The 109,857-nt window shown below is 65.5% G+C and carries 97 protein-coding genes and 2 pseudogenes; 50 read left to right on the forward strand and 49 right to left on the reverse strand.

Annotated elements, in window-relative coordinates; all coding sequences use genetic code 11:
- The 7 genes and pseudogenes from AC1DYK_RS15720 to AC1DYK_RS15750 form a co-directional block, all read right to left on the reverse strand.
- Positions 1-257: pseudogene (locus AC1DYK_RS15720) on the reverse strand (NAD(P)(+) transhydrogenase (Re/Si-specific) subunit alpha); the annotation flags it as partial.
- Between the two features lie 50 nt (positions 258-307).
- The gene (locus AC1DYK_RS15725; RefSeq protein ID WP_478167163.1) at positions 308-1,345 is read right to left on the reverse strand and encodes an L-idonate 5-dehydrogenase; all 1,038 of its coding nucleotides are present in this window, start codon (positions 1,343-1,345) and stop codon (positions 308-310) included.
- Between the two features lie 8 nt (positions 1,346-1,353).
- Complete coding sequence (locus AC1DYK_RS15730; protein ID WP_478167164.1) at positions 1,354-2,127, reverse strand: glucose 1-dehydrogenase; 774 nt, start codon at positions 2,125-2,127, stop codon at positions 1,354-1,356.
- Positions 2,128-2,140: 13 nt separating this feature from the next.
- Positions 2,141-2,656 (reverse strand): gluconokinase, encoded by a 516-nt coding sequence (locus AC1DYK_RS15735; protein ID WP_478167165.1) that lies wholly within the window; start codon positions 2,654-2,656, stop codon positions 2,141-2,143.
- A complete protein-coding gene (locus AC1DYK_RS15740; protein ID WP_478167166.1) occupies positions 2,653-3,657 on the reverse strand; it encodes a 2-hydroxyacid dehydrogenase in 1,005 nt (334 codons plus the stop codon). The genes AC1DYK_RS15735 and AC1DYK_RS15740 overlap by 4 nt, the downstream gene beginning before the upstream one ends.
- Before the next feature lie 36 nt (positions 3,658-3,693).
- Positions 3,694-4,365: an RraA family protein gene (locus tag AC1DYK_RS15745; RefSeq protein ID WP_478089262.1), complete on the reverse strand. Its 672-nt coding sequence runs from the start codon at positions 4,363-4,365 to the stop codon at positions 3,694-3,696.
- 47 nt (positions 4,366-4,412) lie between these two features.
- Positions 4,413-5,621: an aspartate transaminase gene (locus AC1DYK_RS15750; RefSeq protein WP_478167167.1), complete on the reverse strand. Its 1,209-nt coding sequence runs from the start codon at positions 5,619-5,621 to the stop codon at positions 4,413-4,415.
- A gap of 158 nt (positions 5,622-5,779) precedes the next feature.
- Here AC1DYK_RS15750 and nac point away from each other — a divergent pair, with 158 nt between their 5' ends.
- From nac to AC1DYK_RS15810, 12 genes are all read left to right on the forward strand, one after another.
- Complete coding sequence (gene nac, locus AC1DYK_RS15755) at positions 5,780-6,718, forward strand: nitrogen assimilation transcriptional regulator NAC (protein WP_478167168.1); 939 nt, start codon at positions 5,780-5,782, stop codon at positions 6,716-6,718.
- Positions 6,719-6,853: 135 nt separating this feature from the next.
- On the forward strand, positions 6,854-7,336 hold the full coding sequence (locus AC1DYK_RS15760; protein WP_478167253.1) for an acetyl-CoA carboxylase biotin carboxyl carrier protein: 483 nt from the start codon (positions 6,854-6,856) through the stop codon (positions 7,334-7,336).
- A 10-nt stretch (positions 7,337-7,346) separates the two neighbouring features.
- Complete coding sequence (gene accC, locus AC1DYK_RS15765) at positions 7,347-8,699, forward strand: acetyl-CoA carboxylase biotin carboxylase subunit (protein ID WP_478167169.1); 1,353 nt, start codon at positions 7,347-7,349, stop codon at positions 8,697-8,699.
- A complete protein-coding gene (gene pxpB, locus AC1DYK_RS15770) occupies positions 8,696-9,367 on the forward strand; it encodes a 5-oxoprolinase subunit PxpB (protein ID WP_478167170.1) in 672 nt (223 codons plus the stop codon). Before accC ends, pxpB begins: the two co-directional genes overlap by 4 nt.
- Positions 9,364-10,353 carry a 5-oxoprolinase subunit C family protein gene (locus AC1DYK_RS15775; RefSeq protein WP_478167171.1) on the forward strand — a complete coding sequence of 330 codons (990 nt, stop codon included), beginning with the start codon at positions 9,364-9,366 and terminating at the stop codon, positions 10,351-10,353. The genes pxpB and AC1DYK_RS15775 overlap by 4 nt, the downstream gene beginning before the upstream one ends.
- Positions 10,350-10,733 (forward strand): acetyl-CoA carboxylase biotin carboxyl carrier protein, encoded by a 384-nt coding sequence (locus AC1DYK_RS15780; protein WP_478167172.1) that lies wholly within the window; start codon positions 10,350-10,352, stop codon positions 10,731-10,733. Before AC1DYK_RS15775 ends, AC1DYK_RS15780 begins: the two co-directional genes overlap by 4 nt.
- A 19-nt stretch (positions 10,734-10,752) precedes the next feature.
- Positions 10,753-11,517 (forward strand): LamB/YcsF family protein, encoded by a 765-nt coding sequence (locus AC1DYK_RS15785; RefSeq protein ID WP_478167173.1) that lies wholly within the window; start codon positions 10,753-10,755, stop codon positions 11,515-11,517.
- A gap of 207 nt (positions 11,518-11,724) precedes the next feature.
- Positions 11,725-12,477, forward strand: coding sequence for an SDR family oxidoreductase (locus AC1DYK_RS15790; protein WP_478167174.1), 753 nt, complete (start codon positions 11,725-11,727; stop codon positions 12,475-12,477).
- Between the two features lie 28 nt (positions 12,478-12,505).
- Positions 12,506-13,207, forward strand: coding sequence for an amino acid ABC transporter permease (locus AC1DYK_RS15795; protein ID WP_478167175.1), 702 nt, complete (start codon positions 12,506-12,508; stop codon positions 13,205-13,207).
- 3 nt (positions 13,208-13,210) lie between these two features.
- On the forward strand, positions 13,211-13,966 hold the full coding sequence (locus AC1DYK_RS15800; RefSeq protein WP_478167176.1) for an amino acid ABC transporter permease: 756 nt from the start codon (positions 13,211-13,213) through the stop codon (positions 13,964-13,966).
- A gap of 98 nt (positions 13,967-14,064) precedes the next feature.
- Positions 14,065-14,799, forward strand: a complete 735-nt coding sequence (locus AC1DYK_RS15805) for an amino acid ABC transporter ATP-binding protein (RefSeq protein ID WP_478158164.1) — start codon at positions 14,065-14,067, stop codon at positions 14,797-14,799.
- A 52-nt stretch (positions 14,800-14,851) separates the two neighbouring features.
- A complete protein-coding gene (locus tag AC1DYK_RS15810) occupies positions 14,852-15,694 on the forward strand; it encodes an ABC transporter substrate-binding protein (RefSeq protein WP_478167177.1) in 843 nt (280 codons plus the stop codon).
- Between the two features lie 37 nt (positions 15,695-15,731).
- Here the strand turns inward: AC1DYK_RS15810 and AC1DYK_RS15815 are convergent, their stop codons facing one another.
- The 3 genes from AC1DYK_RS15815 to AC1DYK_RS15825 form a co-directional block, all read right to left on the reverse strand.
- The gene (locus AC1DYK_RS15815; protein ID WP_478167178.1) at positions 15,732-16,022 is read right to left on the reverse strand and encodes a hypothetical protein; all 291 of its coding nucleotides are present in this window, start codon (positions 16,020-16,022) and stop codon (positions 15,732-15,734) included.
- A 99-nt stretch (positions 16,023-16,121) separates the two neighbouring features.
- Positions 16,122-17,666 carry a nitrite/sulfite reductase gene (locus AC1DYK_RS15820; RefSeq protein WP_478167179.1) on the reverse strand — a complete coding sequence of 515 codons (1,545 nt, stop codon included), beginning with the start codon at positions 17,664-17,666 and terminating at the stop codon, positions 16,122-16,124.
- A 14-nt stretch (positions 17,667-17,680) separates the two neighbouring features.
- Entirely contained in the window at positions 17,681-18,259 is a 579-nt protein-coding gene (locus AC1DYK_RS15825) for an amino acid synthesis family protein (RefSeq protein ID WP_478167180.1), read from the reverse strand.
- Between the two features lie 501 nt (positions 18,260-18,760).
- On the opposite strand from AC1DYK_RS15825, the gene AC1DYK_RS15830 reads away from it, so the two are divergent.
- Both AC1DYK_RS15830 and AC1DYK_RS15835 read left to right on the forward strand, forming a co-directional pair.
- Positions 18,761-19,558 carry a DUF1254 domain-containing protein gene (locus AC1DYK_RS15830; protein WP_478167181.1) on the forward strand — a complete coding sequence of 266 codons (798 nt, stop codon included), beginning with the start codon at positions 18,761-18,763 and terminating at the stop codon, positions 19,556-19,558.
- Positions 19,559-19,594: 36 nt separating this feature from the next.
- A complete protein-coding gene (locus AC1DYK_RS15835) occupies positions 19,595-20,140 on the forward strand; it encodes a DUF1214 domain-containing protein (protein WP_478167182.1) in 546 nt (181 codons plus the stop codon).
- A 72-nt stretch (positions 20,141-20,212) separates the two neighbouring features.
- Here the strand turns inward: AC1DYK_RS15835 and AC1DYK_RS15840 are convergent, their stop codons facing one another.
- Genes AC1DYK_RS15840 through AC1DYK_RS15865 form a run of 6 tightly spaced genes read right to left on the reverse strand, consistent with a single transcriptional unit; the run spans position 20,213 to position 27,802 of the window.
- Positions 20,213-21,208, reverse strand: coding sequence for a Bug family tripartite tricarboxylate transporter substrate binding protein (locus AC1DYK_RS15840; protein ID WP_478167183.1), 996 nt, complete (start codon positions 21,206-21,208; stop codon positions 20,213-20,215).
- 30 nt (positions 21,209-21,238) lie between these two features.
- Positions 21,239-22,528, reverse strand: coding sequence for a DUF1254 domain-containing protein (locus AC1DYK_RS15845; protein ID WP_478167184.1), 1,290 nt, complete (start codon positions 22,526-22,528; stop codon positions 21,239-21,241).
- The gene (locus AC1DYK_RS15850) at positions 22,525-23,829 is read right to left on the reverse strand and encodes a DUF1254 domain-containing protein (RefSeq protein WP_478167185.1); all 1,305 of its coding nucleotides are present in this window, start codon (positions 23,827-23,829) and stop codon (positions 22,525-22,527) included. Before AC1DYK_RS15850 ends, AC1DYK_RS15845 begins: the two co-directional genes overlap by 4 nt.
- Before the next feature lie 38 nt (positions 23,830-23,867).
- The gene (locus AC1DYK_RS15855) at positions 23,868-24,848 is read right to left on the reverse strand and encodes a Bug family tripartite tricarboxylate transporter substrate binding protein (protein WP_478167186.1); all 981 of its coding nucleotides are present in this window, start codon (positions 24,846-24,848) and stop codon (positions 23,868-23,870) included.
- Positions 24,845-26,953: an acetate--CoA ligase family protein gene (locus AC1DYK_RS15860; RefSeq protein ID WP_478167187.1), complete on the reverse strand. Its 2,109-nt coding sequence runs from the start codon at positions 26,951-26,953 to the stop codon at positions 24,845-24,847. The genes AC1DYK_RS15855 and AC1DYK_RS15860 overlap by 4 nt, the downstream gene beginning before the upstream one ends.
- Before the next feature lie 39 nt (positions 26,954-26,992).
- A complete protein-coding gene (locus AC1DYK_RS15865) occupies positions 26,993-27,802 on the reverse strand; it encodes an IclR family transcriptional regulator (RefSeq protein ID WP_478167188.1) in 810 nt (269 codons plus the stop codon).
- Between the two features lie 466 nt (positions 27,803-28,268).
- Here AC1DYK_RS15865 and AC1DYK_RS15870 point away from each other — a divergent pair, with 466 nt between their 5' ends.
- A complete protein-coding gene (locus AC1DYK_RS15870; protein ID WP_478167189.1) occupies positions 28,269-28,505 on the forward strand; it encodes a hypothetical protein in 237 nt (78 codons plus the stop codon).
- A gap of 429 nt (positions 28,506-28,934) precedes the next feature.
- Complete coding sequence (locus tag AC1DYK_RS15875) at positions 28,935-29,909, forward strand: ABC transporter substrate-binding protein (protein ID WP_478167190.1); 975 nt, start codon at positions 28,935-28,937, stop codon at positions 29,907-29,909.
- Between the two features lie 519 nt (positions 29,910-30,428).
- Here the strand turns inward: AC1DYK_RS15875 and AC1DYK_RS15880 are convergent.
- From AC1DYK_RS15880 to AC1DYK_RS15895, 4 genes are all read right to left on the reverse strand, one after another.
- Positions 30,429-31,394, reverse strand: coding sequence for a Bug family tripartite tricarboxylate transporter substrate binding protein (locus tag AC1DYK_RS15880; RefSeq protein ID WP_478167191.1), 966 nt, complete (start codon positions 31,392-31,394; stop codon positions 30,429-30,431).
- Positions 31,395-31,430: 36 nt separating this feature from the next.
- Positions 31,431-32,327: an MBL fold metallo-hydrolase gene (locus tag AC1DYK_RS15885; RefSeq protein WP_478167192.1), complete on the reverse strand. Its 897-nt coding sequence runs from the start codon at positions 32,325-32,327 to the stop codon at positions 31,431-31,433.
- Between the two features lie 69 nt (positions 32,328-32,396).
- A complete protein-coding gene (locus AC1DYK_RS15890; protein WP_478167254.1) occupies positions 32,397-33,377 on the reverse strand; it encodes a Bug family tripartite tricarboxylate transporter substrate binding protein in 981 nt (326 codons plus the stop codon).
- Between the two features lie 8 nt (positions 33,378-33,385).
- Positions 33,386-33,907 (reverse strand): 2,4'-dihydroxyacetophenone dioxygenase family protein, encoded by a 522-nt coding sequence (locus tag AC1DYK_RS15895; protein WP_478167193.1) that lies wholly within the window; start codon positions 33,905-33,907, stop codon positions 33,386-33,388.
- 146 nt (positions 33,908-34,053) lie between these two features.
- Between AC1DYK_RS15895 and AC1DYK_RS15900 the strand changes: the two genes are divergently transcribed.
- Positions 34,054-35,061, forward strand: coding sequence for a LacI family DNA-binding transcriptional regulator (locus AC1DYK_RS15900; protein ID WP_478167194.1), 1,008 nt, complete (start codon positions 34,054-34,056; stop codon positions 35,059-35,061).
- 21 nt (positions 35,062-35,082) lie between these two features.
- Here AC1DYK_RS15900 and AC1DYK_RS15905 read toward each other — a convergent pair whose 3' ends face one another.
- Entirely contained in the window at positions 35,083-35,526 is a 444-nt protein-coding gene (locus tag AC1DYK_RS15905) for an ester cyclase (RefSeq protein WP_478167195.1), read from the reverse strand.
- A 203-nt stretch (positions 35,527-35,729) separates the two neighbouring features.
- Between AC1DYK_RS15905 and AC1DYK_RS15910 the strand changes: the two genes are divergently transcribed.
- On the forward strand, positions 35,730-36,524 hold the full coding sequence (locus AC1DYK_RS15910) for an SDR family NAD(P)-dependent oxidoreductase (protein WP_478158469.1): 795 nt from the start codon (positions 35,730-35,732) through the stop codon (positions 36,522-36,524).
- 136 nt (positions 36,525-36,660) lie between these two features.
- On the opposite strand, the gene AC1DYK_RS15915 is transcribed toward AC1DYK_RS15910, so the two are convergent.
- On the reverse strand, positions 36,661-37,104 hold the full coding sequence (locus AC1DYK_RS15915; protein WP_478167196.1) for a cupin domain-containing protein: 444 nt from the start codon (positions 37,102-37,104) through the stop codon (positions 36,661-36,663).
- A 182-nt stretch (positions 37,105-37,286) separates the two neighbouring features.
- Positions 37,287-38,276, reverse strand: a complete 990-nt coding sequence (locus tag AC1DYK_RS15920) for a hypothetical protein (RefSeq protein ID WP_478167197.1) — start codon at positions 38,274-38,276, stop codon at positions 37,287-37,289.
- Between the two features lie 280 nt (positions 38,277-38,556).
- On the opposite strand from AC1DYK_RS15920, the gene AC1DYK_RS15925 reads away from it, so the two are divergent.
- Genes AC1DYK_RS15925 through AC1DYK_RS15940 form a run of 4 tightly spaced genes read left to right on the forward strand, consistent with a single transcriptional unit; the run spans position 38,557 to position 42,230 of the window.
- Positions 38,557-39,531 (forward strand): Bug family tripartite tricarboxylate transporter substrate binding protein, encoded by a 975-nt coding sequence (locus AC1DYK_RS15925; RefSeq protein WP_478167198.1) that lies wholly within the window; start codon positions 38,557-38,559, stop codon positions 39,529-39,531.
- Positions 39,531-40,400, forward strand: a complete 870-nt coding sequence (locus AC1DYK_RS15930) for an isocitrate lyase/PEP mutase family protein (RefSeq protein WP_478167199.1) — start codon at positions 39,531-39,533, stop codon at positions 40,398-40,400. The genes AC1DYK_RS15925 and AC1DYK_RS15930 overlap by 1 nt, the downstream gene beginning before the upstream one ends.
- Positions 40,393-41,217 (forward strand): amidohydrolase family protein, encoded by an 825-nt coding sequence (locus tag AC1DYK_RS15935; RefSeq protein ID WP_478167200.1) that lies wholly within the window; start codon positions 40,393-40,395, stop codon positions 41,215-41,217. Before AC1DYK_RS15930 ends, AC1DYK_RS15935 begins: the two co-directional genes overlap by 8 nt.
- A 41-nt stretch (positions 41,218-41,258) precedes the next feature.
- Positions 41,259-42,230, forward strand: coding sequence for a tripartite tricarboxylate transporter substrate binding protein (locus tag AC1DYK_RS15940; protein WP_478167201.1), 972 nt, complete (start codon positions 41,259-41,261; stop codon positions 42,228-42,230).
- Here the strand turns inward: AC1DYK_RS15940 and AC1DYK_RS15945 are convergent.
- On the reverse strand, positions 42,227-43,102 hold the full coding sequence (locus AC1DYK_RS15945; protein WP_478167202.1) for a LysR family transcriptional regulator: 876 nt from the start codon (positions 43,100-43,102) through the stop codon (positions 42,227-42,229). The two genes, AC1DYK_RS15940 and AC1DYK_RS15945, sit on opposite strands and share 4 nt — an antisense overlap.
- 258 nt (positions 43,103-43,360) lie before the next feature.
- Here AC1DYK_RS15945 and AC1DYK_RS15950 point away from each other — a divergent pair, with 258 nt between their 5' ends.
- Positions 43,361-44,821 carry a metal-dependent hydrolase family protein gene (locus AC1DYK_RS15950; RefSeq protein WP_478167203.1) on the forward strand — a complete coding sequence of 487 codons (1,461 nt, stop codon included), beginning with the start codon at positions 43,361-43,363 and terminating at the stop codon, positions 44,819-44,821.
- A gap of 10 nt (positions 44,822-44,831) precedes the next feature.
- Here the strand turns inward: AC1DYK_RS15950 and AC1DYK_RS15955 are convergent, their stop codons facing one another.
- The 9 genes from AC1DYK_RS15955 to AC1DYK_RS15995 are packed head-to-tail and all read right to left on the reverse strand — an operon-like array spanning position 44,832 to position 54,856.
- Positions 44,832-45,197 carry a RidA family protein gene (locus AC1DYK_RS15955; protein WP_478167204.1) on the reverse strand — a complete coding sequence of 122 codons (366 nt, stop codon included), beginning with the start codon at positions 45,195-45,197 and terminating at the stop codon, positions 44,832-44,834.
- Positions 45,194-46,660, reverse strand: coding sequence for an N-acyl-D-amino-acid deacylase family protein (locus AC1DYK_RS15960; RefSeq protein ID WP_478167205.1), 1,467 nt, complete (start codon positions 46,658-46,660; stop codon positions 45,194-45,196). Before AC1DYK_RS15960 ends, AC1DYK_RS15955 begins: the two co-directional genes overlap by 4 nt.
- A 13-nt stretch (positions 46,661-46,673) precedes the next feature.
- A complete protein-coding gene (locus AC1DYK_RS15965) occupies positions 46,674-47,657 on the reverse strand; it encodes an ABC transporter ATP-binding protein (protein ID WP_478167206.1) in 984 nt (327 codons plus the stop codon).
- Positions 47,654-48,685, reverse strand: a complete 1,032-nt coding sequence (locus AC1DYK_RS15970) for an ABC transporter ATP-binding protein (RefSeq protein ID WP_478167207.1) — start codon at positions 48,683-48,685, stop codon at positions 47,654-47,656. The genes AC1DYK_RS15965 and AC1DYK_RS15970 overlap by 4 nt, the downstream gene beginning before the upstream one ends.
- A 10-nt stretch (positions 48,686-48,695) precedes the next feature.
- On the reverse strand, positions 48,696-49,604 hold the full coding sequence (locus AC1DYK_RS15975; RefSeq protein ID WP_478167208.1) for an ABC transporter permease: 909 nt from the start codon (positions 49,602-49,604) through the stop codon (positions 48,696-48,698).
- 19 nt (positions 49,605-49,623) lie between these two features.
- Entirely contained in the window at positions 49,624-50,559 is a 936-nt protein-coding gene (locus AC1DYK_RS15980; protein ID WP_478167209.1) for an ABC transporter permease, read from the reverse strand.
- Positions 50,560-50,580: 21 nt separating this feature from the next.
- Positions 50,581-52,158 carry an ABC transporter substrate-binding protein gene (locus AC1DYK_RS15985; protein WP_478167210.1) on the reverse strand — a complete coding sequence of 526 codons (1,578 nt, stop codon included), beginning with the start codon at positions 52,156-52,158 and terminating at the stop codon, positions 50,581-50,583.
- Positions 52,159-52,205: 47 nt separating this feature from the next.
- Positions 52,206-53,651 carry a M81 family metallopeptidase gene (locus AC1DYK_RS15990; protein WP_478167211.1) on the reverse strand — a complete coding sequence of 482 codons (1,446 nt, stop codon included), beginning with the start codon at positions 53,649-53,651 and terminating at the stop codon, positions 52,206-52,208.
- A gap of 47 nt (positions 53,652-53,698) precedes the next feature.
- Positions 53,699-54,856, reverse strand: a complete 1,158-nt coding sequence (locus tag AC1DYK_RS15995) for an NAD(P)/FAD-dependent oxidoreductase (RefSeq protein ID WP_478167212.1) — start codon at positions 54,854-54,856, stop codon at positions 53,699-53,701.
- A 202-nt stretch (positions 54,857-55,058) separates the two neighbouring features.
- Here AC1DYK_RS15995 and AC1DYK_RS16000 point away from each other — a divergent pair, with 202 nt between their 5' ends.
- From AC1DYK_RS16000 to AC1DYK_RS16020, 5 genes are all read left to right on the forward strand, one after another.
- Positions 55,059-55,796 (forward strand): helix-turn-helix domain-containing protein, encoded by a 738-nt coding sequence (locus AC1DYK_RS16000; RefSeq protein WP_478167213.1) that lies wholly within the window; start codon positions 55,059-55,061, stop codon positions 55,794-55,796.
- A 587-nt stretch (positions 55,797-56,383) separates the two neighbouring features.
- Positions 56,384-58,165 (forward strand): ShlB/FhaC/HecB family hemolysin secretion/activation protein, encoded by a 1,782-nt coding sequence (locus AC1DYK_RS16005; protein ID WP_478167255.1) that lies wholly within the window; start codon positions 56,384-56,386, stop codon positions 58,163-58,165.
- 13 nt (positions 58,166-58,178) lie between these two features.
- Entirely contained in the window at positions 58,179-68,363 is a 10,185-nt protein-coding gene (locus AC1DYK_RS16010) for a hemagglutinin repeat-containing protein (protein ID WP_478167214.1), read from the forward strand.
- Positions 68,363-68,647, forward strand: coding sequence for a hypothetical protein (locus tag AC1DYK_RS16015; RefSeq protein ID WP_478167215.1), 285 nt, complete (start codon positions 68,363-68,365; stop codon positions 68,645-68,647). Before AC1DYK_RS16010 ends, AC1DYK_RS16015 begins: the two co-directional genes overlap by 1 nt.
- A 60-nt stretch (positions 68,648-68,707) precedes the next feature.
- Positions 68,708-69,319, forward strand: coding sequence for a hypothetical protein (locus AC1DYK_RS16020; protein WP_478167216.1), 612 nt, complete (start codon positions 68,708-68,710; stop codon positions 69,317-69,319).
- Between the two features lie 190 nt (positions 69,320-69,509).
- Here the strand turns inward: AC1DYK_RS16020 and AC1DYK_RS16025 are convergent, their stop codons facing one another.
- The 12 genes from AC1DYK_RS16025 to AC1DYK_RS16080 all read right to left on the reverse strand — a co-directional run bounded on the left by AC1DYK_RS16025 (position 69,510) and on the right by AC1DYK_RS16080 (position 82,751).
- On the reverse strand, positions 69,510-70,205 hold the full coding sequence (locus AC1DYK_RS16025) for a hypothetical protein (RefSeq protein WP_478167217.1): 696 nt from the start codon (positions 70,203-70,205) through the stop codon (positions 69,510-69,512).
- A 481-nt stretch (positions 70,206-70,686) separates the two neighbouring features.
- The gene (locus AC1DYK_RS16030; protein WP_478167218.1) at positions 70,687-70,986 is read right to left on the reverse strand and encodes a hypothetical protein; all 300 of its coding nucleotides are present in this window, start codon (positions 70,984-70,986) and stop codon (positions 70,687-70,689) included.
- 124 nt (positions 70,987-71,110) lie between these two features.
- A complete protein-coding gene (gene tal / locus AC1DYK_RS16035) occupies positions 71,111-72,076 on the reverse strand; it encodes a transaldolase (RefSeq protein WP_478167219.1) in 966 nt (321 codons plus the stop codon).
- A gap of 99 nt (positions 72,077-72,175) precedes the next feature.
- On the reverse strand, positions 72,176-73,129 hold the full coding sequence (locus tag AC1DYK_RS16040) for a substrate-binding domain-containing protein (protein ID WP_478167220.1): 954 nt from the start codon (positions 73,127-73,129) through the stop codon (positions 72,176-72,178).
- A 77-nt stretch (positions 73,130-73,206) separates the two neighbouring features.
- Positions 73,207-74,241, reverse strand: a complete 1,035-nt coding sequence (locus AC1DYK_RS16045; protein ID WP_478167221.1) for an ABC transporter permease — start codon at positions 74,239-74,241, stop codon at positions 73,207-73,209.
- The gene (locus AC1DYK_RS16050; RefSeq protein ID WP_478167222.1) at positions 74,222-75,709 is read right to left on the reverse strand and encodes a sugar ABC transporter ATP-binding protein; all 1,488 of its coding nucleotides are present in this window, start codon (positions 75,707-75,709) and stop codon (positions 74,222-74,224) included. The genes AC1DYK_RS16045 and AC1DYK_RS16050 overlap by 20 nt, the downstream gene beginning before the upstream one ends.
- Positions 75,706-76,884 (reverse strand): Gfo/Idh/MocA family protein, encoded by a 1,179-nt coding sequence (locus AC1DYK_RS16055; protein ID WP_478167223.1) that lies wholly within the window; start codon positions 76,882-76,884, stop codon positions 75,706-75,708. Before AC1DYK_RS16055 ends, AC1DYK_RS16050 begins: the two co-directional genes overlap by 4 nt.
- Positions 76,881-77,951: a sugar phosphate isomerase/epimerase family protein gene (locus tag AC1DYK_RS16060; RefSeq protein WP_478167224.1), complete on the reverse strand. Its 1,071-nt coding sequence runs from the start codon at positions 77,949-77,951 to the stop codon at positions 76,881-76,883. The genes AC1DYK_RS16055 and AC1DYK_RS16060 overlap by 4 nt, the downstream gene beginning before the upstream one ends.
- A 34-nt stretch (positions 77,952-77,985) precedes the next feature.
- Positions 77,986-79,338 carry a xylose isomerase gene (gene xylA / locus AC1DYK_RS16065; protein WP_478167225.1) on the reverse strand — a complete coding sequence of 451 codons (1,353 nt, stop codon included), beginning with the start codon at positions 79,336-79,338 and terminating at the stop codon, positions 77,986-77,988.
- A 7-nt stretch (positions 79,339-79,345) separates the two neighbouring features.
- A complete protein-coding gene (gene xylB, locus AC1DYK_RS16070) occupies positions 79,346-80,809 on the reverse strand; it encodes a xylulokinase (protein WP_478167226.1) in 1,464 nt (487 codons plus the stop codon).
- Positions 80,806-81,858, reverse strand: a complete 1,053-nt coding sequence (locus tag AC1DYK_RS16075) for a LacI family DNA-binding transcriptional regulator (RefSeq protein ID WP_478167227.1) — start codon at positions 81,856-81,858, stop codon at positions 80,806-80,808. Before AC1DYK_RS16075 ends, xylB begins: the two co-directional genes overlap by 4 nt.
- A gap of 311 nt (positions 81,859-82,169) precedes the next feature.
- Positions 82,170-82,751 carry a BPSL1445 family SYLF domain-containing lipoprotein gene (locus AC1DYK_RS16080; protein ID WP_478167228.1) on the reverse strand — a complete coding sequence of 194 codons (582 nt, stop codon included), beginning with the start codon at positions 82,749-82,751 and terminating at the stop codon, positions 82,170-82,172.
- Positions 82,752-83,171: 420 nt separating this feature from the next.
- Here AC1DYK_RS16080 and AC1DYK_RS16085 point away from each other — a divergent pair, with 420 nt between their 5' ends.
- From AC1DYK_RS16085 to AC1DYK_RS16105, 5 genes are all read left to right on the forward strand, one after another.
- Positions 83,172-83,300, forward strand: a complete 129-nt coding sequence (locus tag AC1DYK_RS16085) for a hypothetical protein (protein ID WP_478167229.1) — start codon at positions 83,172-83,174, stop codon at positions 83,298-83,300.
- The gene (locus AC1DYK_RS16090; RefSeq protein ID WP_478167230.1) at positions 83,297-83,869 is read left to right on the forward strand and encodes a chemotaxis protein CheB; all 573 of its coding nucleotides are present in this window, start codon (positions 83,297-83,299) and stop codon (positions 83,867-83,869) included. Before AC1DYK_RS16085 ends, AC1DYK_RS16090 begins: the two co-directional genes overlap by 4 nt.
- 22 nt (positions 83,870-83,891) lie before the next feature.
- The gene (locus AC1DYK_RS16095) at positions 83,892-84,830 is read left to right on the forward strand and encodes a DUF3616 domain-containing protein (RefSeq protein WP_478167231.1); all 939 of its coding nucleotides are present in this window, start codon (positions 83,892-83,894) and stop codon (positions 84,828-84,830) included.
- Positions 84,831-84,896: 66 nt separating this feature from the next.
- A complete protein-coding gene (locus AC1DYK_RS16100) occupies positions 84,897-85,982 on the forward strand; it encodes a carboxymuconolactone decarboxylase family protein (protein ID WP_478167232.1) in 1,086 nt (361 codons plus the stop codon).
- Positions 85,979-86,761, forward strand: coding sequence for an adenylate/guanylate cyclase domain-containing protein (locus AC1DYK_RS16105; RefSeq protein ID WP_478167233.1), 783 nt, complete (start codon positions 85,979-85,981; stop codon positions 86,759-86,761). The genes AC1DYK_RS16100 and AC1DYK_RS16105 overlap by 4 nt, the downstream gene beginning before the upstream one ends.
- Positions 86,762-86,780: 19 nt before the next feature.
- Here the strand turns inward: AC1DYK_RS16105 and AC1DYK_RS16110 are convergent, their stop codons facing one another.
- The gene (locus AC1DYK_RS16110) at positions 86,781-88,193 is read right to left on the reverse strand and encodes an aminotransferase-like domain-containing protein (protein ID WP_478090250.1); all 1,413 of its coding nucleotides are present in this window, start codon (positions 88,191-88,193) and stop codon (positions 86,781-86,783) included.
- A gap of 252 nt (positions 88,194-88,445) precedes the next feature.
- On the opposite strand from AC1DYK_RS16110, the gene AC1DYK_RS16115 reads away from it, so the two are divergent.
- The 5 genes from AC1DYK_RS16115 to AC1DYK_RS16135 are packed head-to-tail and all read left to right on the forward strand — an operon-like array spanning position 88,446 to position 92,642.
- Positions 88,446-90,077, forward strand: coding sequence for a cbb3-type cytochrome c oxidase subunit I (locus AC1DYK_RS16115; RefSeq protein ID WP_478167234.1), 1,632 nt, complete (start codon positions 88,446-88,448; stop codon positions 90,075-90,077).
- Between the two features lie 4 nt (positions 90,078-90,081).
- Positions 90,082-90,795 carry a cbb3-type cytochrome c oxidase subunit II gene (locus AC1DYK_RS16120; protein ID WP_478167235.1) on the forward strand — a complete coding sequence of 238 codons (714 nt, stop codon included), beginning with the start codon at positions 90,082-90,084 and terminating at the stop codon, positions 90,793-90,795.
- Positions 90,770-91,384, forward strand: a complete 615-nt coding sequence (locus tag AC1DYK_RS16125) for a c-type cytochrome (RefSeq protein WP_478167236.1) — start codon at positions 90,770-90,772, stop codon at positions 91,382-91,384. The genes AC1DYK_RS16120 and AC1DYK_RS16125 overlap by 26 nt, the downstream gene beginning before the upstream one ends.
- Entirely contained in the window at positions 91,384-92,013 is a 630-nt protein-coding gene (locus tag AC1DYK_RS16130; protein ID WP_478167237.1) for an SCO family protein, read from the forward strand. Before AC1DYK_RS16125 ends, AC1DYK_RS16130 begins: the two co-directional genes overlap by 1 nt.
- Positions 92,010-92,642 (forward strand): hypothetical protein, encoded by a 633-nt coding sequence (locus tag AC1DYK_RS16135; protein ID WP_478167238.1) that lies wholly within the window; start codon positions 92,010-92,012, stop codon positions 92,640-92,642. The genes AC1DYK_RS16130 and AC1DYK_RS16135 overlap by 4 nt, the downstream gene beginning before the upstream one ends.
- Positions 92,643-92,680: 38 nt before the next feature.
- On the opposite strand, the gene AC1DYK_RS16140 is transcribed toward AC1DYK_RS16135, so the two are convergent.
- The gene (locus AC1DYK_RS16140) at positions 92,681-94,150 is read right to left on the reverse strand and encodes an FAD-binding oxidoreductase (protein ID WP_478167239.1); all 1,470 of its coding nucleotides are present in this window, start codon (positions 94,148-94,150) and stop codon (positions 92,681-92,683) included.
- A 104-nt stretch (positions 94,151-94,254) separates the two neighbouring features.
- Between AC1DYK_RS16140 and AC1DYK_RS16145 the strand changes: the two genes are divergently transcribed.
- Positions 94,255-94,953 carry a winged helix-turn-helix transcriptional regulator gene (locus AC1DYK_RS16145; protein WP_478167240.1) on the forward strand — a complete coding sequence of 233 codons (699 nt, stop codon included), beginning with the start codon at positions 94,255-94,257 and terminating at the stop codon, positions 94,951-94,953.
- Between the two features lie 130 nt (positions 94,954-95,083).
- On the opposite strand, the gene AC1DYK_RS16150 is transcribed toward AC1DYK_RS16145, so the two are convergent.
- A complete protein-coding gene (locus AC1DYK_RS16150; protein WP_478167241.1) occupies positions 95,084-95,410 on the reverse strand; it encodes a hypothetical protein in 327 nt (108 codons plus the stop codon).
- Between the two features lie 426 nt (positions 95,411-95,836).
- Here AC1DYK_RS16150 and AC1DYK_RS16155 point away from each other — a divergent pair, with 426 nt between their 5' ends.
- The 8 genes and pseudogenes from AC1DYK_RS16155 (at position 95,837) to AC1DYK_RS16190 (ending at position 104,498) form a co-directional block, all read left to right on the forward strand.
- Positions 95,837-97,381 (forward strand): methyl-accepting chemotaxis protein, encoded by a 1,545-nt coding sequence (locus AC1DYK_RS16155; RefSeq protein WP_478167242.1) that lies wholly within the window; start codon positions 95,837-95,839, stop codon positions 97,379-97,381.
- 42 nt (positions 97,382-97,423) lie between these two features.
- Positions 97,424-97,534 (forward strand): annotated as a pseudogene (locus AC1DYK_RS16160) (integrase); the annotation flags it as partial.
- A 228-nt stretch (positions 97,535-97,762) separates the two neighbouring features.
- Entirely contained in the window at positions 97,763-99,286 is a 1,524-nt protein-coding gene (locus AC1DYK_RS16165) for a DUF1254 domain-containing protein (protein WP_478167243.1), read from the forward strand.
- 553 nt (positions 99,287-99,839) lie between these two features.
- Positions 99,840-102,173 (forward strand): putative Ig domain-containing protein, encoded by a 2,334-nt coding sequence (locus tag AC1DYK_RS16170; RefSeq protein WP_478167244.1) that lies wholly within the window; start codon positions 99,840-99,842, stop codon positions 102,171-102,173.
- Positions 102,174-102,222: 49 nt separating this feature from the next.
- On the forward strand, positions 102,223-102,681 hold the full coding sequence (locus AC1DYK_RS16175; protein ID WP_478167245.1) for a hypothetical protein: 459 nt from the start codon (positions 102,223-102,225) through the stop codon (positions 102,679-102,681).
- 220 nt (positions 102,682-102,901) lie between these two features.
- Entirely contained in the window at positions 102,902-103,324 is a 423-nt protein-coding gene (locus tag AC1DYK_RS16180) for a GNAT family N-acetyltransferase (RefSeq protein ID WP_478167246.1), read from the forward strand.
- A gap of 169 nt (positions 103,325-103,493) precedes the next feature.
- The gene (locus tag AC1DYK_RS16185) at positions 103,494-104,132 is read left to right on the forward strand and encodes a LysE family translocator (protein ID WP_478167247.1); all 639 of its coding nucleotides are present in this window, start codon (positions 103,494-103,496) and stop codon (positions 104,130-104,132) included.
- 75 nt (positions 104,133-104,207) lie between these two features.
- Entirely contained in the window at positions 104,208-104,498 is a 291-nt protein-coding gene (locus AC1DYK_RS16190) for a YciI family protein (protein ID WP_478167248.1), read from the forward strand.
- Positions 104,499-105,284: 786 nt separating this feature from the next.
- Here the strand turns inward: AC1DYK_RS16190 and AC1DYK_RS16195 are convergent.
- Entirely contained in the window at positions 105,285-106,223 is a 939-nt protein-coding gene (locus AC1DYK_RS16195) for a LysR family transcriptional regulator (protein WP_478167249.1), read from the reverse strand.
- Between the two features lie 75 nt (positions 106,224-106,298).
- On the opposite strand from AC1DYK_RS16195, the gene AC1DYK_RS16200 reads away from it, so the two are divergent.
- From AC1DYK_RS16200 to AC1DYK_RS16210, 3 genes are read left to right on the forward strand one after another with little or no spacing between them, the layout of a single operon-like run.
- Positions 106,299-107,120, forward strand: a complete 822-nt coding sequence (locus AC1DYK_RS16200; protein ID WP_478167250.1) for an aspartate/glutamate racemase family protein — start codon at positions 106,299-106,301, stop codon at positions 107,118-107,120.
- Positions 107,117-108,091, forward strand: a complete 975-nt coding sequence (locus tag AC1DYK_RS16205; RefSeq protein ID WP_478167251.1) for a Bug family tripartite tricarboxylate transporter substrate binding protein — start codon at positions 107,117-107,119, stop codon at positions 108,089-108,091. The genes AC1DYK_RS16200 and AC1DYK_RS16205 overlap by 4 nt, the downstream gene beginning before the upstream one ends.
- Positions 108,092-108,120: 29 nt before the next feature.
- Complete coding sequence (locus AC1DYK_RS16210) at positions 108,121-109,620, forward strand: M81 family metallopeptidase (RefSeq protein WP_478167252.1); 1,500 nt, start codon at positions 108,121-108,123, stop codon at positions 109,618-109,620.
- The last annotated feature ends 237 nt before the right edge of the window (positions 109,621-109,857 follow it).

Genomic DNA, 109,857 nt, shown 5'->3' on the forward strand with positions numbered 1-109,857 from the left:
CCCGGCTTCATCAGCGCGCTCTCGCGCTCGTCCGGCGTGCGCACCTTCAGCACGATCTCGGCGCCGAACGCCCCCGCCGCATCCGTGATCTCGGCCCCCGCGGCCTGGTACGCCGCATCGGTCACGCTCGCAGCCACGCCCGCGCCCGCTTGCACACGCACCACATGGCCCTGCGCCACGAGCTTCTTCGCGGTCTCCGGGGTCACGGCAACTCGGGTTTCGCCTGGCACAGTCTCGGCCGGCACGCCTATTTGCATGATTGCTCTTTCTTTTCCGGGGTCTGCGCGCTCAAGCGCAGCGGAGGCTTTCAATCGAAGTTCAGCAGCACCTTCATCGCCTGCGAGCGATCGGCCGCCAGCGCGAAGGCGCGCGCCGAATCGCGGTACGACAGGGTCGCCGAGATCAGCGGCTTGACGTCGACCAGCCCCTTGTTGAGCAGCTCCACCGCCACCGCGAACTCCTCGTGGAAGCGGAAGGCGCCGCGCAGGTCGAACTCCTTGGCGACGATGGTGTTGATCGGCAGCTGGATCTCGCCGCCGGCCAGGCCCAGCTGCACGATGATGCCGCGCGGCCGCAAGGCGTCGAAGGCGCCGACCAGCGCACGCGGGTTGCCGCTGGCCTCCAGCAGCACGTCGAAGCTGCCCTTGTCCTTCGCGAAGCGCGCCAGGCCGGCGGGCTCCTCGGCGACGTTGATCGCCTCGTCGGCGCCGACCTTCAGCGCCTTCTCGAGCGTCAGCGCGCCGACGTCGGTGGCCACGATGTGCGCCGCGCCGGCGCGGCGTGCCGCGATGATCGCCAGCGCGCCGATCGGCCCGCAGCCGGTCACCAGCACGCGCTTGCCGAGCAGCGGCCCCGCGCGCCGCACCGCGTGCAGCGCCACCGACAGCGGCTCGGCCATCGAGCCTTCGCCATCGCTGACCGAATCCGCGAGCTTGTGGGCCTGGTGCGTCTCGACCACGATCTGCTGGCGGAAGGCGCCCTGCACATGCGGGTTGCGCATCGCGCTGCCGTAGTAGCGCATGTCCAGGCAATGGTTCTGCAGCCCCTGCTGGCAGAAGCGGCACAGGCCGCAGGGCCGGCTCGGGCTGATCGCGATGCGCTCGCCGGGCTGGAAGCCGGTGACGGCGGCGCCCACCGCCTCGATCATCCCGGCCACCTCGTGGCCCAGCACCATCGGCTGCTGGATGCGCACGGTGCCGAAGCCGCCATGCTGGTAGTAATGCAGGTCGGAGCCGCAGATGCCGCCGCAGCGCACGCGCACCTGCAGCTGGCCGGGGCCGAGCGCGGCGGTTTCGATTTCCTCGACGCGCAGGTCGCCGGGGGCGTGGATGACAAGTGCTTCCATGGTCTTCCTCAGAGGGTTGCCGTCACGCCGCCATCCACGTAGAGGATGTGGCCGTTGACGAAGTTGGAGGCGTCGCTCGACAGGAACACGGCGGCGCCGACCAGGTCTTCGACATTGCCCCAGCGGCGCGAGGGCGTGCGCCCGACGAGCCATTTCGTGAACTCCTCGTTCTGGACCAGCGCCTCGGTCAGCTCGGTCTTGAAGTAGCCGGGCCCGAGGCCATTGACCTGGATGCCGTGCTGGCCCCAGTCGATGGCCATGCCCTTGGTCAGCATCTTCACTGCGCCCTTGCTGGCCGTGTAGGGCGCGATACCCGGACGCCCGAGCTCGCTTTGCACCGAGCAGATGTTGACGATCTTGCCGCGCTGGCGTCCGATCATGTGGCGCGCCACGGCCTGACCCACCAGGAAGACGCTGTCGACATTGGTCTTCATGAGCTCGTGCCAGTCGGCCTCGGCAAACTGGTCGAGCGGTGCGCGGCGCTGCATGCCGGCGTTGTTGACCAGGATGTCGATGGCGCCGACTTCGGCTTCGATGCGTGCGATGGCGGCCGTCACCGCCTCGCCCGACGTCACGTCGAACGCGGCGGTCAGCACCTGCAAACCCTCGCCGCGCAGCACGTCGGCCGCGGCTTCGAGCTTGGCGGCATTGCGCGCGTTCAGGATCACGCGTGCACCGGCGCCGGCGAGGCCGCGCGCCAGCGCGAAACCGATGCCGGCACTGGAGCCGGTGATGAGGGCGGTGCGGCCGGTGAGGTCGAAACTCTTGAGGATGGGGTTCATGGTGGTTCCAGGTTCAGGACGGTGCCGAAGAGTAAGGCGGAATGGCCAGCCAGCGCAGCACGGCTTCGCACTGCGCTGCCACCGGCTCGGACGCCTCCACGCGCAGCACGCCGGGTTCGCCCTCCGGCGATTCGAGTGCCGCGAACTGGCTGTCGACCAGGCTGGCCGGAAAGAAGTGGCTGGATCGTGACGCCACGCGCCGCTTCGCTTCGCCGATGTCGATGTGCACGTAGACAAAGCGCAACGTCGGCTCGGCAGCGCGAAGGCGGTCCCGGTAGGCGCGCTTGAGGGCCGAGCAGCTCATCACCAGGCGGCCTTCGGCGTCTCTCAGCAACGCGCCCAGCGCGTCGAGCCAGGGAATGCGGTCCGCATCCATCAGCGGAACCCCGCGTTCCATCTTGTCCTGGCTGGAGGGCAGGTGATAGTCGTCGCCCTCGACTGCAGTGCAGTCCAGCGCGGCTGCGATGGCTCTGGCCACGGTCGTCTTGCCGCAGCCGGAGACACCCATGACCAGCAGCTTGATGCTCATTGCGGGCGGGCAGCCAGCACCTCGGGATTGACCGGCGTCGGCGCCTTGCCCGCTTGCGGCCCGGCGCCCAGTGCGGCGATCAGGTTGTCGATGGTGAGCGACGCCATGGCGCGCCGCGTCTGGATCGACGCGCTGCCGATGTGCGGCGTCAGCACGACGTTCGGCAGGCCGAGCAGGGCGGGATGGACGCGGGGTTCGTCCTCGAACACATCGAGGCCCGCCGCAGCGATCGTGCCAGCCCGGAGTGCGGATGCGAGCGCCGCGTCGTCGACGATGCCGCCGCGCGCGATGTTCGTCAGTGTCGCCGTCGGCTTCATCCGCTTCAGCTCTTCGGCGCCGATCGCGTGATGTGACGCCGCGGAGTAGGGCAGCACCAGCACGAGATGATCGGCTTCGCGCAGCAAGGTCGCCTTGTCGACGTAGCGGGCGCCGCCTTCGGCTTCGGCCTCGGCAGTCAGCGGTGAACGGTTGTGGTAGATCACCCGCATGCCGAAACCGAGCGAGCCGCGGCGCGCGACAGCGCGGCCGATGCGGCCCATGCCCAGGATGCCGAGCGTCGCGCCGTGCACGTCGCTGCCCGCGAACATGTCGAAGATGCCGGTCTTGGTCCAGTCGCCCCGGCGCACGAAGCGCTCCGACTCGCCGATGCGTCGGGCCGTGGCCATCATCAGCGCGAAGCCGAAGTCGGCCGTCGTCTCGGTGAGCACGTCGGGTGTGTTGGTGACCAGCACGCCGCGCGAGGTGCAGGCCTCGACGTCCACGTTGTTGTAGCCCACGCCCACGTTGCACACAGCTTTCACCGTGGGGCAGGCGTCGAGCAGGGCGGCGTCGATGCGTTCGCTTCCGTGGCTCATCACGCCTTGCTTGCCTCGCAGGCGACGTCGGAGCTCGTCCGGGTCCCAGATGGCGTCGTTCGGGTTGTCTTCGACGCTGAAATGTTCGCGCAGCCGCTGAGCGATGTCGGGGAACGTGGCGCGGGTGATGAGGACGGATGGAGTCATCGTTGTCTCTGTCTTCTTCTATCGAGGGAACGCGGGTCAGTTGGGGCAGCGCGCTTCGAGGGCGTCGAGGAAGCTGCGGTCCCAACGGCCTTCCTTCATGGCGCGAATCGTCTCGGCTTCGGTGGCCAGGTGCGCCCGGGCCTTCTCGATGAGCCATTCGGCATCGTTCGGCGAGAACGCCATCAGCCCGTCCTGGTCGCCGACCACGACGTCGCCGGGGTTCACCAGCATGCCGCCCACCGACACCGGGACATTGATCTCCCCGGGGCCGTCCTTGTAGGGCCCGCGGTGGTTCACGCCGCGTGCATAGACCGGAAAGTCGCGCGCGCGGATCTCGGCCACGTCCCGGATGGCGCCATCGAGCACGACGCCCACGGTGCCGATGGTGGCGGCGTAGAAGGACAGGATGCCGCCGATCACCGCATTGGCCAGATCGCCGTCGGCGTCGATCACGATCACGTCGCCGGGGCGGCAGAACTCGAAGGCGCGCAGCAGCGTGAGGTTGTCGCCGCCGCGCGACTTGATCGTGACGGCCGTGCCGGCCATGGTCCCGGGCCCCGGACGGTGATAGGGGTTCAGCCCGACGCTGCCGATGTTGCGGTGCATGTTGTCGCTCAGCGCGGCGACCGGGATGTCGCGCAGCGCGGCGATGTGCGCCGGGTTCACTGGCGGCGCGGATGGATTCTTGCGGATGCCCTTGAATTGCATGGATGTCTCCGGTTCGGTGATGGGGGTGCGATGCGGCCGGTCGCTGCTCAACGCAGTTCGGCGACCGCGCGAGCGATGCGCGCGCACCCTTCCCCGAGGATGTCGATCGAGGTCGCGATGGACAGCCGGAAGTAGGGCGAGAGGCCGTAGGCCGTGCCCGCGACCATCGCCACGCCTTCGCTTTCCAGCAGGTACATCACGACGTCGCCGTCCTCGGCGAGGACCTTGCCGGAGGGCGTGGTCTTGCCGATCAGGCCACTGCAATTGACGTACAGATAGAAGGCGCCGGGTGGCATGGCGCAGCTCAGGCCGGGGATCGCGTTGATGAGGGCCAGCGTGCGGTCGCGGCGCTGCTTGTAGACGGCGACGCTCTCGGCGACGAAGGACTGGTCACCGTTCATCGCGGCGGCGGCAGCAGCCTGGCTGATCGAGCAGCAGTTGCCGGCGGATTGCGACAGCAGCGTATCCATGGCGCGGATCATGTCCGCCGGCCCGGCCACGTAGCCGATGCGCCATCCGGTCATCGCATAGGTCTTCGAGACGCCGTTCACGACCAGCGTGCGATCGCGCAGCTCGGGTGCCACGGCGAGAATGTGCGGCGTCTTCTGGCCGTCGAAGCGGATGTGCTCGTAGATGTCGTCGGTCATCACCATGACCTGCGGGTGGTGTGCCAGCACTTCCGCAAGCGCCCGGTATTCGTCGGCGGTATAGGCGGCGCCGGTCGGGTTGCTCGGCGAATTGATCAGCAGCCAGCGCGTGCGCGGCGTGATGGCCGCCTCGAGTTGCGCGGGCGTCAACTTGAAGCCGTTGGCCTCGGGGCAGGCGACGATCACCGGCTTGCCGTCGCAGGCCAGCACCATGTCGGGGTAGGACACCCAGTAGGGTGCGGGCACGATGACCTCGTCGCCCGACTCCAGCGTGATCGCGAAGGCGTTGTAGATCGCGCTCTTGGCGCCGTTGGTGGCGATGATCTCGTTCATCGCATAGGTCAGGCCGTTTTCTCGCCGGAGCTTGCCGATGATGGCTTCGCGCAACTCGACCGTTCCGGCCATCAGGGTGTAGCGGGTGGCGCCCTTGTCCATCGCCGCGGCGGCGGCCTGGCGGATGTGCAGGGGGGTGTCGAAGTCGGGTTCGCCGACGACGAGGTTCACGATGGACTTGCCCTGGCGGCGCAGCTCGTTGGCGCGGTCGGCGGCCGAGGTGCTGGGCGAAGGCTTGATGCGGCGGACGCGCTCTGCGATGCGGGAGGTGGTCATGACTTCCTGGAGTGGGATGGCAGGACCGTACGGTACGCAGATCGCTCTCCCGACGCCAAGACGAGTTCGCTCTGGTCGTATAGGTAGAGCTTATGGAAGGCCCTGATGGCTCGTCCCCAGGCCCGGTGCTAGGCTCGACTTTTGCTTCGGAGGCAGGCGTGAACCTGCGGCGACTTAAATACTTCGTGAAGATCGTGGACATCGGCAGCCTGACACAGGCCGCCGAGGTTCTTTTCATTGCCCAACCGGCGCTGAGCCAGCAACTGGCCACATTGGAGGGCGAGGTGCGGCAGCAACTGCTGGTGCGCACCAAGCGCGGCGTGACGCCGACCGAGGCCGGCAAGGTGCTGTACCGGCATGCGCAGATCATCCTGCGCCAGTGCGAGCAGGCGCAGATCGACATGGAGGCTGCCGGGCAGGGCGTCTCGGGCCAGGTGTCGGTGGGCCTCGCGCCCGGCACGGCGGCGGCGGCGCTCTCGCTGCCTTTGCTGCGCACGGTGCGCGCGCGCCATCCGGGCATCCTGCTGTACCTGAACGAGAACTACGGCACCACGCTGAGCGAACTGATCATGAACGGCCGGATGGATCTGGCCGTGCTCTACGGTGACAAGGCGATCCATGGCTTGACCTTTCTGCCGCTGCTGAAGGAGCCCTTGTTCCTGGTCGGGCCGGCGTCGATCCCGGCGCCGGCCCAACCGGTTCGGCTGGCCGATCTGCGCGACATGGAACTCTTCCTGCCGCGTCCCTACAACGTGGTGCGCAAACTGGTCGATGCGGCCTTCAGCCGGCTTGGCGCCGCGCCGCGCGTCGTGGCCGAGATCGAATCCGCCTTCACGCTGACCGCGGCCGTGGCCGACGGCCTGGGTGCGACCATCTTGCCGGCTTCGATGGCGCGCGAGGTGGTGGCAGCCTGCGGCGCCTGGCAGTTCCAGATCGTCGACCCGGTGATCGAGGCGCCGCTGGCCCTGTGCCAGTCGGACCACCTGCCGCTCTCCGAGCCGGCGCAGGCGGTGAAGGACATCCTGCTCGAACTCGTCACCGATCTTTCGAACAACGCCGCCGCGACCGCGGAGCCGGTGCTGGCCAAGGCGTCATAAGCCGACCTTATCCCGGCACAGTCAATCCGTCTTTGGCTTCGCGGCCTTCGCGGGCTACCGTTCATGCCTGCCGTCACGCGTTCGCGGAATGCGTCGGCCACCAAGGAGATCCCGCCGTTTCGCGGCGGGTCCGGCATGAACCAGGAACAGATCAAGATCCTCATCGACGCACTGGCGGCCTCGGAGCTGTCGGAGCTGGAGTACAGCGCAGACGGTTGTACGTTGCGGCTGGTGAAGCAGGGGGTGTCGACGTCGCGGGCCCAAGCCGGGCGCGGCGCAGATGATGCCTGCGCCGCCCCGCAGGCCACCGCGCACGAGAGGGACGGTGCACGCGTCGAACTGCCTGGCGCAATCCGAGAGCCCTCCGTCGACCTTGCAGCGAGCCCGGTCGAATGCCTGGCGCCGCTCTATGGCGTGATCCACCTGCAGCCGTCGCCGGGCGAGCCGCTGTTCGTGCAGCCGGGCCAGCAGGTCGCGGCCGGCCAGACCTTGTGCGTGATCGAGGCGATGAAGGTCTTCAACGAAGTGCGCGCCGAGGCCGACGCCACCATCGCCGCGGTGCTGGTGCGTTCCGGCGACGAGGTCGAGGCCGGCCAGCCATTGTTCCGCCTTGCCTGAGAAGGACATCATGTTCGACACCGTCCTCATTGCGAACCGCGGCGAGATCGCCTTGCGAATCCTGCGCGCCTGCCGCGGCCTGGGCCTGAAGACGGTGGTCGCGCACTCCGACGCCGATCGCGATGCAGTCTATGTGCGACAGGCCGACCAGGCGCTGTGCATCGGTCCGGCCAGCCCCGGCCAGAGCTATCTCAATCAGTCGGCGCTGCTCTATGCGGCCGAGGTGAGCGGTGCGCAGGCGATCCATCCCGGCTACGGATTCCTGTCGGAGAACGCGGGCTTCGTCGAGAAAGTGGAGCAGGCCGGATTGCGCTTTGTCGGACCGAGCGCCGCCTGCATCCGCGTGATGGGCGACAAGGTCGCGGCCAAGCGTGCGATGCGTCGGGCCGGCGTGCCCTGCGTGCCGGGTCCGGACGATGGGTTGCCCGACGATCCGGAGGCCGTGCGCGCGCTGGCGCGCGAGGTCGGATACCCGGTGATCGTGAAGGCGGCCGGCGGCGGTGGCGGCCGCGGCATGCGCGTGGTCCGGGAAGAGGGCGAGCTGCTGGAGGCGCTGGCGCTCACGCGCGAAGAGGCGCGACGCGCCTTCGGCAATCCCGAGGTCTATATCGAGAAGTTCCTGCTGCATCCGAGGCATGTGGAGATCCAGGTGCTGGCCGACGACCACGGCCAGGCCATCTGGCTCGGCAGCCGGGACTGCTCGCTGCAGCGGCGGCACCAGAAGGTGATCGAGGAAGCACCCGCGCCCGGCATCGACGAGGCGCTGATCGCCGCGGTCGGTGAGAGTTGCGCGGCGGCCTGCCGGCAGATCGGCTACTGCGGCGTCGGCACCTTCGAATTCCTCTACGAGAAGGGCGCCTTCTACTTCATCGAGATGAACACGAGGCTGCAGGTGGAGCATCCGGTGACCGAGATGACCACGGGCATCGACATCGTGCAGCAACAGCTGCGCATGGCGCGTGGCGAGCAGTTGGCGATCACGCAGGCCGACGTCCCTTGCAGGGGCCATTCGATCGAATGCCGCATCAACGCGGAGGATCCGGACAGCTTCGCGCCGTCGCCGGGTCGCATCACGGGCTGGCGCGTGCCCGGCGGTTTCGGCGTGCGCTTCGATTCGCATGCCGCAGAGGGCTATCGCGTGCCGCCGTACTACGACTCGATGATCGGCAAGCTGATCGTGCATGGCGCCAGTCGCGAGGACGCGCTGGATCGCATGCGGCTCGCGCTGAGCGAGCTGCAGGTCGACGGCATCGCGACCAACGTGCCACTGCATCGCGCGCTGCTTCAGGACGACGGCTTTGCCACCGGCGGCGTTGACATCCACCACCTCGAACGCTGGCTGCAGCGCAGGAACGCATCGTGAACCCCTCGACATCCGGATCGGTCCCGACGGTGAGCCTGCTGGGCACGACCGCGCTGCTGTTCGAAGCCCCGGGGGCGATGGAGCTTCATTCGCAACAGCGCATCTGGGCGCTCGCGCAGGAGGCCGCCGAATGGCCCGAGGTGCGCGAGGCCGTGCCCGGAATGAACAACCTGATGCTGAGCTTCGTTCGTCCGCCGCGCGCGCTCGATGCATTGAAGGCGCGGCTGGATGCCGCCTGGGAGGCCGTCACGCCGCTCACCCGCGAAGGCCGCGTGGTCGAGCTGCCGGTGCGCTATGGCGGTGCCGGCGGTCCGCACATGGCGGACGTGGTGGCGCACACCGGCCTGTCGGTCGAGGAGATCGTCGAGCTGCACAGCGCGCCGCTGTACCCGGTGTATGCGCTGGGCAGCCATCCCGGCTACTGCTACCTGGGTGGCATGGACCCGCGCATCGCGACGCCGCGGCGCAAGGTGCCGGTGCTCAGCATTCCGGGTGGCGCCGTGTCGATCGGCGGGGCGCAGACCGGTGTCTCGGCCTCCGCCGGGCCGAGCGGGTGGAACACCATCGGCAGCACCACCATGGTCTTCTTCGACCCGGAGCGGAATCCGCCGGCCACGCTGCAGCCGGGCGACCGCATTCGCTTCCTGGTGGAAGGGATAGAAAAATGATCGAGATACTCTCCAACGCGGCCCTGGCGACCGTGCAGGACCTTGGGCGCCTGGGCAGCCTGCGCTTCGGCGTGGGTACCGCCGGTGCCATGGACGATCTCGCGCTGGCGGCGGGCAACCTCCTGCTGGGCAACGAGGTCGGCGCTGCGGGCATCGAGATCCCGGTCTTTCCGTTCAAGGTCCGCTTCACCGGGGATTGCGCCTTCGCGCTGACCGGCGCCGACTGCGGCGCGAAGCTGGACGCGCAACCGCTGTTGCCGTGGTGGTCGCACCAGGCGCGGGCCGGCCAGGTGCTGACGCTGGGCCTGCCGCAGGGCGCGCAGCGCGCCAGCCGTGCGCTGCTGTGCCTGCCGGGCGGCATCGATGTGCCGGTGGTGCTGGGTTCGCGCAGCACCCAGATGCGCGGCGCTTTCGGTGGGCACGAGGGGCGGGCATTGCGAAAGGGGGACGTGCTGGGTGCCGCCGAGCCGAAGCGCGCCTGCCGCACCGGCTTCGGCCTGGTGCCGCCGGCCATCGCCTTGCCGCTGGAGGTCGACGGGCGGGTCGCGCTGCGGGTGTTGCCGGCAGCCGAATACCTGGGTTTCGAGGCCGCGTCACGCGAGGCCTTCTGGGCCGGTGAATGGCGCATCACGGCGCAGAGTGATCGCTATGGCTACCGGCTCGCTGGAGAGGCCTTGCAGCCGGTCGCTCCGATGGAAATGCGTTCACATGGCATCGTGCCCGGCGTGATCCAGGTGCCCCATAGCGGGCAACCGATCATCCAGATGCGCGACGCGCAGCCTTCGGGCGGCTATCCCAAGTTCGGCACCGTGATCGAGGCCGATCTGTGGCGACTGGGCCAGGCGCCGATCGGCAGCCGGATCCGCTTCATCGAGACGAGCTGGGACGAGGCCGTGGCCGCGCTCGAACAGAAGGAGGCCTGGCTGGCGAAGGTGGCACGCATGGTGGCGCTGCACCGCAGCGGGCCGATGGGGAGCGCTGCATGAAGAAGGCGCCTCATGAGTTGCGGGAGATCGCCGGCTGGATGGCGGCGACGGACATCGGCTTCCTCGAACTGCGGATGCCCGGCGCGACCGTGCGGCTGGGGCGGCAGGGCGAGTCGGTTCCAACCCAGGCAGGGCCCGCTCCCGACACCGTGAGCGCCGCTTGCGTCGGCGTGTTCCTGCACGCCCACCCTTGCGCGACGGCGCCGTTCGTGCGCGTCGGCCATGGCGTACAGGCCGGCCAGACGCTCGGACTGCTGCGCATCGGCGTCCTGCTGCTGCCGGTGTCCGCCCCGCGAGCCGGCATCGTCGCCGCGCTGCGGGCGGACGACGGCGCGACTGTCGGCTACGGCACTGCCCTGGTCGACCTGCATGCCAACTGACGAAAAGGAACGAACCACCATGGACATGGACCTGAACGCGGACTTGGGCGAAGGCTTCGGCCCCTGGCGCATGGGCGACGACGAGGCGCTGCTGGGCATCGTCTCCTCGGCCAACGTCGCCTGCGGCTTCCATGCGGGCGATCCGCAGATCATGGACCGCACCGTGCGCACGGCGCTGGCACGCGGCGTGGATGTGGGCGCGCATGTCGGCTTCCCGGACCTGGCCGGCTTCGGCCGCCGCCCGATGCAGATGGACACGGGCGAGCTGGTCGCGGCCGTGGTCTACCAGCTCGGCGCCCTGGCGGGCATCGCACGCACCGCGGGGCACCGGATGACGCACATGAGCTTTCATGGCGCGCTCGGCAACCTGGCGGCGGCGGATGCGGAGCTCGCGGCGCCGCTGGTGCGGGCGGTGGCGGACTTCGATCCCTCGCTGACGATCAGCTCGTCGGCCAGCCGGGCCATCGAGGATGCGGCGCAGCGCTGTGGCTTGCGCCTTCGCACCACCTTCCTGGCCGACCGCGCCTGCGACGAAGCAGGGCTGCTGATCCCGCGCAAGATGCCGGACTCGGTGATCCACGACCCCGAACGGGTCCTGGCGCGTGTCCGGCAGTTGCTGGCGGAGGGCACTGTCACCACCTACGCCGGCAACAGGATCCCGATGCGCGTGCATTCGATCCTGGTCCACGGCGACACGCCCGGCGCGGTGACCTTGGCGCGCGGGGTGCGCGAGGTGGTCGAGGCGCACGGCCGTGTGGTCCCGATCTCGCGCCAGGCCGCCTGAAGCGCGCCTTCGAGCAGGCACGGACATGGTGCTTACCCTAACTTGGCGCGCACGCTTCCAGGGCGACATAAGGGGGCCTTATCGCTCCACAGCCAAACCGTCTTGGCGCGCCGAACCTGCGGTCGATACAGTGAATTCATCGCGGTCCGAAAGCGCATTCGACAAGGGTGCGACCGGCCGCCATCCCACAGAAAGAAAGTGATCCAGATGCCCTTCTCCGACTACAAGACCGCCCTGGTGACAGGTGCCTCCTCCGGCATCGGCGCCGCCGTTGTCGAGCGCCTCTGCCAGGAGGGCCTGCAGGTCCATGCGCTGGCCCGCAGCGGCGACAAGCTGAAAGAACTCGCCGCGCGCACGGGCTGCATCCCGCACGCCATCGACGTGAGCGACCTGCACGGCGTGACCGCGCTGACGAAGGAGGTCGAGTTCGACGTTCTCGTGAACAACGCCGGCGTCGATCGGCCGGGCTCGATCCTGAAATCCGACGCCGAAGGCATCGACCTCCTGGTGGACGTCAATCTGCGCGCGGTGCTGCATCTCTGCCGGCTGGTCGTTCCGGGCATGGTGGCGCGCGACAGCGGCCACGTGGTCAACATCAGCTCGATCGCCGCGGCCTACAACTTCGGCGGCAACAGCACCTACCACGCGACCAAGGCGGCGGTGAGCATGTTGTCGAGGCAATTGCGGGTGGATTGCTTCGGCAAGCGGGTGCGCGTGACCGAGATCTGCCCGGGCCGCGTGGCGACCGACATCTTCGCGCACGTGCACGGCGACTCCGAGGAGACGCGCAAGCGCTTCGTCGAAGGCTACGAGCTGCCGGAGGCCGCCGACATCGCCAACGCCATCGCCTTCGCGATCGCGGCGCCTGTCGCGGTGAACATCGGCCACATGGAGATCACGCCGACCTTGCAGGTGCCAGGCGGCCTTTCCACCGCCAAGCCGGAGACGGTGCGGGCCTGAGCCTCGCCCGTTCACACCAGAGCACGCCATGAAGGACTTCGACCTCCTTGCGATCCTGCTGAAGCCCGAGTTCGGCGCCATGCTGCTGCACGGGATGGTGCTGACCCTGAAGATCGCGGTCGGCTCCTGGCTGCTCGCGATGTCGATGGCCGTCGTCCTGCTGGTGGTCCGGCTCAGCGCCAACCCGGTGGCCGAGCAAGCCGTTGCGGCCTATGTCTCCTATCACCGCAACGTGCCGACGCTGGTGCAGCTGATGCTTTGGTACTTCGGCATCTTCAGCCTGTTGCCGGACGCCGTGCAAGCCTGGCTGTCGAACAACAATGCTGAGGCGCTGATCTCGATCGTGGCGCTCGGTCTCTGCCAGGCCGCCTACTTCAGCGAGGACATGCGCTCCGGCCTGCGGGCCATCCCGCCAGGCCAGTCCGAGGCGGCGCGTGCCCTGGGACACGGCTACATCGGCGCGATGCGGCACGTGATGCTGCCGCAGGCGGTGCGCAACGCGGTGCCGGCCCTGGTGAATCACAGCGTGTCCCTGTTCAAGAACAGCAGCCTGGCGATGGCCATCGGCGTCGCGGAACTGACCCATGCGGTCAAGGAGATCGAGAGCCAGAGCTTCCGCACCTTCGAGGCATACAGCATGGCGACCATGATGTACCTGCTGGTGTCCCTGCTCATCATGGCGGTCGGGGCCTGGATCGCACGCCGCTATCGCGTTTCCGGGGCGAGGTAAGACATGTTCGGCATCTTCGACATCCTGCGCGACAACTGGCTGCTGCTGCTGGTCGGCCAGTATCCCAACGGGCCGATGGGCGGCATCGTCGCCACGCTCATTCTCTCGGTGCTGGGCATCGTGCTGGCCTTCCCCGTGTCGGTGCTGCTGGCACTGGCGCGGCTCTCCCCCTGGCGCGCGCTGCGCTGGCCGGCGACGGTGCTGGTGTACATCGTGCGCGGTGTTCCTCTCCTGATGGTCATCCTGTGGGTGTACTTCCTCGTGCCGATCCTGATCGGGCGGGACGTGTCCGGCTTCACCACGATGTTGTGCACGCTGGTGATCTACGAAGGCGCGTACCTGTCGGAAGTGGTCCGCGCCGGCATCCAGGCGCTGCCGAAGGGACAGACCGAGGCAGCCCGCGCGCTGGGCCACAGTCACCTGGGCACCATGGCTTACGTGATCCTGCCCCAGGCCCTCTACAACATGCTCCCGAGCATGCTGAGCCAGTTCATCTCCACCATCAAGGAGACCACGCTGGGCTACGTGATCAACGTGCAGGAACTCACCTTCGCCGCCAATCAGATCAACAACCAGTTGCTGACCAAGCCGTTCCAGGTGTTCTTCATCCTGGCGATGACCTACTACGTCGTCTGCTTCAGCCTGACCCAGCTGGCGCAATGGCTGGAGCGCCGAATCGCCCACAAGCGGCTCGGCAGCGCGACACCCGCCACCACCGAGGACGGCCTGCCGCTGCCGCCGGTGGCAGCCAACTCCTGACACCGCGATTCGACGGTGAGCGAAACAAAGAACGGAGACCGACCATGGAAACGCTTGAACAACCCAGCGCACGGCTGAAGCCGCGCGAGGACGACACCATGATCCTGTTCTCCAACATCAACAAATGGTATGGCGACTATCAGGCGCTGACCGACGTCAACGCCGAGGTCAAGAAGGGCGAGGTGGTCGTGGTCTGCGGTCCCTCGGGCTCCGGCAAGTCGACCTTGATCCGCACGGTCAACCGGCTGGAGGAAATCAAGTCCGGCCAGTTGCTGTTCGATGGCCACGATATCCATGCCCCGATGAGCAGCCATGCGCTGAACAAGCTGCGCAGCCGCATCGGCTTCGTGTTCCAGAGCTTCAACCTGTTTCCCCATCTGTCCGTGCTGGACAACATCATGCTGTCGCCGGTGCATGTGCTGGGTGTGAAGCGCGGTGACGCCAAGACCAGGGCCGGCCAGCTGCTGGAGCGCGTGGGGCTGTCGAACAAGGCCAATTCCTATCCGGCACAGCTCTCTGGCGGCCAGCAGCAGCGCGTCGCGATCGCCCGCGCCCTGGCGATGGAGCCACCGGCCATGCTCTTCGACGAGCCGACCAGCGCGCTGGACCCGGAAATGGTCGGCGAGGTGCTGTCGGTCATGCGCAGCCTGGCCAACGAGGGCATGACGATGATGTGCGTCACCCACGAGATGAACTTTGCGCGCGAGGTGGCCGACCGCGTCTGGTTCATGGACGCCGGTCGCATCCTGGAGAAGGCGGACCCCGAGACCTTCTTCACCCGACCCCAGCACCCGCGCGCGCAGCGATTCCTGTCGGACCTGCGGGCGCATTGAGCCGATCGATTTCCCCTTGTTGTTCACCCGATATTCTTCCCAGGAGCTTCCCATGTCGAATGCCAACGTGTTTCGTCTTGCCGCCCTCGGCGCGGCCCTCTGCGCATGCTCGCTCGCGGCCCAGGCCGACCAGTGGAGCGACATCGCTGCGCGCAAGGAACTCAAGTGCGGCACCTTCGCAGACGTGCCGCCCTTTGCGGCGCCGGACCCGAAGACCCGCGAAATGGTCGGTCACGACGTGGACCTCTGCAACGCCATCGCGAAGGAGCTCGGCTTGACGGCCAAGGTGACGCCGCTGTCGGTCGAGGCCCGCGTGCCCGAGGTCAAGCTCGGTCGCGTCGACGTGACCATCGCCAACCTGGCCTACACCAAGAGCCGCGGCGAGCAGATCCAGTTCAGCGACCCGTATTACGTCGCGAAGGAAATGCTGGCGGTCAAGGCGTCGGACCCGGGCACGACCAAGGCCGATTTCAAGGGCAAGCGCCTGAGTTCGACCAAGGGATCGACTTCGGAGCTGTCGATCAAGATGAACGGTTCCGAACCCGTGACCTTCCAGGACACCGGCTCGGCCTTCATGGCCGTCCAGCAGAACAAGTCGATGGGCATGGTGGCGAACACCATGACCATCACCAAGCTGGTCAACCAGTCGAAGACCGGGGGCGTCGAGCTGAAGATGATCAAGGACCCGATGGTGCTGCAGCCGATCGGCATCGGGATGAAAAAGGACGAGCCGGTCCTGCTGGCCAAGGTGAACGAAGCGCTCTATTCGCTGGAGAAGAAGGGCGAGCTGGACAAGCTGTGGAACAAGTGGCTTGGCCCGAACACCGAATACAAGATGACGCGGGAAGAGAAGGTCACGCCGCTGGCCGACTTGAAATTCGAACTTCTTCCTTGAGTACCTGCGCCAGAGCGTCCAGCACGGCCTGAGAATCCTACGGGAGCCGTCGCGCGCTCGCACGCAGCCGGTCCCGCAGCGGGCAGAGCTCCATGGCGTCGGCCAAGGTGGCGTGGAAGTCTTGGACGTTCAAGCTCAGGAGCTCACGGATGCACTCGGCCTGCGCCGCACTGAAGCGCGTTGGCGTCAATGACTTCAGGAGCTGCGCCACGCCGGATTTGGCGTAGACGATCATGCCGTGCAAGGCGAGGATCGACTCGACCTGCTCGGCAGTGAACGTCGCCGGGATGGCCATGTCGAACGCCGTGCCGTCATCGACGGTCGACATGCAAGGGCTTCCCGCCATGGTCGGGACGCTGGGGAACGCAGAGAGATGGCAAGCTGGATTCATGACCCCCAGCGTAGCGATCGCAGCCGATGCAAGGTATCAGAATCCTCCGAAACGAGACCCCGGAGCGCTGGCGCATGGCGTCTGGAGAACCTGGCTCTGGACGGCCTGCCTGAACACGTCGCTTCCGAGGCGATCCACCACGTCGATGAAGCGCTCCGCCTCGCTGTCGCGGTGCGCCAGGTAGGTGTCGACGAGCCGCTCGATCTCGTCCGGGGTCGGGTCGCGCACGATGCACCTGCAGATGTCGAGGTCGATGTCGCCGAGGTCGAACAGATGGTCCAGGTCTTCCAGCCGCTCCTGGATCGCATCGGAGAGCGTGCAGGGCTCGCCCCCGGGGCCTGACATCACGCGCGTCGACAAGCCGGCTTCGGGCATCGCCAGCCCCAGGACGTCGAGCTTGCGCCACAGCGGGAAGAGATGGTCGCGCCGCACATCCGCCAGGATCAGGTCCTGCGCCTGGGAGACGCGCAGTTCGCCAAAGCCGTGGCGATCCGCGAGATCGGCCACCGCATCCATCTGGTCGGCGCTGATGTCGCCAGGCGGCACGCCGGCCTTCCTGAGCGACAGGCTGACCGCGGCGTAGCCCGGCACGCGATGGCCGTGCACGTTGTCCTGCAGCCAGCGCGCGAATCCGGCGTGGGTCGAAGCGAGCGGCCCGCTCCCGTCATCGACATCGGCGGCGCGCGGATCGTAGGGTGGCCACGTGAAGCGCGCGGCGATCGCTTCGACGTGCACCTCGCCGAGGGTGTCGGAACCATTCCTGGTGCGACTCCATGCCTGGTCGACCTGGTCCGCGAAGACCACCGGCGTGAGGTCCCTGACGAGGGCCCTGATGCGCGCCCTGTACTTGCTGTCCTGGCGGCGGTGGAGCTCGTACACCTGCAGCGTGGCCTGGAGATAGGTCAGCAGGTGCGGCCACGGCACGAACGGGTGGATCAGCGTGCCGACGATCGGCGTGCGCCCGATGCCGCCGCCGACCCGCACGCTGAATCCCTTTTGTCCTTCGCGTTCGACCGCCTGCAAGCCGATGTCGTGGGGGTCGACCGCCGCCCGACCGGTGCGCGCGCCGCTCACCGCGATCCTGAAATTCCGCGGCAGGAAGGCAAGTTCGGGATGCCGCAGCCACCATTGCCGGATCAGCTCGCACCACGCCAGGGGATTGATCACCTCGTCGGGCGCGATGCCCGCGAAGCGATCCGCCGCCGCGTGGCGCATGCCGTTGCCGGGAGGCTGCAGCGCATGCATCCGGACCGTCGACAGTTCCGCGAGGAGGGCCGGTACATCCTCCAGCCGCGGCCACTGGAACTCGATGCTCTGTCGCGTGCTGAAGTGGCCGTAGCCGCGGTCCCAGCGTCGCGCCACATGCGCGAGCATGCGAAGCTGCGTGGTGTCGAGCATCCCGTGGGGGATCGCCACCCGGAGCATCGGTGCGTGGCGCTGGATATGGAGGCCGTTCTGCAGCCGCAGGGTCCGGAAGTCCTCCTCGGCCAACTGTCCCGCGAGGAAGCGACGCGTCTGCTCGGCGAACTGCGTGACCCGTCCTTCCGCGAGCCGCCGGTCGGCTTCGTCAGGCACGTACACGGCGGCGGTTCCTGCTAGCGCTGGCCATCGTCGACCGCGATCTGATCGGCACGCAGCCCACCCACGCGCGCGTGAACCCTGCCGCCGGTCGACATGGCCAGGGCAAAGAGGATCTCGTCGGGCCGCGGGGCATCCTGCATGCCGACTTCCACCGAGGAGAAATGGCTGCGCACATAGGCCGCGCGAATGTGATGCAGCGGAACCATGAGGCGGTAGCCTGCGTTCGCCACGGCCTTGACCGAGGGCACGATCGCCTTCGAGTGGCCGAGCGCCTCGCGCATCGCCCAGCCGCCCGCCTCGTGCCAGACCGCGCCGTGCTCCGTCTCGCCGTTCACGCCGACGATGGCGGCTTTGCCGTAGGCTTCGACGCGCGCCTTGCCGAGCGTGGTCACGAGCTCTTCCGCAAGGCTCGTTCCTAGCGGCTTCAGCGCCTCCATGAAGTCCAGCAGATCGGGCTCGAAGCGGCCCGCGTACGGGTTGCGGACCACCGCGCAGGCGGTGGCCACCAGCACCGGGCGGCTGACGGGCGTTCCGCCTTCGTGAAAGATCATCTCCATGCTGAGGTTGCGTTTGCGGATGTCGATCGATGGCATGGGTTGGAACCTGGAAGTGCACGCGCCACGTGCGTCGCGAATTGGCGTTCAGCCAAGCTTAGGCGCGCGGAGTCGCCCCGAACAGCATCAGTGGCGGGGGCAGAGAGCGGATCAGCCTGGCTATGGGGTTGCGAGGCACCGCGCCGTGTATCAGGAGGCCCAGGCCCCCACCGAGAAGCGGAAATACATGCCAGTTCTGCCCGAGCACCGCATTCGATTCACTCGCACTTAGGGGCTGCCGGGAATGCACCTTGGGGCAGTTTTGCGCGCCGAGACTGGCGGTAAATCTGAGCCGAACTGACCGTCAACACCTCGCCACCCACGCGCGCCACGCCTTCGTCGATTCAGACCCCTGACCACGTCACGGCCCGGCTTGGAGAGTTCCGATACCGAGACGGCTTTCCTGACCCGGCGACCGCGGAGAAGGTCTACGACTACCTGGACTTCTCGCGGGGCGTCGACAGCTACCTCAACGGGCTGCCCGGTGTATCGCTGTACGCCTTGCGCCAAGGCTTTCGCGCCGTCGGCGTGAAGGATGGCGATGTCCTGCTGTTCTCGCGCTTGATGGACTCCAACTCGCTGTTCCTCACCGCGAACATCGATACCGTCTACTTCTGGACCTTTCTCGACCTGAGCAAAGGGCCGGTGGTGGTCGAGGCGCCGCGCGACGTCCTTGGCGTGGTCGACGACATGTGGTTCCGCTGGGTGACCGACATCGGCGTTCCGGGGCCCGACAGGGGCCAGGGCGGTAAGTACCTGTTGGTTCCACCGGGCTACACCGGGCCGATGCCGGAAGGCGGCTACTTCGTCGCCCATGCGCGCACGAACAACGTGACCTTCCTGGGCCGCGCATTCCTTGAGAACAACGACCCCAAGCCGGCAACCGACCGCATCAAGGCGGAGTTGAAGATCTATCCGTACTCGTCCGGTGGCTACGGCTCCAGCATCGGCAGCTTCCTGGCGGGCAAGAGCCCACTGGGAGAACTGGCCAAGCCGGTTACGCCGAGATTCGTCGAAGGCTCGGGCCTGGCAATGAACACCATCCCGCCCAATGACCCGTCGTTCTATGACATGCTGAATGCGCTCGTCCAAGAGGAACCCGCTTCGGCGCTCGATCCGGAGATAGCCGGCCAGTTCTATGCCATCGGCATCGGCAAGGGCAAGTCGTTCAAGCCGGACGAGAGGATGACACGGGTGCTCGCCGATGCTGTGGCGACAGGCAACGCGGCCGGCCGTGTGCTCAGCGTGGTGCCGCGGCGCAGTGAGGGCTTTCGCTACTACGACGACCCGAAGTCCTAATGGACCAACCAACTGTTCGTCGGCGGGTACGAATTTTTGGCGCCGCCCCCGGTCGTCACGAAGGATGGCGTCAAGCCTTTCCCCAGCGATGGCGCGCGCAAGCTCGATTCGCGCACGGCCATGTTCTACGTGGCCACGGGAATCACGCCAGCCATGGTCATGCGGCTTCCGAACGTTGGCTCGCAGTACCTGGGTACATTCTCTGACGCCAGCGGCCAGGCGTTCGACGGCAGCAAGACCTACAAGGTCACGTTGCCGCCGCATATTCCTGCCGCCAAGTTCTGGTCTATCACGCTCTACGACAATCAGACGCGCTCGATGCTGCAGACCCCGCAGCTTTACCCGCGCGCCGGCAGCCAGACCTACCCTACGCCGGCGGCGGAATCGAATGCCGACGGCTCGACCACCATCTACGCCGGCCCCGATCGGCCGAAGGGCGTGGCTGCTGGCAACTGGATTCAGACCACGCCAGGCAAGGGCTGGTGGACCATCATTCGCTTCTATAGCCCGTTGCCTTCGTTCTTCGACAAGACGTGGAAGCCCGGCGAGTTCGAACTGGTCGCGAGCAGTCCTGCCAAGTAGCCAAGACGCAGAGGGAACTGCACAGCACTGAGTGTCTGCAGTGGGGGATGGCGCGTCCACGGCCGCCAAGCACTATTCGCCCTTGATGCCGACCTGCTTCACCACGGCATCCCAGCGCGTCATTTCCTTGTCGATGAAGGATGCAAAGTCTGCCGGGCTGGTGCCCATCGCCTGCAGGCCCAGCCCGGCCATCCTCTGGCTCACCGCCGGCTCGGACAGGATCGCCTTCACCTCTTTAGCCAGCCGGTCCACGATGGGCTGCGGCGTCGCCGCCGGCGTCATGAAGCCAAACCAGCCGTAGCCGATCACGTTGGGGAAACCCTGTTCGCGCAACGTCGGCGCCGACGGGTAGATGGGTGAGCGCTGCTCCGAGGCCACGGCCAGGACGCGCAGCTTCCCGCTCTGGATGTGCGGCAGGGCGGAGGTGATGGCGGTGAGCGTGGCATCGACCCTGCCAGCCAGCAGTTCGGTGTAGGCGGTCGCGTCGCCGCGCAAGTGCACGTTCAGTCCTTTGACGCCGGCCTCCTTGAAGAACAGCTCGGCCGCCAGGTGGGGGCCGGAGCCGCTGCCCGGCGACGCAAAAGTAAGGCCAATGTCCCTGTTGGCCTTGCCATAGGCCACGAGGTCAGCGGGTGTCTTGAAGGGCGATTCGGCATTGACGATCAGGAATACCGGCGCCACCGCGGCCAGGCTCACCGCGCGCAGGTCTTTGCGCGGGTCGTAGCTCAGCTTGCCATAGAGGCTTTCGGCCACTGCGTAAGGCGCTGCCGCATACAGCAGGGTGTAACCGTCGGGCGCGGCACGCGCTACCAGTTCGTTGCCCATGCGGGTGCCCGCGCCCGGCTTGTTCTCGACCACGAATGGCTGTCCCAGGCGCTTGCCCAGTTCCTCAGCCAGAATGCGCGCCGAGATGTCGTTGGAGCCGCCTGCGCCATAGGGCGAGATGACACGCACCGGCTTCTCGGGCCAGGCGCGTGTTGCCTGTGCGTGGGCGATGCCACCGGCCAGCAGGGCCGATGCCACTGCGCCGGTGCGGGCGAGGAAGCTGCGGCGTGTGGTCTTGTTCATGGGTCTTGTCTCCGTTACTTTTGTACGCGTTCAGTCGGCAAGCCGCACCAGCGGCGGGTAGGAAAAGCGGAAGTCCAGGTGCGCCTGGCGCGGCTGGTAGAGGCGCAGCGTGAGATAGAACGGCTCCGGCGGCGAGGGGAGCCAGTTGGCCCGGTCACGCGCTTCGGAGGGTGCGGCATGCTGGATGGCGATGCGCAGGCCGCCGTCCGCGTCCAATTGCAGGCCAAGCGTGCGGTCGCCGATCGAGTAGCGATCCACCGGGTTGTCCACCAGAAGGCAATCGGACTTCCGGTACATCGTGAGCGACCAGAAGGCGTCCACCTGCGGGCCCGCGCCCGGCGGGAAGTAAAGCGTGTAACTGTGCGCGCCGTCGAGTGGCCGGCCGTGGTCATCGACCTCGGCCACCGGGTACATCGCCTCCTCGATGCCCAGGGCGCCGATCAGATTGCGCGCGACGCGGGCGCGCAGCGCGAACTGCGTTCCCCAGTCGGTGCGAATGGCCACCGGCACGCTCCACCCACCGCCAGCCTCCGCAGGCTGCGCGTCCTCGCGCAGCGCCTGGCAGACCTCGGTCAGCGCCTGCTGCAGGCAAGGCTCGCCCGCGCTCAGCGCCTGGTACCACAGCGACTGGGCATGGTGGTCGGCCGGCGGCGCGGGGTTGCGTGCCCAAGCGGCGTCGACGATGGCGCGATACGCGCGCGCTTCGGGCGTGTCGGTCTTGCGTCCGTCCATCGCAGCTTCGGCCACGCGCGCAGCGGGTTGAAGGTCGTCCGCTCGCAGAATCGAGAACTGCTGCTGCAACCTCGCGACCCGGGCCAGGTCGGCCTCGTCGTCGTCGACCAGGATGCGGCCGATGATCCACACGTCGTGGCCCGGCGCGGCGATCTCGACCATGCCTTTCGGCAGGGTGCCGATCCATTGCGGTCCGTGCACGAAAAGGCGTTGCGCGCGATTCCCCGTGGTTCGACGCCCGGCGTACGCGAAAGGGTTGGTCCACATGTCGAGGAAGCCCAAGGTCCAGTAGCGCTCGCCCATGTCGGGCACGTCGATCACCAGCGGTCCTTCGGAGAGATCCAGCCAAGCGTTGGTGTAGAGCGTGTCGTTGTTGGGCGAGACCACCTCGCGGTCGCGTGGCGTGAGCAGGCGCTTCGAATGGGTGAAGCTGTTGAGCCAACGCAAGGTCGATGCGGCGTCCGGACCGGCAAAGCCGTGCTGTGGATGCCGGCGCGGCGCGGTGGCGGCACGCATGCGCGCCATCTCGAACAGGGGCAGGGTGCGCAGCACGGCCTCGTGCGTCACTTGCAGGTCCTCGCGTTTCATGCCACTCGCTCCAGCTTCGGCATGCGGTACTCCCCGCTCAGGAACGCGGGCTGCGGGTGATAGACGCGCAGGATCAGGTAAAAGGCCCCGCGCGGCGCAGGCAGCCAGTTCTCTTCGGGCCCCGGCGGGCGTTGGTGCGACACATACAGGGTCAGGCTGCCGTCCGGGTTCCGCCCGAGCTGACTGCGATTGCCCAGCGCGTGGCGGCCGATCGGGTTGGCTGCGAAGTAGCGGTCGGCGCCGTAGAGCGAGATCGACCAGAAGGCGCCGGCCGGGATCCGGCCGCCATCCTCGAAATGCAGGCGGTAGAGCCGGTCGCCGTCGAGCACCTCGCCCTGGTCGTCGTAGTCGGTGGTGGCGTAGATCGCCTCGTCGCCGGCCAGCGCGCCCAGGCCCTTCCAGGCGGTGGCTGCGCGCAGCAGCAGGTCGTCACCATAGCGGCCCAGCCGCGTCGAATAGCGCCAGGGCGCCTTCGAAGCGGGGCGCGAGGCGCCGTCGATGATCTTCATCGCCGACGCGTAGGCGCTGCGAAGGCCCTCCACGGTGGCGGGGCGCAGGTCGCCGAGCGCGCCGCTGGCATCGAGCTTCACGTGCGCGCCGCGCAGCGGCTCGAAGGCGCCTTGCTGCGAAGCCGGCGGCGGGAAGTCGTGCAGCGCGCGCGCCAGGTTGGCGAAGAATTCGAGCGCGGGATCGTCGCTGCCGGCTTGCCACCGCACCACGCTGGCCGGCGCGTCGGTCGTCTCCGGTCCGTCAATGGCGAAGCCGGCCTGGAAGCGGCGCGCGTCCGCGACGTCCGCGTCACCATCCACCAGCACCCGGCCGAGCACCCAGACCAGCGAGGTCGGGCACCGGATCGGCGTGGTTCCCTCCGCCACGACGTGCCTGTGATCCGGGCCCAAGAGCGCGAAGCGGCCGCCTTGCTGCGGCACGTTGCGCGTGCCGATGTTGTGGAAGTTGTTGGTATAGGTGTCGAGCAGTTCCAGCACGAAGTAGCGGCCAGTCTGCGGCGGGACCGTGATCACCACCGGCCCGCGGCGCAGGTCGATCCAGGCGTTGCTGTAGAGCAGGTCGTTGGCTGGGGTCACGATGTCGCGGTCGCGATCGGTCCAGCGTTCGGCGCTGTGGCCGAAGCGGTTGAAGGGCGCGCGCCCGTAGGCCGCTGCCCCGGGCGTGGTCTGCACGTGGCAGGTGCGCACGGATTCGAGCAGGGGATAGCCCGCCACCACCGCCGGCACCGCGCAGTGCGCGATCCAAGCGGCCTGGGGGGACGTAAATTCGCTGCGGAGGAATGCGCTGCTCATCGGTCTTGTCTCCGTCATGAATGAAATGGATGTCGGAACTAGTCGGGCTTCACGCCGCTCGCCTGCACCACACGGGCCCACGTTGCGATGTCGGCGTGCCATTGCTTGTCGAAGCCCTCGCGCGAGATCGGGTCGGCTTCCATGCCCAGGCTCTTTACCTTCTCGATCACCTCGGGGCGCCGCAACGCGCGGCCTGCGGCCTGCGCCAGTTGCTGCGTCGTTTCGGGCGGCAGGCGCGCCGGCGCGAACAGGGCGAACCAGCTTTCGGTGTCGAAGCCGATGCGGCCCTCGACCAGCGTCGGCACTTCCAGCAGAGCCGACGAACGCTTGCTCCCCGTCACAGCCAATGCCTTGATGCGGCCGGCGCGCAGCAGCGGCAGCGCGCCCGCCACGTCCGCCATCGCCACCTGGATCTGCCCGCCCACCACGTCCTGCAGTAGCGGCGCCACGCCCTTGTAGGGCACGTGGACCGTCTCGATGCCGGTGGCCAGGCGCAGGCTTTCCATCGCCAGGTGGCCGCCCGAGCCGTTGCCCCACGAGCCGTACATGAGCGGCTCGCGGCTGCGCTTGGCGAGGGCCACCAACTCCGGCGCGCTGTTCGCCGCATTTCCGGGATTCGCCACCAGCACGTTGCCGCCGTGCGCCACGCGGGCGATGGCGGTGAAGTCGTCTGGGCGGTACTTCAAGTCCTTGAACAGCGCCGGCGCAATGGCGTGCGTGGCGCTGATTCCCAGCACCAGCGTGTGACCGTCCGGTGCTGCACGCGCGACCTGCGCGCTGCCCAGGGTGCCGGTGGCACCGGGCACGTTGTCGACGATCACCGTGGCGCCCAACTCCTGTGAGAGCGATTGCGCCAGCAGGCGCCCCATCACGTCGGTGCCCCCGCCGGCCGGGAAGGGCACGACCAGGCGGATCGGCTTGTCGCCCAACGCGGCGTGGGCGAGTGGCCATTGCGAAGTCGCCAGTAGGGCAGCGCCGATCTGCAGAAGCAGTGCGCGGCGGCGGGGGAATGTGCTCATTTTTCTTGTCTCCTTGTTGCCAGAGCGATTGAGTCAGGGTCGACGAAGCTCACCACCGCATCGGCGGCTGCGATGCCATCGGCCGTGACCATCAGCGGGTTGATCTCGAGCGTACCCAGGCGCGGTCCGAGCGCCGCGGCCAGTGCGGCGAAACGCAGCGCCGCGTCGACCAGTGCATCGGCATCGCCCTTCGGCCGGCCGCGCCATCCGCCAATCAGTTTCAGCACGCCCAGCGCATCCAGTTGCGTACGCACCCGGGCGGCGGTGGTCGGCGCGGTGAGCACGGTGGTGCGCGGATGCAGTTCCACCTCCACGCCGCCCAGGCCCAGCACGATGACGGTGCCGAACACCGGGTCGTGCCGTGCGCCGAGCATCAGCTCGGCCAGCGGTGCGAGCTTGCGCGCGACCAGCACGCCCTGCTGCCGAGCCTGCGGCGCCAGGCGTGCGACGGCGGTGACGATGCCGTCGTAGGCCTCGCGGATCTCCTGTTCGCTGCGCAGCCCGACGCGCACACCGCCGACGTCGCTCTTGTGCAGTAGGTCGGCGGAGACGATCTTCATCACCGCGTCTCCGCCCAGCGACTGCCACGCCGCGATGGCGTCGGCCGGCGAATGGACCAGACGGTGCGGCGCAGCCGGCACGCCGTGGCCAGCGAGGAAGCTCAAGGCCTCGGCCTCGTTCAACACCGAAGGCGCGACCGCGAGCGGTGCCGGCTGCGGCGGCTGGACCTCGATGCGATGCGCGGCCCACTTCGCCTTGGCAGCCAGCACCTCCACCGCGTGCGTCGGCTCCTCGAATACCAGGCAGCCGCATACCAGCAGGGCCTGGCGCGTGGCCTCGTCGGCAATGCCGCACAACGCCGTGGGCACGCCGGGCGCGGCGGCCACGGTCGCGCGCACCATATCCACGATGGACGGCGCCAGCGCCGGCGAGGCAAGGGCGGCGGCCACGAACAGCACCAGCGCATCGTAGGCGCCGCTGGTGGCCGCGCCCTGCGCCGCGAGCCCCAGCACAGGCAGGTCGGCCGTGACCTGACCGGTGACGTCGATGGGGTTCTGCGTGGCGCAGAAGGGAATGCGTTCGCGCAGCGGCGCGGCGACGCTTTCCGGCAGAGCGGGCAGTTCGAGCCCGAGGTCGGAGGCGCTGTCGGCCATCAAGGTGCCGACGCCGCCCGACACGGTCACAATGCCGAGACGCCGCCCGGCCGGCGCGCAGCCGATGGCAAAGGCCTGACCGAGACGAAACATCTCGTCGACGGTGCGGGCGCGGATCGCGCCGGTGGCGTCGAACACCGCCTGGTACACCGTGTCCTCGCCCGAGAGGCTGGCGGTGTGCGACATCGCGGCCCGCGCGCCGGCCTCGGTGCGGCCGACCTTGGTCACGATCACGGGCTTGCCGGCGGCACGCGCCTTGGCCAGCGCGCGCTGCAGGGCAGTGCCATCGCGCGCGCCCTCGATGTATGCCAGGATCACGCGTGTGTCGGCTTCATCGGCCAGCCAGTCGATGACGTCGGCCACCGACACGGTGGCCTCGTTGCCGGTGGTCACCCAGTGGCTCAGGCCCAGGCCGCCCTTGCGCGCCAGCGAGAACGCGTAGGCGCCGAAGGCACCGCTCTGACTCACGATGGCGACGTGGCCCGCCTCCGGCACCCCGGCCAGCGGTGCTGGCGAGAAGGTGGCGAAGAGCTTGCGGCGGATGTTCATCACGCCCAGGCAATTCGGCCCGAGCAGCGCCATCCCACAAGCACGCGCGCGCTCGGCGATGCGTGCCTGCGCGGCGGCGCCTTCTTCGCCCATCTCGGCGAAGCCGGAGCTGAGCACGATGGCGGCCCGAGCTTGCCGTGCGATCAATTGCTCGATCGCTCCCTCCACGTTGACGGCGGGCAGCGCGACGATGGCCAGGTCGATCGGCGCCGGCACGGCGTCGATCGAGGCGAAGGCAGTCAGGCCCTGCACTTCGGCCGCGCCCGGGTTGACCGGGTAGATGGGCCCGTCGTAGCCGAGCCGTTGCAGCAGCTGCACCGGCATGCCGCCGACCTTCTGCGGGTTCTGCGAAGCGCCGATGACGGCGACGCTGCGAGGGGAAAAAAGCGCATCGAGTTGCATGGGAAGATTCGAGAGTTGAAAGAAGCGAAGGAGGGGGAGTCAGCCAACGCCGGCGTTGCGTTCGCACTGGCGCACCAGTTCCACCAGGCGCGGCCCGACGCTGGACACCAGCGTCTTCGCATCGGTCTGACTGCCTGGCACGGCGCAATTGAAGAGCAGCGCGCGCGAGCCCTGGCGCAGGCGCGAAGCCACCGCCACGCCCAGCACGCCCATGCCGGCGTCGCCGCGATTGATCGCAAAGCCGTGGCGCGACTGCAGTGCCAGCGATTCCTTGATGCCGGCCGCGCAACGCGCCATTTCGTCAGGGCGCTCCGCCTTCAGCTGGCGCAGCACGGCGTTGCGTTCCTTCTCGTCCAGGGCGTGCAACCATGCGCGCCCCATGGCGCTGCTGGCCACGCTGCGCAGTGCGCCCACGTCAGGGCGGGCCAGCGTGCCCCGCTTGTAGGCGCAGGTTTCGACGTACACCACGTCCAGGCCCATCGCGACGCCGATCGAGGCCGCGCCGCGCACCTGGTCGGCGAATGCCTGCATGAGCGGGCGCGCTTGGGAACGCAAGGGGATCGAGACGATGTACGGATACCCGAGCGCGACGGCGGCCGGGCCGATGAAATAGCGATCGATGCGTTCGTCGCGGTCCAGGTAGCCCATCTCGAGGAGCGTGCGGCACAGCCGAGATACCGTAGGCCGTGGAAGGCCAAGTAGCGCCGCCAGTTCGCTGTTGGCATAGGGCCGGGGATCACGCAGGAAGGTCTGCAGGATCATCAGACCCTTGGCCAGCGTCCCCGCGAAGTTGGGGTCGCCATCGCGCAGCGCGGTGACGTCGGATTGGTGCCGGAGCTGACGAATCATGCGCCGCACTCTAGGACCAACCGCGACGTTCTCAAAATGAAGTTTCATTATTCGAAACTGCGTTCGATCCGCCTATAGGGGTTCGGCATGGATACGCCCTGTCCGGACGTGACACCGGAATGCGGGGACCAAGGCCTAAAGCAGGCGCACGTCATGTCGGCTCATGACCGGCCGATTGTGACCAGCGCGCAGTCAGTACGCACGCGCTTCGGAAGGCGTGCTCGACCTACGCTGCTGGCCAGTTCCTGGCCGCGGCCCTCCCAGTGTTGCGATGCAACACGAATCTGACGCATTGCACCAAAGGACAATGTCTCCGAACTCAATCCGGAGTTGCCGCAGCAGCAACTCGAGGCCCTAGACACGGGACCTCAGCAGTACAACAAGGGCCTCCAGGTGCATGAGATAGAGCGAACCCACTGTATTCATCGTTGACGACGACGACGCTTGCCGCGACTCGATTCGAGAGTTGGTCATCGCGGTCGGGCTCGCCGCCGCGGATTTCTTGCAGAAGCCCTACCGGCAGGACCACCTGATGGATGCAATTTACAAGACGCTACGTCGAGGATCACCACGGCAGAAAACCGACGATCACGACACAGCGACTTCGTCTTTTTGCATCCAGCAAGCTTATGCCATCGCCAACGTGACAATGCTCTTTCACCGGTGGCTTGGGGGCGAGGGATACATGGCATTTGCCCGCTGATCGGACAAGCACGATGTGCACGAGAACGTGCTGCGCAAATGGGTACGCGAGGCGACTCGGGACCCGCAGCAGACGTTCCCTGGTTAGGGCGTGATGAGGCCCGAGCAGGCCGAGCTGGAGCGTTTGAGCAAAGAGAATTCCAAGCTCAGGATGGAGCGCGACCTGTTGAATCAAGCGGTGGCCTACTCTTGTGATGCATCGACCCGGGGCACATGGCCACCGGGCAATAAACCGCACCGTCGACGAACTCGGCTTCGTGTTCGTCGCCTCGGTGATCGGCAGTATGGCCACAGGGCGCATCCTGTCACGCCACTCTCACACTCCACCTTGTTGAGGCGACATGCGCAACGGCGTCGCTGGCAAGGTGCCAAGCATCGCTTCTCAACTTCGTGCTTGACCAGGCGTCGATCGCGCCGTCAAATCGTCGGCATGCACCGTCGTCTTGCTGTCTCGGTGGTTGCGGCTTACGGGGCCACAGTCGCCGGAGTGCTGCTCGCGCAGACCAAGGCGGCCGCCATGCCGCGCGTTGGGGTGCTTCTTTTTGGAGCCCCGCCAGTGGGTTCCGATCCGTACCCGATCGCCAAGGGGCGGCGCCGGTTGCTGGAGCTCGGCTACACAGAAGGCCAGAACATCGAACTCGTCATTCGCCATGGCGACGGTCCTCAACAGTTGGCAGAGCTTGCGACCGAATTTGTTCGTTTGAAGGTCGACGTGATCTTTGCTGGTGGCCCGTTGCCTTTGGACGCGGCACGCAAGGCGACAGAGCTGATTCCAATCGTGGCGATCGCCGGTGGCGATCCAGTTCGCGATGGATGGGCAAAATCGCTCGCTCGGCCAGGTGGCAATGTCACGGGCTTAACGGTGACCTTTCCCGAAATAGTCCAGAAGCAGTTCGAACTCCTCCGGTTGGCGGTGCCTGGGATTGAGCGGGTTGCAGTGTTGTTGCCAGGCAAAGGCACGGACCGTACCGAATTGGAGGTCAGCGCGCGCGATCTTCGATTGGAGTTGCTCGTTTTGGAGGGAACTGATCTGGACGGCATCAAAACGGCGCTCGAACGCGCGGTCCGAGCTGGCGTGCAAGGTCTTGTCGGCAGCGGTGGCAACCTCATCCTTGAGCATCGCTTCGTGTTCGCCGAGCTCGCAATCAGGTACAAATTGCCATCCATCAGCGTATTGACGCAACTTGCTGAAGCCGGCTTTCTGATGAGCTACGGCGTTGATCTGGAAGCCTTGGGTCGGCGCGGAGCTGACTACATCGACAAGATCCTCAAGGGCACACCGCCAGGCGAACTACCGATCGAGCGCCCGAAGGACTTTCAGTTTGTGATCAACCGCAGGACGGCCAGGACGCTCGTGTCGCTGCCTCGGTCGCTGCTCATGCGTGCAAATCGAATCGTTGACTAGTTCTCATCGCTGGTAGTCGGTGGGCGCGGCGATGCGGGTCTTGCGCGAGTCTTTAATCGTTTTCAGCGCTGGAAGCCCGTCAGTTGCAGGCATCGCGGAAGTCATCTCCACCTCGGTGGCGTACGTGCTCGAAGTCTGGTCCCGGCCGATGAGAGCCGACCGAACCACGAGGGTCCATGGCAGAGAAAGACTGGTTGCTGTCATTCACGGACAAAGCGCCGACAGGCAGCTATGGGGCTTTGCGGACATCCCCACTTCTCGAAAGCGGCCGTTCAGGCAACTACGCAGAACACCCCCGATGTCGCTCGGTGCATCTGTCATTTCCCCCTCATACACGGCCAATAGACTAAGCCTCAGGAAGGCGGATGGTGGACCTTCTTAAGCATCTCTGATACGCGGCGTCGCGGCTTGGGTGTCCACCGGAGCCGCTAGCCGCGGCGACTCGCCCGCGAACATTGGTGCTACGCAGTCAGGCTTGAACTCCAGTGCTGGAAATCGTCGAGCCTTTTCGTGGCAAGGCTACTCCGGCTTCACGTTGGCGGTCTCCGCCACCGCTTTCCATATGGCGATGTCTTCACGCATGAGTTTGCGCAGCTCGTCAGGTGGAAGATAGGCCGGTTGGACACCGAGGCTCAACAGGCGGTCGGCAGTTGCTTTTTCTGCGAGGGTGTCGCGAAGTGCAGCGGACAGCTTGTTCACGACGGTTGGCGAGACGCCAGCAGGGGCGAGCAGAGTCCAACTCAGCTCACTGCGAAAGTCAATGCCTTGTTCTGGATAGGTGCCCACTTCCGGCATGCTCGGCGAGGGGCTGCCGCAAATTCCCAAGGCGCGAATTTTCCCGGACTTGACCAGCGGAGATGCGGTTCCCATGTCGAGAACACCCACTCGGATGTGCCCGCCGAGCAGGCCCGTAACGAGGTCACCCGAGGATTTGAAAGGGATATGGTCGAGCTTCGCGCCCGCCTTTTGGACAAGCACCTCGCCGCAGAGATGACCCGTTGAACCGTGACCCCATGTGCCGTACTGCAAGGGCTTGTCCTGCCCCTTGGAGTTCGCGACAAGGTCCTTGAGGTTCTTGGCTGGAAAATCAATGCTGGAGACCACCACAACACCTGCTGTTCCGATTCTTCCAATTTGGCTGAAGTCGGTAACGGGGTCGTACGGAAGCTTGGCGTACACCGCTGGCGCGATGATGTGGGAGGTCATGCCTCCCATGGTGATGGTGTACCCGTCGTTTGGTGACCTTGCGGCTTGCGCTGCGCCAATGGTTCCGCCTGCTCCGACACGGTTGTCGATATAGATTGAGCCGTTCAACTTCTTTGCCATCGACTCGGCAAGCATGCGACCGATGGTGTCGCCGCCGCTTCCGGCTGACAACGGCAGTAAGAGTTTGATGGGCCTTGTCGGATAGTCGGTGGATTGCGCGAACGCGTGCCCGGCGTACGCCAGCCCCACCCCCAGAGCGAGTGTGTTCAGAATCTTCAAGATTTGTCTCCTTATGCTGGAAAAAGCGGCATGCGCCTAGCGCAGGTACTTGAACGTGAACCCGTGGTTGCACGAATGGATGCGGCCGGCCGTGGGCGCCGGGAAGTGCATGGTGAGCAGCAGCGTGTCCGTGTCGGCGAACCGTTCTGCAAGCATCTGGCGAGTTGCCCGCGCGAGCTCCGGATTCCAGTCTCCGGTATTGATGAGCCCTGGCTCTAGAAAAATGATGGGGTGGTGGAAGATGTCGCCAGTCATGACCCCGTGCTGGCCACCCTCCTTCACATTCACCGTTACGTGCCCGGGGGTGTGTCCCTGCGAATCTTCAAGCCAGACACCCTTTGCCAAGTCGCCTTCAACGAGGTGGTTTGAGTCAACGAGCAGCGCTTGGCCGGACTCGACGACCGGCAGGACACTGTCGACGAAGGAGCCTTGGTTGACAGGCAGGTCGGGCTTCTTCTCGTGAAGCCGAAGGTAGTGTTCGAATTCCTTCTTCGCGAAGATGTACTTCGCATTGGGGAAGGTTGGCACCCATCTCCCATTGCTGAGTATCGTGTTCCATCCGACGTGGTCCGTATGAAGATGCGTGCACAGGACCATGTCGATGTCACCAGGAGTCAGACCGAACCTGGCCAGATTGCTCAGGTACTCGTCCGACTTGAACATGTGCTGCCATTTGGCGCGTGGTCGTTCCTTGTGATTGCCATTGCACGCGTCGACCAGAATGTTCGCGGTTCCAGTCCGAATGAGGTAGCTGTGGAAGCTCAGGTTGAGTTTGAAGTCACCCGGACTTATGAGATTGGGCCCGAGCTCGGCCTGATGCCGCGCCGCCAGTCCCGGCTCGATGTTGGGGTAGAGCCATGCTGGGTCCACCCAGAAATTGTCAATCTCTACGACCCGATCGACGCGGGTGTTTCCAAACTTGAGTTGCTTCATCTTTAGAGCTTTTGCTGCAACGCCATGGCTCGGTCAGCAACCTTTTCGGAGCTGACCTCCTGCGCCTTTTTAGACGTCTTGCTGCTTGACACCAGCTTCACGGGTGATTTGGGCCCACTGGGCGGACTCTTTCTTGATGACCTGCCTGAATTCTCTGGAGCCGACGAACTGTGGAATGGCGCCAAGTTCTTCGATGCGCGCCTTCACTGCAGGTGTTGCCATCGCCTTCTGAATCTCGACAGAGATGGCGTTGACTACGTCATCCGGCGTACCCGGCGGCGCAACGATGCCCACCCAGAACTCCTTGGTCTCATTGATGACCAGACCCGACTCTTCGAACGTCGGGATGTCTTTGAGTGCAGGGGAGCGGTTTCTTGACATCACGGCCAGCGGCTTGAGTTGGCCTCGCGCCGAGGAAATCAACGGAATCGCGCCCATCATGGCGTCGACCTGCCCGGCCATCAGCGCCTGAATGGCTGGCGCACTGCCGGTGTATGGGACGTGCAGCATGTCTTGGACGCCCGACGCTCGCATGAACAGCATTGTTGCCGCATGCCCGGTTGTTCCCACGCCCCACGTGGAGAAGGTCATTTGCTTGTCCTTTGCTAGCGCGATGAACTCCTTCAGGTTCTTGACCTCGAGGTCCTTGCGCACTGCCAAGGCAAACGGCACGAAGGAAATGATCGCCACCGGCACGTGGCCCTCCGGGCGGAAGTTCTTGTTGTTGAAGAAGTGCGGATAGACAGTGTGTGTGTCGCTGCTGGCGGCGAGTAGCGTCTGGCCGTCGCCAGGCGATTTAGAAAGGAGGGCCGAGGCGAGGGTCCCAGAAGCGCCCGGCTTGTTGTCGACGACGATTGGCTGACCAAGGGAGGTCCCCATGGCGGTAGAAACCAGACGCGCCAAGATGTCCGAGTTGCCCCCGGCCTGGCCTGGTACAAGCAACGTAATCGGCCTCTTGGCAGTCCAGTTTGCTTGAGACCAAACTGAGGATGCGAGGGTCCCGAGGGCGATGGCGGCGCTTCGTGCGAGGTAATGTCTCCGAGTATTCATGGTGTCGCTCACTTGTTGGCGTGGGTTTGAAGGTTCTTGAAGCCAGCGCCCTTGGGCGTGATGTAGCCGGGAATCGGCAGTCCCTTGCTCTTCAGGTAGCCGAGAATCCCGTCTTCGATGGCCCCTGCGTCGCGAATGTTGACAAAAGCATCTCCGTCGAAGTTGATGTTGGCGCCGTACACCACCATGAAGCCCTCGGCAGCCTCCTCTGCGTCCTCGGGCACCGAGAAGGTGTGGATGGAGCCTGCTGGTTCGTAGAGGTAGCTGCCGGTTGTTTGCGGGTCCTTGAGGTGCTCAACGTAGTTCCATCGACCCTTCGTTGTGAAGAAGTGGACGGTGCCCGTGTGGAAGTGCTTGGGCAGCTTCGTGCCAGGGGCGAACCTCCCATACAAAACCCAGATGCCGTTCTCGCGGTCAAGGAACAGCGGAATGATTTCCGAACCCGGCGCAGCGCCCGGTACATAGGTCATGTCATGGATGTTGACCGTGAGCAGCTCTTCCTGCTTCGTGATGGATGTGGGGGTTGTCACTCATGCTCCAGTTGCTTAAGCGCTACCGATTGCAGAAACGTTTCCGCATGGTAGATACTAGTGGGTGTTAGATTCATTGGGGCTAACCCGACGAGTCGAGCGGGCCGCTTGTTCTTGAAGAGTTTTAGGGTTGCAGAAAGGTTGAGATGTCAGCAGTCGGTATCCATGACGTCGCTCGATTGGCAGGCGTATCTATCAGCACAGCGTCGCGAGCCCTCAATAAGACTGGTCGCGTCAGCGAGGACACCATCAAGAAGGTCGGCGACGTGGCGGCGAGGCTGGGCTACCAGCCCAACGCCATAGCTCGCACTATGCGGTCCAAGCAGAGTCATGCGGTCGGCATCATCGTCAGCGACATTTCCAATCCCTTCTATGGACGCCTGGTCAAGTCGGTCGAGCGGCGACTTTCTGCACAGGGCTATGCACTGTTCGTGGCCAGCTCGAACAACGACATTGCCACCGAGGTCCAGTTGATTCGTTTTTTCAAGAGCCGCAAGGTCGACGGCATCATCCTCGGCCCGTGCCAAACGGATTCGGTTGCACACGTCATCAATGAGGTCCGAGACATCTCGACGGTGCTCTTCGACCGCGATGGTGGTCAGCAACTGAGCGCAGTCAAGGTCGACCACTATCGCGGCACCACTGAAGCGCTCGAGTACCTGATTGGGCTCGGGCACAAGCACATCGCTCTGATGACTCCTGGCAGCCAAATTCAGCCAATCCGGGACCGGGTGCAGGCTTACCAGGATTGCTTGACTGCAGCTGGACTGGCCTATGACCCAAGCATGATTTGCTTTGCCGATTCGTCGATGAATTTTCCGGCCGACCAAGCGGCTCGCATGCTGGCTCGCAAGGACCGCCCCACTGCATTTCTGTGCCTCGGTACCCGAATCCTCGCCGGCGTGCTCGCCGCCATGAGGTCGGCCAGGTTGAGCATCCCTGGCAGCGTGAGCATCGTCTCCATCGGAGACACGGAGTTCTCCGAGCTGCACAGTCCATCGATAACTGCGCTTGCATGGGACATCCACTCGCTCTCGGATGAGATTTCGACGATGCTGCTGACAAGGATGCACAACGAGGCTCCAGCGGTTCAGTCGGCGGTGGTGGATATGCGGCTCATCGAACGGGAATCGTGTGCGGCGCCCGAGGCTTGAGGAAATTGCCTGTCGCGAGAACTAGAGCAACCCGAGGGCGATGAGCTTCAGGTCGGGCGACGAGTAAGGGCGCTCGCAAATAATCTTCGCGGAGCCGGGCCCGAACAGGAACGTTGCCGCCAGTCGCACCTTGAACGACCGACCAGTCGGCGGATAGGTTTTATCTCGAACCTTGAACTCGCCCAAGTGGGTGCCGAGGAGGAAGAACTCCACGAGAACCGTGTCTCGCTCGTCGTCGGCGGCAATCGAAATTATCTCGTTGGCTTGGTCCGGAAAGGCTTGGCGCGAAGACTGAAAGTAGGCGCGAACCTGCTCCTCGCCGTCGTAGACAGCGCCGTTGCCATACATCTCGTAGCGCGGATGCTCAAACGTGTTGATGACGCCGTCCCAATCTTGGGTGCACTCGAGCGCCATGTGGTCACGCACCGTTTTCAGGCGTGCTTGTCGAAGTTCGTCTTTCGTCATGGGTATCTTTTAAACCTTGTGGAAACGTTTGCGCAATTTTGCGCCTGACATAGCATCTCGAAAGCGGGGTTTACCCTAGATGCCCTACTTTGCCATTTTCGCTATGGCCATTGTTCGAGGGATACTGGCGGTAGGGGTTAACCCGTTGCCATCGGATGGGCAAGAGAGCTAGCATTGCGGAATCGTTTGCGCAAAGGAATGTCATGAAGCTGAAAGACAAGGTTGCCCTCGTGACTGGGGCCGGAACATTCAAGAAGGAATTCACAGGCGTCGACCAGGTCGGCAACGGCACTGCATGCGCTTTGACCTTCGCCCGCGAGGGCGCGCTGGTTGTCTGCACTGACCGTTCGTTGGAAGCAGCTGAGCTCGCGGCGCAGCTCATCCGAGACGATGGTGGAAATGCAATCGCAATGGCGATGGACGTCACGGACTCCAAGCAGGTCGACGCAGTCGTTGCCGAGGTGGTGTCAACGCATCAGCGGGTCGACGTGCTGCACAACAACGTCGGCATCGAGATTCTGGGCGAGCTCGTGGACGTAAAGGATGACGACTGGGACAAGGTAATGGACATCAACTTGCGGGGTGCAATGGCCACGGCAAGGGCCGTCATGCCAATCATGCGCGCTCAGAGGTCCGGCTCCATCATCAACGTATCGTCAACCGCCAGCCTCAAGTGGAGCCCCATGCAGTTCCTGTCGTACAGCACTTCGAAAGCTGGCCTGAATCACATGACGCGCGTCATCGCCCGGCAGTACGCGCCCGACCAAGTCCGATGCAACTGCATCGTGCCTGGGATGATTCGGACACCGCACGCGGATGCGCTCTACAAGACGGCGGATGAGGCGGCAGCAGGACACAAGTTCCGCGACTCGCGCTGCCCTATGGGCAGGCAGGGTACTCCGTGGGAGATTGCAAAGGCAGCCCTGTTCCTGGCATCCGACGACTCGTCATACATCACCGGCATTCAGCTTGTGGTGGACGGAGGCTCAAGCCTCTAGTCAAACGTGCACCAGCGACCGGTTACCTGCACTCGACTGTCGCACGGCGAAGGACTGCAACCGCTGCACACCTGCCGTACGAGGTCGAACGCGACAGACTGGACCGGACGACGCTGGACGCAGCCTCGTGTGTCGTTCAGGCTGCGACAGTCACCCCGTGGCGATCGAGAACGGCCAGCAGCTTTGGAATATCGGGTGGGCCCACCGGAATCTCGTGGTCGACGGCGGTGAACATTTGGGCGGCCAAGGCGTTCTGCCCGGTGATCTCAAGCATCCGTCCTCCACCCTTGCCGTACTGAAAGCCGTGCACAGTTCCGCGCGGTACATGCACGAGCGTTCCAGGTTGACAGGTGTGGGCGCGGCCGTCGCACAGAAAGCTGATCTCGCCGTCGAGCACGTAGAAGGATTCGTCCCAGTCGTGGCTGTGCGGAGGCGGACCGGTTCCCTCGTCCCCCTGTTGAAAAGTGATCCCATAGCTCTGTGTTGCCGCATTCGACGCAAGCACCGTGACTTGCGTGCCAAGCACGTTCAGAGGAACTTCGCGCTGATCGGGCGTCAAGACAAAGTACGGAATCGTCATGATCCATTCCTCCAGACTGGGAGCACGATTCTGCGCGCCGCGTCGAGCAGACACAAGCCATCGCGCGCGGCGCGGGTCGGGGGCAGTCCAGTACGCCGAATAGGCGATTTGGACCAAGCGATCCGAACGCCCGCATCGACACTCTCCGCAACTCTCTCCGCCGGGACGAATCTACCGTCGGATCAGGCCCAGGCGATCCGGTAGTCGAGGGTGTGCCCAATGCGCTCCGAGAAGCGGGCGACCGACTTGGCCGCCACCCGTTCGCTGACACTCACCGGGATCAGCGTGGTGAGCCAGGCGCCTACGCCCAGCGGCTCGCCCTCCAGCTTGCGAGGGCGTGAGGCTGGCGTGTAGCCCACGATCGCCTCTCGCTTGCCGGCCCCCTCGAGCAGGTCGTAAAGATCGCGGAACAGGATGAAGGAGGTGTCGTTCTGGTGCGCCGACCAGTTCGCCACCGGGAGGAAGTCCACCAGGTGGATGAGCTGGTAGTTCAGCGCGATCCAGAGATCCTCGCCGCTCATCGTGATCGGCTGGTTGTCGATCACCCGGTGAAATGTGATCGAGGCGATCGCATCGGCGCGGTGGACGTTCCTCCGGAGCTCCCGGCGCAGTGGGCCGGCGAAGAGCAGCCGCAGCACGGAGGGAAAGGCCTCGGTCTGCGTCCACTCCGAGTGCGTCATCAGCTCGCGGAGCGCCGGGATCTTGTCGGCCGGCATCGCAAAGGTGTTGGTGCCAGTTCCGAGGATCGAGTGCAGCAGCATCACCAGGGGGGACTGCCGGGGGTAGTGCTGCACGCTGTACTCGAAGCAGAAGTACAGGTGGTCGAGGAACGAGCCGTCGGCGTGCTCCACATCGAAGTCGCACTCGCTCACCAGGAACTGCAGCAGCTCCGGGCTCACCTGGGGGAGCGGGTGCGCCGCGCGGGCGGCCGCGTACTCGGCCTGCACTGCCTGGGCGGCAGCGGCGTCCCAGTGGGCCTCCTTGCCCACTCGGGTGGTCATCACGAAGCGGGCGGCATTGCCCTCGAGGGTCTTGAAGATGGTGCGATCGAGGTCGAAGTCCGGGATCGGCTCGACCAGGACCTCGCCTGTGTGGTCAATGGCGGCGCCACGGGCGATGGCGGCCTTGCGCTGGGTCGTTGGGTCGGGACGCTCGGCGGCGGATTGCTTCATTGGGATCCTCGGTGACTGCTCGCTTCGTACACGACTGCCAGTGCCCGGACCCGATCTCCCGTACTTCGCCGGTCTTGCTCGACGCCAGCGACGGGCACAAACCAAGTGTAGAGGAAGTCGGCGCTGCGGATGCCCGGCCACGCATCAATGTACCGATGCCCGCGTCGCATCGTCATAAGGAAGGCTTATCGAAATTGAACAGAAGTGGTGGTTCCGAAGATGGGTGCTCCTGCCGATACTGGTTCTTCCCTGAGCAACGAATCTGACGGAGACCTCCACCATGACAACGACGCTTCGCATTGGCTTCTGGTGCGGACTGGCCATCGCCGCCACCAGCCACTGCGCATTCGCACAGACCCCGCCCGCCTGGCCGGTCAAGCCGATACGGCTGATCGTGCCTTTTTCGGCCGGAGGCGCCAATGATCTGATGGCACGGGTTGCCGCGGAAGGCGCATCCAAGGCGCTGGGGCAACCCGTCATCGTCGAGAACAAACCCGGCGGCGCCACCAGCCTCGGCGCCGACATCGCTGCCAAGTCGGCGCCCGACGGCTACACATTCCTGGTGAGCGCCGCGGGCGTGATCTCGAACAGCATGATCAAGAAGAGCCTGCCGTACAAGGACGGCGACCTGACGCCGGTCGTCATGATCGGCCTGGCGCCCTCGGTGGTGCTCGTGGCCGCGGATGCCCCCTACAAGGATCTCAAGGAGTTCATCGCTGCTTCGCGCACGGGCCAGGGCTTCCATTGGGCAACTGCGGGCACCGGGAGCACGCCTCACTTCGTGGCCGGAATCCTGCAGACCACGTACGGCGCAAAGCTGGATGTCGTTCCCTACAAGAGCGGCTCGGAGTCGATCACCGCGGTGATCGGCAAGCAGGTCGAGGCGACGTCCGAAGCCAGCATCGTAGCGCTGCCCTACATCACCAGCGGGAAGCTCAAGGCCCTGGCCGACACGTGGACGACGCGCATCTCTGCCTATCCGCAACTCTCGACGGCCACCGAGCAAGGCTTCGGCGACATACGCATCGCGCACTGGGCCGGTATCCACGCGCCAGCCGGAACGCCAGCCGCGATTCTCGACAAGATGAGTGATGCCGTGGACAAGGCAATGAAGACGCCTGAAGTCATCGATCGACTCAAGAAAGTCGGTATCGAGCCCATCGGCGGTACACGCGCCGCCTTCGTCAAGTTCGTCGACGAAGAGCGCAGTCGTCTTGGCGCTGTCGTCAAGGCGACCGGCATGCGGGACGAATGATGAGCGAGATCAATCCAGGTACCCGGTTGCGACAGCTTGTCAATGCGCGCCGCGGCTTGATGGTTCCCGGCGCAGCCAACGCACTGGCGGCCCGGGTGATCGAGCATCTCGGCTTCGAAGCCGTGTACTTGAGCGGTGCCGGCCTGACCAACACCTTCTACGGCATGCCCGATCTCGGCTTTGTCGGCCTGACGGACATTGCCCAGCACACCGCCGCGATCCGCGACGCGGTGGCACTGCCCATCGTCGTGGACGCCGATACGGGCTTCGGCAACGCCCTGAACGTACGCCATGCCGTGCGCACGCTGGAGCGCGCCGGGGCCAACGCGATCCAGCTCGAAGACCAGGCGATGCCGAAGAAGTGCGGTCACTTCGAGGGCAAATCCATCATCACGCAGCAGGAGATGGTGGGCAAGGTCAAGGCCGCGGTCGATGCGCGGCGGCACCCCGACTTTCTGGTCATTGCACGGACGGACGCTGCCGGCGTGGAAGGCATCGATGAAGCCATCGCGCGGGCCGTCGCCTATGCGGAGGCTGGCGCAGACATCACCTTCGTCGAAGCGCCCGAATCACTGGAGGTCCTGCGGCGCATCCCGACGGAGATTCCCTGCCCGCAAGTCGTCAACGTGGTGATCGGCGGCAAGACTCCCACGCTCACGGCGGCCGAGTTCGCCGCCATGGGTTTCGGTCTGGTGCTGTACGCCAACGCCGCCCTGCAGGGCGCCTTGCGCGGGATGACGCAGGCGCTCCAGACCTTGCACAGCGTCGGGAAACTCGAGGAATCGAGCGGACTGGTTGCCACCTTTGCCGAACGCCAGGCGCTGATGCGCAAGGACGAGTTCGATGCGCTCGAGCGACGCTATGCTTGAATCGTTCGCCACGCGCACCGCTGTCGACAGTCACGCGCATGTGTTCGTGCGCGGCCTGCCGCTGGCGCCGCGCCGGCGCCATGCCCCGGCGTACGACGCAATGCTTGCCGATTACCTGTCCCTCCTCGACAGGCACGGTGTGTCGCGCGGCGTTCTGGTGCAGCCGAGCTTCCTCGGAACCGACAATTCGTTCCTGCTCGACGCGTTGCGGCGAGAACCAACGCGTTTGCGCGGTGTGGTCATGCTCGATCCATCGACGAGCGCGCAGCAACTCCACGAACTGGACGTCCTGGGTGTCCGTGGCGTCCGGCTGAACCTCGTCGGGCTTCCCATCCCCGATCTGCGCGGCGATCTCTGGTCCGGCTTCCTTGCAAGACTCCAGGCGCTCGATTGGCACGTGGAAGTGCATCGGGAGGCGGTCGATCTCAGGCAGTGCGTCGAGCCGCTGCTGCTCGCAGGCTGCAAGGTGGTCGTTGACCACTTCGGCCGACCGAATTCCGATGTTGAAGAGAGCGACAGCGGATTCGAATGGCTGCTGGCCCAGGCTGCGACGGGGCGCGTGTGGGTCAAGCTTGCGGCCGCCTATCGAAGCTGGGATCAGGAGGAGGGAGCGCAGGCCACCGCGGCAGCGGCTGACCTGCTTGCGCATTTCGGACCTGAACGCCTGGTCTGGGGAAGCGACTGGCCCAACACGCAGCATCGGGATCGGGCCAGTTTTGCATCGGCCCGGCGGGCGCTCGACCAATGGATTCCTGATCCGGAGGCACGCAGACGCATCCTTGTCGACACGCCCGCAGAGCTTTTTCGCTTCAGCTGAAGATCCAGCCGTCAGCCCCAGAATCACAATCGAGAGACAACATGACTTTTTCAGTTCTTGGCCGCGCGCTGATGGTTTGCGCAACGCTCTGCACCGGCGGCTGGGCTGCGGCGCAGGACTATCCCACCAGGCCGATCAAATTGATCGTGACCTACCCGCCGGGCGGTACCGTGGATGCGGTCGCGCGGATCGTCGCGCCCCCGCTGGCCGTGCGGCTCGGTCAGCCCGTCGTCATTGACAATCGCGGTGGCGCAGGCGGCGTGATCGGCGGGGATCTTGCAGCGAAGAGCGCTCCGGATGGCTACACGCTCATGCTTGACGCGTCGAATCACGCGCAGAACCCCGCACTGCATAGCAGGATGCCATTCGACACCCTGGGTGCTTTCGCGCCGGTGTCGTTGCTGGTCAAGGTGCCCAACGTGCTCCTGGTGAATCCCGCGTACCCGGTGCACACGGTGTCCGACCTGATTGCGCGCGCCAAGGCCAAGCCTGGCGAAGTCAACTACGCGTCGTCGGGCAACGGCTCGTCGCCGCACCTGGCCGCCGAACTGTTCGATTCGATGGCCAAGACCCGCATGACGCATGTCGCCTACAAGGGGGGCGGACCCGCGCTCACCGACGTGATGGCGGGGCAGGTTCCGGTGTTCTTTGCCAGTCTGGGCTCCTCGCTGCAGTACATCAAGAGCGAGAAGCTGCGCGCGGTCGCCGTGGCGGGCAAGAGCCGGTCGGCCGTGCTGCCGAATGTGCCGACGATTGCGGAGTCCGGATTGCCGGGCTACGAGATGTACGAGTGGAATGCCGTATTCGCGCCGGCCGGCACGCCCGCGCCGATCGTCGACAAGGTGTCGAAGGCCCTCGCCGCCGTCATCAAGGAGCCGGACGTCAATGCCCGTCTGGTGGCATTAGGGGCAGAAACCATCGGATCGACGCCTGCGGAGCTGGACACCTTCCGAAGAGCGGAAATGGCCAAGTGGACGCGCGTTGCCAAGGAAAACAACATCCGTCTCGACTAGAGCATGTCCGCGAACACGTCTGCCAAGGTGGGGCGAGAGCGCGCCCGCCACAGTGCACTGAGATCGAAGCGCGGAAGCTCGTCGCCGTCGCGAACGGTGGCGTAACGCACGCCCTCGTGCCCAAGCGCCCGTACCGACTCCGGCAGCAGGGACCATCCCAGGCCGGCGGCGACGCAAGCCAGCACGGTGAGCGTTCGGTTGGCGTCTTGCACCACCCTGGTGTCGTGGCCGCGGCGGCGGAACACACCCAGCAATTCGGCGCGCAAGGCGGGCATCTGCGATTCCGGAAACCAGACCAACCCCTGTGCGGCAACGTCGGCCAGCGAGACAGTGCCGTCCTCGGCGAGGGCATAGGTCGCAGGCAGCACCGCGATGAGCTTGTCGTGCCCAAGCTGACGCTCGTGCAACTTGACCGCCAGCGAGACCGGGGGGTGGAGCAGCGCGACGTCGATCGTCCCGTTCTCGAGCGCCACCACCTGTTCGGCGTTGCTCATCTCCCGCAGTACCACCGCCACCTGGGGGTACTCACGACGCAAACGATCAAGCGCACGCGGAAGCACCTTGTAGACGGCGTGCGTCACGAATCCGACGATCAGCCTGCCGCCCCGTCCCTGCGCGATCGCGCGAGCCCGGTCAGCGGCCGCATCGCCATGGGCCAGGCTGGCACGCAAGTCTTCAACGACGGCATGCCCTGCGTCCGTCAACAGGGCGCCGCGCCGCGTCCGCTCGAAGAGCTTGACGCCCAGCTCCTGCTCGATGCGATTGAGCGTCTGCGTCAGTGCCGGCTGTGCCTGGCCCAACTGCTCGGCAGCCCGGGTCAGGCTGCCGGCATCCGCGACGGCGACGATGCAACGCATCTGGCGAGTGTCCATGACCTGATTCCAAAGAGTCGCTGTTCAACATGACTGTGCAGCGATTGTGGCGGCATCGAGCAGCGAGCGCCACGGTTGAAGACGCTCGTCCGCCAATGAACATAGCCAGGCGCTCGCCGGTGTCCGCTGTCCTAAGAACCGAGCGCTGTGCGCCATACGCGCCAAGCCTGCGGCTTCAGGTCGCACCAGGCCGGCAACCTCGATCGCCTTTGCATTCGGCGCGGATGACGGCAGACTGTCGAGGTCTGGAGGTCATTTATGTACGCCTGCGAAACCATGGCGGACGGCTCGCAAGTGAGCCGTGCCATCTGCCTTTGTCATCGGCCCGAGGTCGGAAGGCTGACCCGACTGATCAACGCGGACCTGTCGAGGCGCGGCTTCGTCGCCGGCATGGCCGCCTCGGTCGCGGCGCTGGGGCTTCCTTTCGGTGCCATCGCACAGCCCGCGCCAGCGACGCCGGCAAGGCCGATCCTGCTCACCAATTTCCGGCTCTTCGACGGCAAGGGCGCGACGCTGCGCGACGGCTTGCACCTCGTGGTCGAGGGGGACCGGATCAAATCGGTGGGCAGCGGCGCGCCGGCCGCGCCGGCGGGCGCTCAGACGATCAACTGCGGCGGCCGGGTGGTCATGCCTGGAATGATCGATGCCCATTGGCATTCGATGTTTGCGGCCTTGCCGCTCCAGGTGCTGCTGCAAGGCAACATCGGCTACATCCATGTCGCGGCCAGCGGGGAAGCCCAACGCACACTGCTCAGGGGTTTCACGACCGTGCGTGACCTGGGGGGTCCGGCGTTCGCATTCAAGCAGGCGATCGACCAGGGCCTGACGCCGGGCCCGCGCATCTACCCTTCCGGCGCAATGATCACCGGCAGCGGCGGGCACGGCGACCTGCGCCCCTTGTCCGACGTGCCCCGAACCCCGGGCACCCCGAGCTTCACGGAGCAGACCGGCGCCGCGGCCATCGTCGACAGCCCGGACGAGATCCGGCTGCGAGTGCGCGAGCAACTGACGCAGGGCGCATCGCAGATCAAGCTCGTGGGCGGCGGTGGCGTCTCTTCGCCGCGCAGTCCCCTGGATCTGACGACGCTCTCGGAGGCGGAGTTGCGGGCAGGCATGGAGGTGGCGAGAGACTGGAACACCTATGCCACGGTCCATGCCTATGCGCCGACGACCGTGCAACGCGCCATCGCGGCAGGCGCCCGCTGCGTCGAGCACGCGCATCTGATGGACGAGACGACCGCGAAGATGATGGCCGACAAGGGCGTCTGGCTGAGCATCCAGCCGTTCCTGTCGGAGGAAGACACGGGCCCTCTGGGCGGCCCGAACCGGGTGGCGGCGCTCCAGGTGTTCGCGGGAACCGACAACGCCTACAGGCTCGCCAGGAAGCACAAGATCAAGACCGCGTGGGGCTCGGACATGCTGTTCTCCCCTGCGCTGGCGACCCGCCAGGGCACGATGCTGACACATCTGACGAAGTGGTACTCGAACAGCGAGATCCTCACCATGGCCACATCCACCAATGCCGAGCTGTTGCGTCTTTCAGGGCCGCGCAATCCCTATCCCGGAAAACTGGGTGTCATCGAGGAGGGCGCGTATGCGGATCTGCTGCTCGTCGACGGCAATCCCGTCGAGAACATCGCGCTGCTTGCGAATCCCGACAGCAGCCTTCTGATCGTCATGAAGGACGGCAGGATCCACAAGAACACGCTGAAGGCATAGCGGGCGCGCCTCAACCCACCCAGGCCTGCACTTCGATCTCGACGCGCGCTCCCTTGTAGAGCTCGGCCTGCACGGTCGAGCGGGTGGGCAGGGCACCCGCGAAGTGCTTCGCGTATTCCTCGTTGAACGCGGCGAACTCGTCCAGGTCCGCAAGCCACACGGTGACGCGCACCACGTCGCTCATGCGCGCGCCGCATTCGCCGAGCGTGAGGGCCACGCGTTCCAGCACGGCCTTCGTCTGGGCCTGGATGCCGCCCTCGACGATGTTGGCCTGCGCATCCATCGCGAGCACGCCCGAGAGGAACAGAAAGCCACCTGCGCGCACGGCCTTCGAGAACGGAACAGGCAGGGGAGTCGGGTAGCGTTCGATGCTCATGCGGTTTCCTTGTGGTCCTTGCGCACGATCACCTGCCCGTTGCGTGCCCCGCTGTGCACGCCGTGCTGCCAGGTGATGGCGCCATTCACGATCACCGCGTCGATGCCTTCGGCCGGCCGCGTCGGCGTTTCGTAGTTCGCGGTGTCGCGCACCGTCGCGGGGTTGAAGATCACCACATCGGCGTGGTGGCCCGGCTTCAGCGTGCCGCGCTCGTGCAGGCCGAAGTTGCGGGCCGTGAGCCCGGTCATCTTCCACACCGCCGTCTCCAGCGGGAACAGGCCGATGTCGCGGCTGTAGTGGCCCAGCACACGCGGGAAGGTGCCCCACAGCCGCGGATGCGGCTTCTCGCCGTGCGGAATGCCGTCCGAGCCGATCATGGTCTCGTCGAACGCGAGGACGCGCTGCACGTCGTCCTCGTCCATCATGAAATAGATCGCGCTGCCGGGTTGAAGCTGCCGTGCCGCATCCTCGCCCGACACGCCCCATTCGGCCGCGATGTCCTTCAGGTCGCGGCCCGCGCACTCGGGGTGCGGCACGCTCGAGGCGATCAGCACGCGGCCTTCCATCATCCCGCGGTCCGTGCGGATCATGGTGGAGCCGGCCGTGTACGGGTAGCAGTCGAGCCCGATGCACTGGTGCTGCATCGCTTCCTTGATGAAGGGCAGCGTGACTTTGGTCTTGCCGAAGTTCTGCACGTTCTGCACCTTGTGGTGCGACACCACCACCGGGATGTCGAGCGCGCGGCCGATGTGGAAGGTCTCTTCGAGCGACTCCATCACGCGGTCGCTCTCGTCGCGCATGTGCGTCACGTAGAGTGCCTTGCGCGCCGTGAGCGGGCGGCCGACCTCGATGATCTCCTCGGTCGTGGCCTTCACGGCGGGCGGGTAGAAGGTGCCGGTCGACAGGCCGATCGCGCCGGCCTGCATGGCTTCCTCGACCAGCGCCTGCATGGCTGCGATCTCCGTATCGTTCGCGGGCCGGTCGAGGTCGGCCATGACCACGGCGCGCAAGGTCGAGTGGCCCACCATGGCGGCCACGTTCACCGACGAGGGCGTGGCGCGCAGCGCGTCGAGGTACGCCGCGAAGGTCGTGAAGCGGCCTTCGGCCGGGGAGTCGAGCAGGCTCAACGGCATCGGCAAGTCCATGTCGGCGCGCAACGGCGCCGCGCTGATGCCGCAGTTGCCCGCCACCACCGTGGTCACGCCCTGCGACACCTTGAAGGGCATCTGCGCCTGCGACAGCACGGCCTGGTCGTCGTGCGTGTGCGAGTCGATGAAGCCGGGCGCGACGATGCGGCCCGTGGCGTCCAGGGTCTGGTCGGCCGTGTGGCCCGCGMGCGGGCCGACGGCGGCGATGCGGCCGTTCAGGATGCCGATGTCGGCATCGAAACGCGGCGCCTTGGTGCCGTCGATCACGGTGCCGCCGCGGATCAGGAGGTCGTAGTGGGTCGGAGCATCGGACATGTGGATTCCTTCTTCAACGAAAGTGGCAGGCCACCCAGTGGCCGCCGTTGGACGACGAGGGCCGCTCGGTCAGCTCGGGCGTCTTCTCCTTGCACACGGCCTGCGCCATCGGGCAGCGCGTGTGAAAGCGGCACCCCGAAGGCGGATTGGCGGGGCTCGGCGGATCGCCCTGCAGCAGAATGCGGCGCGCCGGCGTGCGCGGGTTCGGCACGGGCACGGCCGACAGCAGGATCTCGGTGTAGGGGTGCAGCGGCGTCGAGAACAGCGTGTCGCGGTCCGCGATCTCCACGATATGGCCGAGGTACATCACCGCCACGCGATGGCTGATGTGGCGCACCACCGCGAGGTCGTGCGCGACGAACAGGTAGGCGATGCCCAGCTCGGCCTGCAGATCCATCAGCAGGTTCACCACCTGCGCCTGCACCGACACGTCCAGCGCCGACACCGGCTCGTCGCAGACGATCAGCTTCGGGTTCAGCGCCAGCGCGCGCGCAATGCCCAGCCGCTGCCGCTGGCCGCCCGAGAACTCGTGTGGAAACTTCTTCGCCGCCTCGGGCCGCAGGCCGACGCGCGAGAACAGCCACTGCACGCGCTCGCGCCGCTCGGCCGCGTCGTCCATGCCGAAATTGCGCAGCGGCTCGGCCACGATGTCGCCGGCCGTCAGGCGCGGGTTGAGCGAGGCATACGGGTCCTGGAAGATGATCTGCAGCTGGCGACGGCGCAGGCGCATCTCGTTCGCCGGGAGCGTCAGCAGCTCCTCGCCGTCGAGCCGCACCGAGCCTGCGCTGGGCTCGACCAGCCGCAGCACCGACTTGGCCGTGGTCGTCTTGCCGCAGCCGGATTCGCCGACCAGCGAGAGCGTCTCGCCGCGCGCGACCGAAAACGACACGCCGTCGACCGCCTGGATCGCCGGCTTCGCGGGCCGCAGCCAGCGCTTGGGAGAGATGTAGTGCTTGCGCAGATCGCGCACCTCGAGCAGCGGGGCCGCGGTCGTCATGCCATCACTCCGGCCGCATCGGCCCATTGTTCTTCGACGGCAAAGCAGGCCACCACATGGTCGCCGCCCTGCCGCACCAGCCGCGGCGTCTCCACGCGGCAGCGCTCGCGCGCATGGCCGCAGCGCGCCGCGAAGGCGCAGCCGCGTCCCAGCTCGTGCGCGGCCGGCACCAGCCCCGGAATCTCGGTGAGCCGCGTGCTCGCGGTGTTCAATCCGGGCATCGAGGCCATCAGCGCGCGCGTGTAGGGATGCAGCGGCCGGTCGAACAGGTCGATCACGTCGGCTTCTTCCACCTTGCGCCCCGCATACATCACGACCACGCGGTCGCAGCTCTCGGCCACCACGCCGAGGTCGTGCGTGATCATCACCACGCCCATGCCCAGCTCCTTCTGAAGCCGCTTGATGAGATCGAGGATCTGCGCCTGGATCGTCACGTCCAGCGCCGTCGTCGGCTCGTCGGCGATCAGCACCTCGGGGTTGCAGGCCAGGGCCAGCGCGATCATGACGCGCTGGCGCATGCCGCCCGAGAGTTGGTGCGGATACTCGTTCACGCGCCGCTCGGGCTCGGGAATCTGCACCAAGCGCAGCATCTCGACCGCGCGCTTCATCGCATCGGAGCGGCTGGCCTTCTGGTGCAGTTGCACCGTCTCGGCGATCTGCCGGCCCACGGTGAGCACCGGGTTCAGCGAGGTCATCGGCTCCTGGAAGATCATCGAGATGCGGTTGCCGCGGATCTGCCGCATCTCGCGCTCGCTGAGCTGCATCAGGTCGGTGCCGCGCAGCCGCACGGCGCCCATGTGGCGCCCGGGCGGCGTCGGCACCAGCCGCAGGATCGACAGCGCGGTCACGCTCTTGCCGCAGCCCGATTCGCCGACCACGCCGAGCGTGCGGCCTGCGCGCACGGTGTAGGAAACGCCGTCGACCGAGCGCACCACGCCCGCCAGCGTGTGGAAGTGGGTGCGCAGGTCGTCGACTTCGAGCAGCGGCTCGCCGGGGGCGAGCGCGGTGTGGGACATCGTGATCGTCATGGCGCTTCGCTCACAGTTGCCGCGCCAGGCGCGGGTCGAGCGCATCGCGCAGGCCGTCGCCGAGCAGGTTGATGGCCAGCACCGTGGCCGCCAGCAGCAGGCCCGGGTACAGGATGATGTGGAACGCCACCGCCACGAAGTTGCGGCCCTCGGCCATCATGTTGCCCCAGCTGGGTGTCTGCGCAGGCACGCCGACGCCGAGGAAGGACAGCGCCGCCTCGGTCAGCACCGCGGCGGCGGCCACGAAGGTCGACTGCACGATCAGCGGCGCCACCATGTTGGGCAGCACATGCCGCAGCAGGATCAGCGGCAGCCGCGTGCCGACCGCGTGCGCGGCCTCGACGTAGAGCTGCTCGCGCAAGGTGAGCGCGAGCGAGCGCACCAGCCGCACCACGCGCGGAATCTCGGGCACGGTGATGGCGACGATCACCGTCGTGAGACTGGCGCGCGTCACCGCCATGAGTGCAATGGCGAGCAGGATGCCGGGAATGGCCATCAGCCCGTCCATCACGCGCATCACCGGCCCGTCGGCCCAGCGCACGAAGCCCGCGAACAGGCCGGTCAGCACGCCGAAGAAGGTGGCCAGCAGCGCGACCGAGGCGCCGACGATCATCGACACCCGTCCGCCCCACACCGCGCGGCTGAACACGTCGCGGCCCAGCGCGTCGGTGCCGAACCAGTGCTCGGATGAGGGCGGCTGCATGCGCGCGAGCGGGTCGATGTCCTGCGGGTCGTGCGTGGTGATCCACGGCGCGGCGATGGAGATGGCGGCCACCGCGATCAGCAGCAGCGCGCCGATGATCAGCGTAGGGTGCTTGCGCACCCAGCGCCAGCGCGGCAGCACGAAGGGTGCTTCGGCGGCCTCCGGTGCCTCCGGGGTTGGCGCGTCGGCGTGGCGGAAGGGCAGGGCAGTGGACATGGAATGAAGGCCGGTTCAATCAATACTGGATGCGCGGGTCGAAGAGCCGGTAGCTCAGATCGATCAGCAGGTTGATCAGCACGTACACGCCGGCCGACAGCAGCAGCACGCTCTGGATCACGGGATAGTCATGGCGCTGTACCGAATCGATCACGAGTCGGCCCACGCCCGGAATGGCGAACACCGTCTCCGTCACCACCACGCCGCCGATCAGCAGTGCGATGCCCACGCCCACCGTGGTGGCGATGGGAATGGCCGCGTTGCGCAGCGCATGGCCCAGCACCGGCAGCACGCCGAGACCCTTGGCGCGCGCGGTGCGGATGTAGTCTTCATGCAGCACCTCGAGCACCGTGGCGCGCGTCATGCGCGTCACGAGCGCGATGTACACCAGCGCCAGGTTCACGCAGGGAAGCACCAGGCCGCGCAGCCAGTCGCCGGGGCTTTCCGAGAAATGCACATAGCCCTGGACCGGAAACCACGGCAGCTGGATCGCGAAAGCGTAGATCAGCAGGTAGCCGACCAGGAACACCGGCACCGAGAAGGCGAGCACCGCGAACAGCATCACCAGCCGGTCGATCCAGCTGCCCGCGCGATAGGCCGCGAGCGTGCCCAGCGGCACGGCCACCACCAGCGTGATCGCCATGGTCAGCACTGCGATCGATACCGTGGGCTCCAGCCGCTGACCCAGCAGCTGCGTCACCGGCACCTGCGTGAAGATCGAGGTGCCGAGGTCGCCGGTGAAGAGCTTGCCCAGCCAGATCGCGAACTGCTGCCACAGCGGCAGATTCAGGCCCAGCGCGGCGCGCAGTTTCTCGATGTCTTCGACGGAGGCGAGGTCGCCGGCGATCAGCGCGGCCGGGTCGCCGGGCGACAGGTGAATCAGCAGGAACACCACCACGGCCACCACCGCCATGACGGGCAGCGTCGAGAGAAATCGCCTGAGAATGTAGCCCATGATAAAGCAGCGTGGTGCCGGTTACTTGTCCAGCACCCAGACCGTCGGCATGCCGGCCCAGAGCTTGTCGGTGCCCTTGAGGCTGGCGCGCGCGGCATACGCGGACGAATACTGGCCCGCGTTGATGTACGGCACCGCCTCGTAGGCGCGGGCCTGGAAGGCGTCGAGCACTTCCTTGCGCTTGGCCGGCACCGTTTCCTTGAGCCAGGCGCTGCGCAGTTCGTCGAGCGGCTTGTCGCAGGGCCAGCCGGGCAGGCTGTTGCCGCAGGCCGCGCTCAGGTAGGCGTTGGTGATCGGTGAGTTGACGTCGAACTCGCCGGCCACGGTGACGTACATGTTCCAGCCGCCGGCCTCCGGTGCGTCGCGCTTGGCGCGGCGTGCGCCGATGGAAGCCCAGTCCATCGTCTGCGCGTCGACGTTCATGCCGATGCTGCGCATGGTTTGCGCGGCCATCAGCGCCTCGGCGTTGAGGTAGGTGACGTCGCTCGGCACCAGGAGCGTGACCTTCTCGCCCTTGTAGCCGGCGTCTGCGAGCATTTTCCTGGCCTTGGCCACGTCGGCCTTGCGGTAGGGCTCGGCGCCCGCGGCAGTCTCGTTGGGGCTGCCGCAGATGAAGAAGGTCTGGCAGTAGCTCATGCGCATGTCGAGCGGATAGCCCATGGCCGCGACGATGCGTTCCTGGCTCACGGCCTGCAGCAGCGCCTGGCGCACCTTCGGGTTGTCGAAGGGCGGCAGCAGGTGGTTCATCACCAGGAAGCCCTGGTAGGTGCCGCCGGAGCCGATCTTCACGCTCGGGTCGGTGCGCAAGGGGGCAATGTAGTCGGGCGGCACCTGCTCCACCAGGTCGACCTCGCCGCGCTTGAGTGCCGCGATGGCGCTGTTGGCATCGGGCAGGTAAAGCCATTCCACGCGGTCGAAGGTGGTCTTCTTGCTGCCGGCCAGGCCGCTCGGCGGTTCGCTGCGCGGCACGTAGTTGGGGTTGCGCACGAACACCGTCTTGTTGCCCGGCACCCACTCGTCGCGCTTGAAGATGAAGGGGCCGGAGCCGATCACCTCGGGCAGCGGCGCGGTCGCGGACATCTTGGCCAGCCGCTCCGGCAGGATCACCGGCGGAAAGCTGGAGGGCTTGGCCAGCCCGTCGAGCACCAGGCCGAAGGGCTCGGTGAGCGTGAGCGTGAAGGTACGGGCATCGACTGCCTTCCACTCGGCGCCACCCGCCACCATGGCGCGGCCGATGCTGTCGCGCGCGGCCCAGCGCTGCAGCGAGGCGATGGCGTCGGCCGAGGTCACGGCGCTGCCGTCGGAAAACTTCAGACCCGGGCGCAGCGTGAAGCTCCACTGCTTGCTGTCCTTGGAGCTCGTGTACTTCTCGACCATCTGCGGCTGCGGCTTGCCGTTCGCGTCCTGCGCGAAAAGCGTGTCGTAGACCATGTAGCCGAAGTTGCGCGAGATGTAGGCCGTGGTAAAGGTCGGGTCGAGGATCTTCAGGTCGGCATGCGCCACCACCTTCAGCGTCTTGGGCGGCGTCTGGGCGAGCGCCGGCAGGCACGCGGCTGAAAGCGCCAGGGTGGCAAGGGCTGCGAGCGTTCGTCGTTTCATCGTCGGTTCTCCGGTAAGGGCTGAAAGAAAATGGGCAAGCCTGGGGGTCATGCGGTGATCGGCCACTTGGGCAGGCGGGCCTTGCGATACGGCAGCGTGGTGAGGTCCAGCGTCACGGCGCCCGGCGCGCCCGCATAGATCACATGCTTTGCGACCTTGGCGTACGACGCATAGAAATGCTGCGACGACTTCACGACGATGATCTTCTTGGCCGCCAGGTCGCAGCCCAGCTGCGTGAACAGGTCGGTGCCCATCGCCTGGTTGCGCAGCGTGATCAGCACGATCTCGATGCCGTCGGCCTCGACCAGCGCGCTGTCGCCCATCAGCGTGGGCGTTCCCGCCAGGCCGGTCATGACCAGGTCGTGCTGCAGCGCCTTCACGGTGCAATCGAGGTCCATCGGGTCGCCCGACAGCGGGCTGATCTTGCCGCCGATGCGCATCGCGAGCTTCGCGCCCACGCCCGCGTCGAAGGCGATGCGCACTGCGATCGGGTCCCACATCGGGCCGATGGCCGCGTTCCGAATGCCGCGCTCGACCATGCGGCGCAGGATGAAGGTCGAATCACTGGCCGCGCCGCCGCCCGGGTTGTCGGCACCGTCGGACAGCACCACGGGGCCGCCGTCGAAGGCCAGCGCCTCGTCGAGCGAGGCGTCGATGCTCGGATAGTGGACCGTGAGCCCGTCGCGCATGGCGATCAGCTCGTCGGCGAGCTGGCGTGCCAGCGCGTCGGCCTTGGCCTGGTCGCCGTCGGCGTAGACCAGCACCTTGGTGCCCATCTCGGACACGTCGCCCCATGAGAAGCCGTGCGTCAACGAGACCGACAGCACGCCGTCCTTGCCCTCGAGCGACTGCATGCGCTCGACGAAGCCGCGCGCCGGCTCGCGCGAGGTGTGGACCGTGACGATCATGTCGCAGTCGACCACCGCGGCCACCGGCCTGACCTTGCCTTCGACGGTGGCGGCGCAGATGTCGACCAGCTCCAGCCCGCGCTCGAGCACGTCGGTGTGCGGGTACTCCTTGAAGGAGATCATCACGTCGGCGTTGGCGACCATCTCGGGCGTGAGGTGGTTGTGCGGATCGAGCTCCGCGCCGATCACCACGCCGGGCCCGACGATCTGCCGCACGCGCGCCAGCAGGTCGCCTTCGCAGTCGTCATAGCCGTCGGCCACCATCGCGCCGTGCAGGCCGAGCAGCACCATGTCGACCGGCAGCACCGCGCGCAGGTCGTTCAGCAGTTCGTCGCGCAGCGTCTCGTAGGCGTGGCGCGTGGTCGTGCCGCTGGGCTGCGCGCCGGCGACCATGCCCTCGAACAGTTGCCATCCCTTGTCGGCGCCGCGCATGCGCGCGGCCCACAGCGGGCCCGAGAACAGCGTCATCGCATCGGGATGCTTGCCGGCGGCGAAGTAGCCGCGGTCCTTGAAGGAGGCGAGGCTGGTCGGCATCGGGCCGAAGGTGTTGGTTTCGGTGGCGAGGGAGGCACTGAAGACACGCATGGGTGGGTTCTCGTTGAGGTAGGAGGGCGGTTGTTCTTGCCCGGCGATCAGGCGGTGGCCGCGCGCAGCCGCTGCGGGCCCAGCATCTCGGCCGTGAGCCCGAAGGCCGCGATGCGCTCGGGCAGCGGCAACCCGCGTGCCAGCGCGGCGCAGGCCTCGCCCATGGCGGCCGAGGTCTGGATGCCGTAGCCGCCTTGCGCCGCAACCCAGAAGAAGCCGGGCGCCCCAGGCTCGAAGCCGCCGACGAGGTCGCCGTCGGCCACGAAGGAACGCAGCCCGGCCCAGGTGCGCGTGGGGCGGCGGATGGCGAGCGTGGTCGCTTCCTCGATGCGGTGCACGGCGATGGCGATGTCGAGCTCCTCGGGCTGCACATCCTGCGGCTCGGTGGGGTCGGCGTTGGCCGGCGAACCGAGCAGCATGCCGGCGTCGGGCTTGATGTACCAGCCTTCGTCGGCGCCGAAGACCATGGGCCAGTGCGCGACGCTCTCGCCCTCGGGCGGCGCGAAGATGAAGGCCGAGCGCCGGCGCGGCTCGATGCCCAGCGGCTGCACGCCCGCCATTCGGGCGATGTCGTCGACCCAGGCGCCGGCCGCGTTGAGCACCACCGGTGCCTCGTACACGGCGCCGCCGGCCTGCACGCGCCAGCGGTCGCCGACGCGTTCGATGGCCGTCACGTCCGCATTGCACACCAGCTTGCCGCCGGCCTGCCGCATGCCGCGCAGGTAGCCCTGGTGGATGGCGTGCACGTCCATGTCGGCCGCATCGGGTTCGTACACCGCGCCCAGCACCTGTTCGGGCCGCAGCGCCGGCACCATCTCGCGCGCCTGTTCGCCGCTCAGCCGCGACGCGCCGATGTTCATGGCGCGCAGCACCTCCCAGTGGGCTTCGAGCTCGGCCATGTGCTCCTTGCCCGCGACCATCATGGCCCCGCGCGGCGTGAGCAGCGGATGCTCCGTGAAGCCCGCGGGCGGGTCTTCGAGGAAGGCGCGGCTGGCCATCGTGAGGGCGCGCACCTGCGGCGTGCCGTAGCTTTCCATGAAGAGGGCGGCGGAGCGGCCGGTGGAGTGGTAGCCGGGCTGCGATTCGCGTTCGAGCAGGATCACGCGGGCGTGGGGCGCGAGCCAGTGGGCCACCGAGGCCCCGGCGATGCCGCCGCCAATCACGAGGTAGTCGGCCACGAAGGGCGCTGGGGTGCTGGTACTCATCGGCGGAAAGTGTAGGTAGAAATTTGCGGATACGCAAATTGATTCACCGCTATCAAGGGAAAACCATGGGCACCGAATCGGTGAAATTTGCGTCAACGCAATTTGCGTATACGCAACTTCCGGGCCCGCGTCACGCGGGTCGGCATGGATGGCGTGACGCCGGGCTGGCAGAATCTCCCTGCATCACAAGAGAAAGCCACGCGTGAATCCACACACAGGGACCAAGCCGGGGACGAAGCCGAAGGAAGAGCCGCCCAAGCTGGACCGCACCACTTTCGGGCATCGACTGCGCACTGCGCGCAAGCGCTTCGGCTGGACGCTGGCGCAACTGGCCGAGCGCTCTGGCGTGTCGATCACCACCATCTCGCGCGCCGAACGCGGCCAGCTCGCGCTGGGCTACGAGAACTTCACCGCGCTGGGCCGTGCGCTCGAGATGGACATGAATGCGATGTTCGCGGGGGCCGGCGTCAAGCCCGCGCAGCTCGAAGGGCCGGTGGTCACGCGCGCGGGCAAGGGCGTGGTGTACCGCGGACTCTCGATCGCCTACGAGTTCCTCGGCACCACGGCGGCCGGAAAGCAGATGAGCCCCGTCGTCGGCACGGTGCATGCACGCCGCATTCACGGCCCCGAGGACTTCGTGCGGCATGCGGGCGAGGAGTTCGCCTATGTGCTGTCGGGCGAGATCGAGGTGCACTTCGAGAACGGCGAGGTGGTGCACCTGGCGCGCGGCGACTCGCTGTACTTCGACAGCCGTCTCGGCCATGCCTACGTGAGCGTGAGCCGCCAGCTCGCGAAGATCGTGGGCATGACCTCGAGCGAGAGCGGCCTGATGCGCTCCGCGCGCGACGGCGACGAGCGCATGGCGCCCATGGTGAAGACTGCGCGCAAGCCTGCCGCAAGGAAAAGCGCCAAGACCGCGAAGGCCGGAAAGAGCGCTTAGCCCGCGCCATCGACGCCGTCGAAGGCTGATGGCGGCGGCAAGTCGCAAGTCGAGTGGAAGACATAGGGCCGTACGCATACGCCAATGTCTGTTCCTCCGTGCAAACGCAACTAGACGTTGAGCGTGCCGTGTCAAAGCGGACCGGCAATTCGAGACACCAACTCATTGTGTCGAGCGAGAGGTAAGAAGATCTTCTTATTTCCCTCGATGTGCGTGTTTATTTGGCAATTGAATGGCGGCTTGCGCGGTGAATTTCTTCGAAAGAAAAAGAGAGATATTGCACGAATTCCACACGAATCTGATGTCGTCGCGTGGACTTGCATTCCTACAATAATCAGTCAAGAAAAACCGTTCCTCTGCCCCGAGAGGCAGCCGACGGATGTGCGCAAGGCATCGGTGGGCGAATAGCTCCCGAGGTGCGCAGCGCCAAGAAAATCACCGGCCTTTCTTGACAGAATTTTTGTCAATCTTGACTCGCTTATACGAAGAAATAATTCGTCCAGGCTGAGCAATTCAGGGTGGTGGTGCTTTCGGATCGACGCGGCGATTTCGCATATCCCGCGTCCTTCGGCGCATCAATAAGAACAATGACTTTTCCTTTCCGCGGGCGTGCGTCGCCCAAAGCGGCTGTTTGCCGCGTTCCGAAACTCTCGGCTTCCATCCTCTCGCCCCTTTTGCTGACGGGCGTTGCCGCCGCGTTCGCGGCTCATGCGCAAGTCGCCTCGACGCCCAGGCCGATCATCGAGGAGCAACGCCAGCTAGAGCGCGAACGCGCGTTGCGCGAGCAGCAGGAACGCACGGTCGACACTCGGCCGAAGCCCGCGGTCATCGATGCGCAAACCTTGGCGGAGGACGAGAGGCCGTGCTTTCGCATCGATCGGCTGGTGCTCTCGGGCGAACTTGCAGACGATTTCCAATGGGCGCTGGATGCCGCAGCGAGATCGGGTGAAACAGCCGACGACTGGCAGGGTCGCTGCCTCGGCACCGCAGGCGTCAACGTCATCCTCGCGCGCGTGCAACAGGCCGTGATCGCCCGAGGCTATGTCACCACACGCGTGCTCGTCGGCCCGCAAGACCTTGCCGCCGGCACATTGGTCCTGACGCTGGTCCCCAGTCGCATTGCAGCGATCCGCTTCAAGGATCGGGAAGAAGGCAAGGACAAGACTTCCACCAGCCTGCGCGGCGCCATTCCGGCGCAAGTGGGCCGTCTCGTCAACCTGCGCGACATCGAACAGGGCCTGGAAAACCTCAAGCGCCTGCCCACCGCTGACGCCGACATCCAGATCGAGGCTTCCACTGCGCCAGGCGCGCGGCCGGGCGACAGCGACCTGGTGGTCGCGTACACGCGCAAACGCCCACTGCGCGCGACCCTGAGCCTGGACGACGGTGGAACGGATGCCACCGGCAAGACACAGGCCGGTGCAACCGTCGCGTGGGATGGCCCGCTTGGGCTGAACGACCTCTTCTATGTCAGCCTGAATCACGATGTCTTCAACCATCAGGGGCAGGGCACGGCCGGACAGACGGTGCACTACTCTGTGCCGTACGGCTACTGGCTGCTGAGCGCGACGGTATCGCAGAACGACTACCACCAGTCCGTGGCCGGCCTGGGCCAGAACTACGTCTACAGCGGCGAGTCGAGCAACGCCGAGGTCAAGCTCGCGAGGCTGATCTACAGGGATGCCTCGCGCAAGACGACGACAGCGCTTCGGGCATGGCGCCGGGCTTCGCACAACTTCGTCGACGACACCGAGATCGACGTCCAGCGGCGCGTCGTGGGTGGCTGGGAGGCCAGCGCGAATCACCGCGAGTTCATCGGCGAAGCGACGCTGGACGGAACCCTGGCGTACCGCCGCGGAACGGGCGCGTTCGGATCGAAGGAAGCGCCCGAAGAAGCTTTCGGCGACGGCACCTCGCGCATGGAACTGTTCACGGCCGAGGCCAGCCTGAACGCGCCTTTCAAGCTCGCGGGCGAGCAGTTCCGCTACAGCGGACTCTGGCGCGCGCAGTGGAACGGAACGCCCCTCACGCCGCAGGACCGCTTCGCCATCGGCGGGCGCTACACGGTACGCGGCTTCGATGGCGAGAACAGCTTGCTGGGCGAGCGCGGCTGGCTCATCCGCAATGACCTTGGCTGGGCACTCGGCCGAAGCGGCGCCGAACTCTATGCCGGCGTGGACTACGGACATGTCGGAGGTCTTTCGGTCGAGTTCCAGGTCGGCAACGAGCTGGCGGGCGCCGTCGTCGGCATTCGCGGCGTCTTCCAGGGCCTGAACTATGACGTCTTCGTCGGCGCGCCCATCAGCAAGCCCGAGGGCTTTCGCACCGCGAAGGTCACTGCCGGCTTCAGCCTGAGCTACAACTTCTGAACCCGAGAACAAGATGAACAAGCTGCGATACAGGGTGATTTTCAGCGCCGCGAGAGGGATGCTGGTGGCGGTTCAAGAGACCGCGCGCAGTGCCGGCAAGGCGGCTGGGACGACGGTCGGGGCGGTCGGTGTCACGGCAGCCGCGCTGCTGGCCCTCACGCCCGCGCATGCCCAGATCGCAGCCGATCCGAACGCTCCGGGCAACCAGCGCCCGACCGTATTGGCCGCGCCCAACGGGGTGCCGGTCGTGAACATCGTCACGCCCTCGGCAGCCGGGGTATCGCGCAACGTGTATCGGCAGTTCGACGTCAACGCCCAAGGCGCGATCCTCAACAACTCCCGCACGGCCGTGCAGTCGCAACTCGGCGGCTACATCGGTGCCAATCCATGGCTGGCGAGCGGCTCCGCGCGCGTCATCCTCAACGAAGTCAACAGTTCGTCGCCGAGCTACTTGCGTGGTTACGTGGAGGTCGCGGGACCGAAGGCCGAGGTGATCATCGCGAACCCTTCGGGCATCCAGGTCCAGGGCGGTGGCTTCATCAACGCGAACCGCGTCACGCTGACGACCGGTGTGCCGCAGCTCAACGTCTACGGCGGCATCGAGAGCTATCGCGTGAGCGGCGGGTCCATCGACGTGAGCGGCAGCGGCCTTGACGCCAGTGGGACCGAATTCGCAGCGTTGTATGCGCGCATGGTCTCGATCAACGCTGGCGTCTGGGGCGGCGGAGAGCTGCGCGTCGTGACGGGCGCGAACCAGGTGAGCGCCGATGGGGCGCCGGGCGTCGCCGCCAACGTCGTGCCGATGGCGGGCAGCGGGCCCACCCCGCCGATCGCTTTCGACTCCGGCGCCTTGGGCGGCATGTACGCGCAAAAGATCTGGATCATGGGGACCGAGGCGGGCGTCGGCGCCCGCAACGCCGGCACCATCCAGACCGGCGCGGGTGACGCCAGGCTGATGGGCCTGGGCGAACTGACCGTGACGGCCTCCGGGCGGATCGAGAACACCGGCACGATCCAGGCTGCGGGCGCTGCGGTCATCACGGCGCCCACTTTCGTGAACAGCGGGACGGTGGTGGCCGCCGGCACGACGAAGATCGCCACGCAAGGCGACCTGGCCAACGCGGGCGGCACCATCGAGGGCCAGCGCATCGAGTTGGCGAGCGTGGCCGGCGATGTGAACAATGCCGGAACGATCCGGCAGACAAGCATGGTCGGGCTCGCGCTCGCAGCACCGACGCTCGTCAATACCAACGGCGGCACCATCGGCTACGAGCCCGTCGCCGATTCTTCTGGCGCGGGCGCGGGAGGCGGCTCCAGCGCGGGTAGTTCCGGCGCGGGGGCCGGCACGGGCGATGCGGGAGCGGGTTCGGGCACGGGGGGTTCCGCAGACCCGGGCGCTGGTGCCGGTGGCACGGCAGTCACGCCAGTGGCGCCGATCGCGCCCGGCCTCATCACCGCGGCCGGCACGATCCGAAACGACGGCGGTCGTGTCTATGCCGGCGGACCGATCGAACTGCAGACGCCCAACGTCTCGAACGCGGGCGGCAAGCTCGAAGTCTCCAGCCTCGCGGTCTCCGGTCCCACCTTCAGCAATGCAGGGGGCACGCTCCACGTCGCGAACGGTTTCAGTGCCAACGTTGCGAGCTTCGAAAACAGCGGCGGCCAGCTGAATGCCGGCAGTCTCGACATCACGACCACGGGCGACCTGCTCAATCAGGACGGAACGCTCGCCAGCAATGGCAACGCCAATCTGCAGGTCGGCGGCATGGTGAAAAACCAGCGCGGCACGATCTCCGCGACCGGCGCGCTCGATGCGCGTGTCGCGGGCGCGATTCAAAACGTCTCGGGCTCGCTGCTTGCCAACCAGGCCGTCTCGATCCAGGGCCGCTCCTTCGACAACACGCTCGGAACCGTGGCCTCCGCAACGGCGGGCACGTCGCTTTCGGTCACGGACGCGCTGACGAACTCGGGCCAGATCAGCGGCGCGACCGACCTGGTCGCACGCGCCGGCTCGCTGTCCAACACCGGCTCGCTGCGCGCGGGCAATGATGCAAGCATCGTTGTGGCGAACACCCTGACCAACGATGGCAGCATCACGGCTGGACGAAACGTCGTCGTCAGTGCCGCCACCCTGCATGGCGGGCGCACCGGTGTCCTCGGCGCGGGCATCCAGGCCGATGGGAGCCCCGGAGCGACCGGCGATCTGAACGTCACGGCGACCGGTGCCCTGGTGGCCCAGGGCTCGAACCTCGCGGCCGGCCAGGCGACGCTCCAGGGCGTGAGCGTCGATCTCTCGGGCAGCCAGACCGGCGCCGCGAACATCGCGATCACCGCCACGCAGGGCGACGTGACGACCAGCGGCGCCACCGTCGCCACGGCCGGTACGCTCGGCATCCGCGCCGACAGCCAAGGCGCACAGACCTTGGTCAACCAGGGCGGAAAGCTCAATGCCGGCCAACTGGACCTGCACGCCTCGAACATCGCCAACACGGGCGGCGGCGAGATCGTCCAGACCGGCACGGGCGCCACCACCATCGCCGTCAGCGGCTCGCTGAGCAACGCCGGCGGGCGTATCGCGAGCAATGGGCAGGACCTGACCCTGAAGGCCACGACCTTGACCAACACCGCTGGCAAGATCGAGCACGCCGGCACGGGAGCCTTGAACATTCAGGCCATCAGCTTGAATGGCGCCAACGGCCAGATCACCAGCAATGGCGCGTTGGTGGCCGCAGTCACCGGCCACTTCAATCAGGACGGTGGCACGACCACCGCCAAGCAGATCACCATCGACGCCGGATCGCTCGGCAACCGGGCCGGAACGATCGTCCAGACCGGGACCGATGCCACGCGCATTGCCGTTGTCGGGGGGCTCGACAACAGCGCTCAAGGCACCATCGCGAGCAACGGCGCCACCGCGATCACGGCCGGCAGCTTGATCAACCAGGCCGGCTCGATCCGCACAGCCGGAACTTCCGATCTGAGCATCCGCACGGGCGGTCTGCTCGACAACAGCGCCCAGGGCGAGATCGGCGCGGGCGGCAATGTCGCACTGGGCGCCGGCAGCTTCGTGAACGACACGGGCCGCGTGACCGCCGTGAGCGACCTCACGGCGACCGTTGTGGGTGCCGCGTCCAATGTGGGCGGCACGCTGGCCGCGAATGGCGACACGTCGATTTCGGCCGCGAGCCTGGACAGCACGCGCGGCACGGTCGCCGCCGTCCAGGGTGATCTGCGCGTCACGACCGCTGGCGCCACGCTCAACAGCGGCGGCACGATGCAGGCAGGTGGCAACGTCGCGCTGGTCAACGGCGGCTTCGAGAACTCGGCGGGCAAGGTCTTCGGCAATGCGCTGTCGATCGACACGCGCGGCCACACGCTCACGAACGCGAAAGGGACGCTGGCCGCCACGACCACGGTGGCCGTGAGCTCGGGTGCGCTCGTCAATGACGCCGGCCTGATCCAGTCGGGCGGCGCCATGACCGTGAGCACGAGCGGCCAGTTCCTGAGCAATACCAACGCCGCTGGCTATGCAGGCGGCCAGGGCGGCATCACCAGCGCCGGCACGCTCGACCTTGCCACCGGCTCGCTAAGCAATGCGGGCGGTTATGTCGGATCGAAAGGCGCGCTGACCGCCAATACGGGGGACTTCTCGAACATTGGCGGCGGTATCGTCTTCAGTCAGTCGAGCGTTGCCGTGGACACCCATGGCGCGACCTACGACAACACCGGCGGCGAGACCCAGGCGGTGGGCGACTTGAGCGTGAACGCCGGCACCGTCCGGAATGCCGGTGGCCTGCTGCGTTCGGGCGCCACGACGACGCTCAACGCGGGCACGATCCTCAACACCGGCACACAGGGCACTGGCCAGGGCATCGAAGGCCGGAACGTTGCGCTCAACGTCGGCAATCTCGACAACACCTCGGGCGCTGTCCGGTCCGATGTCCAAACGACCATCACGAGCGGCGGCAGCGTCAATAACACGAACGGCTTGATATCCGCTGGCGATACGCTGCGCATCGTCGATCCGAACGCCGCCAATCCGACCGCCAAGACCCTCGGCATCGTGAACACCGGTGGTGTCCTCACAGCGAACAAGACCCTCCAGCTCGACGCCGCCACTTTCAGCGCCGACGGCACCGTCATCTCGGGCAAGGACCTCAGCATCGCGCTCACGCAGGACATCGTGAACAACGGAGAGGTCAGCGCCAATGGCGACCTCACGTACAAGACGACGGGCAACTTGACGAACAACGGCAAGCTGCTCGCGGGAGGCACCCTGACCGCTGGCGGCAACGTGGTGGAGAACACCGTCAACGCCGAGATGAGTGGCGCCGACACGATCATCCAGGCCGGGACGCTCAACAACCGGGGCCTGATCGACAGCCACGGCCAGACGCGAATCGACGCAGGAACCGTCAACAACATCGGAACCGGCCGCATCTATGGCGATGCCGTCGCCATCGGCGCGGGCACGCTGAACAACGTCGCCGAGACCGTCGGGGGCGCGACCTCCGCCGCCACCATCGCGGCGCGCTCCACGCTGGACATTGGCTCCAGCACCATCAACAACCTCGACGGCGCGCTGATCTTCAGCGCCGGCGACATGTTCATCGGCGGCGCGCTCGATGCCAACGGCTACGCCACGGGCAAGGGCAGCGTGCTCAACAACCTGAGCGCTTCCATCGAGTCCCTGAGCGACATGTCGATCGCCATGGCCAACGTCAACAACCTCGACACCCACTTGCAAGTGGTGCAGGAAACCAGGTCGGAGGACAAGACCCACCTGACCACCCTCGATGGCAAGAGCTGGAGCAAGGCCGACACGCGGGGCGACCCCTTCACGGGCCAGGTGTGGCACCGCAATGCCGACGGCTCCGAGACGCTGGTCGGCATCGGCTACCTCGACTGGCAGATCACCGAGACCACGACCCGCGACGTCGCCACCAACGTTGCAGCCGCGCGGCTGGTGGCCGGCGGCAACATGGACATCGACGGGCATCTGCTGAACCGGGACAGCAAGGTCACCGCCGGTGGTTCGCTCACTGCCACCAGCGTGGACAACAGGGCGACTCAGGGCCAGTCCTCCACCAGCTACAGCGGCATGGCCACGGGCTACGACGGCGCTGGCGTCGCCTTTTACCCGATGACGCCCTATTCGGACCCGCCGAAGACCATCGACATCGGCAGCTTCGAGTACACACCGAACACCCATGCCACGGCTGGCTACAACCCCGGTTCGGCGAGCGGGGTCAACGGACCGGGCGGCTCCGCGAGTCAGGCCGGCGGCGTTTCGGGCGGCGGCGGCCCGGGCGCAGTGATCGAGGTGGCTTCGGCCGTGAAGGGCTCGGCATCGGCAGGCGGAAGCGGCGCGGGAACGGCGGACGCGGCCGATGCCCATGGCACAGCGGGCAGCACACGCGACACCCCCATGGTCGTGCGGACCCGCACGCCGGATACCCGCGTGCCGAGCGCCAGCCTGTTCCAGACGAAGCCCGGCGCCGGCAACTACCTCGTCGAAACCGATCCGCGTTTCGCGAACTACCGCAACTGGCTTGGCAGCGACTATCTTCTCAACGCGATGGGCTTCGACGCCAACAGCGTGCAGAAGCGCCTGGGCGATGGCTTCTACGAGCAGAAACTGATCCGCGAGCAGGTGGCCCAGCTCACCGGCTACCGCTATCTGGATGGCTACTCCAGCGACGAGGAACAGTACACGGCGCTCATGAACGCGGGCGTGACCTTCGCGCAGAAGTACCACCTGACGCCGGGCATTGCGCTCACGGCCGAGCAGATGGCGCAACTCACGAGCGACATCGTGTGGCTGGTCGAGCAGACGGTGACGTTGCCGGATGGCAGCACGCAGAAGGTGCTGGCGCCGCAAGTCTATGTGCGCGTCCAGCCCGGGGACATCGATGGCCACGGAGCGCTGATGTCGGCTGAGCGCACGACCATCAAGAACAAGCCCGGCGAAGGAGACTTCACCAACAGCGGCACCGTCGCGGGTCGTCAGCTGGTGTCCATCACCGCCGACAACGTCAACAACCTGGGCGGGCGGATCTCGGGCGGCAACGTGGCGCTGGACGCCCGGGCCGACATCAATGTCATCGGCGGCACGGTCGACGCACGCGACTCGCTGGCCCTGGTCGCCGGCAATGACATCAACGTCCGCACCACGACCAGCAGCACCCAGGGCGCCCTGTCGAGCGCCACGAGCATCGACCGCATCGCGGGCTTGTACGTCTCCAATCCGAACGGCGTGCTGGTCGCAAGCGCGGGCAACGATGTCAACGTGGTCGGTGGCATCCTTGCCAACACCGGCGAAGGCAGCCGGACCCTCGTCAACGCAGGGCGCGACATCAACCTGGGTACGGTGACCGAATCCAGCGCGCGCACCTCGATCACCGACAGCCGCAACTTCTACGCCGAATCCAAGACCCAGGAGATCGGCAGCCAGATCGTGGGTGGTGGCAACGTCACCCTCAGCGCGACGAACGACATCAACGCCCGCGCCGCCGGCGTGGCCGCGAAGGGCACGCTGGCCGTGATCGCGGGCAACGATGTGAACATCAGCGAGGGCCGCGCCACCAACTCCACAGGCTTCGCATCGCACCAGGAGAAGAAGTCCACCTTCTCGAAGAGCACATCGACCCAGGTCAGCGCCGAATCGACGAACACCTCGGTCGGCAGCAGCTTCAGCGGCGCCAATGTGGTCGTCTCGGCCGGCAACGACATCGCGATCCGCGGCAGCAACGTCACGGCGCAGGACCAACTCTCCCTGAGCGCCGGACGCGATGTCCGCATCGAGAGCGCCCAGGACCAGGCCAGCGGCAGCTATTACTCGGCGGCCAGCAAGAAGGGTTTCTCGGCCAGCTTCGAGAGCGGCATCGGCTACAGCAGCGGGTCGGGCAACCACATGCAGGCCGGCAGCAGCACCACCCAGGTGGGCAGCACCGTCAGCGGCGGCAACGTCAGCATCGATGCCGGACGCGACGTCCAGGTGATCGCCAGCAACGTGCTGGCCGACAAGAGCATTGCGCTGTCGGCCGGACGCAACATCGACATCCTCGCGGCCCAGGACACCCAAAGCTCCAGCAGCGCGGGTAGCAGCCAGAACAAGGGCGTGGGCATCGTGCCCGGCCTCGCACCGCGACAGACCGCCTATTCGAACGTGCGCGGCTCGGAGAACGGCACCGGCGAATCCAGTACGGCCGTCACCAGCCTGCTGAGCGCCAATGGCGGCAACCTGACCATGGTCGCCGGCCTGGACTCGAAGTACGCCGGAACGGGCCAGGGCAACATCACCACCGAAGGCGCGGACCTGCTCGCCAAGAACAAGGTCACGCTGTCGGGCAACGCGGTCAACCTCAACGCCGCGACCTCCACGGGCCAGAGCACGCACAGCGCCGAGTCGAAGAGTCACACCATCGGCGCGGCGCTGAGCGGCACCGTGGGCAGCGTCATCACGCGCGCCTACGACATGGCGAAGGAAGCCGAGCACACCGAGGACAGTCGCCTGAAGGGCGCACTGGAGCTGAAGGCCGGTTACGACGCCTACAAGCTCGCGACCGATGGCGCACTGCAAAACGGCATCCAGGGACTGGGCGCAGCCGGCACGAACGGCGACCCCGCCGGATCGGCCTTCGGCGTGAGCATCAGCGAACAGCGCAGCAAGCAACGCTCGATGAGCGCCGAGGCCTTCACCCAGCAGCGGGGCACCAACATCCAGGCCGGCAGCATCGACATCACCGCGCGCGAGACCGACATCAACATGCAGGGCGCCAAGCTCCAGGCGCAGGACATCAGCCTGGATGCGAAGCGCGACATCAACCTGCTTGCGGCCCAGAACACCGCGGCGACTGCGAGCAACAGCTCCGGTCGCTCGATGGGCGGCGGCGTCACCTTCGGCTTCGGCTCGCAGAACGGCATCAGCTTCCAGGGCAACATCGGCAGCAACCAGGGCAAGGCCAACGGCAGCGAAGTTCGCTATGACAACACGCTGGTCACCGCCACCGGCAGCCTGAAGCTCAAGAGCGGCAACGACACGAACCTGAAAGGCGCGCAACTGGCGGGCGAGAGCGTCAAGCTGGACGTCGGCGGCAACCTCAACATCGAGAGCCTGCAGGACCAGACGAACTACGCGAGCAAGCAGACCAGCAGCGGCCTGGACGTGAGCATCTGCGTGCCGCCGATCTGCTTCGGGGAGTTCGTCACCGCGACGGCCAACTATTCGAAGCAGAAGGTCGATCACAACTACCAGAGCGCGACCGGACAGAGCGGCATCGCGGCGGGCGACGGTGGCTTCGATGTGACCGTCAAGGGCAACACCGACCTCAAGGGCGGTGCGATCACGAGCACGGCCACGGAGGACAAGAACAGCTTCACCACCGGCAGCCTGACCACCAGTGATCTGGAAAACCGGCAGAACACGAACTCCAGCAGCCAGTCGCTGAGTTTGAGCTACAGCTCGGGTGGCAATGCTTACACGCAAGGCACGAGCCTTGGAGCCAACGCGGCCCGGAGCGCGAGCAACACGGCGTTGTCGAACCTCAACGGCGGCAAGGGCCTGCCGGGGAACAACAGCCAGTCGAGCCAGACGCAGAGCGTGATCAGCCCGGGCAACATCAAGATCACGGGCACGGGCAACAAGGAGATCGACGACAAGAGCAATGCCAATGTGGCGACGCTGACGTCCAGGGACGCGGAGACGGCCAATGGGGCGCTGGTCAACACGCTGACCTTGCAGCAAGCCAAGGAGATCCCGAGGTTGCAGCAGGAGGCGCAGGACCGGCAGCGGGCCGCACAACTGGTGGGCAGCGTCGTGGACAACGTGATCGGGGATGTCTCGGCCAAGGCGGGCTGGCCCGATGGCAGCCCGGAGAAGATCGCGCTGCATGGCCTCGCGGGCATCGTGCAGGCCAAGATCGGCGACGGCAGCGCGCTCGCGGGCGCGGCGGCCGGTATGTTGAACGAGGCGCTGCTGCCCGTGATGGCGGACTACCTGGAGAGTCAGGGCATCCCGCGTGGCAGCGCGGAGTTCGCCTCGCTGTTGACGGCGGGCTCGACGCTGGTTGGGGCTGCCGTGGGTGCAGCGTCAGGCGATGCGGGGATGGGAGCGACGGTGGCGACCAACGCCACGGTCAACAACTACCTCAAGCATGACGAGATCGAAAAGAAGCTCGTTGCAGAGCAGCAATGCTCGGCTGGAAACGCGGAGGCCTGCGGGACCGTGCGGGAACTGGATGCGCTGAGCGCGCAGCGTGACCGCGATCTGGCCAGTGCTTGCGCCAGCCCATCGAGCGATGCTTGTCGATCGCAGCAGGCGGAAGTTCGCTCCGCTCAAGCGGAGATCATTCGACTCGGGCTTAGTGAAGCCAGCATGACGGCTCAGTTGGAGCGCTTGCACACCCAGGCGCAAGCGGATGGGACGCTGTCCACGGGCAGCAAACTCGCCGGGCTGGCGGCGGGCTTCGCGCAGTCGACCGTGGAAGGACTGTCTGCCATTGCTGACGGGATCGCCACGCTGGTGCTCGCGGGTCAAGGTGATGCGGCATCGGGAGAGCGTCTGTCGCAGTTCGCCGGGAACGCCATGAAGTTGGCCGATCCGACGTTGTTGGCACAGGTGCTCGACGCGGCCAACAATGCGCAGCGTGAGCAGCTTGCCTCTGCCTATGAGCGGGGGGATGCCTATGCCATCGGCAAGATTGGTGGTGAGGTGTTGGCCAGCCTGCCTGTTGGTGTCGGATCGATTAAGGGCATTGGGTCGACAGTCAAGGCCGCTGAAAAAGCTGTAGCCATGGGGGCTGCAGACGCAGCAAAATTTGGAGACCTGCTAGTTGATCAGACGCATCTAGCCGAGCTTGCTGGCAAAGGTGTGAAGTTCTCACCCCAAAATGTCATCGCAACGGGAACGACATCTGGCGGAAAAATCGTCTTTCTTGAAACCGGAAATTCGCGTGCCGGCTTGCAACATATCGTCGAGGGGCATGCAAGCGATTTTCTTAACATAGGAGTTTCAGAGGCGCAAATACCGAGCGTTGTGATGCAAGCAGTTAAAGAAGGAAATATTGTTGGCTATCAAGGCGTGGGAAATGGTCGACCAATTTACCAGACTACTGTGAATGGGCAACCCCAAAAAATTGCAGTGACGATTAGTGATAATGGGTTTATTGTCGGCGCTAATCCGGCGGGAAAATTGTGATGAGAAAAATTAAGCTGATGGCAGATTACCAGTGTCACCCTCTTTGGGAGGCATCTGTTGGTGTTGTTGGGAATATCGATCCGGCTGAGCTACCGATTTCGTTGGAGCTTAGAGATCAACTGGTTGCATGGGCTGCTGTGTTTGATGAAACGCTTGATATGGATGATCCATTGAGTTCTGGATTTGCAAATGATGAGGCGGCTGAGAAATTTAAAGAGGAAGGCAAAATTTTGGCTGGCCGATTGCAGTCGGAGCTTGGGGCTTCGTATGTTGTAGTTCAATAGTGTGGCTCGCGTCGCTGTGACCAAACAACGCCATCGATGGCGTATCGGATTGATTTCGGAATGCAATTGAAATGCCTGTCCAATTCCAGAATTAAACGCGCTATGCACTTTTGTGTTTCACCCAAATGCCGAGAGTTATTGGTGGGCCCGCCAATTCTGGCGATATTCATCATCGCAGGCTGCGCCTACGATGGCGCCGGCTACCCCAAGCCCCAATACAACCACGTCGCGCAACCCGGCGACCCCGAGTTCTTCCTCGAATCCCAGTTCGGCACGAGCACGCAGTTCAAGGCCAAGATCAACGCTGCCGCCGATGACGACTGCCTTGGCGCGGAGCGCGTCGCGTACCTCCAGGCGATGGATTCCCATCTGCGCCGCGCCGACGCCCCCGGTCCATGGAAGATCACGGCACCAGCCGGCAAGCCCATCCTGATCGCGGGCCAGTGGGTGCGCTATTCCACGACCGGCTTCGACTACCTGAGCAAGACAAACCTCGTCTTCCCGGGTGGCAGTTGCCCGTGGGCTGCGAAGACGATGACGCCTGTCGCTGGTGCGAAGTACGTTGTCCGGCTCTCTGGCGTCGGCCCTGCCTGCGAGCTTTCGATCACTTCGATCGATGGCCCGCTGGTTGAGATTCGCGATGCGCCCAACTGCGCGCGTCCGACGCGCTGAAGCGCCTGCCGTGCCCGCCTCGCGCCCAATTCCTTAGCCCAGCTCACCGGCTACCGCTATCTGGACGGCTACGCGAGCGACGAGGAACAGTACACCGCATTGATGAACACAGGCGTGACCTTCGCGCAGAAGTTCCATCTCACGCCGGTTGCCGAGACAAGAATCTCTCACTGGACGAAGCGCAGGCCCCTCACGCAAGCGGCGTGGCGCCGGTCCACAAGCCCAAGTACGCCACCGCCTTCTCCTTCTCGATCGCCGCGCCGCTTCGCTCGATCGACGCCGGCGATTTCTTCGCAAAGTCCGCGATCGACTGAGACAGGTTCCAGACCTCCGTGCGGTCGATCAACAGCAGGCGGTCGTGCAGGGACCTGTCGCGTGCGAGGCGGACTTCCAGGGGGCGAGATGCCTTGTACTGCGCCTGCCAGCGACTGGCCGCCGGCGCAAGGCTGGCCTTGGTCCCCGCGCGGTCGCCCAGGATGAGGATGTGCACGCCTTCCTGTGCGGCGATGGCGATGTCCGTCAGCGCGGTGGCGTTCACGTAGGGATCGACGATCAGGACCTCGCGCCGGGCCGCACGCACCACCTTGGCCAGTTCGGCGAACACGTCGAAGGGCGAGCGCGCGGCGATGAATGCGCCACGTGGCGCTTCGCCCGCAGAGGCGGCAGCGGGCGGCAAGCCGCGATCGAGCACGGCGGCGAGGCGCCGCCCTGGCGCGACACGGAAGAGGTCGCGTCGAGGGGCCAGCGGCCGGTGGCCGTTCGAGCCGGCCGCGTCGTGCGCGGCACGATGCGCCGGCGCATTGTCGACGTTCACGATGAGCTGCACCGGTCCGCCGCGGATGGAAATGGCGATGCCGGGGAGGTCACTATCATTCGAGGTAGCCATGATGTGCGTTTCTTTCTAAGGGTTGCACGTTGTGGTTAGAGCCTCGTTGGTGTTGCTGCACCTTCGGGGCTCGCCTTTTTGCTCAGATCAAAGCGCTGAGCGGTCTTGCGCGTGGCCGAACACAGGAAGCGGTCGACGCATGCAGCAACCTGCCATTTCACCGCGGTGCGGCGCTTGCGCGAACCCCGGCGGTTCGGAAACTGGCGGGGGAAATGTCTGGGGTTGAGGATCGCGCACCGACAACGCGGCCGCCAGCACCATCACCAGCAGCCAGGGCGGGATCTACCTCGGAGGCGGCAACAGCGTGTACCTGCAGGGCGCACAGGTCGAGGCCGCCAAGAACCTGACGATCAAGGGCGGCGAGGTGACCGTCGCCGGCGCCGTCACGATCGCGGGCACCACCATCGACACGCCTGGCGAGCTCAAGCTCGAAGGCGACAGCGTCAACCTCGCGCTGCAATCGGCTCACACCACGCCGCGCTCAACGCTTGTGAACCAATCGGAAGTATCGCCAGACTCCCCAGACGACGGCGACGGCGATGCCGATTCCCACGCTCCAGACCGCCGACAACTGCAGCCCGAGGGCCAGAAGCAGCATCAGTCCGAAGCAGACCAGGGCAATGAGGAACACCGTGACGAAATCGAAACGCGCGACCTCCAGCGCGTCCTCGGCAACGTGACGGTTGCGACGACCGTGCTTGCGGCGCAAGCCCCTGAACAACATGACATCGATAACGAACTCGAAGAAGCCGATGAACAGATCGGCCAAGATGCTCCACATTGGGTCGCTCCAGATGGGGGTGCACCCCGCGTTGTCGCTGTTTTCATGATGATCCGACCAGGCTGGATCGGCGGATCACAGGAATGTGACCGTGCTTGCCTCACGGGTCACCCCGGTCGATCTGTCATCCGATCCTCGAAGATTCGATCAGGCGATCGAGCTTTGTCGCGTCGGCCGCGAACGCGCGTATGCCTTCTGCAAGCTTCTGTGTGGCCATTGCATCTTCATTCAGCGTCCATCTGAACTGCTTCTCGTCGAGGTGCTGCCGGGTCGAGGCCGGCAAATGAGCGGATCGGGCCGGCAGTGCACGAGCGAGTCGAACCTTGGTGCGCTGAAGTTCGGCCAGAAGCGACGGACTGATCGTCAGCAGGTCGCAGCCAGCCAACGCAACGATCTGGCCGATGTTCCTGAAGCTTGCGCCCATCACCTCGGTGCAGATTCCATTGCTCTTGTAATAGCTGTAGATCGTCGCCACCGATCTCACACCAGGATCGTTGCTGCCGCCATTGGCAGACTCGTCCCAAGCCGCGCCGGCCTCCTTCCTGGTCCAGTCGTAGATGCGCCCAACAAATGGCGAGATGAGTCGCACGCCGGCATTGCCGCAAACCACCGCCTGACAGAAGGAGAACACCAGCGTCAGGTTGCAGTGGATGCCTTCCTTCTCCAGAATCTCGGCCGCTCGGATGCCTTCCCAGGTACTGGCAATCTTGATCAGCATGCGATCACGGGAAACGCCCGCGGCCTCATACAGGCGCACAATGCGCCGCGCTCTCTCGAGCGTGCCGGCAATGTCGAACGACAGCCGGGCATCCACCTCGGTGCTGACGCGCCCCGGCACCGCCGCCAGTATCTCCAGGCCGAACCGAACCAACAAGTGGTCGACGACCAGGTCCACCGGCTCACCCAGGTGCGCGCTGGAAGTTTCCGTTACCAGAGACGCGTACTCCGGCCGCTGAGCGGCCTGAAGGATGAGCGAAGGATTGGTCGTCGCGTCGCGGGGAGCAAATTGGGCGATCTCATGAAAATTGCCGGTGTCGGCAACGACGGTCGTGTATTGCCTGAGTTGGTCAAGCAAGCTTGAAGAGTGCATGAATTTGTATCGAGATTCTGGCCGGTGCGGAGCATTCCTTCAGCACTGCAATGAGCCCTGCTGCAAAGGCAATGCGCCGCACCTGAAAGGATGCGCTGCTCAGTACGGAGACTCCGGGAAGTAGTACTTCTCGGCGTTGTCCTTGGTGACCAGCACCGAAGGAATGATCGTGGTCGCAGCCACCGCCTTGCCATTGACGCGTGCCTCGGCCGTGCGCTTCATGGCATCGGCGATCATGCTCGGCGAATAGGTCACGTCGGCACGCACGATCGGGTCGCCGTCCATCACTTTCTTGATGTAGTCCTTGGAGCCTGCGCCGCCCACGACGAGCTTCACGTCGTCGCGCTTGGCCTGGGCGATGGCGCGCTGCACGCCCACAGCCATGTCGTCATCCGAGGCCCAGACCGCGTCGATCTGCCGAAAGCGCGTCAGGTAGTCCTGCATGACCTTGAACGCATCGTCGCGGTTCCAGTTGCCGTGCTTGGCATCCAGAATCTTGATCTCCGGGTGCGCCTTCATCACCTCGTTGAAGGCATCGACGCGCTGGTTGTCGATCACTGTCGGAATGCCGCGCAGGACGACGATGTTGCCCTTCCCGCCCATCGCGGATGCCATGTACTCGGCAGCCACCTTGCCGAAGCCGGGGTTGTCGCCGGCGAAGTACGCGTCCTGTGCGTTCGTATCGGTCAGGCCGCGATCCACCACCGACACGAACACGCCTTTGGCCTTGACCTGGGCCACGGGTCGCGTGAGCGGCGCGGATTCGAAGGGCAGGATCACCAGCGTGTCGATCTTGTTGACTGTCTGCAGATCCTGCACCTGGTTCGCCTGCTCGGTGGGCGATCCGGCGGTCTTCACGATCACGCGGGAGCCAGGATATTGCTTCTCGATCTCGCTCTTCGTACGGTTGGCCCAGTACATGACGCCGCCGGTCCATCCATGCGTGGCCGCCGGCACCGACACGCCCATGACCATCTTGGATTGGGCCATTGCCGGTGCCGCGCCGGCCGCGCATGCGGCCAGCACGAGGGTTGAGAAAATGCGTCGATTCATGGATGTCTCCTTGCTCTCAGGGTGGATAGCGCTAGGCTGAATGACTCGCTGGCGCGTGCGCGCTGCGTGCCTGTGGGTCATCGCCGTCCCCGCTGGAGGAAGGCCACGACGATGATGACGAACCCCTGTACAGCCGCATTCAGGTAGACGCTGATGATGCTGGTGAGGTTGAGGATGTTGCTGATCGCCGAGAGCAGAACGGCGCCCACCACGGTGCCGACGATGCGTCCCTGGCCTCCCTTGAGGGCGGTGCCGCCAACGATGACCGAGGCAATCGCCTCCAGTTCCCACAAGAGGCCTGTGGTCGGCGACGCCGAACCCAGCCGCGGCACGTACAGCAGCGTCGCGATGCCCACGCAGATGCCCAGCAGCATGTAGGTCAGGATCTTGATGCGGTCCACCGCCACGGCGGCGTAGCGCGCGACCTGCTCGTTGGATCCGATGGCCTGCACATAGCGTCCGTAGCTTGTGCGGTTGAGCAACATGCCCCCTGCCAGCGCCACCGCGACGAACACCCAGATGGGTATGGGTATGCCCATCCAGCTGCCGTAGTAGACCGGGCCGTAGGCATCGGCCAGCGTACCGTCGAGCGTGATGGCGCCGCCGTCGGAGAAATAGGTCAGGTAGGCGCGGAAGATGCCGAGCGTGCCGAGCGTGACGATGAAGGGCTCGATCCGCCCCTTGGTGATCAGCAGCCCGTGCGCCAGGCCGAAGGCGGCACCCAGGAGGAGGGCGGTGGCCATGCCGATCAGTACCGCCGGCAAGGTTCCGCCGACATGGGGCGCCACCCAGTTCATCACCAGAATCACGCTGCCGGCGATGAGCGCGGCCATGGAGCCGACGGACAGGTCGATGCCGCCCGAGATGATCACGAAGCTCATGCCAACGGCGATGATGCCGATGAAGGCCGTCCGGGTGAGCACGTTCATTGCGTTGTCCCAGGTGGCGAAGTCCGGGTTCAGCAGCGTGCCGGCCAGGCACAGGGCGATCAACCCGACGAGCGGACCGAATTCCTGGATGCGGTGGCGCACCTTGCCGGCGCGGGCAGACGGCAGGCCCGCAGGGGCGTCGTGGACAGCGGTTTTCATGGTATCAGTGGGTTCCGGTCGCATGGGCGATGAGTTCCTCTTCGGTCAGCCGGTCGGCGTCGAGCGTGGCCTGGACAACACCCGATCGCATCACGACGACTCGATGGCATAGGCCGATCAGTTCGATCAGCTCGGAAGAAATGACGACCACGCCACGTCCTTCGGAGGCGAGTCGCTGGACAAGAAAATAGATGTCGCGCTTGGCGCCTACATCGACGCCTCGCGTGGGTTCGTCGAGCACCAGCACGCGCGGGCCGGGTTGCAGCACCTTGGCGATGGCCAGCTTCTGCTGGTTGCCGCCCGACAGTTCGCCGGCGACGGCGTCCGGATTGCGAGTGCGGATGCCGAATTCTTCGATCGCCCGCGTGAGTGCACGTCGTTCCGAGCGAGGATCCAGCCAAGGCCTGGCATGACGGGCGAGGTCCATCAGGGTCAGGTTGTCTTGCAGCGACATGCGGACGTGCAGTCCGCAGCCTTTGCGGTCTTCACTCAGGTAGGTCAGTCCGGCACGGGCCGCGTCGCGCGGATTGCGGAACCTGGCCGGACGGCCGCCCATATGCACCTCGCCGCCGGCGCGCGGGCGCAGGCCCATCAGGCCCTCGAACAATTCGGTGCGGCCGGCGCCCACGAGGCCGGCGAAGCCGAGGATCTCGCCCGGGCGAACGTCGAAGGTGGCGTTGCGCACCCAACCTGGGACACTGGCATTGCGCACCGAGAGAAGAGGCTCGGCGCCGCAGATGCGCGGCTGTTTCGGTGGGAACATGTCCGAGAGCTCGCGGCCCACCATCAGGTTGGCCATCGCCTGACGGCTGTGATCGCTGGTCGCGCCGCGCGCGACGAAGCGGCCGTCGCGCATGACCACGATCTCGTCGGTGACTTGTTCCACCTCGTCAAGCTTGTGCGAGATGTAGACGATCGTGACGCGCTGCTCGCGCAGGCGGCGCATCAGTGCAAAAAGGCGATTCGTCTCGCCAGGAGTGAGCGTGGCCGTGGGCTCGTCCATCACCAGCAACCGAGCGTTGCGCGACAGCGCCTTGGCGATCTCGACCAACTGCTTCTCCGCCACGATGAGATCGCGCACGCGCACGTCCGGGTCGACGTCAAGCCCGACCTGCGCCAGGGCCTCGCGTGTCGCTTGGCGCATGCTGGCCTCGTCGAGCAGCCAGCCGCGCCGGCGCTCGCGGCCCAGGAAGATGTTCTGCGTGACGGTCAGGTCTTCGGCGAGGTTGAACTCCTGATGGATGAGCACGATGCCGGCTTCTTCCGCATCGCGCGAGCTGGCAAACTGGCGCGCCGTGCCGTCGATCTCGAGCGAGCCGGCCGTCGGCGCCTCGTAGCCCGAGAGGATCTTCATCAGCGTGGACTTGCCCGCGCCGTTCTCGCCCAGCAGGCCCACGGTGCGGCCGGGCTCGAGCATGAAACTCACGCCGTGCAGGACGCGCACCGGCCCGAAGCTTTTTTCGATGGCGTCAAAGCGCACGTGCAGGCTCATGGCAGATCGACCCAGGATCCGCTGCCGGCCGAAGATCGGACGGCGGCCTCGATGAAGGCCATGCCGCGGATGCCGTCGTCGATGGTGGGGAAGACCACTTCGGCGGACGGCGTGCCGCCCTGGCGCGCAGCGCGGATGGCCTGTGCGATCTCGCCATAAAGTGTGGCGAAGCCTTCCAGGTACCCCTCGGGGTGCCCCGAAGGCAGGCGAGTGACGCGCGCGGCATCGGCATTGGCGCTGCCGGTGCCGCGAGAGATGATCTGCACCGGCTGGCCGAAGGGTGACCACTTCAGCTGATTGGGATGTTCCTGATGCCATTCGAGGCCGCCCTGGCTGCCGTAGATGCGCAGCCGCAGCCCGTTCTCGTTGCCCGGGGCGACCTGACTGGCCCACAGCATGCCGCGAGCACCCCCCGCATAGCGCAGCAGGACCCGCACGTCGTCATCGAGAGCGCGGCCCGGCACGAAGGTGCTGAGTTCGGCGCACAGGGCCTGGGGCGCCAGGCCGCTGACGAAGCCGGCGAGCTGGTAGGCGTGCGTGCCGATGTCGCCGATGCAGCCACCCGCTCCCGCGCGCCGCGGGTCGGTGCGCCAGGCGGCCTGCTTCTGGCCCGTGCCTTCGAGCGCTTCGGTCAGCCAGTCCTGCAGGTACTCCACCTGCACGAGTCGCAGCGTGCCGAGCCGACCGTCCTGAACCATGCGGCGCGCGTGCCGAACCATCGGGTAGCCGCTGTAGTTGTAGGTCACCGCGAAAAGGCGCCGGCGCTCGCGCGCCAGGGAGCGCAGGTGCAGCGCTTCCTCCAGCGTGGTGGTGACCGGCTTGTCGCAGATCACGTGGATGCCGGCCTCCAGGAAGGCCTCGGCGACCGGCGCATGCTGGTCGTTGGGCGTGACGATGGCGACGGCCTCGATGCCATCGGCGCCGCGGGCGGCCTCTTCGCGCGCCATGGTGCGGTAGTCGGAGTAACCGCGCGGCAGGGCCAATGCCTTGGCCGAGCGCTGCGACTTCTCCGGCGTGGACGACAGCGCGCCGGCCTGCAGCACATAGTGATCGTCGAGCCTCGCGGCAATGCGGTGCACCGCGCCGATGAAGGCGCCCTCGCCACCGCCGACCATGCCCAGCCTGACGCGCGCGTCGGGGCTGGCCGCGCCGCTCGTGGAAGCCTCGATGGTCACGCAGCGCCTCCTTGCAAACCGAGCATGCGCCGCAGTTGCTGCGAGTCGGTGTCGCCGCCGGCGAAGTCGTCGAAGGCTTTCTCGGTCACGCGGATGATGTGGTTGCGGATGAACTCGGCCCCTTCGGCGGCGCCCGCTTCAGGGTGCTTGAGGCAGCATTCCCACTCAAGCACCGCCCAGCTGTCATAGCCGTACTGCGCCATCTTGGAGAAGATGGCGCCGAAGTCCACCTGGCCGTCACCCAGAGAGCGGAAGCGACCGGCGCGGTCGATCCAGGGCTGGTAGCCCGAGTACACGCCCTGGCGCCCGGTGGGGCGAAACTCCGCGTCCTTGATGTGCAGCGCCTTGATCCGCTCGTGGTAGATGTCGATGAAGGACAGGTAGTCGAGTTGCTGCAGCACGAAGTGCGAGGGGTCGTAGTTGATGCAGCAGCGCGGATGCTGGTCAACGCGGTCGAGGAACATCTCGAAGGTGGTGCCGTCGAACAGGTCCTCGCCTGGATGCAGTTCAAAGCACACGTGGCAGTCGGCTTCGTCGAAGGCGTCGAAGATCGGCCGCCAGCGCCGAGCCAGTTCGTCGAAGGCGGTCTCGATGAGACCGGCCGGACGCTGCGGCCACGGATAGAGATAGGGCCAGGCCAACGCGCCGGGAAAGCTCACGTTGCTCTTGAGTCCCAGGTTGGCCGAGGCCTTGGCCGACAGCAGCATCTGCTCGACCGCCCAGGCTTGGCGCGCTTGAGGGTTGCGCCGCACGGCCTCGGGAGCGAAGCCGTCGAAGGCCTCGTCGTAGGCCGGATGCACAGCCACCAGCTGGCCCTGGAGGTGGGTGCCCAGTTCGGTGATCTCCACGCCGTTCTCGCGAGCGATGCCGCGCACCTCGTCACAGTAGGTTTTGGATTCGGCGGCTTTCGAGAGGTCGAAGATGCGCCCATCCCAAGAGGGGATCTGCACGCCCTTGAAGCCCAGGCTGCCGGCCCAACGGGTGATCGACGCCCAGGAGTCGAAGGGCGCGGCATCGCTCGCGAACTGGGCCAGGTAGATGCCGGGGCCTTTGATATTGGTCGCCATGTCTCGCTCCTTTCTTCTTGCGGATCAATGGGGTTCAGAAGTAGCTGCTGACGAGATGCTCGAGACGTTCCTGCTGGCCCGAGCGGGGCTCCGGGTTCAGCGCGAGTCGCTCGGCCTCTCCCGCCAGGTCTTCGAGGGAGCATCCCCCGCGGAGGATCGACTGGCCTGCCGGCTGATTCCAGCCCGCATAGCGACGGTCGACGTGGCTCTGGAGCGCACCGTCGAGCACCATCTGTTCGGCAACCAGCAACCCATGGGCACACAGGTCCATCGCCGTCGCGTGTCCCCAGACCAGATCGTCCGGGTCGATCGACTGGCGGCGCAGCTTGGCGTCGAAGTTCAGACCCCCGCTGCCGATGCCGCCTCCCTTCATGACCTCGTAGAGGGCCGCCGCGACATGCTGGAGATTGTTGGGGAACTGATCCGTGTCCCAGCCGAGCTGCTCGTCACCGCGGTTCATGTCGAGAGAGCCGAAGATGCCCAGTGCCTGTGCCAAGGCGATCTCGTGCTCGAAGGTGTGGCGCGCAAGCAGTGCATGGTTCTGCTCCAGGTTGACCTTGACCTCCCCCTCCAGTCCGTTGGCCTTCAGAAAGCCGTAGACGGCCGCGACGTCGTAGTCGTACTGGTGCTTGGTCGGCTCGGCGGGCTTGGGCTCCAGCAGAATCTGCCCCTTGAAGCCGATCTTGTGCTTGTGCTCCACCACCAGGTTCAGGAAGCGCCCCATCTGGGTCAGCTCTCGCTTCAGATGGGTGTTGAGCAAAGTCTCGTAGCCTTCCCGGCCGCCCCACAGCACGTAGTTGGCCCCGCCCAGCCGGTGGGTGACCTCCAGGGCGTGCTTCACCTGCGCCGCGGCATAGATGAAGACGTCGGGATCCGGATTGGTCGCGGCGCCCGACATGTAGCGGCGATGCGAGAAGAGGTTGGCAGTGCCCCACAGCAGCTTGACGCCCGTTTCGGCCATCTTGCCTTCGAAGACCTCGGCAATGCGGCTCAGGTTCGAGTTGGACTCTGCGAGCGTTGCGCCCTCCGGTGCGGCATCGCGGTCATGAAATGTGAAGAACGGAGCGTCGACGAGGCGAAAGAGTTCGAACGCCACATCGGCCTTGTGAAGGGCTTGGGCCATTGGATCGGCGTGCATGTGCCAGGGCCGCTGAAAGGTCGCTTCGCCAAACGGATCCGTGCCCGACCAGACGAAGCTGTGCCAGTAGCACACCGCGAAGCGGAGCTGCTCTTCCATCCGCTTGCCCAGGACGATCCTGTCCTTGTCGTAGTAGCGGTAGGCGAACGGTTCGTCGGGATGGGGGGTGAAGCCGGTGCCGTGGTACGCGATGGGCTTGTTGAAACTGAAATAGGGTGCGTAGCCCGTGGCCGTGGAATGGGTGGTCATGGTGTCTCTAAGTCACAGAGGAAGTTGAAGGGACCTGCCGCACGCATTCGTAGAGCTGCTGCCAGCGGGCAAACGATTCGTCGTGTCGGCGTGCCCGACGCGCGTCGGGCTCGAAGGTCCGCAGACGTGGTGGCTTGGCAAACAGCCTCTCGCCGTCGATCGCGGCCCGCGCAAGCCGCGCGGCGCCCAGTGCGCATCCGTGCTGGGAGCCTTCCACTTGGCAAAGCGGCATCTCCAGCACATCCGCCAGGATCTGGCTCCACAGGGCGGACTGTGCGCCCCCGCCGATGAGGTCGGCCTGCGTCAATGTGGTGCCCGCCGCGGCAAGGGCGTCACGGGCATCGCGAAAGGCATAGGCGACGCCCTCGAGCACCGCTCGCGTCATCGCGCCACGATTCGTATCGGCGGCCAGGTGCACAAAGCCACCACGCACGCGGACGTCGTTGTGCGGCGTGCGTTCTCCCGAAAGGTAAGGCGCAAACCAGCAGGCGGCGCCGCCGACGTCCGCGTCTTCGGCTTCGCTGAGCAGCACCTCTTCTCGTTGTCCCACAACCTTGGCCCACCACGACAACGAGGCCGCGGCTGAAAGCAGCACGCCCATTTGGTGCCAGGTATCCGGAATGGCGTGGCAGAACGCATGCACGGCCCGATGCGCTGCCGGTGCGAAGCCCGCCGTCGTCGCCCACAGAACGCCAGAGGTTCCGATCGACAGGAAGGCATCGCCGGGCGCGACGGCCCCCACCCCGACAGCCCCTGCGGCGTTGTCGCCCGCGCCGCCGGCAACGATCGGCGCCTGGGCGAAGCCCCACCGAGCCACCAGCTCCGCTCGAAGCTGACCCGCCGGTTCGGTGCCCTCGACCAAGCGGGGCATGTGACCGATGCCGAGCTCGCATGCAGCCAAGAGCGGCTCGGACCACCGGCGAGCGCCGACGTCGAGCCAAAGCGTGCCTGAAGCGTCGGACATGTCGTCGGCGAATTCGCCGCTGAGCATCCAGCGCAGCCACGCCTTGGGCAGGAGGACCTTGCTGATGCGGGCAAATACCTCCGGCTCGTGCTCGCGCAGCCACAAGAGCTTGGGCGCGGTGAAGCCCGGCATCGCGGGGTTGCCGGTACGGGCTCGCAGCTTCAGTGCCGGGGCTTCCAGCACCTGGCACTGCGCAGCGCTGCGCCCATCGTTCCAGAGGATGCAGGGGCGCAAGACTTCATCGTCTGCTCCCAGCAAAGTGGCCCCGTGCATCTGGCCCGACAGCCCGATGGCCCGCACTGCAGCGAGTTCCTTCGGATGCTCGGCCCTGAGCGCGTCAAGGCAATCGCAGGTCGCGGCCCACCATTTGGCGGGATCCTGCTCCGACCAACCCGGATACGGCCGGCTGGTTTCCAAAGCTGCGCTCGCAACGGCCAGCGGCCGATCGTCCTCGAGCAACAACGCCTTGACGCCGGACGTACCCAGATCGATGCCGAGGGTGATCACGGCAGGTTGTCCTTGAGGTAGACGTCGATTCGGATGCGCTCGCGATCCGCATCAACGGGCTCCTGCGTTGACCGCGCGACGGCCAAGCGCAATGCCGAGCGAATCTCGTGGCCGGCGTCCTGATTGATGACCGCATCCATCGTGCCATCGAGCAGGTCCGCGCGAGCCGCCGGCGTGAGTTCGTGTCCGACGAACATGATGGCGCGCGCGCGGCCGCTTGCCTTGAGGGCGGAAGAAATGCCGGCGTTGCCCGCGCCGACGCTGTAGATCGCGGTCAGGTTCGGATGCCGGGAGAGCAGCTCGCGCGTCAGGGCTGCGTTGAGCTCTGTCGAATCCTTGCCTTCCACCGGCGGCAGGACCGTGAGTTGCGGGTACTCCGCCGCCATCACCTGACTGAAGCCGAAGCTCCGCTCCGCGTGATCTCGCAGCGACAGGCTGCCGACGATCACGCCTATCTCGCCGCGGGCCCCTCTGCCCGAGAATCGGCCGATGAGAGTGCCGGCAGTCCGCCCCGCAGCGACGTTGTCGATGCCCACGAAATGGCTCCTGCGCGACTTGGGTACGTCGGAGACCAAGGTGATGACCTGGCAGCCCACGGTTGCAAGATGATCCACAGCGCTTTGGACCAGCGGATGGTCCAGCGCCATGACGACGATGGTCTCGCACTGGCCCTCAAGCGACAGCAGCAGTTGCGCCAAGTGCTGCGGTTCGAACACGTCCACTTCATGCGTGCGCGCGCTCACGCGGTGATCGGCCATCCACGCGGCGTTCTCGGCCACCTGCTCCTGCAGCATCTTGACGAAGGTATTGCTGCCAGAAGGGAAGACGAAGCACACCCGATGCGGCTGCGTGCGAGCGAGCCGGGCGGCCGCCGGATCGGGCCGGTACTGCAGTCTGGCGACTGCTTCCTGCACACGAGCGATCGAGCGCGCATGGACGCCAGGACGATTGTTCAGTACCCGATCGGCCGTGGCCAGGCTGACATCGGCCGCGCGAGCGACGTCGCTCAGCGTGGCGCGAATCGGCGGGTTGATGGTTTCCTTCGGCATGGGCGTGATTATGAGGTACGTACCTCATAAACGCCATGGTGTTTTTACCGATGCCGAAACTATTGATGAGCATTACCAATCAGCCAGCGCGGGAGATCATCAGGACCAAAATGACGGGCGTACATCAAAAAGGTCGTCGGATTGCTTGGGACCGTGCGGGCTGGCCCCTCAGGCAAGCCGCGTGGCTGGGCCGCCAGCACGACTGGCGCACAAAACGCCTCGACCGCGAATCGGTCTTCGTCGACATCCAGCGGCCGGCAACGCATGACCGACTCGTGGAGTCCCCGGGACCGCCACGAGTTGCGCTCAGTTCAAAGTTGAATCCGATCGATCTTCGCGCCTTGCAGCGATATGCCGGCTTCCAGCCCGACGTTGGTGAGCACGAAACCCACCACTGGCTGCTGGACGGTGTTGGTGTCGATGTTTCCCGTGGCGCCGATGGTTGCGAGCGCCACCGTGGCGTCCGCGCCGACAGTCCAGCCCTGGCTGCTGCGGAACTTATCCAGTGCTTGCTGCGTGGTGAACAGGTAGATGACCGCCTTCGACTGCGCGCCCGCCTGGAAACCGAGCGACCCCGCGGTGGTACTGTAGTAAGCCTCGGTGCGTCCGCCCACGCGGAGCGCACCGCGACCGTATTGAGCGCCGACAAAGAAGCTCGCGTCGACCACGGCCGGAAACACCAGCACCCCCCTGGATTTGGCCACCAACTCGCGCGAGCCCGCAACATTGGTGTAGAGCTTCGAGAGCGTCTCATTGACCTGGGCTTCGATCGACGCACGCGAAGACGTGCTGCTCGCGCTCTCACCCTTCATGGTCGTCGTGCAACCGACGAAAGCGAGGCCCGCCACCGCAACGGCGGCGGCACGCATGGCTGTTCTGAAGCAGGGGTACATGGCGGCTCCTTCGTGGCTATGCTTCCGGCGCTAGCTTGGCGATGCGAGCCATGCGCCTTCGTCAATGATAGGCAGGCCAAAGTGCCTCCAAGCCCACTGTGGAAGCGCACCTACACGGATTCGAGGCATCGGCGAAGTCGTTTGTGAGATTGCCCACGACCCGACCGGGCGCGTCTTTTTTCATGAAGGACGACGCCGCCGCCTACACGCGTACAGCCCAAAGCCTGATGGCACGAATGCGCCATCCGCTGCATACCTTCAAAGCCAGTCATCCCCGCCTGTCCGCTGGGACGGGCCAGTCGTTGGGCAGCAGCCTCGCCCTGGCTCCACGACAGCGGCCCGCGCCCTTGTCTGACAGATTGTTGCAACGGTCAGGCGTAGCGTTCCAGGCTTTCGACCTCATCAGGAAGGAGGATCGCCATGAAATCCGAGCAGGCAGAAATGGGTAAGAGCGAGAGCGCCGGCGACGGCAAGCCTGCCTACGGCATCGGCGCCGCGCCTCCTCGCGTGGACCGAATGGATGACTTCCTGCGGCGAGGTCGACCGTGAACCCGCGGCGCGACCTGGTCGTGATCGGTGCGGTCGAAGGGGAACTGCCGACCTTGTCGACACTCCTGAATGCGCTGCCGACCATTTTCCACGCGGCCATCCTCGTGGCGCTGCGCACCCATTCGCAGAGTGTCCAGACGCTGGTCCGCATCATGGATGGCTATTCGTCCATGCCGGTGAGCTATGCGTGCGAAGGTCGCTTCGCCCGAGTCGGCCATGTCTATCTGCCGCCGGCGGGCAAGGGCCTCGTCATCCGGCCGGAGGGCGTGATGGGGCTGGACGATCGGGACACGACGTCGATCGGAATGCGCCCCATCGACCGCCTTTTCAGCTCTGCTGCCGCGACCTGCGGCCAGCGTGTGATCGGGGTGCTGCTCGCAGGCAGTGAGGGCGAGGGCTCGCTGGGCATGAGCGCGATCCAGGAGGCCGACGGCGTGGCGGTCGTGCAGGATGCGGCCGAGGCTGCGGCGCCCGTGTGCCCGCTGCACGCGATGAACCCCCAACGTCCGCACAGCGTCGTGCCGCTGACCGGGATTGCACCGCTTCTCGCGACGCTGGTCGAAGGGTGACGCAGCGGACCGAAGGCAGGCCATGGAAATCCACAATGCCCGAGTGCCGCAGACTCTTCCTGCCTTCCGGCCCTTGGCCGGCATCTATGAGCCGTCCGCGATCCAGCAGTTGCCGGACGGGCGCTTTCTTGTGGTTGAGGACGAAAAAGACCACCCCTTCAGTTTGGTCACGATGGGCGCTGACGGAAGCGTTGGCAGTGCACCCCTGACTGCCGGGCTGTTTCAAATCTTCAGCGACTTCTGGAAGCTCGACGATCTTGAAGGACTTGCGCTGGACCGATCGGGATTCGTGTACGCCATCACCTCGCATTCTCGTGACGACGATGGCAACGAGAAGAAGTCGCGCGAACGGCTGGTCCGCTTCCGAGTCGACGGCCATCGCGTGGTCGAGCCCAAGGTCGTGCACGGACTCAAGCGCGCCTTGACGATGGCATATCCGTTGCTGGCCTCGGCGGCCGAGATCCGGGACGTCAAGGACGCCGGAGGGCTCAACATCGAGGCGTTGGAGATGTGCCCGGACCAGCAGCGGCTGCTGATCGGCTTTCGAAGCCCGCTGCACGAAGGTCGCGCGATCATCGCCAGCGTCGAAAATCCGGCTGCACTCTTCGATGATGACGCGCCGCCTCGGCTGGCCGCCGACCTCAGCGAACTGGATCTGGGCGGCCATGGCATCCGCGGTCTTTCCTACATGCCTTCGCTCGGTGCGTACCTGGTGGTCAGCGGGCCGATGTCGCGCGAAGGCGGCGAGTTCTCGCTCTGGCGCTGGAACGGCCAGCCGCACGGGTCTGCGCGTCGCGTCACCATTCCCGGTCTGCCAGGCCTCGCGCGCGCAGAGGGAGTGTGTCCAGCCGTCGTCGACGCAGGACCAGGAATCATCGTCGTCAGCGACGACGGCAGCCGCCGTGAAGGACGCCCTGCCAGTTTTCTGCTGTTGGGCATCGATCACCTTCGATTCGACTGAGAGAACGGTCGGCTCGGCGTTGCGGCAGAATTCGCTTCAAAGCCGATGCCTTCGGTGGAGAAGCCCATGGCTGTATTGCTGAGCGAGATCCAGTGGAGCGACCCGGTCCTGTCGGTGGCGCACGATGTGGCGTGGGAAGCCGAACTCAAGCGCCGCGGCGCACAGGTCCTCGAGGTAGACCGCCGGGTCGCTCCCAGCCGATGGCTGCGCGAGGCGGCCTACGAGGCAACGAACTACGTGCCGGTCACCCTGTCGGAGCGGCTGCAGCGCATCGGCAGCATGGTGACGGCGCAGGAAAATTCGTGTCGATACTGCTATGGCGCGAACCGTGCCTACATGAAGGTGCTGGGCTATTCCGAGTCTTTCATCCAGCAGGTCGAACGCGACGTGCAGACGGCCGAGCTGGACGAGAAGGAACGCGCCTACATCGCCTTTTGCCGCAGTCTGGCCCGATCGAGGCCCCGCCCGGCTGCGGCCGAGCGTGCCGCCCTGCTTGAGCTCGGCTATACGCCGGTGCAAGTCTGCGAGATGGCCTTTGCGATCTCGCTCGGGTGCTTCTACAACCGCGTGAGTACGCTGCTGGCGTGTCCGCCCGAACAGAAGTTCGAACGCATGGCCAACGGACCGTTCCGCTGGGTGCTCGCGCTCGCGATACCGTTGATGAAGAAGTTCTCCCCAGGCAGGCCGGAGGAGGCGGTGCCGGATCGGGCTGCGTTGGCTGCCGGCCCCTTTGGCGTGGTCGTGGCGCCGCTCGCCGGTCTGCGTGCAGGCAGCGTCATGAAGGCGGCGCTCGACGGCGCATTCGACTCGGGGGTGCTGAGCCGCAACGCCAAGGCCCTGATGTTCGCAGTGATCGCGCGCACACTCGGCTGCCCGCATAGCGAAGCCGCGGCGACCCAGCTGCTGCTGGAAGAGGGCCTGAGCCAGGCCGAGTTCGAAGGCGCGATGGCGACGCTTCGTTGCCCCCGCCTGGCACTGCGCGAAGCCGGCTTGCTGGCCTGGGCGCGCGACACGGTGTACTACGAGCCTTCGTCGATTCAGCGAAGGACGCGCGCCCTCGGTGAGGCACTGGGGGCCGACGCATTGCTGGAAGCCATCGGCGTGGCATCGCTGGCGAACGGGACCGTCCGGCTGGCGATGCTGCTGGAATGACGACGCTGGTGTGGGCCCTGGTCGCGGCCGGAGCCATCGCCCTCTCCACCTTGGCCGTACTCGTCCTGCGCGGCCGCCGCCAGAACGACCAGCTGGAGAAGCTGCTGCTGGCCGCCGACGACAAGCTGGAGAATTTGCAACGTCAGTTCGAGCGCTTCGTGCCGGCTGACGTGGTGGAGCGGCTCACCCGCACCGGCGACGCCTTCGTACCCGAGCGACGCCAGGTGACGATGTTGTTCGCCGACCTGCGAGGCTTCACGGCCCTGTGCGATCGCCTCGACCCCGCGATCACGGTGAACATACTCAACGACTATTTCCGCCACATGACGGTGGCCATCACGCATCATCACGGCCATGTCACCGAGTTCGTCGGCGACGGCTTGCTGGCCCTGTTCGGCGCCTTGGAATCCAATCCCTGGCAGGCGCGGGACGCCGTACTCGCCGCACTGGACATGCGCTCGGAGCTGGCGCGCTACAACGACACCCTGCGTCAGAAGGGCCTGCCTGAACTTCGCTTCGGCATCGGCATTCACGGTGGGGAAGTGGTGGCAGGCGTGATCGGGACCGCGGGCCTTTCGAAGTTCAGCGTGACCGGCGATCCGATCAACGTGGCCTCCCGGGTCGAATCGCTGACCGGCAAGTACGAAGTCGATCTGCTGATCACGGAGGAAATCCGTCGCGCGGTCGACGATCAGTTTCGCCTGCGCCCCATGCCGCCGGCCCTGGTCAAGGGCAAGGCGGAGCCGATCCAGACCTATTTCGTGCAGGCCGAGAAGTAGGGCGCGCTGTCGGCCAAGACTACAGCGACGAAACCAGTCTCCCCAGGCTCGACAGGGCCTGCTCGCTGCGCGCATCCCAGGTGTGGCCGTAGTTCAGCCGCAGGCAGTTCGTGAACGCGCGGCTGGCGGAGAAGATCGGTCCTGGCGCCACGCTGATGCCGAGCGACAGCGCATGGCGATGGACCTTCAGCGCGTCGATGCCCTCGGGGAGCTCGACCCACAGGAAGTAGCCGCCCGCGGGCCGGGTCGCCCGCGTGCCGCTCGGGAAGTGGTGTCCGACCGCCTCGGCAAAGGTGGCCTGCTGGGCCGCCAGCGTCTGGCGCAGCTTGCGCAGGTGCTTGTCGAAGCCGCCGCGCTCCAGGTAGAGCGCCATCGCGCGTTGCGCCGGCGCGGAGGCGCTCAGCGTGGTCGTCAGCTTCTGGCGCGCGACCGACTTCACGAAGCGCCCGGGCGCCGCCCAGCCGATGCGGTAGCCGGGCGCCAGGCATTTCGAGAACGAGGAGCAGTGCATGACCAGGCCCTGGGTGTCGAAGGCCTTCGCGGGCGCCGGACGCTTGTCGCCGAAATAGAGCTCGGCATACACATCGTCCTCGATGAGCGGCAGTTGGTGGCGCGCGAGCAGTTCCACCAGCGCCTTCTTCTTGGCCTCCGGCATCGAGCTCCCGAGCGGGTTCTGGAAGGTCGTCATCAGCCAGCACGCCTTCGGCTTGTGGCGCGAGATCGCATGCTCCAGGGCCGTGAGGTCGATGCCTTCGCGGGGGTGGGTCGGCACCTCGATGGCCTGCAGCCCCATGCGCTCGAGCGCCTGCAGCGCCGCATAGAAGGTGGGCGATTCGACGACCACCGAATCGCCGGGACGGGTCACGGCGGACAGGCACAGGTTGAGGGCTTCGAGCGCGCCGTTGGTGATGACGATCTCGTCCGTGTGCACGGGCATTCCGTCGGCCAGATAGCGCAGCGCGATCTGGCGGCGCAGCGCCTCGTTGCCCGGACTCAGGTCGTCCACCGTGCTCCAGGGGTCCAGCGACTGCGCGCTCGAGGCCATGGCCTGGCCGAGCCGCCCGAGCGGGAACAGCAACGGGCTCGGAAACGCCGAGCCGAAGGGAACCACATCGCGCGTCATGCTGGATTCGAGGATCTCGAACACCTGTTCGCTGACGTCGACCGCGATCGATTCGTCCCTGGGCTGCGAGGTCAGGTCCGGTTCGGGCGGTACCTGCCTGACGCCGGCCGAGACGTAGTAGCCCGACCGCTCCCTGGCCCGGATCAGGCCGCGGGCCTCGAGCAGGTAATAGGCCTGGAACACAGTGGACGCGCTGACGCCCCGGCTCTGGCTGGTGTGGCGCACCGACGCCAGGCGGTCGCCGGCATGCAGCACGCCGGTGCGGATCGACGCCTCGATGTCGGCGGCCAGCGCTTCGTAGAGCTTCATCAATGCCTCCCGGATGCAGCTCGCGACGGGCTGGCCCGGCGTGCGCTGATATGCAATTTCGTGGATTGTAGTGAAACGCATGAATGTGAGCTTGTCGGCCCGATTGCAGTGAAGGAGTGGCGGGTGGATCGCTATCTGATCTGCTTTTTGGTGAGGCAACTGGTGATTCACGATCTGATCCATGCGACCTAGGATCGTGGCCACGTTCTTCCCCGGCCCCGTGCCTGATCCTCGGGAAGACAGAAAGAGGACATGAACCCCACCGCCTTGCTGCTGGCCACCTTCCTGCTGTCGATCACCGGCCTGTTTGCATTCATCTGGTCGCTGCGCAAGGGCCTGTTCGATGCCGAATCGACCGGCGCGCGCACCATCTTCTCGGCCGGCGAGATCGGCCATCCCGAGGAGCCCTCGGCCAGCGCGGAACAGCAGCGCCGGCTGGCCGCCGTGACTGCGGGCCAGGCACCGCCGGCCCGGGGCATGGCGCCCAGCGAGGCGGCGGTCCGCGAGGCGGCCGACCGCTCCAGCGCGTTCCCGGCCTTCGTGCTCATCGGCTCGGCCGTGGTCTGGCTGCTGGTGGCTTCGGCCGCCGGCCTGCTGACCTCGCTGAAGCTCCACTGGCCCGACCTGATGACCGAGCAGGCCTGGCTCACGATGGGCCGCCTGCGCACCCTGCACCTCAATGCGGTGGCCTATGGCTGGGCGCCGCTGGGCCTGCTCGGCCTGGCGATCTGGATGCTGCCGCGCCTGCTCAAGACCCAGCTGATGGGCGGGCGCCTGGTGATCGTCGGCGCCGTGCTCTGGAACGCGGGCCTGATCGCCGGGCTGGGCGCGATCGCCATCGGCCTGAGCGCCGGCATGGAGTGGCTGGAGATCCCCTGGCAGATCGGCGGCCTGTTCGCCGTCGGCGGCATGCTGATCGGCCTGCCGATGGCGCTGATGCTGCAGCGGCGCCAGGTCCAGCATCTGTACGTGTCGGTCTGGTACATGGGCGCGGCGCTGTTCTGGTTCCCCACGCTCTACATCGTGGCCAAGATCCCCGGCGTGCACTTCGGGGTCGAGCAGGCGACGATGAACTGGTGGTTCGGCCACAACGTGCTGGGCCTGTTCTACACGCCGCTGTCGATCGCCTGCGTCTACTACTTCTTACCCAAGGTCATCGGCCGGCCGGTGCGCTCGTACAACCTGTCGCTGCTCGGGTTCTGGACCCTGGCCTTCTTCTACGGCCAGGTCGGCGCCCATCACCTGATCGGCGGACCGATCCCCGAGTGGCTGATCACGCTGTCGATCGTGCAGAGCGTGATGATGATCATCCCGGTGGTGGCCTTCTCGCTCAACCAGCACCTGACGCTGCAGGGCCACTTCAGCGCCCTCAAGCACTCCCACGTGCTGCGCTTCATCTTCTTCGGCGCCGTGATGTACACGCTGGCCTCGCTGCAGGGCTCGCTCGAAGCGCTGCGCTCGCTCAACGCGGTCACCCACTTCACGCACTTCACGGTGGCGCATGCGCACCTGGGCATGTACGGCTTCGTGTCGATGGTGATCTTCGGCGGTGTGTACTTTGCGCTGCCGCGCATCCTCGACACCCGCTGGCCGAAGCCCGCGCTGATCAGCCTGCACTTCTGGCTGGTGGTGGCCGGCTTCGCGGTCTACATGATCACGCTGAGCATCGGCGGCATCCTGCAGGGACTGATCCTGCTCGACCCGGCGCGCCCCTTCATGGACTCGGTCGCGGTCACGCTGCCCTGGCTCCAGGGCCGCTCCATCGGCGGCGCGCTGATGACGCTGGGCCACCTGGTGTTCGCGTGGCACGTCGCGCTGATCACCGCGCGCTCGGGCGTGTTCACGCAGACCGACCGCATCGCACTCCACACCTCGGCGGTCTGACACCATGGAAAACGAACTCAAGCTCGTGAGCGGCGCGATGGTGACGCTCTCGCTCGCCACCGCCGCGATGATCATCGTGCCCTTCCTGCAGCTCAAGGACGAGCCGGCGCCGCCGGCCCTCAAGCCCTACAGCAGCCAGGAACTGCGCGGCCGCACGGTCTACATGGCCAACGGCTGCATCGCCTGCCACACGCAGCAGCCCAGCACCACCGGCGCCGGTATCGCCGATGCGCAGCGGGGCTGGGGCCGCGCCTCGGTGGCCGGCGACTACCACTACGACGAGCCGCCGCTGCTCGGGACGATGCGCACCGGGCCGGACCTCTTCAACATCGGCGTGCGCCAGCCCAGCGCGGACTGGCACCTGGGCCACCTGTTCCAGCCGCGCGCCTACGTGCCGGGCAGCATCATGCCGTCGTATCCCTTCCTGTTCGAAGTGAAGAATGAAGGCAGCGCGGCCAAGGGCGAGCGCATCGTGGCGCTGCCGCCCGGTACCGTGCCGCTCGGCAAGACGGTGGTCGCCACGCCGGCGGCGCTGGATCTCGTGGCCTACCTGCAGGGCCTGCAGCGCGAGTACCCGGTGCTCACGCCGGCGCAGGCGGAGGCCGTCACGCGCATGCTGCCGGCGCGCCGCGGGCTCGAAGCGCCGGCCGCCGCCGACGCGTCGCCCGAAGTCCCCACAGGAAAGAACAACGATGAAGCAGCCCCAGCAAAGCCGTAGCAGCGAGCACGCCGATCCGCACGAGCAGTACAACCCGGTGCCGCGGGTGGTGCTGGGCCTGGCGCTGGCGCTCGTGGTGTGGGCCGTCGGCTACATCCTGCTGGCCAGGCCCGATGGCCTCGCGGGACTGGGCGACCAGCGCGCGCCGGCCACCCTGGCCAAGGGGGCGGCGCCGGTGCAGGGAGGCACCGTCGACGGGCGCCAGCTGTTCGTCGCCAAATGCCAGGCCTGCCACCAGGCGGCCGGGCAGGGGCTGCCGGGCGTCTTCCCGCCGCTGGCGAATGCGTCGTGGGTCAAGGGGCCGGCCGAGATCCCGATCCAGATCGTGCTGCACGGGCTGAATGGTCCGATCGAAGTCGCCGGCACGACCTACAACGGCTCGATGCCCGCCTTCGGGGAGCAGATGAACGACGCCGAGCTGGCCGCGGTGCTGAGCTTCATCCGCGCCGAATGGGGCAATGCCAGCGCCGCGGTGGACGCGGCGGCGGTGCAGGCCGCGCGCAAGGCCAGCGCGGAGCGCACGCAGCCCTGGCCGGGCATTGCCGAACTGCAGAAGTTCGTGGCGTCGGCCGGCGGGACGCCGCCGTGATGCGCGGCTGGCGCACGCTGGCGTCGACGGCCATCGTGGCCGTCGCGGCGCTGTCTGCGTTCACGGCCGTGACCCATGGCTTCGCCGCCGTGACCTCGGACGGCGTGAGGCGCGCCGAGCTCGCGAGTGCGCCGCGCACGCTGCCCGCGATCGGATTGATCGACGCCGGCGGCAAGCCGCTGGCGTTGAGCGACTACGGCCGGCCCGCGCGGCGGGTCACCTTCGTCACGCTGGCCTATGTGCGCTGCCAGTCCGTGTGCCTCACCAGCGTCGCGGGGCAATCCTGGCTGCAGGGCGAGATCCAGGCGCGCGGGCTCGGCGACCGGGTGAGGCTGCTCACGCTCAGCTTCGATCCGGCCAACGACACGCCGCAGGTGCTGGCCGAACAGGCGCGGCGGCTGGACGCCGACCCCGCGGTCTGGCGCTTTGCCGGCGTCGGCGATCCTGGCCAGCTGCGGGCCATGCTGGACCTGTTCGGCGTCGTCGTGCTGCCGGACGGGCAGGGCGGCTATTCGCACAACGCGGCGCTGTTCCTGATCGGCGAGGACGGCCGGCTGAGCCGCGCCTATGACATCGATCGCCCGGACATCGCGCTGGCCGACTACCTGCGCAGCGCCGGAGGCGCATGAGCATGGCGAGGCGCTGGAGCCACCCACTGCGCGAGCTCGTTCCGGGCCTGCTGCTGGCCGGCCTGGCGGCTGCGCACCCCTGGCTCGAACACACGATGGCGCGCCACATGGGCCTCGAGCTGCCCGCCTTGTTCCTGCTCGGCGGGTTCGCGGCCGCCCGGGCCGGAGACGGCCTGAGCCGCGCCATCGGCCGCTGGAACGCCCACGGGCTGCCGGGCCTGCTGTTCGCGCTGTGCGTGACCGGGTTCTGGATGGTGCCGGCGGCGCTCGACCTGGCCGTGCTGCACACGGGCGTGGCCGTCGCCAAGGTCGCGAGCCTGGTCGCCGCGGGGCTGCTGCTGCGCGCGTCCTGGGCCCGCGCCGGAACCGTGCTGCAGGCCTTCATCGTCCTCAACTGGTTCTGGATGACCCTGGCCGCGGGCCTGATGTACCAGGAAGCGCCGCAGCAGTTGTGCAGCGTGTACCTGGTCGACCAGCAGGGGCAGGCCGGCCGTGCGATGGTGGCCTGGGCGTCGGCGGGGCTGGCCGTCTGGCTGTGGGTTGTCGCCCGCTCTTCGTGGCGTTCGGAAGACGTCGCGGTGGGGCAGGTGCCTTCGCTGGCGCCATGGTCGATGTGCGACCAGGGCTGAGCCGGGCACCCATGCAAATCAACGCCTTGTGGGCAGATTCACCACGCTGCGTTGAACCTGGTTTCAACATGGGCTGAATTTTCCGGTGTTTTTTGCCTCGGGCGGATGTTCTGGTTGTGATGGAAGATGTTGTCGGGGTCGTACGTGGTCTTCACGTCCACCAGGCGGTCGTAGACGGAGTCGCCGTACGCCTCGCGGACTCGCCCGGGGTCTTCGTCGCCACCGAGGAAGTTGACATACACGCCTTCGCGGAAGCGGCCGAGGGCGGCGAAGAAGCTCCTCGTCCAAGCGGTGTCCCGTTCGCCGAAGTCCTCGCCGGGCCGCCACACGGCATCGAGGGTGATCGCGTGCGATGCCTGCCGGTTCCCGAACGCCGTCCGGCCCTCGGCCACTCGGCTCACCGCCCCCTTCAGATGGAACATCGCCGCATACGACCGCGGCGACGAGCAGGAGAACGCGTGCTCGGCGATCACGTCGATCAGGTCGTCGCGGAGCTCGGGGAGATGGGTGGACTTCCAGTAATAGTTCCAGCCGTGGACGACGGTCGAGTCGATCGCGCTCTGCAATCCCAGGTACGGCGTGGGCCCGACCAGGTCGAGGAGAGGAGTCCGGGATGCGCGCAGCGGGCGGAGCACCTGCTCACCGTCCTCGATCGGACCGGCGTAGCAGGTACCGATCATTACCACCGGGCGCCAGTGCAGAAACTCGGGGATGACCGGTAGCGGTGGCGCGGTGCCGAACCTCACGACCGTGCCGAACGCGTCGGGAGCGTCGCGGACGACGTCGCGGTAGCAGCGGAGGACCTCGCCGACGTCGCTCGCGTCCCAGACGATCGGCCCTGCCAGGACGGTGGGTCCGACGCAGTGGAGGCGGAACTCGAACGAGGTGACCACGCCGAAGTTGCCGCCGCCGCCTCGCAACGCCCAGAACAGGTCGGGGTGCTCTTCCTCGGACGCCCGCAGCAGCTCGCCGTCGGCCGTCACGACGTCGGCGGCGAGGAGGTTGTCCACCGTGAGACCGTGCTTGCGCATCAGCCAGCCGACGCCACCGCCGAGGGCGAGCCCGGCGACTCCGGTGTGGCTCACGATTCCGCCGGTGGTGGCCATGCCGTGCGCCTGCGTCTCGTGGTCGACGTCGCCCCACAGCGCACCACCCTGCACCCAGGCCCTGCGGCCGGCGGGATCGACCCGCACGGCCCGCATCGCCGAAAGGTCGATGACGATCCCGTCGTCACAAACGGCGGTGCCCGCGACGTTGTGGCCTCCGCCGCGTATGGCGATTTCCAGATCGTGCTTGCGGGCGAACCGCACGGCCGCGACCACGTCGGCGGTCCCGATGCATCGGGCGATCAGGCGCGGGCGCCGGTCGATGGCACCGTTCCAGACTGCACGGGCGGTGTCGTAGTCGGCATCGTCGGCACGGATCAGCCGGCCGCGGAACCGGTCGATCTCCATGACGGTCGGCACCTTGCTCTCGCGGCCGACTTCCGCGGTTGTCGCTGTCGTCATCGTGACCTCCTGTCTCGACGACCACATCCGACCACAGCGGACCGCGGCCGTAAAGTCAAGAATCTGGACTTCCCTAACGAAGGCGGGGGCGCAATACTGGCCTCGTGAGGACATACGGCCAATACTGCCCCATCGCCCGTGGCGCCGAAATATTCGCCGAGCGCTGGACACCGGTGATCATCCGCAACCTGCACCTTGGCTGCGGAAGCTACTGCGCGATCCTGGAGGGCGCGCCCGGACTCTCCCGTACCCTGCTCTCACAGCGGCTGAAGCAGCTCGAACTCGTCGGCATCGTCGAATCGGCACCCAAGCCCGACGGCCGCGGGCACCACTACAAGCTCACCTCCGCGGGCCACGAGCTCTTCACGGTCTGCCAGTCGCTCGGCGAGTGGGGTGCGCGTTGGCTCGAGATTGCCCCCCAGCACCTCGACCCCTTCGTGGCCCTGTGGTCAATGTGCAATGCGCTCCGCAGAGACCAGCTCCCGGATCGACGCGTCGTCATCCGCTTCGACTTCTCCGGCCGCCCGCGCCTTGAACGTTATTGGCTTCTCATCGAACTCGGAGACACCGAGATCTGCAAGACGTACCTCGGCCACGACGAGGACCTCTACATCACGGCGGAAGCCGAAGCCTTTGTCAAATGGCACGCCGGCCAGCTCACCTGGGCGCAAGCCACCCGCGAGGGCCGCATCCGACTCAACGGCCCTTCATCGCTCGTCAGAGCCTTCCCAACCTGGAACGCCCGCAGCATGTTTGCCCACATAAGCCCGGTCTTTCGCACCGCCACGAGCCCTGCGGACTGACCTCGTGGACGCGATGGCTCCCCTGTGCTACCAGCGGAGCGATCGGATGCAAGGGGATGTTGGCACTGAGACGCTTACCCATGCTGACACGCGGCTCAACGACCAATGCCGGCGATTCTTGAAAAGCCCGTCACAGCCTCGTTCCGCCCGCACCGAGCATGAAGGCGCCCGAATGGCCAAGCTTGACGCGCCCCGAGGACGAAGAGCCGACCACGAAGCCATAGCCATAGGAGCCCGCGCGCGCCGACGCGTTGGCCGGCGGCGAACTGACGATCTGCGGACTGATCGCGGGCAGCAGGGCCTCGGCCTTGACCACCGGACGCCCCCGGTAGGTGTCGTTCTGCAAGACCATCGACATCCAATGCGCGAGGTCGTTGACGCTGGAGCTGACGCCCCCTTTCAGTGGTTCAGCTGTGCTTCGCCACGTGCTGGGACCCTTCAGTTCGAGTGCATTCATGGGATTCCTGTCGCTTCAGTGCATCGCAGGCTACTTCAATGTGCCCGGTTCAGTCGAGGATTTGGACTTTGGTTAGTGCAGCTCCGCGGTTTGGGCTTGACCTCGTACCGGGTCCGCAGTTGTGCCCTTTGTCACGGTGGCGCAACCGGCCAGAGGCAGTCCTTCGAGCTCATCTCAAATTTTGAGCCATGAACCGCCGCGCCCGATTGCGGGGGGTCGAGACTGCTTTGCTTGCACGGCAAGCTCTGGACTGCCTTGAAGCTAATAAGGGGCGACCCGCAGCCTTGCAAATTCTGAGTCGCCTTTTTTATAGGGAAATACCCTAAATATTTCGCTGGAATGGCCGATAGAAGGTGCACTGCTTCCGGCATCCCGTCGAAGTGGGCATCGGCGCCAAAGTCGACCAGCACCCAGAGAGGAACTTCAGTGCGTCTCAACGAACCAGTCACCCCGCACGAGTTCGATTTCCCCAACAACGCCACGCTCATGTCCACCACGGACACGCAGAGCCATGTCACCTATGCGAACGAGGCGTTCGTCGCGGTCAGCGGCTTCACACGCGAAGAAATCAAGGGGCAGCCTCACAACTTCGTCCGCCACCCGGACATGCCCAAGGAGGCCTTCGGGGACATGTGGGCCACCCTCAAGGGCGGCGAGCCGTGGTCTGCGCTGGTGAAGAACCGCCGAAAGAACGGCGACCATTACTGGGTTCGTGCGAACGCCGTCCCGGTGGTGCGAAACGGCCAGCAGGTGGGCTACATGTCCGTGCGGACCAAGCCCAGCCGTGACGAGGCCGCCCGTGCGGAGACGCTGTATCGTGAGTTCCGCGAAGGGCGCGCGGGCCGTCGCAAGTTCCACAAGGGGCTCATCGTCCGCACAGGCTTGGCTTCCATACTCAGCCTGGGTCAGAAGACTTCGGTGCGGGGACGCATTCGCCTGACGATGACTGGAATGTGGTTCTTCTTCCTGCTGTGTGCAGCGATGTTTGCCGCCGATTGGGCGGGCGTTGCCAAGCTCGGTGCGGGGGCCGCCGTCGCCGCCTCGGCCGTGTCTGCCGTGCTCGAGATGCAAATCGCAAGACCTCTCGAAGTTCTGCTCAAACAGGCCCTGGGTGTGGCAACAGGCGAAAGCCGAGATGTCGCGCAAATGAACCGCGTCGACGAGATTGGCATGGCGATGCGGACCGTCAGCCAACTAGGGCTCATGTTCCGCTGGCTCATTGACGACGTAAGTCAGCAGGTGATGACCGTGCAGGTCGCAGTCACGGAAATCGCGCGAGGCAACACCAACCTGAGTTCGCGCACCGAGCAGGCGGCGGCCAGCGTTGAGGAGACGGCGGCGACTATGGAGCAGATGACTGCGACGGTCAAGAATAATGCCGAGACCGCTCAGCAGGCCAACCAGCTCTCGGGCTCGGCCAGCACGGCTGCCGCCAAGGGTGGCCATGCGGTCTCGCAGGTCGTGGCAACCATGACCGACATTACCGCTAGCTCGAAGAAGATTTCCGACATCATAGGCGTCATTGACAGCATTGCCTTCCAGACCAATATCCTCGCGCTCAATGCGGCGGTGGAGGCCGCGCGCGCCGGCGAACAGGGACGTGGCTTCGCCGTGGTTGCTGGCGAGGTGCGCAATCTGGCACAGCGCAGTGCAGAGGCCGCGAAGGAAATCAAGAGCCTCATCGGCGCCAGCGTCGAACGGGTTGAGATCGGCGTCAAGCTCGTCGACGACGCGGGCAAGACGATGGAAGCCATCGTCTCGCAGGTCAAGCGCGTTTCGGACCTCATCAGCGAAATCAGCTCCGCCACCATCGAGCAAAGCGCCGGCATCTCCCAGGTCGGACAGGCTATCGGACATCTTGACCAAATCACGCAACAGAACGCCGGGCTCGTCGAACAAGGCACCATGGCATCCCAGAGCCTGCAGCAACAGGCCGGGCGCCTGTTCGAAGCAGTCAACGTCTTCCGTTGAACCGAAGCAGCAGCCCTGAATCGCCCTCCAGTTCCGGCAACATTGCGCGCCGTGCAACTTCTGCTCGGCCATGGCAAGCTCGAGAGCACGGTGGGCTACCTTCGCATCGAAGTTGAAGACGCGATGGAACTCGCAGAGCAGACCGACGCCTGAAGCCGTCGGCCGCTCGGCCGTGCTGGACCGGGCTGGGAGGACTCTGGCGAGTTCCCTGACTTCATCAGCTGGTTCAAGTAAGCTTCAGGCCGAGCACTGGATTTCGAGTGGCCCTGTGGAGGGCAGGATGCGGCCAGAAGCGGCTGTTCGGCCGCGCCGCAGAAATTGCGGGATAGCAGTCCTTGGGTATCGACGTCTCGCAAAGCCGCGCGATGCCCTGAATGCCCCATGGTGCAATTGCTGAAGCCGTCGACCGATGTGACACTGGCCTGTTGCCACGTCAAGGAACAAGCCATGGTCATTAACGGCCCGAAAGCCACCCTCACCGCTTGCTTTGTGGCGGCAGTTCTTGCCGTCGGCTGCGCCTCTCCGGTGGAGACGCTGCAGACCCGCGTCGGGAAGATTGAGCTGCAATCCGGCTATCCAAGCGATGAAAGCGTTCGCAAGCTGTACGACGAGCTCGATTTCCAGCGGGCGACCCAGGCGTACATCTGGGCCACGCCCCTCGTATCCATGGAGGCCTTGGTCAAGGGCAACCGGGACCTCGGGGTCGGCTACAACCAGATTAGCGTCAACGACGAGTACACCAGTGCGTCTTTTGTTGCACTGACCGCGAACAACACGACCATCTACGCGGGCATCCCTGTCGACCTGCGCGGCGGGCCCGTGGTCGTTGAGTCGCCCGCCGGCGTGTACGGCGTCATCGACGACATGTGGCAGCGCCCTGTTGTCGAAGTGGGACCGTTCGGGCCCGACAAGGGCCTCGGAGGCAAGTTCCTCCTGGTTCCCCCGGGGTATGGCGGACAGATTCCTGCCGGCTACCTGCCAGGCCGCTCGTTGACGAACCGGGTGTTCTACATTGGACGCGCCGGTGTGAAGGACGGCAACGTCAAGGCCGCCGCGGACCTGCTCGCGACCATCAAGGTTTATCCGCTGGACCAGGCGCAGCGTCCGCCGAACACGCGCGTCGTGCGAACGGGTGGCAAGCCGGCTGACACCATCCCACCTCAAGGCTTCGAATACTGGACACTGCTTGCCCAGGCCGTCGAGGCCGAACCCGTCGAGACGCGCGACCGGTTCTTCCATGCCATGCTGAAGCCGCTCGGCATCGAAAAGGGCAAGCCCTTCAACCCTGACGCGCGGCAGAAGGCCATCCTCACCGAGGCGGCGACCGTTGGCTTTCGCATGGCCCAGACGCTCAGCATGGCGCCACGATTGGACAACGCAAAGGGCTACCCGGGCACCCAGTGGGACTGGGTGCTCACGCTCAACCCGAATCAAGAGGCCGCGGGCTACAGCCAACTCGACGAGCGCACGGACTACACCTTCGAGGCCATCACCATAGCCGACGGGATGATTAAGCCCATCGTCGGCGCCGGCTCGCAATACATGAGTGCGGCGCGCGACAAGAGCGGCGCTTGGCTCGACGGCGGCAGGTCCTACAGGCTGCGCGTACCTGCCAACGTCCCCGTCAAGGAGTTTTGGGCGGTCACGGTCTATGACAACATGACCCGCTCGATGGTCCAGACCGCGAGCAAGAAGCCTGGCATCGATTCGCAACAGCCGAGCCTCAGGCCGAATGCAGATGGTTCAGTGGACCTCTACTTCGGCCCTGCAGCACCGGCCGGGCGTGAGAGCAACTGGATTCAGACGCTGCCCGGAAAAGGCTGGTTTGCCTACTTTCGCTGGTACGGACCCACGCAGGCCTTTTTTGACAAGACGTGGGCACTGCCTGACATCGTTCCCTTGTGACACCTTGGGCACGTCGCCTGTGTTGCTTTGCGTCGGCACACATCAGAAGTCAGCTGCCAAGGGTCTGCTATGGAGCAGAAGGGAAGGACTCCTATGGGCCCGTCACGGCCACCAGCCATGCGGCAGGATGCGGCCAATACCGGACCTACGAAGCGGGCTCTCAACTAGCGCGCGAAATCGGCCCCTGACAGGGCTGGTCAATCCACATCAACCCAGCGTTGGTACCCGGTTTCGGCATTGAGCGTGACCGTGGTCCCGAGACCACAGCTTGGCAAGCTGTCTGAGCGGAATAGTGAGGCAGGCCGTCTGTTGCGTGCCGACATCGAGCGCGCGAGCGCATGTCTTGCGCCGGGGGGTGCGACCCGGTTTCGCTTCACGCAATTGCCAGGGCGTCGCCTCGCAAACGCCTCGTTTCGAAAGACCAAGCAGCGGCGAAGCGCCGACATGTGAGGCACGTCCGCAGCGCGGGTAAGCGAAAACCCCTCCCTGAAATCCTGACTGAATGGTCAGCACTTCCCTACAATGCTCACTTTTTGCTTACACGGGAAGCGCATTGAATCATCTGCTCGGCGTCCTCGCAACGTCAATCTCGTGCTTGATTTTGGTGGCAGCCTGTGGAGGCGGTGGAGGCGGCGGCATACCATTCGGGGCGACGTCCACGGTGGTTGCAGCCTTGCCCCAGGCGGATCACGCCGCTGCGGCAGGAGAAGAAGCTCCGGTCGGGCTGAGCTACGCCGTGGATTCAGTGGTCTACGTTCAAGGCGTTCCCGTCGAGTCCAACCAACCACGCCACGGCGGCGGTGCGGTCACCACGTACACGATCTCTCCGGACTTGCCCAAAGGCCTAAGCCTTGATGCGGCCACCGGCACGATCAGCGGCACGCCGCTTGAACGGTCCGCGACCACGCAGTACACCGTCACCGCCAGCAATGCCGCCGGCAGCACCACGGCGGCGCTCACAATCGAGATATCCGCAAGGCCCGTGGCGCCCGACACCCTGCGCTACGGCAACGAATCGATCATCCTTGTCGTCGGCAACGCATCGCAGGCCAACCGTCCGAGCAGCACGGGTGGCGAAGTTGTCAGCTACAGCGTTTCGCCCGCATTGCCCGCGAGCCTGAACCTGGACAGGAGAACCGGCATCATCAGCGGCACGCCTTCGCAGGTCGCTGCCGCAGCGATCTACACGGTGACGGCCAGCAACGCCGCGGGCAGCGTCACGGCACGATTGCAGATCGAAGTGCGTGCGGCCGAAGTCGCGCCGGATACCTTGCACTACACGAACGAGACCGTGAGCTATCCGCTCGGGCAGTCGATCACGCCCAATCGTCCGACGGCCACCGGCGGCGAGATTGCCAAGTTCGCCGTGGTCCCCGTGCTGCCGGCAGGCCTCTCGCTGAACGCATCGACCGGTGTGATCAGCGGTACGCCAATCGTAGTCAGCGCGCCGGCCGTGTACGTCGTGACAGGCACGAACGGCGCGGGCAACACCACGGTGCGTGTGAGCATCGAGGTGCAGGCCCAGGTGTTCGCGCCGACCAACCTTTGGTACGCCAATCCCACGCGCTTCTACGTGGTGGGGGAATCGATCCTGCCTGACACGCCGATGAGCCAAGGCGGCAAGATCAGTGCCTACTCGGTGTCACCGGGGCTTCCGATGGGGCTGGGATTGAATCCGCAGACCGGGGTCATCAGCGGGACACCGCTTCGCCCCCAGGCCGAGACGACCTACATTGTGCAAGGGGCGAACAGTGCTGGCGCGGTCGCGACTCAGTTGCGCATAACCGTGACCAACGGATTTGATGGCACTTGGACTGCCGCGGCGCCCATGAAGCCAGGTTTCATCCTCAAAACAGCTACGCTGCTTCAGGATCAACGGATCCTAGTGACGGGGTTCTTCGCCGCCCAGTACCGGGGCACTCCAGCCTCCATGCTCTACAACCCTGCGACCGACGGCTGGACCGACGCGGTGACCATGGTTTCACCGCGTTCCGACGCGAGCGCCACACTTCTGCGAGACGGAAAGGTGCTTCTGGCAGGAGGAGGTCCCACCGGTGACCCGTCATTCAAAGGCAACGCCGCTGATCTCTACGACCCGCTTACGGGCCAAGTAGTGGAGACGAGCAGCATGAGCGTGGCTCGCTACGACCATGAGGCAACGCGATTGCAGGACGGCAGCGTTCTGCTCACCGGAGGCTTTGTCGGTAACCGCTACTCTGCTTCGACGGAGTGGTATACGTCGACCTCCGGCAACTGGTATGTGACCAATCCCATGACGGAGGCCCGTATTCAGCATAAGGCCACGCTGTTGCTCGATGGGCGTGTCCTGGTCACCGGGGGAAGGGGATATGGAAGTGATCTATCTACCGTCGTCGACCTGAGTTCGGCCGAAATCTACGACTACTATCCTGGACGTTGGTCGAGCGCCGGGCGCATGCGCGAAGGGAGTTTTGGCCATTCGGTGACGGTGTTGCCGAGCGGGAAGGTGCTCGTGGCGGGCGGCGCGACGGGAAGTAGCATCACCTCATCGGTTGAACTGTTCGATCCGGTGACGCACGTGTGGACCGAGATCGGTGGCATGAGCGAGGCTCGTTTTGGTCATACGGCCAGCTTGCTGGCGGATGGCAGGGTTCTGGTCGCAGGGGGAATCCGCGGATGGCTCCGCTTCGATCAACCAGACTTCTTGTCGTCGGCCGAGATATACGACCCGCTTACTGGACATTGGTCTGCCACGCGGAGCCTGCTGCAGGCGCGGTCGGGACACTCAGCCATCGCCTTGCCGGACGGCCGCGTCCTCGTCGCTGGTGGAATATCGGATACAGGCGAGTCTCCCTATGGCTTCACGCAGTCGACTGAGTTGTATCGGGTGGTCCCAAAGAGCCCATAGCTGCCGCGGGGCTTTGGCACCTGGGCTTCCAATAGAGTTCGAGTTTGCGGTGCCGGAGGAAGGCGACGCGATTGCCGACGACTACGGCTCAATCGGCCTGAGCCTCCGGCGGCATCCACTGGCCCTCATTCGACTGCAGCTGGGCCAGCATGGCATTCGGACCTCCGAGGAGCTACGGACCCGCGCGAAGGACCGTCAGAAGGTGTTGGCGACGTTCGCCGGCGATCGCTTTTTCTGGCTCGCCGCCGCGGTGCTCACGGTCTCTGCCCATGCGGCTTCCGATGGGCCTGCGGAAAAATCAGGGCAAGTTCCCGGCTACTACCGCCAGATGCTCGGCGACGTGCAGGTGACCGCACCATTCGATGGTGTCGTGCCTTTGTCGCGGTCGCAGATCGTGGGATCGCCGATCAACGGGCCTGGCTGCGGCGCTGGAGGCGGCATCGCGCCGCCTGGGCCTCGGCACCACGAGCCAAACACATATTGCTGGCTGAGGCGGAAGACAGACTGACAGAATTCGGCCAGAACCAGTCATTCGCCGCCCGCTCTGAATTCGCCTGAAATCGACCCTTGAACTGCCTCCTCCACAATTTTGATGAGGTTTCATTCTCAGCAATGTGTAGCCCGGCCAGACCCATGCGGTCGCGACAGTTGCTGTGGCAGGATGCGGGCCGAGAGCCGACTTTCGGAGGACCAGGCAGAGTCGGCGCCCCGCAACTCCTTGAGCCGCTATGACAGCCTGGAACATCATCGAAGCGCCACAGGAGGAAGTGAGGTCGGGCGAGCTCGGTCGACGCCTGCGCCACTTCAACTACGGTTTCGTGGGCGAGTATCCCGAGTCGCAGCCGATATGGCTCAGCGCCAGGGATGAAGAAGGTCGAATGGTCGGAGGGCTTCGCGGATACGTCTTCGTGTACTGGCTTCACATCGACGTGCTTTGGGTCGACGAGTCGGCCAGAGCTACCGGGCTTGGCAGCGCGCTGCTTGAGCAGGCCGAGACGAAGGCGAAGGCCCTGGGCGCCCACAGCGCCAAGCTCGACACGTTTGAGTGGCAGGCCCCCGACTTCTATGCAAAGCGTGGCTACCAAGAGTTTGGCCGCATCGACAACCACACCAATGGGTTCTACCTGGCGTTCATGATGAAGAAGCTATGAGGACCAAGGGCAGAATGCAGCCAACAGCCGTCACCGGCCACAGCCGGCCGGTCGACCATGCCGAGAATTCGCCAGGAAGCGGACATTCCAGGTGCGCACAACGGCCCCATGGAGGCGCTGGCCGTGCCCTCAACTCCATCACAATGTCTAGCTACCGTTAGGAATCTTCATGTCTCTGGAAACTTGGCTTCTGTACGTCGTCGCTGTCTTCGTGTTGACCGTCACCCCAGGTCCGAGCGTCTTGATGTGCGTTTCCAACGCAGTAAATCATGGGGTCCGGCGCACGTTCTTTTCAGCCATCGGCAGTGTCACCGCCGTCGTCGGCATCATGGCGTGCTCCGCTATCGGGGTGGGTGCCGCTCTCGCCGCGTCCGAAACCCTGTTTCATGCCATCAAATGGTTCGGCGTCGGCTACCTGCTGTACATCGGTATCACGACACTGCGTTCCACTACTTCCAATTTCGAACTTCCCTTCGGCACCGCCGGTCGCTCAAGTCGGAAGGCGCTCTACGCGAAGGGATTTCTGGTGGGAGCAAGCAATCCAAAGGCCCTGCTTTTTTTCACTGCGTTCTTCCCGCAGTTCATCAATCCGGCTGCGCCTCAGCTGTACCAGTTCGCCCTTCTTGGCGGCACCTTCGTCTGCTTCGAGCTGTTCTGGCTGATGTCCTACGCCTCGTTCGCTTCGCGCCTTTCTCCATGGTTGCGAGTCAAGGGGCGGGCAAAGGCCTTCAACCGGCTATCGGGAATGACTTTTATGGGCGCGGGCGCTCTACTGGCCACCGTCAAGCGTGCGGCCAAAGACGCGTAGGCCGGAAACCCGGGTTCGGCCACCAGCAGAAGTTCGCGTGCGCCACCCCATTTCCAATCTAGGAACGAGGTCCCCATGTTCATTGTTACTCTGACATACATCCGCCCGCTCGAGGAGCTTGACGCGCTCATGACCCAGCACGTCGGTTGGTTGAAGAAGCACTACGACAGCGGCCTCTTCATCGCGTCAGGACGGCAGGTGCCCCGCAAAGGCGGCGTGATACTCGCGCGCTCAGGCAACCGACAAGAACTCGACGCAATTTTGGAGCAAGACCCCTTTGCAAAGAGCGGATGCGCTCGCGTGGACGTTATCGAATTCACACCGAGCATGACCTCACCGGGTGCAGAAGTGTTGAAGGAAATCTAGGCGAGAGCGTGCAGATTTCGCGGCGCTTCCACCACAACGATGTGCCTTGCGACCGACGGCACCCGGCCAATAGCGGCTGTTGGACCACAGTGCAAAAATTTCGGGTTGGAGAGTTGAGAGGGAAAGATGCGCGTCTTCTACGTGTTCTGGTTTGCCTTTTGTTCCCTATGGGGATACTTGGTCGCGGGGTCATCCGGAGGGGCTTCCTACCTGACACTCCTCGCGGCGCTGCCTTTGGCCGTCCTCTGCTTCACTGTGATGTTCGCCCTGGAACTCCGCCGCCGACCAGACGGTCAGCAAGCGTCGATTCCTTCGCTCAGGCTTCCTCCTTGGGACCTACCAACGGGCATGGCGGTCTTCGGTGCCATGACCTTTAGTTTCGTCGCGTTCTGGGGCCTAGCGCTGTCGCTTGCCCTCGGGTACGGCGGAACCCGCCTCGCGCTTCAAATAGGGGGCTTCGCCTTCGCTTCTTGGCTTTCGATGTTCATATGCCTCCGGCTGATGCCGCAGCGATTCAAGACGCCACATCCGACACAATCCGGATAAAGCATGAGCCCTCGCAGTAGCGCTCGCCGCAACTTCGACATTCGGCCACAACCAGACATTCGATGGTCTGCTCGACTTCCTCATAGCAGGACCTTCGCGGCGCGCGCACAACAACGCCTGCAGAACCTGGAACGGCGGGTTCTGAAGCGCGTGCACACCGCTGGTCTCGATGAACAATCGGCCGCGAGCTGCCGTTCGTTGACGACGCTCTCATTGATAGCCAAAGGTGCCGGACGCAAACTAGCTGGCTGCTGTCCTGTTCCCGCGCTCTCGGGCGGCACCAACCTCTCGCTTCAGCCAGCTTCCCAAGGACTGTACAGCTTCAAGCTTTCTCGAAGCAGAAGGCCAGCAGTAGTAGTAAGACCGGTCGGTGTGCAGCAGTTTGTCATGCAGTCGCCTAAGGGAGCCCCGCTGGTCACCGGCCGGCACAAACTCTGGCGGAAGAAGCGCTGCTCCCAGTCCTGCTGCTGCAGCCTCATACGTAAGTAGGAGCAGCGAGTGGTTGCCGCCGACGTAGTCGATGCCAGTGGCCCCCATGCCCACGTGTGCAAGGTACTTGGGCCACGTCCCGTTCATTTCCTTGAGCTCGACCGCGGGAATGCGCTCAAAACCCTCCAGGCTCGATTGCCCTAGGCGCCTCAACAGGCTCGGCGCGGCGTAGGGCGCGACGTCGACGTCGCACAGCTTGAACCACTCGCAGTTGGTTGGCGGCTGGACCGCATTGACGATGGCGGCATCGATTGAAGTGGAATCGAAGTTGACGCTGCCCACGTGCGGCATCACATTCACCCGGACCTCGCCCTGCCGTGAGTAATAGGCCGGCAGATTAGGGATGAACCAAAGGTTGCAGAAGCTTGCTGCCACTGAAATGTTCAGCACGTTGCTCTGCACATCCCCCCCCATCTGCATGCGAAGCGTCGCTGCCCGCAGGTCCTGGATGACGGGCCTGATGAGTTCACGAAACTCGGCGCCCTGGTTCGTCAACTTCAGCCGCTGCCGTTCTCGGGCGAACAATTTGACCTGCAAGAGCGCCTCCAAATCAATGACCTGCCGGCTCACTGCGCTTTGAGTGAGACCAAGGCGCTGGCCGGCTTTGGTGAAGCTCAGGCCATCTGCCGCGTGCTCGAAGATGACGAGGCTATCGATAGAGGGGAGAGCGGCGTGGATGCTTCTTTTCATGAGTTTTTCGCATGAACTTCATGCGTCACCATCGGTGGTCAAACTGCGAAACCCGGCCTACGATTCGCTTGGCTTTTGGAGCAACTCGAAGTAGCTGCTCTTGGAGCGGCGGCGAAGTCAGAAGCCTCACTTGATAGCAAATTCATTATGAACCAAGTCGCGCTAATCGCTGGGATGGGGCCGGACGCAGGAGCGGATGTCCTGATGCGGTTCCTTGAAGCATGTCGAGGGCAGTTGCGAGCTGCTCGGCAAAGCGTCACCGACCAAGCTTATCCCCCGCACGTTCTCATTCAGTTTCCTATCCCGGACCGCTCCGCGGCACTGCTCAAAGGCGGGCCCAGCCCGGTCCCTGGGCTGGTGAGCGCAATGGGCGTGGCAAAGGCGTCAGGTGCCGGCGTCTTCGGAATTGCCTGCAACACCGCGCACTTTTGGTTCGACGAGCTGCGGACCCTGTTCCCGGACTCAGACCTTGTGCATATCGCGGATGAGACTGCGAGGGTCGTTCGGCTTGCCGGAGCGAAGAAGTGCGCTGTGTTGGCGACAAAGGCAACGCAGCGCGGTGGCTTGTTCAGCAAGGCGATGGCTTCGGTCGGCGTCCAAGTGCTCGAGCAATCGGAGAACGAGGAAGACGCCATTCATCAAGCCATTTTCAGTATCAAAGCGGGGGACTTGAATCGAGGTCGAGCTATGGTCACAGCACACCTCAAGCGCCTTCTCGAATCCGCCGACGTTGTCGTATTGGGCTGCACCGAGCTTGGACTGGTTGTCGATGCCAAGCGGCATCCAGGACAGGTCGTCGACGCAGCGACTTCACTTGCCGAGGCGCTGGCGGCGAAGGCATACGGCACCTACTGCACAAACTCCACCATCCACTCACCGGCCCAGGACAAACAATGAATCGTCGAAATTTCACCTTGACTGCATGCGCGAGCCTATTCGCCTACTCTGCTCCCATCAAAGCTCAAACCTGGCCCGAGAAGCCGGTCAAACTCATCGTGCCCTTCGCAGCAGGCAGCTCGCCGGACACCGCGAATCGCGTGCTCGCAAATGAACTCGGGCAGGTCTTAGGGCAGCCAGTAGTCATCGACAACCGGCCAGGGGCAAACGGCATCACGGGAACTATTGCTGCACTCTCCTCGCCGGCCGACGGCTACACCCTAATTTCAATCAACGTCGGGACACTGGCGGTAAACCCGTACTTGTTCCCGAAGCAGAAGTACGACCCGCTGCTGGACTTGGTCCCCATCGCGCTGACCGCCTCCACCGCCAATGTCCTGGTGGTCCGGCCAACATTGCCAGTAAAGACTGTTCAAGAGCTCATCGCCTACTCAAAGGCCAATCCAGGCAAACTCAGCATGGCTTCGTCCGGCACCGGCACCACGGGCCACCTCAGCGGCGAACTTTTCAAGGAAATGACGGGTGTGGACGCGGTCCACATCCCCTACAAAGGCTCCTCTGCGGCCTACACAGACCTTCTTGGCGGTCGTGTTGATTTCATGTTCGACAACTTGGTTTCAGTTGGACCCTACGCGAAGGATGGTCGCGTGAGGGTGCTTGCGGTGACCTCCGCCCAACGGAGCGAGTTGCTCCCGAGCGTGCCGACGCTTCAAGAAGCTGGACTCAAGGGCTACGAGACAGTCTCCTGGGGCGGCGTTGCAGCTCCTATAGGAACCCCTCAGCCAGTGATTCAGACCTTGAAAAAGGCCGTCGAAAAGGCGAATGCAACTCCCGCGAGCGTTGACTTCTATCGTCAGACGGGCGTCAAGGCCGTCCCGCCGATGTCGGATGAGCAGTTCATCCGGTTTGTGAAGGCAGAGCAGGAAAAGTGGTCTGCCCTCGTCCGCAAGAGCGGCGCAGCCAATTCCTGAGGCGATGAAGGACCATGGAGACAAGCTTCGTGAGCAAGAAAATTCGTATCGCCGTCCTTCACTTCTCGCATGAGACGGTCACCTTTCTGCCAAACGACACCGAGCTCTCAGACTTTATCTACGAGGGGTCACCTTGCAGAGATGAGGAACTGCTGCGCTATGACCCGCAAGGTTATATGGGTGGATTCGTCAAGTGTGCGAGGGAGTACTCGGAAGTCGAGCTCGTTGGCATCGAATCGCCTCTGTTCCCGAAAACCGGCATTGGCTCGGGCTGGGTCACCAACGAGGCTTTTGAGCACTTCGTGGGCGCCATGCTTCGAGACATGAAAGAGCGCGGCCCCTTCGACGGAGCCTACATGGCAGTGCACGGAGCGATGGCGGTGAGAGGTGTTTCGCGGCCAGAGGCAGAACTGGCCGCTCGTGTAAGAAAGCTCGTCGGTCCCAAGGTGGTGATTGCGGCTACGTTCGACCCGCATGGCAATGAAGACGAGCAGTTCCTCGCGTCCGCGAACCTCGCCTTTTGCGTCAAGTACTACCCGCACTACGACATGCATCTGCAAGGAGAACGAGCGGCCCGCGCCATGGTTCGAAGCATCAGAGGCGACTACCGGCCCACCTCGTCGTGTTTGAAGGTGCCCATCATCTCCGCCACGGTCGTCCAGTGGACCGGCGCATCTCCATGGATGGATTTGGTTCAGCGCGCTTTGACATGGGAGGCCCGTAAGCCCGACACCTACGTCAATGTCTTCTTTGGATTCCCTTGGGCGGACACGCCCGATGCCGGCATGACCATCCAGGTCATCACCAACGGGGACCAACGACTAGCAGACGAAGTGGCAAAGGACATGGCAAGTACCGCCTGGAGGCAAAGGGAATCGCTTCTTAGCTCGACCAAGGTGCACTCCATCGAGGATGGTGCGCGTCTGGCAGTGGAAGCAGTGACCGGCGGGCGGCGACCTGTAGTTCTGGCGGACCATAGCGACCGTTCGGGGTATGCCACGTGGCTGCTGACCGAGATGCTCCGTCTCAACGCTCGAAAGACTCTATTCGCGACGATAGCGGACGGTGACTTGGTCCGAAAGCTCTTTGCCGCCGGCGTGAAGATAGGCGACGCTTTCGACTACCCAATTGGAGGTCGAGTGGAAACGTCCGCCGGTGAGCCTGTGAGAATTTTCGGTTCTGTTCTCGCCAAAGGAACAGCTAGAGACGCGACTGGCAGCCGGGCCGAATGGATAAGCGTGCGCTTTGGCGATGGAAACGTGGTCGTTGTGAGTTCGAACCTCATGCAGATAGCCGAGCTGGAGATGCTCGAGGCAATGGACCTCGACCTGGGCCAGTTTGATGTGATTGCCATCAAGTCTCGAGTTCACTTTCGACGCGGTCTCTACGACAGCGGCTTCTCTCTCGAAGTTCTGCTAGTTGAGCCCGTCGAGCCGTTCTTGGGTACGACACGACTTGACGGCTTGCCGTATAAGAACTTGAACCTGGTCGACTACTATCCTTATGGGAGACTGACCTTCAGTCCTTGACGGCACTGCGTCGCTGATTGCTGCCGTCGCTCGAGGGGTCCTTCCACCGCGACGGGCCCGGTGAAGCCAGTGCGTGTCCGGCAGAATGCGGCCAAGAGCGGAACTACGCCACGGACATCCAGTTTTCGCCCGGAAGCGCCTGCCAGACGCTTAAAAATCAATAGGACTTCCCGAACCATGAAAACCCAGTACTACACATCTACAAGCCTTGATGGATTTCTGGCGACCGAGGACGAC

It is taken from the genome of Variovorax sp. P2_H12 (assembly GCF_056403395.1).

Excerpts from the sequence above, each read along its gene's own strand:
- AC1DYK_RS15725 (WP_478167163.1), bottom strand. The coding sequence starts at position 1,345 with ATGGAAGCACTTGTCATCCACGCCCCCGGCGACCTGCGCGTCGAGGAA.
- AC1DYK_RS15730 (WP_478167164.1), bottom strand. The coding sequence starts at position 2,127 with ATGAACCCCATCCTCAAGAGTTTCGACCTCACCGGCCGCACCGCCCTC.
- AC1DYK_RS15735 (WP_478167165.1), bottom strand. The coding sequence starts at position 2,656 with ATGAGCATCAAGCTGCTGGTCATGGGTGTCTCCGGCTGCGGCAAGACG.
- AC1DYK_RS15740 (WP_478167166.1), bottom strand. The coding sequence starts at position 3,657 with ATGACTCCATCCGTCCTCATCACCCGCGCCACGTTCCCCGACATCGCT.
- AC1DYK_RS15745 (WP_478089262.1), bottom strand. The coding sequence starts at position 4,365 with ATGCAATTCAAGGGCATCCGCAAGAATCCATCCGCGCCGCCAGTGAAC.
- AC1DYK_RS15750 (WP_478167167.1), bottom strand. The coding sequence starts at position 5,621 with ATGACCACCTCCCGCATCGCAGAGCGCGTCCGCCGCATCAAGCCTTCG.
- AC1DYK_RS15760 (WP_478167253.1), top strand. The coding sequence starts at position 6,854 with ATGAACCAGGAACAGATCAAGATCCTCATCGACGCACTGGCGGCCTCG.
- accC (WP_478167169.1), top strand. The coding sequence starts at position 7,347 with ATGTTCGACACCGTCCTCATTGCGAACCGCGGCGAGATCGCCTTGCGA.
- AC1DYK_RS15775 (WP_478167171.1), top strand. The coding sequence starts at position 9,364 with ATGATCGAGATACTCTCCAACGCGGCCCTGGCGACCGTGCAGGACCTT.
- AC1DYK_RS15780 (WP_478167172.1), top strand. The coding sequence starts at position 10,350 with ATGAAGAAGGCGCCTCATGAGTTGCGGGAGATCGCCGGCTGGATGGCG.
- AC1DYK_RS15785 (WP_478167173.1), top strand. The coding sequence starts at position 10,753 with ATGGACATGGACCTGAACGCGGACTTGGGCGAAGGCTTCGGCCCCTGG.
- AC1DYK_RS15790 (WP_478167174.1), top strand. The coding sequence starts at position 11,725 with ATGCCCTTCTCCGACTACAAGACCGCCCTGGTGACAGGTGCCTCCTCC.
- AC1DYK_RS15795 (WP_478167175.1), top strand. The coding sequence starts at position 12,506 with ATGAAGGACTTCGACCTCCTTGCGATCCTGCTGAAGCCCGAGTTCGGC.
- AC1DYK_RS15800 (WP_478167176.1), top strand. The coding sequence starts at position 13,211 with ATGTTCGGCATCTTCGACATCCTGCGCGACAACTGGCTGCTGCTGCTG.
- AC1DYK_RS15805 (WP_478158164.1), top strand. The coding sequence starts at position 14,065 with ATGATCCTGTTCTCCAACATCAACAAATGGTATGGCGACTATCAGGCG.
- AC1DYK_RS15810 (WP_478167177.1), top strand. The coding sequence starts at position 14,852 with ATGTCGAATGCCAACGTGTTTCGTCTTGCCGCCCTCGGCGCGGCCCTC.
- AC1DYK_RS15815 (WP_478167178.1), bottom strand. The coding sequence starts at position 16,022 with ATGTCGACCGTCGATGACGGCACGGCGTTCGACATGGCCATCCCGGCG.
- AC1DYK_RS15825 (WP_478167180.1), bottom strand. The coding sequence starts at position 18,259 with ATGCCATCGATCGACATCCGCAAACGCAACCTCAGCATGGAGATGATC.
- AC1DYK_RS15840 (WP_478167183.1), bottom strand. The coding sequence starts at position 21,208 with ATGAACAAGACCACACGCCGCAGCTTCCTCGCCCGCACCGGCGCAGTG.
- AC1DYK_RS15845 (WP_478167184.1), bottom strand. The coding sequence starts at position 22,528 with ATGAAACGCGAGGACCTGCAAGTGACGCACGAGGCCGTGCTGCGCACC.
- AC1DYK_RS15850 (WP_478167185.1), bottom strand. The coding sequence starts at position 23,829 with ATGAGCAGCGCATTCCTCCGCAGCGAATTTACGTCCCCCCAGGCCGCT.
- AC1DYK_RS15855 (WP_478167186.1), bottom strand. The coding sequence starts at position 24,848 with ATGAGCACATTCCCCCGCCGCCGCGCACTGCTTCTGCAGATCGGCGCT.
- AC1DYK_RS15860 (WP_478167187.1), bottom strand. The coding sequence starts at position 26,953 with ATGCAACTCGATGCGCTTTTTTCCCCTCGCAGCGTCGCCGTCATCGGC.
- AC1DYK_RS15865 (WP_478167188.1), bottom strand. The coding sequence starts at position 27,802 with ATGATTCGTCAGCTCCGGCACCAATCCGACGTCACCGCGCTGCGCGAT.
- AC1DYK_RS15875 (WP_478167190.1), top strand. The coding sequence starts at position 28,935 with ATGCACCGTCGTCTTGCTGTCTCGGTGGTTGCGGCTTACGGGGCCACA.
- AC1DYK_RS15885 (WP_478167192.1), bottom strand. The coding sequence starts at position 32,327 with ATGAAGCAACTCAAGTTTGGAAACACCCGCGTCGATCGGGTCGTAGAG.
- AC1DYK_RS15890 (WP_478167254.1), bottom strand. The coding sequence starts at position 33,377 with ATGAATACTCGGAGACATTACCTCGCACGAAGCGCCGCCATCGCCCTC.
- AC1DYK_RS15900 (WP_478167194.1), top strand. The coding sequence starts at position 34,054 with ATGTCAGCAGTCGGTATCCATGACGTCGCTCGATTGGCAGGCGTATCT.
- AC1DYK_RS15905 (WP_478167195.1), bottom strand. The coding sequence starts at position 35,526 with ATGACGAAAGACGAACTTCGACAAGCACGCCTGAAAACGGTGCGTGAC.
- AC1DYK_RS15910 (WP_478158469.1), top strand. The coding sequence starts at position 35,730 with ATGAAGCTGAAAGACAAGGTTGCCCTCGTGACTGGGGCCGGAACATTC.
- AC1DYK_RS15915 (WP_478167196.1), bottom strand. The coding sequence starts at position 37,104 with ATGACGATTCCGTACTTTGTCTTGACGCCCGATCAGCGCGAAGTTCCT.
- AC1DYK_RS15920 (WP_478167197.1), bottom strand. The coding sequence starts at position 38,276 with ATGAAGCAATCCGCCGCCGAGCGTCCCGACCCAACGACCCAGCGCAAG.
- AC1DYK_RS15925 (WP_478167198.1), top strand. The coding sequence starts at position 38,557 with ATGACAACGACGCTTCGCATTGGCTTCTGGTGCGGACTGGCCATCGCC.
- AC1DYK_RS15930 (WP_478167199.1), top strand. The coding sequence starts at position 39,531 with ATGAGCGAGATCAATCCAGGTACCCGGTTGCGACAGCTTGTCAATGCG.
- AC1DYK_RS15935 (WP_478167200.1), top strand. The coding sequence starts at position 40,393 with ATGCTTGAATCGTTCGCCACGCGCACCGCTGTCGACAGTCACGCGCAT.
- AC1DYK_RS15940 (WP_478167201.1), top strand. The coding sequence starts at position 41,259 with ATGACTTTTTCAGTTCTTGGCCGCGCGCTGATGGTTTGCGCAACGCTC.
- AC1DYK_RS15945 (WP_478167202.1), bottom strand. The coding sequence starts at position 43,102 with ATGGACACTCGCCAGATGCGTTGCATCGTCGCCGTCGCGGATGCCGGC.
- AC1DYK_RS15950 (WP_478167203.1), top strand. The coding sequence starts at position 43,361 with ATGTACGCCTGCGAAACCATGGCGGACGGCTCGCAAGTGAGCCGTGCC.
- AC1DYK_RS15955 (WP_478167204.1), bottom strand. The coding sequence starts at position 45,197 with ATGAGCATCGAACGCTACCCGACTCCCCTGCCTGTTCCGTTCTCGAAG.
- AC1DYK_RS15965 (WP_478167206.1), bottom strand. The coding sequence starts at position 47,657 with ATGACGACCGCGGCCCCGCTGCTCGAGGTGCGCGATCTGCGCAAGCAC.
- AC1DYK_RS15970 (WP_478167207.1), bottom strand. The coding sequence starts at position 48,685 with ATGACGATCACGATGTCCCACACCGCGCTCGCCCCCGGCGAGCCGCTG.
- AC1DYK_RS15975 (WP_478167208.1), bottom strand. The coding sequence starts at position 49,604 with ATGTCCACTGCCCTGCCCTTCCGCCACGCCGACGCGCCAACCCCGGAG.
- AC1DYK_RS15980 (WP_478167209.1), bottom strand. The coding sequence starts at position 50,559 with ATGGGCTACATTCTCAGGCGATTTCTCTCGACGCTGCCCGTCATGGCG.
- AC1DYK_RS15985 (WP_478167210.1), bottom strand. The coding sequence starts at position 52,158 with ATGAAACGACGAACGCTCGCAGCCCTTGCCACCCTGGCGCTTTCAGCC.
- AC1DYK_RS15990 (WP_478167211.1), bottom strand. The coding sequence starts at position 53,651 with ATGCGTGTCTTCAGTGCCTCCCTCGCCACCGAAACCAACACCTTCGGC.
- AC1DYK_RS15995 (WP_478167212.1), bottom strand. The coding sequence starts at position 54,856 with ATGAGTACCAGCACCCCAGCGCCCTTCGTGGCCGACTACCTCGTGATT.
- AC1DYK_RS16005 (WP_478167255.1), top strand. The coding sequence starts at position 56,384 with ATGACTTTTCCTTTCCGCGGGCGTGCGTCGCCCAAAGCGGCTGTTTGC.
- AC1DYK_RS16010 (WP_478167214.1), top strand. The coding sequence starts at position 58,179 with ATGAACAAGCTGCGATACAGGGTGATTTTCAGCGCCGCGAGAGGGATG.
- AC1DYK_RS16015 (WP_478167215.1), top strand. The coding sequence starts at position 68,363 with ATGAGAAAAATTAAGCTGATGGCAGATTACCAGTGTCACCCTCTTTGG.
- AC1DYK_RS16020 (WP_478167216.1), top strand. The coding sequence starts at position 68,708 with ATGCAATTGAAATGCCTGTCCAATTCCAGAATTAAACGCGCTATGCAC.
- AC1DYK_RS16025 (WP_478167217.1), bottom strand. The coding sequence starts at position 70,205 with ATGGCTACCTCGAATGATAGTGACCTCCCCGGCATCGCCATTTCCATC.
- AC1DYK_RS16030 (WP_478167218.1), bottom strand. The coding sequence starts at position 70,986 with ATGTGGAGCATCTTGGCCGATCTGTTCATCGGCTTCTTCGAGTTCGTT.
- tal (WP_478167219.1), bottom strand. The coding sequence starts at position 72,076 with ATGCACTCTTCAAGCTTGCTTGACCAACTCAGGCAATACACGACCGTC.
- AC1DYK_RS16040 (WP_478167220.1), bottom strand. The coding sequence starts at position 73,129 with ATGAATCGACGCATTTTCTCAACCCTCGTGCTGGCCGCATGCGCGGCC.
- AC1DYK_RS16045 (WP_478167221.1), bottom strand. The coding sequence starts at position 74,241 with ATGCGACCGGAACCCACTGATACCATGAAAACCGCTGTCCACGACGCC.
- AC1DYK_RS16050 (WP_478167222.1), bottom strand. The coding sequence starts at position 75,709 with ATGAGCCTGCACGTGCGCTTTGACGCCATCGAAAAAAGCTTCGGGCCG.
- AC1DYK_RS16060 (WP_478167224.1), bottom strand. The coding sequence starts at position 77,951 with ATGGCGACCAATATCAAAGGCCCCGGCATCTACCTGGCCCAGTTCGCG.
- xylA (WP_478167225.1), bottom strand. The coding sequence starts at position 79,338 with ATGACCACCCATTCCACGGCCACGGGCTACGCACCCTATTTCAGTTTC.
- AC1DYK_RS16075 (WP_478167227.1), bottom strand. The coding sequence starts at position 81,858 with ATGCCGAAGGAAACCATCAACCCGCCGATTCGCGCCACGCTGAGCGAC.
- AC1DYK_RS16080 (WP_478167228.1), bottom strand. The coding sequence starts at position 82,751 with ATGTACCCCTGCTTCAGAACAGCCATGCGTGCCGCCGCCGTTGCGGTG.
- AC1DYK_RS16085 (WP_478167229.1), top strand. The coding sequence starts at position 83,172 with ATGAAATCCGAGCAGGCAGAAATGGGTAAGAGCGAGAGCGCCGGCGAC.
- AC1DYK_RS16095 (WP_478167231.1), top strand. The coding sequence starts at position 83,892 with ATGGAAATCCACAATGCCCGAGTGCCGCAGACTCTTCCTGCCTTCCGG.
- AC1DYK_RS16100 (WP_478167232.1), top strand. The coding sequence starts at position 84,897 with ATGGCTGTATTGCTGAGCGAGATCCAGTGGAGCGACCCGGTCCTGTCG.
- AC1DYK_RS16105 (WP_478167233.1), top strand. The coding sequence starts at position 85,979 with ATGACGACGCTGGTGTGGGCCCTGGTCGCGGCCGGAGCCATCGCCCTC.
- AC1DYK_RS16110 (WP_478090250.1), bottom strand. The coding sequence starts at position 88,193 with ATGAAGCTCTACGAAGCGCTGGCCGCCGACATCGAGGCGTCGATCCGC.
- AC1DYK_RS16115 (WP_478167234.1), top strand. The coding sequence starts at position 88,446 with ATGAACCCCACCGCCTTGCTGCTGGCCACCTTCCTGCTGTCGATCACC.
- AC1DYK_RS16120 (WP_478167235.1), top strand. The coding sequence starts at position 90,082 with ATGGAAAACGAACTCAAGCTCGTGAGCGGCGCGATGGTGACGCTCTCG.
- AC1DYK_RS16125 (WP_478167236.1), top strand. The coding sequence starts at position 90,770 with ATGAAGCAGCCCCAGCAAAGCCGTAGCAGCGAGCACGCCGATCCGCAC.
- AC1DYK_RS16130 (WP_478167237.1), top strand. The coding sequence starts at position 91,384 with ATGCGCGGCTGGCGCACGCTGGCGTCGACGGCCATCGTGGCCGTCGCG.
- AC1DYK_RS16135 (WP_478167238.1), top strand. The coding sequence starts at position 92,010 with ATGAGCATGGCGAGGCGCTGGAGCCACCCACTGCGCGAGCTCGTTCCG.
- AC1DYK_RS16140 (WP_478167239.1), bottom strand. The coding sequence starts at position 94,150 with ATGACGACAGCGACAACCGCGGAAGTCGGCCGCGAGAGCAAGGTGCCG.
- AC1DYK_RS16150 (WP_478167241.1), bottom strand. The coding sequence starts at position 95,410 with ATGAATGCACTCGAACTGAAGGGTCCCAGCACGTGGCGAAGCACAGCT.
- AC1DYK_RS16165 (WP_478167243.1), top strand. The coding sequence starts at position 97,763 with ATGGTGCAATTGCTGAAGCCGTCGACCGATGTGACACTGGCCTGTTGC.
- AC1DYK_RS16180 (WP_478167246.1), top strand. The coding sequence starts at position 102,902 with ATGACAGCCTGGAACATCATCGAAGCGCCACAGGAGGAAGTGAGGTCG.
- AC1DYK_RS16185 (WP_478167247.1), top strand. The coding sequence starts at position 103,494 with ATGTCTCTGGAAACTTGGCTTCTGTACGTCGTCGCTGTCTTCGTGTTG.
- AC1DYK_RS16190 (WP_478167248.1), top strand. The coding sequence starts at position 104,208 with ATGTTCATTGTTACTCTGACATACATCCGCCCGCTCGAGGAGCTTGAC.
- AC1DYK_RS16195 (WP_478167249.1), bottom strand. The coding sequence starts at position 106,223 with ATGAAAAGAAGCATCCACGCCGCTCTCCCCTCTATCGATAGCCTCGTC.
- AC1DYK_RS16205 (WP_478167251.1), top strand. The coding sequence starts at position 107,117 with ATGAATCGTCGAAATTTCACCTTGACTGCATGCGCGAGCCTATTCGCC.